Origin of the sequence: Nonomuraea rhodomycinica, from assembly GCF_013363995.1 — a bacterium.
GTDB lineage: Bacteria > Actinomycetota > Actinomycetes > Streptosporangiales > Streptosporangiaceae > Nonomuraea > Nonomuraea rhodomycinica.
This window is the reverse complement of sequence record NZ_JABWGO010000001.1, coordinates 1,811,184-1,924,809: the sequence shown is the minus strand read 5'-3', so window position 1 is coordinate 1,924,809 and position 113,626 is coordinate 1,811,184. Positions and strand designations below refer to the sequence as shown.

104 protein-coding genes and 1 tRNA gene (3 of these 105 cut by a window edge) are annotated in these 113,626 nt (G+C 72.6%); 58 read left to right on the top strand and 47 right to left on the bottom strand.

Annotation, left to right across the window (positions count from 1 at the left end):
* A protein-coding gene (locus HT134_RS08870; protein WP_175599653.1) for a DUF72 domain-containing protein crosses the window boundary here: on the top strand, positions 1-3 show its 3' portion. The gene continues 909 nt to the left of window position 1, outside the view; 3 of the gene's 912 nt are visible here — the last part of the coding sequence; its start codon lies beyond the left edge, outside the window; the stop codon is at positions 1-3.
* On the opposite strand, the gene HT134_RS46790 is transcribed toward HT134_RS08870, so the two are convergent.
* Positions 1-260 carry the 5' portion of a CocE/NonD family hydrolase C-terminal non-catalytic domain-containing protein gene (locus HT134_RS46790; protein ID WP_312888043.1) on the bottom strand. The gene continues 1 nt to the left of window position 1, outside the view, so 260 of the gene's 261 nt are visible here — the first part of the coding sequence; it begins with the start codon at positions 258-260; its stop codon straddles the left edge of the window (only 2 of its three bases are visible, at positions 1-2). The two genes, HT134_RS08870 and HT134_RS46790, sit on opposite strands and share 4 nt — an antisense overlap.
* Entirely contained in the window at positions 251-574 is a 324-nt protein-coding gene (locus tag HT134_RS46785; RefSeq protein WP_175599651.1) for a CocE/NonD family hydrolase C-terminal non-catalytic domain-containing protein, read from the bottom strand. The genes HT134_RS46790 and HT134_RS46785 overlap by 10 nt, the downstream gene beginning before the upstream one ends.
* A gap of 215 nt (positions 575-789) precedes the next feature.
* Between HT134_RS46785 and HT134_RS08855 the strand changes: the two genes are divergently transcribed.
* Positions 790-1,881: a LacI family DNA-binding transcriptional regulator gene (locus HT134_RS08855; protein ID WP_175599650.1), complete on the top strand. Its 1,092-nt coding sequence runs from the start codon at positions 790-792 to the stop codon at positions 1,879-1,881.
* Positions 1,882-1,965: 84 nt separating this feature from the next.
* Here HT134_RS08855 and HT134_RS08850 read toward each other — a convergent pair whose 3' ends face one another.
* Positions 1,966-3,315, bottom strand: a complete 1,350-nt coding sequence (locus tag HT134_RS08850; protein WP_175599649.1) for an SWIM zinc finger family protein — start codon at positions 3,313-3,315, stop codon at positions 1,966-1,968.
* A gap of 130 nt (positions 3,316-3,445) precedes the next feature.
* Here HT134_RS08850 and HT134_RS08845 point away from each other — a divergent pair, with 130 nt between their 5' ends.
* Positions 3,446-4,384 (top strand): LysR family transcriptional regulator, encoded by a 939-nt coding sequence (locus HT134_RS08845; RefSeq protein ID WP_175599648.1) that lies wholly within the window; start codon positions 3,446-3,448, stop codon positions 4,382-4,384.
* Positions 4,385-4,502: 118 nt separating this feature from the next.
* The gene (locus tag HT134_RS08840; protein WP_175599647.1) at positions 4,503-5,666 is read left to right on the top strand and encodes an NAD(P)/FAD-dependent oxidoreductase; all 1,164 of its coding nucleotides are present in this window, start codon (positions 4,503-4,505) and stop codon (positions 5,664-5,666) included.
* Positions 5,667-5,696: 30 nt separating this feature from the next.
* Here the strand turns inward: HT134_RS08840 and HT134_RS08835 are convergent, their stop codons facing one another.
* From HT134_RS08835 to HT134_RS08805, 7 genes are read right to left on the bottom strand one after another with little or no spacing between them, the layout of a single operon-like run.
* On the bottom strand, positions 5,697-6,848 hold the full coding sequence (locus HT134_RS08835) for a LacI family DNA-binding transcriptional regulator (RefSeq protein ID WP_175599646.1): 1,152 nt from the start codon (positions 6,846-6,848) through the stop codon (positions 5,697-5,699).
* Between the two features lie 27 nt (positions 6,849-6,875).
* Positions 6,876-7,922 carry an ornithine cyclodeaminase family protein gene (locus HT134_RS08830; RefSeq protein ID WP_175599645.1) on the bottom strand — a complete coding sequence of 349 codons (1,047 nt, stop codon included), beginning with the start codon at positions 7,920-7,922 and terminating at the stop codon, positions 6,876-6,878.
* Entirely contained in the window at positions 7,922-8,689 is a 768-nt protein-coding gene (locus HT134_RS08825; protein ID WP_281387383.1) for an amino acid ABC transporter ATP-binding protein, read from the bottom strand. The genes HT134_RS08830 and HT134_RS08825 overlap by 1 nt, the downstream gene beginning before the upstream one ends.
* A gap of 8 nt (positions 8,690-8,697) precedes the next feature.
* Entirely contained in the window at positions 8,698-9,663 is a 966-nt protein-coding gene (locus tag HT134_RS08820; protein ID WP_175599644.1) for an amino acid ABC transporter permease, read from the bottom strand.
* A 37-nt stretch (positions 9,664-9,700) separates the two neighbouring features.
* Positions 9,701-10,624 (bottom strand): transporter substrate-binding domain-containing protein, encoded by a 924-nt coding sequence (locus HT134_RS08815; RefSeq protein WP_175599643.1) that lies wholly within the window; start codon positions 10,622-10,624, stop codon positions 9,701-9,703.
* Positions 10,625-10,637: 13 nt separating this feature from the next.
* Positions 10,638-11,543, bottom strand: a complete 906-nt coding sequence (locus HT134_RS08810; protein ID WP_175599642.1) for a PfkB family carbohydrate kinase — start codon at positions 11,541-11,543, stop codon at positions 10,638-10,640.
* Positions 11,543-12,559: an SIS domain-containing protein gene (locus tag HT134_RS08805; protein ID WP_217707249.1), complete on the bottom strand. Its 1,017-nt coding sequence runs from the start codon at positions 12,557-12,559 to the stop codon at positions 11,543-11,545. The genes HT134_RS08810 and HT134_RS08805 overlap by 1 nt, the downstream gene beginning before the upstream one ends.
* Before the next feature lie 147 nt (positions 12,560-12,706).
* On the opposite strand from HT134_RS08805, the gene HT134_RS08800 reads away from it, so the two are divergent.
* From HT134_RS08800 to HT134_RS08785, 3 genes are all read left to right on the top strand, one after another.
* Positions 12,707-14,944 (top strand): hypothetical protein, encoded by a 2,238-nt coding sequence (locus HT134_RS08800; RefSeq protein WP_175599640.1) that lies wholly within the window; start codon positions 12,707-12,709, stop codon positions 14,942-14,944.
* A 208-nt stretch (positions 14,945-15,152) separates the two neighbouring features.
* A complete protein-coding gene (locus tag HT134_RS08795; protein ID WP_217707248.1) occupies positions 15,153-16,793 on the top strand; it encodes a glycoside hydrolase family 43 protein in 1,641 nt (546 codons plus the stop codon).
* 119 nt (positions 16,794-16,912) lie between these two features.
* The gene (locus HT134_RS08785; protein WP_175599639.1) at positions 16,913-17,965 is read left to right on the top strand and encodes an amidohydrolase family protein; all 1,053 of its coding nucleotides are present in this window, start codon (positions 16,913-16,915) and stop codon (positions 17,963-17,965) included.
* 54 nt (positions 17,966-18,019) lie between these two features.
* On the opposite strand, the gene HT134_RS08780 is transcribed toward HT134_RS08785, so the two are convergent.
* Both HT134_RS08780 and HT134_RS08775 read right to left on the bottom strand, forming a co-directional pair.
* The gene (locus HT134_RS08780) at positions 18,020-19,012 is read right to left on the bottom strand and encodes an endo alpha-1,4 polygalactosaminidase (RefSeq protein ID WP_175599638.1); all 993 of its coding nucleotides are present in this window, start codon (positions 19,010-19,012) and stop codon (positions 18,020-18,022) included.
* 341 nt (positions 19,013-19,353) lie between these two features.
* The gene (locus tag HT134_RS08775; RefSeq protein WP_175599637.1) at positions 19,354-20,103 is read right to left on the bottom strand and encodes a hypothetical protein; all 750 of its coding nucleotides are present in this window, start codon (positions 20,101-20,103) and stop codon (positions 19,354-19,356) included.
* A gap of 179 nt (positions 20,104-20,282) precedes the next feature.
* Between HT134_RS08775 and HT134_RS08770 the strand changes: the two genes are divergently transcribed.
* Positions 20,283-20,627 (top strand): DUF4180 domain-containing protein, encoded by a 345-nt coding sequence (locus HT134_RS08770; RefSeq protein WP_175599636.1) that lies wholly within the window; start codon positions 20,283-20,285, stop codon positions 20,625-20,627.
* Positions 20,628-20,632: 5 nt separating this feature from the next.
* Here HT134_RS08770 and HT134_RS08765 read toward each other — a convergent pair whose 3' ends face one another.
* A complete protein-coding gene (locus HT134_RS08765; protein WP_175599635.1) occupies positions 20,633-21,145 on the bottom strand; it encodes an RrF2 family transcriptional regulator in 513 nt (170 codons plus the stop codon).
* A 78-nt stretch (positions 21,146-21,223) separates the two neighbouring features.
* On the opposite strand from HT134_RS08765, the gene HT134_RS08760 reads away from it, so the two are divergent.
* A complete protein-coding gene (locus HT134_RS08760) occupies positions 21,224-21,976 on the top strand; it encodes an SDR family oxidoreductase (RefSeq protein WP_175599634.1) in 753 nt (250 codons plus the stop codon).
* A gap of 109 nt (positions 21,977-22,085) precedes the next feature.
* Here the strand turns inward: HT134_RS08760 and HT134_RS08755 are convergent, their stop codons facing one another.
* The gene (locus HT134_RS08755; RefSeq protein WP_175599633.1) at positions 22,086-22,628 is read right to left on the bottom strand and encodes an isochorismatase family protein; all 543 of its coding nucleotides are present in this window, start codon (positions 22,626-22,628) and stop codon (positions 22,086-22,088) included.
* 59 nt (positions 22,629-22,687) lie between these two features.
* Here HT134_RS08755 and HT134_RS08750 point away from each other — a divergent pair, with 59 nt between their 5' ends.
* Entirely contained in the window at positions 22,688-23,128 is a 441-nt protein-coding gene (locus HT134_RS08750; RefSeq protein WP_175599632.1) for a MarR family winged helix-turn-helix transcriptional regulator, read from the top strand.
* A gap of 114 nt (positions 23,129-23,242) precedes the next feature.
* Here the strand turns inward: HT134_RS08750 and HT134_RS08745 are convergent, their stop codons facing one another.
* Positions 23,243-24,625, bottom strand: coding sequence for a cytochrome P450 (locus HT134_RS08745; protein WP_281387382.1), 1,383 nt, complete (start codon positions 24,623-24,625; stop codon positions 23,243-23,245).
* Between the two features lie 335 nt (positions 24,626-24,960).
* Between HT134_RS08745 and HT134_RS08740 the strand changes: the two genes are divergently transcribed.
* From HT134_RS08740 to HT134_RS08705, 8 genes are all read left to right on the top strand, one after another.
* Positions 24,961-25,875 (top strand): LLM class F420-dependent oxidoreductase, encoded by a 915-nt coding sequence (locus tag HT134_RS08740; RefSeq protein ID WP_175599630.1) that lies wholly within the window; start codon positions 24,961-24,963, stop codon positions 25,873-25,875.
* 57 nt (positions 25,876-25,932) lie between these two features.
* On the top strand, positions 25,933-26,301 hold the full coding sequence (locus HT134_RS08735; protein ID WP_175599629.1) for a nuclear transport factor 2 family protein: 369 nt from the start codon (positions 25,933-25,935) through the stop codon (positions 26,299-26,301).
* 80 nt (positions 26,302-26,381) lie between these two features.
* On the top strand, positions 26,382-27,008 hold the full coding sequence (locus HT134_RS08730) for a TetR/AcrR family transcriptional regulator (RefSeq protein WP_175599628.1): 627 nt from the start codon (positions 26,382-26,384) through the stop codon (positions 27,006-27,008).
* Entirely contained in the window at positions 27,008-28,744 is a 1,737-nt protein-coding gene (locus HT134_RS08725) for an ABC transporter ATP-binding protein (RefSeq protein ID WP_175600237.1), read from the top strand. Before HT134_RS08730 ends, HT134_RS08725 begins: the two co-directional genes overlap by 1 nt.
* A 40-nt stretch (positions 28,745-28,784) precedes the next feature.
* Positions 28,785-30,737 (top strand): ABC transporter ATP-binding protein, encoded by a 1,953-nt coding sequence (locus HT134_RS08720; RefSeq protein ID WP_281387381.1) that lies wholly within the window; start codon positions 28,785-28,787, stop codon positions 30,735-30,737.
* A 151-nt stretch (positions 30,738-30,888) separates the two neighbouring features.
* Complete coding sequence (locus tag HT134_RS08715) at positions 30,889-31,137, top strand: hypothetical protein (RefSeq protein WP_175599627.1); 249 nt, start codon at positions 30,889-30,891, stop codon at positions 31,135-31,137.
* Positions 31,138-31,142: 5 nt separating this feature from the next.
* A complete protein-coding gene (locus tag HT134_RS08710) occupies positions 31,143-33,194 on the top strand; it encodes a hypothetical protein (RefSeq protein WP_175599626.1) in 2,052 nt (683 codons plus the stop codon).
* A complete protein-coding gene (locus tag HT134_RS08705) occupies positions 33,194-33,748 on the top strand; it encodes a hypothetical protein (RefSeq protein WP_175599625.1) in 555 nt (184 codons plus the stop codon). The genes HT134_RS08710 and HT134_RS08705 overlap by 1 nt, the downstream gene beginning before the upstream one ends.
* Here HT134_RS08705 and HT134_RS08700 read toward each other — a convergent pair.
* A complete protein-coding gene (locus HT134_RS08700) occupies positions 33,717-34,496 on the bottom strand; it encodes a glycosyltransferase (RefSeq protein WP_175599624.1) in 780 nt (259 codons plus the stop codon). The two genes, HT134_RS08705 and HT134_RS08700, sit on opposite strands and share 32 nt — an antisense overlap.
* Positions 34,497-34,619: 123 nt before the next feature.
* Here HT134_RS08700 and HT134_RS08695 point away from each other — a divergent pair, with 123 nt between their 5' ends.
* From HT134_RS08695 to HT134_RS08685, 3 genes are all read left to right on the top strand, one after another.
* Positions 34,620-35,909, top strand: coding sequence for a hypothetical protein (locus HT134_RS08695; RefSeq protein ID WP_175599623.1), 1,290 nt, complete (start codon positions 34,620-34,622; stop codon positions 35,907-35,909).
* 211 nt (positions 35,910-36,120) lie between these two features.
* Positions 36,121-37,869: an ABC transporter ATP-binding protein gene (locus HT134_RS08690; RefSeq protein WP_175599622.1), complete on the top strand. Its 1,749-nt coding sequence runs from the start codon at positions 36,121-36,123 to the stop codon at positions 37,867-37,869.
* Positions 37,866-39,584 (top strand): ABC transporter ATP-binding protein, encoded by a 1,719-nt coding sequence (locus HT134_RS08685; protein WP_175599621.1) that lies wholly within the window; start codon positions 37,866-37,868, stop codon positions 39,582-39,584. Before HT134_RS08690 ends, HT134_RS08685 begins: the two co-directional genes overlap by 4 nt.
* Before the next feature lie 32 nt (positions 39,585-39,616).
* Here HT134_RS08685 and HT134_RS08680 read toward each other — a convergent pair whose 3' ends face one another.
* From HT134_RS08680 to HT134_RS08655, 6 genes are all read right to left on the bottom strand, one after another.
* Positions 39,617-41,917 (bottom strand): polysaccharide lyase 8 family protein, encoded by a 2,301-nt coding sequence (locus HT134_RS08680; RefSeq protein WP_175599620.1) that lies wholly within the window; start codon positions 41,915-41,917, stop codon positions 39,617-39,619.
* A gap of 88 nt (positions 41,918-42,005) precedes the next feature.
* Entirely contained in the window at positions 42,006-43,859 is a 1,854-nt protein-coding gene (locus tag HT134_RS08675; protein WP_312888042.1) for an AAA family ATPase, read from the bottom strand.
* A gap of 34 nt (positions 43,860-43,893) precedes the next feature.
* Complete coding sequence (locus HT134_RS08670; protein ID WP_175599618.1) at positions 43,894-45,306, bottom strand: DUF2201 family putative metallopeptidase; 1,413 nt, start codon at positions 45,304-45,306, stop codon at positions 43,894-43,896.
* A gap of 69 nt (positions 45,307-45,375) precedes the next feature.
* A complete protein-coding gene (locus HT134_RS08665) occupies positions 45,376-47,850 on the bottom strand; it encodes a hypothetical protein (protein ID WP_175599617.1) in 2,475 nt (824 codons plus the stop codon).
* A gap of 2 nt (positions 47,851-47,852) precedes the next feature.
* A complete protein-coding gene (locus tag HT134_RS08660) occupies positions 47,853-50,231 on the bottom strand; it encodes a hypothetical protein (RefSeq protein ID WP_175599616.1) in 2,379 nt (792 codons plus the stop codon).
* A 313-nt stretch (positions 50,232-50,544) separates the two neighbouring features.
* Positions 50,545-51,270, bottom strand: a complete 726-nt coding sequence (locus tag HT134_RS08655) for a 3-keto-5-aminohexanoate cleavage protein (RefSeq protein WP_175599615.1) — start codon at positions 51,268-51,270, stop codon at positions 50,545-50,547.
* Positions 51,271-51,482: 212 nt separating this feature from the next.
* Here HT134_RS08655 and HT134_RS08650 point away from each other — a divergent pair, with 212 nt between their 5' ends.
* Positions 51,483-53,123, top strand: coding sequence for a carboxylesterase/lipase family protein (locus HT134_RS08650; protein ID WP_175599614.1), 1,641 nt, complete (start codon positions 51,483-51,485; stop codon positions 53,121-53,123).
* Positions 53,124-53,455: 332 nt separating this feature from the next.
* Here HT134_RS08650 and HT134_RS08645 read toward each other — a convergent pair whose 3' ends face one another.
* Positions 53,456-53,920, bottom strand: a complete 465-nt coding sequence (locus HT134_RS08645) for a hypothetical protein (RefSeq protein WP_175599613.1) — start codon at positions 53,918-53,920, stop codon at positions 53,456-53,458.
* 226 nt (positions 53,921-54,146) lie between these two features.
* The gene (locus HT134_RS44635; protein WP_217707247.1) at positions 54,147-54,395 is read right to left on the bottom strand and encodes a hypothetical protein; all 249 of its coding nucleotides are present in this window, start codon (positions 54,393-54,395) and stop codon (positions 54,147-54,149) included.
* Between the two features lie 46 nt (positions 54,396-54,441).
* Between HT134_RS44635 and HT134_RS08640 the strand changes: the two genes are divergently transcribed.
* Positions 54,442-56,214: a right-handed parallel beta-helix repeat-containing protein gene (locus HT134_RS08640; protein WP_217707246.1), complete on the top strand. Its 1,773-nt coding sequence runs from the start codon at positions 54,442-54,444 to the stop codon at positions 56,212-56,214.
* A 144-nt stretch (positions 56,215-56,358) separates the two neighbouring features.
* On the opposite strand, the gene HT134_RS08635 is transcribed toward HT134_RS08640, so the two are convergent.
* Together HT134_RS08635 and HT134_RS08630 are read right to left on the bottom strand one after the other, a co-directional pair.
* A complete protein-coding gene (locus HT134_RS08635) occupies positions 56,359-56,763 on the bottom strand; it encodes a hypothetical protein (protein WP_175599612.1) in 405 nt (134 codons plus the stop codon).
* Between the two features lie 122 nt (positions 56,764-56,885).
* Positions 56,886-57,857 (bottom strand): helix-turn-helix domain-containing protein, encoded by a 972-nt coding sequence (locus HT134_RS08630; RefSeq protein ID WP_175599611.1) that lies wholly within the window; start codon positions 57,855-57,857, stop codon positions 56,886-56,888.
* 489 nt (positions 57,858-58,346) lie between these two features.
* Here HT134_RS08630 and HT134_RS08625 point away from each other — a divergent pair, with 489 nt between their 5' ends.
* The 3 genes from HT134_RS08625 to HT134_RS08615 all read left to right on the top strand — a co-directional run bounded on the left by HT134_RS08625 (position 58,347) and on the right by HT134_RS08615 (position 61,716).
* Complete coding sequence (locus HT134_RS08625; protein ID WP_175599610.1) at positions 58,347-59,564, top strand: MFS transporter; 1,218 nt, start codon at positions 58,347-58,349, stop codon at positions 59,562-59,564.
* Positions 59,565-59,905: 341 nt separating this feature from the next.
* Positions 59,906-60,160: a hypothetical protein gene (locus tag HT134_RS08620; RefSeq protein ID WP_175599609.1), complete on the top strand. Its 255-nt coding sequence runs from the start codon at positions 59,906-59,908 to the stop codon at positions 60,158-60,160.
* A gap of 773 nt (positions 60,161-60,933) precedes the next feature.
* Complete coding sequence (locus HT134_RS08615) at positions 60,934-61,716, top strand: hypothetical protein (RefSeq protein WP_175599608.1); 783 nt, start codon at positions 60,934-60,936, stop codon at positions 61,714-61,716.
* A gap of 758 nt (positions 61,717-62,474) precedes the next feature.
* Here the strand turns inward: HT134_RS08615 and HT134_RS08610 are convergent.
* Together HT134_RS08610 and HT134_RS08605 are read right to left on the bottom strand one after the other, a co-directional pair.
* Entirely contained in the window at positions 62,475-63,308 is an 834-nt protein-coding gene (locus tag HT134_RS08610) for a hypothetical protein (RefSeq protein WP_175599607.1), read from the bottom strand.
* 1,026 nt (positions 63,309-64,334) lie between these two features.
* Positions 64,335-64,484, bottom strand: a complete 150-nt coding sequence (locus HT134_RS08605) for a hypothetical protein (protein ID WP_175599606.1) — start codon at positions 64,482-64,484, stop codon at positions 64,335-64,337.
* A gap of 54 nt (positions 64,485-64,538) precedes the next feature.
* Between HT134_RS08605 and HT134_RS08600 the strand changes: the two genes are divergently transcribed.
* A complete protein-coding gene (locus HT134_RS08600) occupies positions 64,539-65,594 on the top strand; it encodes a tyrosine-type recombinase/integrase (protein WP_175599605.1) in 1,056 nt (351 codons plus the stop codon).
* A 202-nt stretch (positions 65,595-65,796) separates the two neighbouring features.
* Here HT134_RS08600 and HT134_RS08595 read toward each other — a convergent pair.
* Positions 65,797-65,870: transfer RNA gene (locus HT134_RS08595), tRNA-Ile, on the bottom strand.
* A 159-nt stretch (positions 65,871-66,029) separates the two neighbouring features.
* On the opposite strand from HT134_RS08595, the gene HT134_RS08590 reads away from it, so the two are divergent.
* Entirely contained in the window at positions 66,030-66,581 is a 552-nt protein-coding gene (locus tag HT134_RS08590; protein WP_175599604.1) for a histidine phosphatase family protein, read from the top strand.
* Positions 66,582-66,599: 18 nt separating this feature from the next.
* Here the strand turns inward: HT134_RS08590 and HT134_RS08585 are convergent, their stop codons facing one another.
* Positions 66,600-67,532 carry a LysR family transcriptional regulator gene (locus HT134_RS08585; protein ID WP_175599603.1) on the bottom strand — a complete coding sequence of 311 codons (933 nt, stop codon included), beginning with the start codon at positions 67,530-67,532 and terminating at the stop codon, positions 66,600-66,602.
* A 95-nt stretch (positions 67,533-67,627) separates the two neighbouring features.
* Here HT134_RS08585 and HT134_RS08580 point away from each other — a divergent pair, with 95 nt between their 5' ends.
* Genes HT134_RS08580 through HT134_RS08570 form a run of 3 tightly spaced genes read left to right on the top strand, consistent with a single transcriptional unit; the run spans position 67,628 to position 68,931 of the window.
* Positions 67,628-67,852, top strand: a complete 225-nt coding sequence (locus HT134_RS08580; RefSeq protein WP_175589016.1) for a DUF6158 family protein — start codon at positions 67,628-67,630, stop codon at positions 67,850-67,852.
* Complete coding sequence (locus HT134_RS08575) at positions 67,852-68,115, top strand: hypothetical protein (RefSeq protein WP_175599602.1); 264 nt, start codon at positions 67,852-67,854, stop codon at positions 68,113-68,115. The genes HT134_RS08580 and HT134_RS08575 overlap by 1 nt, the downstream gene beginning before the upstream one ends.
* A 36-nt stretch (positions 68,116-68,151) precedes the next feature.
* Entirely contained in the window at positions 68,152-68,931 is a 780-nt protein-coding gene (locus HT134_RS08570) for a putative hydro-lyase (protein WP_312888041.1), read from the top strand.
* Here the strand turns inward: HT134_RS08570 and HT134_RS08565 are convergent.
* On the bottom strand, positions 68,916-71,135 hold the full coding sequence (locus tag HT134_RS08565; RefSeq protein ID WP_175599601.1) for an ATP-binding cassette domain-containing protein: 2,220 nt from the start codon (positions 71,133-71,135) through the stop codon (positions 68,916-68,918). The two genes, HT134_RS08570 and HT134_RS08565, sit on opposite strands and share 16 nt — an antisense overlap.
* Before the next feature lie 61 nt (positions 71,136-71,196).
* Here HT134_RS08565 and HT134_RS08560 point away from each other — a divergent pair, with 61 nt between their 5' ends.
* Positions 71,197-71,817, top strand: coding sequence for a TetR/AcrR family transcriptional regulator (locus HT134_RS08560; RefSeq protein ID WP_217707245.1), 621 nt, complete (start codon positions 71,197-71,199; stop codon positions 71,815-71,817).
* A 104-nt stretch (positions 71,818-71,921) separates the two neighbouring features.
* Positions 71,922-73,211, top strand: a complete 1,290-nt coding sequence (gene secY, locus HT134_RS08555; RefSeq protein ID WP_175599600.1) for a preprotein translocase subunit SecY — start codon at positions 71,922-71,924, stop codon at positions 73,209-73,211.
* A gap of 5 nt (positions 73,212-73,216) precedes the next feature.
* On the opposite strand, the gene HT134_RS08550 is transcribed toward secY, so the two are convergent.
* The 3 genes from HT134_RS08550 to HT134_RS08540 all read right to left on the bottom strand — a co-directional run bounded on the left by HT134_RS08550 (position 73,217) and on the right by HT134_RS08540 (position 75,974).
* Positions 73,217-73,867 (bottom strand): response regulator, encoded by a 651-nt coding sequence (locus HT134_RS08550; protein ID WP_175599599.1) that lies wholly within the window; start codon positions 73,865-73,867, stop codon positions 73,217-73,219.
* Entirely contained in the window at positions 73,864-74,994 is a 1,131-nt protein-coding gene (locus tag HT134_RS08545) for a sensor histidine kinase (RefSeq protein WP_175599598.1), read from the bottom strand. Before HT134_RS08545 ends, HT134_RS08550 begins: the two co-directional genes overlap by 4 nt.
* An 83-nt stretch (positions 74,995-75,077) precedes the next feature.
* The gene (locus HT134_RS08540; RefSeq protein WP_246363589.1) at positions 75,078-75,974 is read right to left on the bottom strand and encodes a phosphotriesterase family protein; all 897 of its coding nucleotides are present in this window, start codon (positions 75,972-75,974) and stop codon (positions 75,078-75,080) included.
* A 161-nt stretch (positions 75,975-76,135) separates the two neighbouring features.
* On the opposite strand from HT134_RS08540, the gene HT134_RS08535 reads away from it, so the two are divergent.
* Positions 76,136-76,591 (top strand): TIGR02611 family protein, encoded by a 456-nt coding sequence (locus tag HT134_RS08535; RefSeq protein WP_175599596.1) that lies wholly within the window; start codon positions 76,136-76,138, stop codon positions 76,589-76,591.
* A 74-nt stretch (positions 76,592-76,665) separates the two neighbouring features.
* Positions 76,666-77,658 (top strand): hypothetical protein, encoded by a 993-nt coding sequence (locus HT134_RS08530; RefSeq protein ID WP_175599595.1) that lies wholly within the window; start codon positions 76,666-76,668, stop codon positions 77,656-77,658.
* A gap of 64 nt (positions 77,659-77,722) precedes the next feature.
* On the opposite strand, the gene HT134_RS08525 is transcribed toward HT134_RS08530, so the two are convergent.
* Positions 77,723-78,043 (bottom strand): GroES family chaperonin, encoded by a 321-nt coding sequence (locus HT134_RS08525; RefSeq protein WP_175599594.1) that lies wholly within the window; start codon positions 78,041-78,043, stop codon positions 77,723-77,725.
* Positions 78,044-78,186: 143 nt separating this feature from the next.
* Here HT134_RS08525 and HT134_RS08520 point away from each other — a divergent pair, with 143 nt between their 5' ends.
* Positions 78,187-79,440 (top strand): ArgE/DapE family deacylase, encoded by a 1,254-nt coding sequence (locus tag HT134_RS08520; RefSeq protein WP_175599593.1) that lies wholly within the window; start codon positions 78,187-78,189, stop codon positions 79,438-79,440.
* On the opposite strand, the gene HT134_RS08515 is transcribed toward HT134_RS08520, so the two are convergent.
* Genes HT134_RS08515 through HT134_RS08505 form a run of 3 tightly spaced genes read right to left on the bottom strand, consistent with a single transcriptional unit; the run spans position 79,437 to position 82,472 of the window.
* Positions 79,437-80,264: an ABC transporter ATP-binding protein gene (locus tag HT134_RS08515; protein ID WP_175599592.1), complete on the bottom strand. Its 828-nt coding sequence runs from the start codon at positions 80,262-80,264 to the stop codon at positions 79,437-79,439. The genes HT134_RS08520 and HT134_RS08515 overlap by 4 nt on opposite strands.
* Entirely contained in the window at positions 80,264-81,304 is a 1,041-nt protein-coding gene (locus tag HT134_RS08510) for a FecCD family ABC transporter permease (protein ID WP_312888040.1), read from the bottom strand. The genes HT134_RS08515 and HT134_RS08510 overlap by 1 nt, the downstream gene beginning before the upstream one ends.
* A 49-nt stretch (positions 81,305-81,353) precedes the next feature.
* Positions 81,354-82,472: a FecCD family ABC transporter permease gene (locus HT134_RS08505; protein WP_217707244.1), complete on the bottom strand. Its 1,119-nt coding sequence runs from the start codon at positions 82,470-82,472 to the stop codon at positions 81,354-81,356.
* A 61-nt stretch (positions 82,473-82,533) separates the two neighbouring features.
* On the opposite strand from HT134_RS08505, the gene HT134_RS08500 reads away from it, so the two are divergent.
* Positions 82,534-83,556: an ABC transporter substrate-binding protein gene (locus HT134_RS08500; protein ID WP_175599591.1), complete on the top strand. Its 1,023-nt coding sequence runs from the start codon at positions 82,534-82,536 to the stop codon at positions 83,554-83,556.
* Here the strand turns inward: HT134_RS08500 and HT134_RS08495 are convergent.
* Together HT134_RS08495 and HT134_RS08490 are read right to left on the bottom strand one after the other, a co-directional pair.
* Entirely contained in the window at positions 83,531-85,978 is a 2,448-nt protein-coding gene (locus tag HT134_RS08495; RefSeq protein WP_175599590.1) for a helicase-associated domain-containing protein, read from the bottom strand. The genes HT134_RS08500 and HT134_RS08495 overlap by 26 nt on opposite strands.
* Before the next feature lie 77 nt (positions 85,979-86,055).
* Positions 86,056-86,559, bottom strand: coding sequence for an ATP-binding protein (locus HT134_RS08490; protein ID WP_175599589.1), 504 nt, complete (start codon positions 86,557-86,559; stop codon positions 86,056-86,058).
* 178 nt (positions 86,560-86,737) lie between these two features.
* Between HT134_RS08490 and HT134_RS08485 the strand changes: the two genes are divergently transcribed.
* The 4 genes from HT134_RS08485 (at position 86,738) to HT134_RS08470 (ending at position 89,103) form a co-directional block, all read left to right on the top strand.
* Complete coding sequence (locus HT134_RS08485; RefSeq protein ID WP_512698714.1) at positions 86,738-87,604, top strand: Sco1979 family transcriptional regulator; 867 nt, start codon at positions 86,738-86,740, stop codon at positions 87,602-87,604.
* The gene (locus HT134_RS08480; protein ID WP_113703532.1) at positions 87,605-87,841 is read left to right on the top strand and encodes a DUF397 domain-containing protein; all 237 of its coding nucleotides are present in this window, start codon (positions 87,605-87,607) and stop codon (positions 87,839-87,841) included.
* A 149-nt stretch (positions 87,842-87,990) separates the two neighbouring features.
* The gene (locus HT134_RS08475) at positions 87,991-88,245 is read left to right on the top strand and encodes a hypothetical protein (protein WP_175599588.1); all 255 of its coding nucleotides are present in this window, start codon (positions 87,991-87,993) and stop codon (positions 88,243-88,245) included.
* Between the two features lie 93 nt (positions 88,246-88,338).
* Positions 88,339-89,103: a hypothetical protein gene (locus HT134_RS08470; RefSeq protein ID WP_175599587.1), complete on the top strand. Its 765-nt coding sequence runs from the start codon at positions 88,339-88,341 to the stop codon at positions 89,101-89,103.
* Between the two features lie 18 nt (positions 89,104-89,121).
* Here the strand turns inward: HT134_RS08470 and HT134_RS08465 are convergent, their stop codons facing one another.
* A complete protein-coding gene (locus HT134_RS08465) occupies positions 89,122-89,709 on the bottom strand; it encodes a histidine phosphatase family protein (protein ID WP_175599586.1) in 588 nt (195 codons plus the stop codon).
* A 60-nt stretch (positions 89,710-89,769) separates the two neighbouring features.
* A complete protein-coding gene (locus tag HT134_RS08460; RefSeq protein ID WP_175599585.1) occupies positions 89,770-90,681 on the bottom strand; it encodes a TIGR03621 family F420-dependent LLM class oxidoreductase in 912 nt (303 codons plus the stop codon).
* An 89-nt stretch (positions 90,682-90,770) separates the two neighbouring features.
* On the opposite strand from HT134_RS08460, the gene HT134_RS08455 reads away from it, so the two are divergent.
* The 10 genes from HT134_RS08455 (at position 90,771) to HT134_RS08410 (ending at position 100,217) form a co-directional block, all read left to right on the top strand.
* Positions 90,771-91,538 carry a phytanoyl-CoA dioxygenase family protein gene (locus HT134_RS08455; protein ID WP_175599584.1) on the top strand — a complete coding sequence of 256 codons (768 nt, stop codon included), beginning with the start codon at positions 90,771-90,773 and terminating at the stop codon, positions 91,536-91,538.
* A complete protein-coding gene (locus tag HT134_RS08450; protein WP_312888039.1) occupies positions 91,523-92,479 on the top strand; it encodes a phosphotriesterase family protein in 957 nt (318 codons plus the stop codon). Before HT134_RS08455 ends, HT134_RS08450 begins: the two co-directional genes overlap by 16 nt.
* Positions 92,476-93,669, top strand: coding sequence for a cytochrome P450 (locus tag HT134_RS08445; protein ID WP_175599583.1), 1,194 nt, complete (start codon positions 92,476-92,478; stop codon positions 93,667-93,669). Before HT134_RS08450 ends, HT134_RS08445 begins: the two co-directional genes overlap by 4 nt.
* Positions 93,666-94,493 carry an SDR family NAD(P)-dependent oxidoreductase gene (locus tag HT134_RS08440; RefSeq protein ID WP_217707242.1) on the top strand — a complete coding sequence of 276 codons (828 nt, stop codon included), beginning with the start codon at positions 93,666-93,668 and terminating at the stop codon, positions 94,491-94,493. The genes HT134_RS08445 and HT134_RS08440 overlap by 4 nt, the downstream gene beginning before the upstream one ends.
* A gap of 209 nt (positions 94,494-94,702) precedes the next feature.
* Entirely contained in the window at positions 94,703-95,560 is an 858-nt protein-coding gene (locus tag HT134_RS08435; protein WP_175599582.1) for a Gfo/Idh/MocA family protein, read from the top strand.
* 199 nt (positions 95,561-95,759) lie between these two features.
* The gene (locus HT134_RS08430) at positions 95,760-96,740 is read left to right on the top strand and encodes an ABC transporter substrate-binding protein (RefSeq protein ID WP_175599581.1); all 981 of its coding nucleotides are present in this window, start codon (positions 95,760-95,762) and stop codon (positions 96,738-96,740) included.
* A 182-nt stretch (positions 96,741-96,922) separates the two neighbouring features.
* Complete coding sequence (locus tag HT134_RS08425) at positions 96,923-97,921, top strand: FecCD family ABC transporter permease (protein WP_246364305.1); 999 nt, start codon at positions 96,923-96,925, stop codon at positions 97,919-97,921.
* Positions 97,918-98,868 (top strand): ABC transporter ATP-binding protein, encoded by a 951-nt coding sequence (locus HT134_RS08420; protein ID WP_246363587.1) that lies wholly within the window; start codon positions 97,918-97,920, stop codon positions 98,866-98,868. Before HT134_RS08425 ends, HT134_RS08420 begins: the two co-directional genes overlap by 4 nt.
* The gene (locus HT134_RS08415; RefSeq protein WP_376768073.1) at positions 98,865-99,566 is read left to right on the top strand and encodes an adenosylcobinamide amidohydrolase; all 702 of its coding nucleotides are present in this window, start codon (positions 98,865-98,867) and stop codon (positions 99,564-99,566) included. Before HT134_RS08420 ends, HT134_RS08415 begins: the two co-directional genes overlap by 4 nt.
* A gap of 21 nt (positions 99,567-99,587) precedes the next feature.
* Positions 99,588-100,217: a Uma2 family endonuclease gene (locus HT134_RS08410; protein ID WP_175599580.1), complete on the top strand. Its 630-nt coding sequence runs from the start codon at positions 99,588-99,590 to the stop codon at positions 100,215-100,217.
* On the opposite strand, the gene HT134_RS08405 is transcribed toward HT134_RS08410, so the two are convergent.
* Positions 100,177-101,907: a hydantoinase B/oxoprolinase family protein gene (locus HT134_RS08405; protein WP_175599579.1), complete on the bottom strand. Its 1,731-nt coding sequence runs from the start codon at positions 101,905-101,907 to the stop codon at positions 100,177-100,179. The genes HT134_RS08410 and HT134_RS08405 overlap by 41 nt on opposite strands.
* A complete protein-coding gene (locus tag HT134_RS08400; protein ID WP_175599578.1) occupies positions 101,900-103,954 on the bottom strand; it encodes a hydantoinase/oxoprolinase family protein in 2,055 nt (684 codons plus the stop codon). Before HT134_RS08400 ends, HT134_RS08405 begins: the two co-directional genes overlap by 8 nt.
* A gap of 103 nt (positions 103,955-104,057) precedes the next feature.
* Between HT134_RS08400 and HT134_RS08395 the strand changes: the two genes are divergently transcribed.
* From HT134_RS08395 to HT134_RS08370, 6 genes are all read left to right on the top strand, one after another.
* Positions 104,058-105,587 carry a hypothetical protein gene (locus HT134_RS08395; protein ID WP_246363586.1) on the top strand — a complete coding sequence of 510 codons (1,530 nt, stop codon included), beginning with the start codon at positions 104,058-104,060 and terminating at the stop codon, positions 105,585-105,587.
* Positions 105,587-107,110 (top strand): serine/threonine protein kinase, encoded by a 1,524-nt coding sequence (locus HT134_RS08390; protein ID WP_175599577.1) that lies wholly within the window; start codon positions 105,587-105,589, stop codon positions 107,108-107,110. Before HT134_RS08395 ends, HT134_RS08390 begins: the two co-directional genes overlap by 1 nt.
* An 89-nt stretch (positions 107,111-107,199) precedes the next feature.
* Positions 107,200-107,856 (top strand): response regulator, encoded by a 657-nt coding sequence (locus HT134_RS08385; RefSeq protein WP_175599576.1) that lies wholly within the window; start codon positions 107,200-107,202, stop codon positions 107,854-107,856.
* Positions 107,857-107,958: 102 nt separating this feature from the next.
* Complete coding sequence (locus tag HT134_RS08380; RefSeq protein WP_175599575.1) at positions 107,959-110,022, top strand: DUF6421 family protein; 2,064 nt, start codon at positions 107,959-107,961, stop codon at positions 110,020-110,022.
* Positions 110,019-110,648 (top strand): SDR family NAD(P)-dependent oxidoreductase, encoded by a 630-nt coding sequence (locus tag HT134_RS08375; protein WP_175599574.1) that lies wholly within the window; start codon positions 110,019-110,021, stop codon positions 110,646-110,648. The genes HT134_RS08380 and HT134_RS08375 overlap by 4 nt, the downstream gene beginning before the upstream one ends.
* Complete coding sequence (locus HT134_RS08370) at positions 110,645-111,697, top strand: threonine aldolase family protein (RefSeq protein ID WP_175599573.1); 1,053 nt, start codon at positions 110,645-110,647, stop codon at positions 111,695-111,697. Before HT134_RS08375 ends, HT134_RS08370 begins: the two co-directional genes overlap by 4 nt.
* Positions 111,698-111,774: 77 nt before the next feature.
* On the opposite strand, the gene HT134_RS08365 is transcribed toward HT134_RS08370, so the two are convergent.
* Both HT134_RS08365 and HT134_RS08360 read right to left on the bottom strand, forming a co-directional pair.
* Entirely contained in the window at positions 111,775-112,263 is a 489-nt protein-coding gene (locus HT134_RS08365; protein WP_217707241.1) for an RNA polymerase sigma factor, read from the bottom strand.
* The gene (locus HT134_RS08360) at positions 112,260-112,724 is read right to left on the bottom strand and encodes a hypothetical protein (protein ID WP_217707240.1); all 465 of its coding nucleotides are present in this window, start codon (positions 112,722-112,724) and stop codon (positions 112,260-112,262) included. The genes HT134_RS08365 and HT134_RS08360 overlap by 4 nt, the downstream gene beginning before the upstream one ends.
* Before the next feature lie 72 nt (positions 112,725-112,796).
* Between HT134_RS08360 and HT134_RS08355 the strand changes: the two genes are divergently transcribed.
* Positions 112,797-113,297, top strand: a complete 501-nt coding sequence (locus HT134_RS08355; protein ID WP_175599571.1) for a DUF3995 domain-containing protein — start codon at positions 112,797-112,799, stop codon at positions 113,295-113,297.
* Between the two features lie 162 nt (positions 113,298-113,459).
* Here the strand turns inward: HT134_RS08355 and HT134_RS08350 are convergent, their stop codons facing one another.
* Positions 113,460-113,626, bottom strand: partial view of a DinB family protein gene (locus HT134_RS08350; RefSeq protein ID WP_175599570.1) — the final stretch only. 331 nt of this gene lie beyond the right edge of the window; only the last 167 of its 498 coding nucleotides appear in the window; its start codon lies off the right edge, out of view — the gene reads right to left on this strand; its stop codon occupies positions 113,460-113,462.

The following is a 113,626-nucleotide window of genomic DNA, read 5'->3' as shown; positions in this document are numbered from 1 at the left end:
TAGCCGAACGAGAGCTCCCCCACGACCGGCAGGAGGAGCCGGCTGGGGCGGGCGGCGTCGTGGTGGAGCGTCTGCCGGGCCGGCCGCAGGTCCGCCTGGCCGGCCGTCGCGATCGTGACCCACTGCTGCGGGTCGCGGTCGAAGCGCGGGAAGTCGGAGCCGGCCACCTGCAGCCGCAGCCGGTGCCCGGCCTTGAACACCATGCTGGTGGCGCCGAGCGCGAACCGGAACAGCTCCGGCTCCCCGGGCGTCAGCGGCACCTCCCGGTCCGTGCCGTGCCGGTAGCGCGCCCGCAGGACGCCGTCCACCCCCCGTACGCGCGCCCGTCGGGATGGACGTCCACCAGTCGCGCCGTCCAGTCGCAGTCGGCGGCGCCGGAGGAGGCGTGCAGCTCGACGACCACCTCGCCGGTCACCTCCACGTCCCCGGCCGGCGGCTGGCTGGTGTAGACGAGCACGTCGCGGCGGCTCTCGACGGCCGCCTGCTCCTTCTGGCCCGAGTCGCGGCCGAGGAGCACGCCCGGCAGGAAGGTCGCGCCACCCGCGGTCGGCACCGGGTCGGCGGGGTCGGCCACGTAGTGGTCGGCCGGCTCGCCCAGCCATGAAACGTTTCAGCCGTATTGCCCGGCACGCTCAGCCAGTTACCGAAAGGAGTCAAGAGGTTGCGGGCAAGTTCCGAGGTCATGACTGTGTCGCGGCGATCGTCCGCGTTGTTACGTTTCAAAGGCCGTCGCGGTCCTGTAGTACCCTGGCTCAAGATCCGGGTGTCCCCGTCCCCGTGTGAGGAGCCATGGCGATAGCGAGCATCAAGGAGGTCGCCAAGCTGGCCAGCGTGTCCGTGGGGACGGTCAGCAACGTGCTGAACCGCCCCGACGCGGTCTCGCCCGCCACGCGCGAGCGGGTGCTCAACGCCATGAACGAGCTCGGCTTCGTGCGCAACGAGTCGGCCCGGGCGCTGCGCTCCGGCCGCACGCGCACCATGGGCCTGGTGGTGCTGGACGTCACCAACCCGTTCTTCACCGACGTCGCCAAGGGCGTGGAGGCGGTCGCCGCCGACAACGGGATGATCGTCACGCTGTGCAACAGCGACCAGGACGGGCCGCGCGAGCACCGCTACCTGCACCACCTGGAGGAGCAGCGCGTCCAGGGCATCCTCATCACGCCGGTCGAGCGGGAGAACGAGCGGCTGGAGCAGATCATCGAGCGGGGCACGCCGGTGGTGCTGCTCGACCACCGGGCCACGCGGCGCAACCGCTGCTCGGTCGCCGTGGATGACGTGCTCGGCGGCCGGCTGGCCACCGAGCACCTGCTCGCGCAGGGCCACCGGAGGCTGGGCTTCGTGGGCGGCTCCTGGTCGATCAGCCAGGTCGCCGAGCGGCACAAGGGCGCTGCCCAGGCGGTGGAGGCCGCGGCCGCCGCGTTCCGGCGCGGCCGGCGAGACCAGCCAGGCGAGGCCGGCCTCGCGACGGAGGGCGGCGCGGCGGGGAGCGCCGAGGAGCCCTCGCTCACGCTGATCGACGTGCCGTCGCTGAGCTTCGCCTCCGGGCGGCACGCCGCTGAGCGGCTGGCCGCGATGCCCGTCCCCGAGCGGCCCACCGCGCTGTTCTGCGCCAACGACCTGCTCGCGCTCGGCCTCATGCACGGGCTGACCGCCGCCGGCCTGCGCATCCCCGGCGACGTGGCGCTCATCGGCTACGACGACATCGACTACGCCGCGGCGGCGGCGGTGCCGCTGTCGTCGATCCGGCAGCCGCGCGAGGAGCTCGGCCGGGTGGCCGCCGAGCTGCTGCTGGAGGAGATCGACGAGGGTGAGCGTCACCGGCACCGGCAGGTGCTCTTCGACCCGGAGCTGGTCGTCCGCGACTCCAGCGTGCGCCGCTGACCCGCCGGCCCGTGGTCGCCGGAGGCCGCCTGCCGTCACCGGAGGGCGTCTGCCCCGTGGTCACCGGAGGGCGCCTGCCCGTGGTCACCGGAGGGCGTCGGCGGGCACGTCCTCGGTGGCGCGGGCGGCGATGCGGGCGGCCAGCACGTGCTTGCACGGCCCACGCGAGCCGCGGTGGTCCCACCACCACGGGCAGGTGCACGAGCCGTCCGACAGCCTGACCTCGCGCATGCCGCCGTCGGTGCGCACCCGGGCCACGTCGCCGTCGAGCCGCACCGCGCCGCCCTCGACGAGCTTCCTGGCCGAGGTGAGGCGCGGGTTGAGGTGCTGGACGTGCTCGCGGTCGTAGGGCAGCTCGCGGTGGAAGTGCGCCGCCTCCGCCAGGTCGTAGCCCACGCGGCCGGCCGTGCCGAGCTGCGTGAGGGCGGCCCGGACCCGGTCCACGGGCAGGCCGGCGCGGTCGGCCAGCAGGCCGATCTCCACCTCCGGCTCGAAGTTGAGCAGCATGCCCACCACGTCGGCGTCGGCCTCGGCCTCGTCGGTGGCCAGGTCGGCCAGCACGGCGCCCTCGCCGGAGAAGCCGCGCCAGCGCTCCGGCGACAGGGCGAGGGTGTAGCGCATGCCCGGCAGCTCCAGCTCCCAGGCGCTCGACAGCGGACCGTCGCCGCCCGCCGGGCCGTACACCTTGAGACTCTTCGCGAAGCGCAGCAGGGGGTGCAGCGTGGCCAGGCGGCCCGCGCCCGACAGGCACACCGCGCCCGCGCCGGGCCGGTCGGTGACGCGCAGGTCGCGGCCCGCCGGGGCGACCCACAGGTCGGCCGTGGCGCGCTTGGGCAGCGACCGCAGGAACCGCACGGCGCTCATGCCGGTCAGCTCCGCCCGCAGGTCCATGCCCGCCGCGATGACCTGGACCTCGGCGAAGCCGCGCAGCCACCGCTCCGGCAGCGGCACCTTCTTCTCCACGACCGCGCCGTCGAGCGTGGTGACGACCAGCTCGTCGGCCCCGACGCCCAGGTGCAGCGGGTCACGCCCGCCCACCCTGGCCAGCGCCTCGCGCAGCGGGCCGTTGACGTCGACGTTGGTGGTGCCCCGGTCGAAGACCTCGCCGTCCAGGGCGCCGCCGAGCAGGTCGAGCCGGGCGTAGACGCCGCCGCAGGCGGAGAACGACTCGAAGCGCAGCCGGTCGCCGCCACAGGTGACGACCGGGTCGCGGGTCCAGCCGGGACGCGGCTGGTGGTAACGGGCGAGGGCCACGTCGGCCACGCCCAGCAGCGCGGCGGCGGCGGGCGCGGCCTGGGTCACCAGCCCGCTGAAGAACCGGGGCGCCACAGCGGGGCCGCTGAGCGCCCGGCCGCCGGAGGTGGACAGTCCGAGGCGCCCGTCCACCATCGCGGAGGGCGCGGCGTAGCTGTAGGTCTGCGTCGCTTGACTCATGGCCGGGACAGTAGGGATCACCACCGACAAAAGCCCGCCGCGGGTGTCCGGCATGTGAGTCGTGGCTGTTCACGGGCCTGGAGGTACGGGAGAATATCGGTAATTGGTACATGTAAGGACAGATCTGCTGATGCTCAACCCGGTGCACCTCCGGACGCTGGCCGCCGTGCTGCACGCCGGGTCGTTCGCCGCCGCGGCCCGGAGCCTCGGTTACACCGGCTCCGCCGTCTCGCAGCAGATCGCCGCGCTGGAACGCGTGGTCAAGGTGCCGCTGTTCGAGCGCGGCGCCCACACGATCACGCCGACCCCGGCGGCCCGCTACCTCGTCCAGCGCTCCGTGGACGTGCTCTCGGCGCTGGACGCCCTGGAGGAGGACGTCCGCGGCCTGTGCGAGGGCACGATCGGCCGGCTCCGGCTCGGCAGCTTCCCCACGGCCAGCCAGCGGCTCCTGCCGATCGCGCTGGCCGGGTACGCCCAGTCGCACCCGTCCGTGGAGACCCTGCTCGACGAGGGCGAGCCGGACGAGCTGATCCCGCTCGTCCGCGCCGGGGAACTCGACATGGCGCTGGTCTACCGGTACGACCTGGTGCCCCGGGTCTGGCCCAGGGACCTGCGCCAGGTCCGGCTGCTGGAGGAGGAGCTGCTGGTGCTGCTGCCCGAACGGCACTCCCTGGCCGGCGCCGGGGCCGTCGGCCTCGACGACCTCAAGCACGAGACCTGGGTGGCCACCCGGGAGGGCACGGCCGGGGCCGCGTTCCTGCGCGGCCTGTGCGCCCAGGCGGGCTACCAGCCGCAGGTCGACTACCGCAGCAACGACTACGGCGTCATCCGCGGCTTCGTCCGCTCCGGCCTGGGTGTCGCCCTCGTCCCGGCGCTGGCCCACCAGCCGAGCGAGGGCGTGGCCGCGGCCCGGCTCGACGGGGTGGGCGCCCGCCGCCGCATCGGCGCCGTGTACCGTTCGGAGACCACGAACCCGGTGATCACCGGCGCGGTGCGCGCCCTGCGCCGGGCCGCGGCCCGGCTGGGCGGCGTCCTGCCCGGCCTCGCCTGCGCGGAGCAGCAGCGATGAAGCATAAGAAGTTCTTCCGCCACGCCCACAGATGGCCGCGCTCGCCCGCTTCCTCCGGCGCCGCCCGCTCCGCGATGCTGGACACGCCGTTCCCCATGACGCCGGAAGGAGCCGTCCCATGAACGAGTCCGGGCGCGAGCTGCCGTCGCGAGCCTCGGTCGTGATCATCGGGGGTGGCGCCATGGGCGTCAGCTCGGCCTACGCGCTGGCCGCCGCCGGGGTGCGGGACGTGGTGCTCCTCGACAAGGGGCCGCTGGGCTCCGGCTCCACCTCCAAGGCCGCCGGGGGAGTGCGCGCGCAGTTCTCCGACCGGGTCAACATCGAGCTGGCCGTACGCAGCCTGGAGACGTTCGACGCCTTCGCCGAGCGGTTCGGCCAGGAGATCGACCTGCACAAGCCCGGCTACCTGTTCCTCCTCGACACGCCCGCAGCCGTCGCCGAGTTCGAGAAGAACGTCGCGATCCAGAACGACCTCGGGGTGCCCAGCCGGATGATCTCGCTGCGCGAGGCCGCCGAGCTGTCGCCGCTCATCGACACCGAGGGGCTGCTCGGCGCCGCGTACTCGCCCACCGACGGCCACTGCACGCCCGAGTCGGTCGTCCTCGGCTACGCGGGCGCGGCCCGCAGGCTCGGCGCGCGGCTGCTGCCGAACTGCGCCGCGACCGGCGTCGAGACCGTGGACGGCCGCGTCACCGCCGTCCTGACCGAGGGCGGCCGCATCGAGACCGACACCGTCGTCTGCGCGGCCGGCGCCTGGTCGGCCCCCGTCGGCGCGTGGGTGGGCGTGGACCTGCCGGTGACCCCGCTGCGCCGCCAGGTGCTGGTCACCGAGCCGGTCCCGGACCTGCCGCCGACGGCGTTCACCATCGACTTCGGCACCACGTTCTACTTCCACCGCGAGGGGCCCGGCCTGCTGCTCGGCATGTCCGACCCCGACGAGACGCCCGGGTTCAAGCTCGACCGGTCCGACGCCTGGCTGCCGCGGCTGGGCGAGGCCATGGCCCGCCGCGCCCCGGCGCTCATGGAGACCGGCATCGCCACCGGCTGGGCCGGCCTGTACGAGGTGACGCCCGACCACAACGCGCTCATCGGCGTCGCCCCCGGGGTGGACCGGTTCATCTACGCCACCGGGTTCTCCGGCCACGGCTTCCTGATGAGCCCGGCCGTCGGCGAGGTGGTCCGCGACCTGTACCTGGGGCGGGAGCCGTTCGTGGACGTCAGCGGCTTCGACGCGCGCCGCTTCGCCCTCGCCGGCGCCCGGCCCGAGCTCAACATCGTCTGACCCGCGCCTCCTCAGCGGAAGGCGCGCGGGTCAGGGGGCCGCGCCGGCGCTGTCGCGTTCGATGAAGCGCGTCGGGACCACGGTGCGGTGCCCACGCCCCGCGCCCGCGCCCGCCCTCGCTCCCGCGCCCGCCCTCGCGTCCGCTCCGGGCGCGTCCGGGCGGGCGATCTGGGCGAAGAGCTGGTCGGCCGCGGCCCGCCCCATGTCGTACGCGGGCTGCACGACGACCGAGATCCGCGGGCGTACCAGAGTGGTCCACTCCAGGTCGTCGAACCCGATGAGCGACATCTCGCCCGGGATCGCGATGCCGCGCTCCGACAGCAGCGAGAACGCGCTGCGCGTCATGTAGCTGTCGGCCGTGAACAGCGCGCTCGGCCGGGGCTCGGCCGCCAGCACCGCCGCCACCGCCTCCAGGCGGCCGTCCGGCGCGTCGTGCGGGACGAGCGCGATGAGCTCGCGCTCCACGGGCAGCCCCGCCGCGGTGAGGGCGCGCAGGTAGCCCCGCGCCCGGTCGAGCGAGGGCCGGGACGGGCCCACGACGTTCGCCCGGACCTTGCCGACGCGCAGCACGGGCGGCTCCTCCCGCTGCACCGAGCCGAGGAAGGCGATCCGCCGGTGCCCGAGGCCGATGAGGCGGCGGATCGCCTCTTCCGTGGCCGCCTCGTTGTCGGCCACCACGCTGTCGATGCCGATGTCGCTGAGCTGCCGGTCGAGCGAGACGACCGGCACGCCGGCGCCGGTGATGGCGGCGATGTGGGCGTGCTCGCGCACCGAGACGGGGGTGATGATGACGCCGTCCACCTTGTGCGACAGCAGCACGCGGGTGGCGTCGCGCTCCTGGCCCGGCTTGTCGTCGGTGTTCATGACGATGACCTGGGCGCCCTCGCGCAGCGCCACGTCGCAGATGCCGCGCATGGCGCTGGAGAAGAAGGCGTCGGAGATGTCGGCGCAGACGAAGCCGATGACGCCCGATTTGCCGCTGCGCATCGTGCGGGCGACCCGGTCGGGCTCGTAGCCCAGCTCGCGGACCGCCGCCATCACCCGGTCGGCGACGTCCTGGCTGGAGTAGCCGTAGCCGCCGAGCACGCGCGAGGCGCTGGCCCTGGAGACCCCGGCCCGCGCGGCGACGTCCTTGAGGCTGGGACGCCTGGAGCCAGACCCCGCTCCGGGTTCAGTCGCCACGATCACTTCCTTCCAGGGACGGCCGGCTCACAGGCGGACACGGGTGCCGAGGCCGTTCGCGCGAGCGCGAGTGTACGCACGCCAGGCCAGCGTCGCATCCTGGACCCCGAGACCGTTGCTGTGGAACACCACCGTCTCCCCGCCGCCGGCGCGCGCCGGGTGGCCGCCGCGCAGCGCGGCGGCGAGCGGGCGCACCGCCCGCGCGTCCAGCACCCCGGCCGCGACCGCCGCCACGACAGGGCCGTTCGAGCGCAGCGCCTGCTCGGGCAGGTCGGCGTAGGTGCGGGCGGCGCGCGCCGAGCAGGCGAGGTCGATCTCGCACCGGTCCGGCGCGTACGAGCCCATCGTCAGCACGGCCGTGCCCGCCCGCAGCCAGGCGCCCTCCACCACCGGGGTACGGCTGAGCGTGCAGGTGGCGACGGTGCCGCTCCGCTCGCACAGGTCGCGGGGCGAGGCGGCCACCTCGACGGGCAGGTCCGCGAGGCGAGGGTCGAGCCGGGCGCGTCCGCGGGCCCGCAGCCCCGGGCTCCACATCAGGAACCGCTCGACCGGCGTGACCGCGGCCGTCAGCAGGACGAACTCGGTCGCCTGCGCCCCCGCGCCGAGCACGCCGACCGTGTGCGGGCCGGCGGGGGACAGGGCGCGGGCGGCGGCGACCAGGCCGCCGGCGGTGCGCAGGGTGGTGATCGTCGTGCCGTTGAGCACGGCGACGGCCGCGCCGGTCTCCGGGTCGTGGACGGTGACCGTCGCGTGGACCGTGGGCAGGCCCCGCCGAGCGTTGGCCGGATGCTGGGTGCCCGTCTTGAACACCACGCCGGTCCCGGGCCCGGACACCATGCCGATCCCGGGCCCGGACAGCGCGTCGGTCCCGGACAGCGCGGCGGTCTCCCCGGCGGCCACGGCCGCGTGGGCGAACGCCATGCCGTCCGGGGCGAACGTCGCGTGGTGGGTGTGCGCGGCGCGCACCCGCCCCGGCTCGCCGGCCAGCAGGAACGCCCGCTCCTGGGTCGCCACCACCTCGGCGGCGTCCAGCGTGGCCCGGATGTCGGCGTCCGAGAGGATCAGCACGTCCACTACAGCACCCTCGACAGGAACGAGCGGGTGCGCTCGTGCTCCGGAGCGCCGAAGATCCGCTCCGGCGGTCCCGCCTCCACCACCCGGCCGCCGTCCATGAACACGACCTGGTCGGCGACGTCCCGGGCGAAGGCCATCTCGTGGGTGACCACCACCATGGTCATCCCGTCGCGGGCCAGGTCGCGCATGACGTCGAGGACGTCGCCGACCAGCTCCGGGTCGAGCGCGGAGGTGGGCTCGTCGAACAGCATGAGCGCGGGCCGCATGGCGAGCGAGCGGGCGATCGCGACGCGCTGCTGCTGGCCGCCGGACAGCGACTCGGGGAAGGCGCCGGCCTTGTCGGCCAGGCCCACCTTGGTCAGCAGCTCCATCGCCTGCTCGCGGGCCGTCCCGCGGTCGAGGCCGTTGACGACGACCGGGCCCTCGGTCACGTTGTCGACGACGCGGCGGTGGGGGAACAGGTGGAAGTTCTGGAAGACCATGCCCATCCGGCGCCGCTGGGCCGCGAGCTGGGAGGAGGTCATTTCGTGCAGGCCGTCGCCCTTCCAGCGGAAGCCGACCGGCTGCCCTTCGAGGTAGACGTACCCGCTGTCCGGGACCTCCAGGCGGTTGACGCAGCGCAGGAGGGTGCTCTTGCCGGAGCCCGAGGGGCCGATGACGCACAGCACCTGGCCGGCGTGCACGTCCAGGGACACCTCGCGCAGCACCTGGTGCCGGCCGAACGCCTTGCCGACCTTCTCGACACGGAGCAGGGGGATCTCGGACATCTCGCGCCTCACGCCTTTCCGAACGAGGGGAGGAAGCGCAGCCGCCTGACGTCGCCGGCCCGGCCCGCGGTCGCCCTGGTGACCTTCATCCGCCGCTCCACGTGCTGCTGCGCGAGGGTGAGCAGGGTGGTCAGCACGAGGTACCAGATGGTGGCCACGAGCAGGAGCGGGATCGTCCGGTAGTTGCGGGAGTAGATCATCTGGGCGCTGTAGAGCAGGTCGGGCGTGGCCAGGACGCTGACCAGCGAGGTGAACTTCAGCATCGAGATGAGGTCGTTGCCGATCGGCGGCACGACGATCCGCAGCGCCTGCGGCAGCACGACCCGCCGCAGCACCTGGAACCGGGACATCCCGACGACCAGCGCGGCCTCCGTCTGCCCCTTGGGCACCGCCTGGATCCCGGCGCGGATCATCTCGGCGGCGTACGCGCTCTCGGTGAGGGCGAGGCCGAGGATGGCCGCCGAGAACGACGAGACGACGGTGTTGGTGTCCCAGGAGGCGAGCGTCGGCCCGAACGGCACGCCCAGCTCGATCACCGGGATCAGCGTGGCCAGGTTGAACCAGAACACCATCTGCACCAGCGGCGGCACGCCCCGGAAGAACCACAGCCAGAGCCAGCTCACGGACCGGAACAGCGGGTTGGCCGACAGCCGCATCACCGCGAGGACGACGCCGATGGCCAGACCGAGCACCATGGCCAGCACGGTCAGCTCCAGGGTGGTGACGAGCCCGCCGAGGATCTCCCGGTCGAACAGGTACTCCAGGACCACCGACCAGCGCAGGTTCTCGTTCGTCAGCAGGAGCCGCGCGAACAGCGCGATCAGCAGGACGAGGACCGCCCCTCCGGCCCACCACCACGGGTGCCGCAGCGGCACCCTCCGCGCGCCCTCCGCGCTGCGGAACGCGCCACGCTCCGCGCCGCGGAACGCGCCGCCCTCCTCGCTTCCCTGCGCCGGGCTGCCGGCAAACGTCATCGACGACTCCTCACGGTGACGGGACTGGTCCTTGCTGTCAGCCCTCGGGGTTGGCCTCGGTGATGAGGACGGCGGTCTTGAGGTCGCCCTCACTGGTCACGCCCCAGTCGGAGCGGATCCTCGCGTACGTGCCGTCGTCGATGACGGCCTGCAGCGCCGCCTTGAGCGCGGGCCCGAGCGGGCTGTCCTTCTTCACGCCCAGCCCGTTGTAGACGGCGTTGACCAGCAGGGCGGAGGTCTCGAGCTGGCCGGTCTGCTTCGCGCTGTACTTGAGCTTGCCCGAGCCGGCGGCGACGAGCTGGACGCGGCCCGAGGTGACGGCCAGCTCGGCCGAGGGCTGGTCCTTGAACTGCTCGATCTTCATGGGGGCGGAGCCGCAGGTCCGCGGGTTGTGCTCGGTGAGGTACTTGTACTCCCAGGCCCCGGTGAGCACGGCCACGGACTTGCCGCACACGTCCTCGATCCGGGCGATGTTCAGCCCCGCCCCCTTCTTCCAGCCGAAGGCGGTGCCCTCCTTCTGCAGCGGGACGAAGTCGAGGCTCTCCAGCCGTTCGGGGGTGACCCCGAGCGAGGCCACGGCCACGTCGTAGCGGCCGTTGTCCAGGCCCGGGATGATCATGTCGAAGCCGGTGGCCGTGTAGGTGAAGGTCACGCCCATCTTGGCGGCCATGGCCTTGGCCAGCTCGACGCTCCAGCCCTTGATCTGGCCGCCGTCCACGTACTCCTCGGGCGCCCAGTCCCCGAAGACCGCGACCTTGGCGCTCCTGAGGCCCGGCGGGACGAGCTTGGCGACCGCGGGGTCGCCGGCGGGCTGCTGTGCCTGTGCCGTCCCCTGGGCCGGCGAGCCCGCGGACCGCGCGGCGTCGCCGGACCCGCCGCCGCAGGCGGACAGCAGGAGCGCCGCGCACACCGGCAGCGCGATCAGGGCCGCGCCCTTGCGGCCACCACTGATACCGGTCATGTCGATTCCTTTGCTACTGGGGGGTCGGTGCTGCTCGGGAGCCTTCGGGGGATTCGGGGAGGCGAGGGGGGTCGGCGACGTCCCGGAACTGGGGGAGGTCGCGAAGCTCGCCGACGTCGGGGGTGAGCGGCGCGGCGTGCCCGAAGGCGCCGAGCGCGGTGCAGACCCGCGCGGCGTGCGTGGACGCCCGCCGCAGGGTCTCGCGCCCGTCCAGCCCGGCCGCGAGGCCGGTCAGGACGTGGGCGATGAAGGTGTCTCCCGCGCCGAGCGTGTCGACCACCTCGACCGGCACGGCCGGCTCCGCGAGCAGCTCACGGCCGTCGAAGAGCCACGCGCCCGCCGCGCCGCGCGTCGCCAGGGCCACGTGGGCGCCCCGGCCGACGGCCCAGCGCAGCAGGTCGCCGGTCTCGGCCGCGCCGAGGTGCGAGGCCGAGAAGAAGGCGTAGGTGACGTACGGGACCAGCGCGGCGGCGTAGTCGTCGCCGGTGTGGGAGTCGAAGTCGAACGAGAGCGGCACGCGCCCGGCCAGGGCCGGGAGCTGCTCCTCCAGGTCGGCCGAGTAGCTGGAGTGCGCCACGTCGTGGGCCGCGACGAACTCCACGTCCGCCTCGTCGAGCCGGAAGCGCGCCACCCCGCGGTCGTACGGGCCGAAGACCCGCTCGCCGCCGACGTTGACGACCGTGGCGTAACCCGTCGGACCGGCCGGGCGGCGCAGACGCGAGAGGTCCACGCCCTCCTCCCGCAGCGCGGCGGCGAGCCGGTCGCCGCGCTCGTCGCGCCCCGCCGAGCCGACGTAGGAGGCGCGGGCGCCGGCGCGGGCGGCGTGGACGGCCACGTTCACGCAGTTGCCGCCCGGGTACATCAGCCCCGCGTCGAGGTAGCAGTCGGTGATGTTGTCGCCGACGGCCGCGAGCCGCATCAGTACTCGACCCGCCACATGTAGCGGCGCTCGCTCAGCGGGCGGCCCGAGAACGCCTCGAAGTGCTGGGCCAGCCGGGCGGTGACGCAGCTCGCCATGACGAACGAGCCGACCGTGGCGCGCAGGCGCGCCGGCACCCCGGGCAGCGACAGCGAGGCGCCGTCGATGACGTGGTTGCGCTCGTTGTGACGTTCCAGGAAGGAGACGGCCCGCGCGCCCATCGGCCGCGTGGCGTCCTCGCCGAGCAGCACGATCACCGGCACCGTGCCGTCGACGACCTCGAACGCGCCGTGCAGGAACTCGCCCGAGCCCGTGGCCACGGCGTGCTTGGTCTGCATCTCCTGCAGGTAGCAGGCGGCGAAGGTCTGGGCCGCGCCCTCCAGCGGGCCGGAGCCGAGCACGTACACGCACGGCTCGTCCACGCAGGCCGCCGCGATGTCGCGCAGCCGTTCGTCCAGCTCGCGCACCGAGGTCTCGAACGCCTCCGAGCAGGAGCGCAGGACGGCCAGCGCCTCGTCGTAGTCGTCGGCCACGCCCTGCGCCCGCAGCAGCGCGTACGCGATCAGCCCCTGCAGCACCTGCTTGGCCTCGACGCTGCGGTGCAGGACGACGTCCTCGGCCTCCTTGGCGACGAGGCTGTCCGGGTCCTTGGTGACGAGCAGGACCGGAGCGCCGGCCTCGCGGGCGAAGCGCACGGCCCGCGCGGTCTCGGGGGTGCCGCCGTTGGTGCTGCTCGCGATGACGACCGAGCCGGGGCCGAGGGCGGCCGGGCGGCGCAGCATGAACTCGTCGGCGTTGAGGGTGACCACGGGGACGGGGGAGCGTTCGAGGAGGAAGCGCATGGCGCCGAACATGAACAGCGATCCGCCGCAGCCCACGAGGTAGATCACCCGGGTGGCCGGGCTGAGCGCCTTGTCGACGAACGCCGTCACCTGGGCCTCGATCTGCGGCGTCACCGCCGCGTCCAGATCGGCGCGGAAGGTCTCCGATATCGCTCCGAGGGGACGGACGGGCATGCGGACCTGCGACATTCTGCGCTCCAATGTGAGATCGATCTCAGAATGGGGTAGATGATGCCTCTCGCGGAGCGGGCGCGTCAAGGCTCGGCCGTGGCGACGAGACACCCCGGTGCCGCTGCGACGCGACGCGCCTAGGGTGATCACATGATCGATGAGGCGACCCTGCGCCGCGCCGCCGCCACCGGCGAGGCGCTCCGCTCGCTCGACGGCGACGACCTCGTCGTGCCCGGCGGCCTGCTGCGCGAGCTGTTCCGGCGCGACCCGCAGGACCTCGATCCCCGCGGCCTCACCCTGGAGAGCGCCCGCGTGGCGGACGGCCTCGACCTGCGCGGCATGCAGATCCCCTTCCCGCTGCGGTTCGTGGGCTGCGCGTTCGACCGGCCGCTCGACCTCGACGGCGCCGAGCTGCACGCGCTGGTGCTGGACGGATGCGACGTCCCCGGCGTCGTGGCCAACGGGCTGCGCGTGCGCCGCGATCTCGACCTGTCCCGGTCCCGCGTCCGCGGCGACCTGTGGACCTCGGCCAGCACCTCGTGCAGCGCCGCGGTGTGGCTGTGCGAGTCGGAGATCGGCGGGCGGCTGCTGTGCGTGGACACCGTCATCGACGGCGCGGTCCGCGCGGTCCAGGCCGACCGGATGCGGGTCGGCGGGACGATCCGGCTGCTGCACGGGTTCGAGGCACGCGGCGGCATCCGGCTCCTCGGCGCGGACGTGGCGGGCTCCCTCGACCTCACCGGCGCCCGCCTGACCAGACCGGACCGCGGGCTGGCCCTCGACCTCGGCGACGCGACGATCGGCGGCAGCGTCTTCGTCATCGCCGACCAGACGGGCCGCCGCCCGCTCGTCCGCGGCCGCCTGGCCCTGGGCAACGCCCGGATCGCGGGCCAGCTCCTGATCCGCGACGCCGACTTCGAGCCCGCCGGAACCGTCACCGGCACCGGTTACCGGAGCCGACGCCGCGCCGGCGCCGCGATCAGCGCACCCGGGCTCGTCGTGAACGGCGACGTCAGCATCGAGGGCGAGTGCCGGATCGGCGGCGGCGTCGACCTGTCCATGGGGACGTACAGCACCATCCAGATCCACGAGGGCACGCGGCTCGCCGCCCCCGGCGAGCGGGCGCTCGACCTGACCAACGCCGAACTGCGCTCCAGCCTCGTCCTCGCCGAGGGGGTGGCGGTCGAGGGCACGCTGCGGCTGGCGGGAGCGCACGTCAGGGGGGACCTCGTCCTGAAGGGCACCCGGTGGAGCGAGCCGGAAGGCCCCACGATAGTCGCCGCTGAGGGGGCGACGGTCGACGGGGGCGTGGACCTGCGCGGGGTGGAGACCTGCGGCGGGAGGATCACGTTCCGCTCCGCGACGGTTGGCGCCACCTTCGACGCCCACGGCGCGCGGTTGCGGAACACCGATGGAGGAGCGCTCTCCCTGCGGCAGGCCGTGGTCAAGGGATCGGTCCTGCTCGCCGGGGGATTCACCGCCGAGGGCTCCGTCGTGCTGAACCGGGCAGTCATCGAGGGGCGGCTCGCCTGCGCGGGTGGTACGTTCGGCGATGTCGTGGCGGCGTCGGCGACCGCGCGCGCCGGCATGAACCTGCACTGGACGGCGGCTGCGTCGGTGGACCTCACGGGTGCCGTGACGACCGCGCTCGCCGACGACCCCGCCGCGTGGCCGCGCCGCTCGGCCATCGCGGGATTCGTGTACGACCGGTTCGACGGCTCCTGGGACTGGCGGACCCGCCGCGACTGGCTGCGCGGGATGGAGCCCTTCGACGCCGGCCCGTACGAGCAGGCGGCCAGGGTCTTCCGCCAGCACGGCCGCCCGGTGGAGGCCGAGCGGCTGCTCATGGAGCAGCGCAGGCGGGCCAGGCAGGTCCGGCCGCCGGGAGGCCGCGCGCCCGGCCGCCTCCTGCGCGACCTGCGGGACGTCCTCTACGGGGTCACGGTCGGCTACGGCTACCGCCCGGGACGCACGCTCTGGCTGCTCGCGGCGCTGCTGGCCCTGGTGGGGACGCTGGTGGCGGTCCCGGGGGCGCAGGCGACGTTACGCGCCACGGACCCCCGCGGGAACGTGTACGCGGTGGACGGCCGCCTGGTCACCGTGGACGAGACCAAGCAGGGGGCCGACGCCACCGCCACCAGGGCCCGCGCCGCGTCCCGGCCGGGGCCGTGCGGCGACGGGCAGGTCCGCTGCTTCGACCCCGTCTTCTACACGATCGACACCGTCGTCCCGCTCATCTCGCTGGGGCAGCGCGCCGTCTGGTACCCGGAGACGCGCACCACGGCCGGCCGGGTGACCTCGGCGCTGCTGAACGTGGCCAGCGTGCTGGGCTGGCTGCTGTCGACGGTCGTGGTCCTCTCCTTCGCCAGGCTCGCCCGCCCGGCGTGACCGGCCCCGCCGGGCGGGTTCTCCGGCGCGGGCCGAGAAGCTCATGCCGGACGCGGCGTGGTCGTCGGCGCCCGGCGGAAAGTTTCGGCCGCCGGTCATCCGCTCAGGGCCCTTTCCGGAGCACGTCGTTGACGGGTCCGCGGGCCTCCGCCTAGAGTCCCGGCTTGGTGATCGGCTTCCCGGCCGAAAGTTTTCGGGAGAGGACCCCATGACGGCGCGGACGTACGGCAACCCGGTGGTGCCCGGCTTCCACCCCGACCCGAGCGTGTGCCGGGTGGGCGACGATCACTACCTCGTCTGCTCCAGCTTCGAGTACTTCCCCGGCGTGCCGATCTTCCACAGCCGCGACCTGGTGCACTGGCGGCAGATCGGCAACGTCCTGGACCGGCCGTCGCAACTGCGCCTGCCCCCGGGGCTGCCCGCCTCCGGCGGCGTCTACGCGCCGACGATCCGCCACCACGACGGCGTCTTCCACCTGATCACCACGATCGTGGGCGGCGGGGGCACCCTCCTCGTCACGAGCGAGCGCCCCGAGGGCCCGTGGTCCGACCCCGTCTGGATCGATCTGCCCGGCATCGACCCCGACCTCGCCTGGGACGAGGACGGCTCGTGCTGGTGCGCCTTCTCCGGCGTCAAGGTCGCGCGGATCGACCCCGTGGCCGGCAAGGTGCTGGAGGGCCCGTACGAGGTGTGGTCGGGCACGGGCGGCAAGTATCCGGAGGCGCCGCACCTGTACCGGGTGGACGGCTGGTGGTACCTGCTGCTGTCGGAGGGCGGCACCGAACGCGGCCACGCCGTCTCGATCGCCCGGTCCCGATCGCCGCGCGGCCCGTTCGAGCCGGGCCCGGCCAACCCGATCCTCACGCACCGCGGCACCGACCGGCCGATCCAGAGCACCGGCCACGCCGACCTGGTCCAGGCCGCCGACGGCACCTGGTGGATGACGCTCCTCGGCACCCGCCCGCGCGGCCACACGCCGGAGTTCCAGGTGCTGGGCCGGGAGACGTTCCTCGTGCCGGTGGAGTGGGCGGACGGCTGGCCGGTCGCCGGGCCGGTCGAGGAGCGCCATCCCGCGCCCGCCGCGTGGCACCCGCTCCCCGCCGAGCCGGCCCGTGACGACTTCGACGCCGACCGCCTGGCCCCGCACTGGATCTCGCCGCGCGCCCGCCCGGACGGCTCCTGGTCGCTGGGCGGCGGCCGGCTCACGCTGCACGCCACCGGGCCCACCCTCGACCGGCCGGGGCACACCTTCGTCGGCCGCCGCCAGCAGCACCACGACTGCCGCGTCACCGCCCTGCTCGACCCGGGCTCGGCCACGGCCGGGCTGTCCGTGCGGATGGACGAGGCGCACCACTACGACCTGGAGGTGGGCGGCGGCCTGGCGCGGGTGATCGCCCGCATCGGCCCGCTGCGCCAGTGCGTGGCCGAGCGGGCGGTGCCGCCCGGCCCGCTCACGCTCACCGTCGAGACGCGCACCCGCGACGTGCTCCCGCCCTCCGTCGTCGGCCCGCCCTCCGTCGTCGGCCCGCCCTCCGTCGTCGGCCCGCCCTCCGTCGTCGGCCCGCCCTCCGTCGTCGGCCCGCCCTCCGTCGTCGGCCCGCCCTCCGTCGTCGGCCCGCCCTCCGTCGTCGGCCCGGCCGCCGGGCCGGCCGGGGAGCCCGCCGGCGTGGGCGACTGGGGCCCCGACATGATCGTCTTCTCGGTCGGCGGCCCGCCGCTGGCCGAGCTGGACGGCCGCTACCTGTCCACCGAGGTCGCCGCCGGTTTCACCGGGCGGGTCATCGGCATGTACGTCACGCGGGGCAGCGCGAGCTTCGACTGGTTCACGTACGAGGCGACGGGAGCCTGACCCGGAGGGTGTCCGCCCAGACGCTCAGGGGGCGGCACTCTTGACACGCTCTCGTCCCCGATGATCTGCTGTCGGTACACCGGAACATCATTCTGTATGTCGGAACGGAGCCTTCAGGCATGGGTGACGCGGACGTGCCCCTCTCCCGCTACCGTCCGGTGTCGCAGCTGCGGGTCCCGGTCCACGAGGTCGAGCGCGCCCGCGTGCCCGCCGTGGACGCCCACACCCACCTCGGCCGCTGGCTGACCGAGGACGGCGGCTGGATGGTCGAGGACGTCCCGGCCCTCGTCGGCCTCATGGACGAGCTGAACCTGCGCGGCATGGTCAACCTCGACGGCCGCTGGGGCCGGGAGCTGGCCGAGAACATCGAGCGCTACGACGCCGCCCACCCCGGCCGCTTCGCCACCTTCTGCCACGTCGACTGGACGCGGACGGCCGAGCCCGGCTTCGGCGAGCGGCTGGCCGCCCAGCTCACCCGGTCCGTGGCCGAGGGCGCCGCCGGGCTGAAGGTGTGGAAGGACGTGGGCCTGCGGGTCCGCGACCACCGCGGCGAGCTCGTCATGCTCGACGACCCGCGGCTCGACCCGCTGTGGGCGGCCGCCGGCGCGGCCGGCGTCCCGATCGCCCTGCACACCGCCGACCCGGTCGCCTTCTTCCAGCCGGCCGACGAGCGCAACGAACGCCTCGAACTCCTCGCCGCCCGGCCCGACTGGAACTTCTCCGGGCCCGGGTTCCCGCCGTTCGAGCGGCTGATGGAGGCCATGGAGGCGATGGTCGCCCGGCACCCGGCCACCACGGTGATCGGTGTCCACGCGGGCTGCTGGCCGGAGAACCTGGGCTTCGCGAGCCGGATGCTCGACACGTACCCGAACTTCCACATCGACATCGGGGCCCGCGTCGCCGAGCTGGGACGCCAGCCCCGGGCCACGCGCGCCCTCATGCTCCGCCACCCCGGCCGGGTGCTGTTCGGCACCGACGAGATCCCGCCCTACCCGGACGTCTACCGCATCCACTTCCGGTTCATGGAGACCGACGACGAGGCGTTCGCGCACTCCCTGGACGACCCGCCGCCGATGGGCCGCTGGACGATCTCCGGCCTCGACCTGCCGGACCACGTCCTGGAACGCGTCTACGCCGCCAACGCGCTCGCGCTGGTGCCGAGGCTGGCCTGACGGCCAGGGCCGGTACGCGCCTCCTTGGGGCGGAAGCGCGTACCGGATGCCGGCTCACCTGCAGGGCGCGTACGGCTTGTCGTACAGGGAGTAGTCCTCGGGCTTCTTGAGCGAGTTGAACTTCAGCGTCCTGGACTTGGCGCAGAAGCTCGACGGCGCCGTCGCGTACTCGACGTGGAAGACGGGCTTGCCGGCCTTGACGAAGACGTTCAGCTCGGAGCACTCGTCGAACTGGAAGCACTCCTCGTTGACGGCGTAGTCGAAGGAGGACACGAGCTCCTCGGCCTGGCTGAGGTCGTTCTTCAGCGCCACGGACAGGCCCTTGCCGTGGGCGATGGCGGCCAGCGCCCTGTTGTAGGTGAGCTGGGTCGCGGGGCTGACGGTCCAGCCGGTGACGGACTTGCCCTCCTCGTGGGCGTTGACCACGTCGAACTCGACGCCGTCGAAGCCCGCCTGCGCGCACTTGTCGACGCGGGCCGCCATCATCTGCAGCAGGAAGTCCCGCTGGCCCTTGTCGTTGTTGATGTTCGCCCAGCGCTCGTTGGGGAACTCCTCGCTGAACGGCTTGCCCAGCAGCGACTTGCCGTGCGCGTTGTGCCAGTCGACGAACTTCTGGTAGTCGGGCCGGAACTCCTCGATCGAGCCGGCGTCGACGTAGCAGATCGCCTTGGCGCCCTTGGCGTGGATCGCCTTGACGGCCGCCGTGTTGAGCGTCGTGTTGTTGCCGGCGACCTCCTCGGCGGCGTACAGGTCGATGTCGAAGACGCTCGGCCGCACGCACGCCCCGCCGCCCTGGGGCACCCCGCAGATGTCGACGTTGACGCCGCCGGTCGAGGCGTAGGTCTTGCTGCCCTGGAGCTGGTACTGCCAGCGGCTGTCCACCGGTGGCCGCCAGATGCCCGCCGTCGCCGACGTGGGCGTCACCCTGGCCGTCGGGGCGGTGGCGCTCGCGGCCTGGGACGGGGCCTGGAGACCGAGCGCGGCGGCCGGCACGAGGGCCGTGACCGCGGTGAACCGGGTTAAGAACGTGCGGAGGCTGACCACCACGTCACCTTTCTATCACGTCATATTCCATAATGCGGAATGGAATTCCGGCTATAAGCAAAGCGAGGATCACGCGACGTTGTCAACCGGAACGCTGAAACCCCGCCGCGGGTCCCGGCCCGCGGTCCCGGTGCCGGGTGGGGCCTGGAGCGATCCAGCGGTGCGGGTGGTGGGAGGGCCTCCGGGGGCGCCGAACTGGTGAAACGCCGCGACCCATGCCGCGCCGGGCGGCATGGGTCGTGAAGCCCGTCCCGGCCGTCAGAAAGTGGCCGTGGGAAGCGGCCGGGAGACGGCCGACGGGAGTGGCCGCGATGGGGCGGTCGGGACCGGCCGTGCCGTCGTGCTCAGGAGGTGGCGGTGGGGGAGGCGCTCGGTTCGGCGCTGGGCGGCGTGCTCGTCGACGGCGGGGAACTGGGGGCCGGCGAGGAGGTCGGCGGGGAACTGGGGGCCGGTGAGGAGGTCGGCGGCTCGCCGGGCCACTGGTGGCCGCCGTCGTGCCATCGGCCGCCCCGGCCGTCGGGGAACGGCCGGCCGTGCCGGTCCTGCCCGTCGCGCAGGGACACGTCACGCACCGCCACGGCGGTGGCCGTCTCGCCGTCCACCTTGGCGATGACCATCACCTTCGCCCCGGTCTTCACCGACGCGATGCCCTCGTCGCGGTTGACCCGGGTGTCGGCGTCGACGGTGTACTCCTTGGTGTAGCCGTCCTCGCTCTTGACCGTGACCGAGTCCTGGTCGACCGCCGTGACGTCGCCGTACTGGGTGGCGACGGTCGTGTACGTGCCCTCGCCGTCGGGCACCACGAACTCGCCGTGCAGGGCGGGGCCGCCGAATCCCATCCGGTGACCCCAGCGCCGGCCCTGTCCGGGCCCCTGGTCGGACGGGGTGGCGGACGGGCTCGCGGTCGGGGTCGCGGTGGCCGAGGGAGGCGGTGGCGGCGTGGGGGAGAGCGCCGCCGCGGTGGCCACGCCGGCGCCGCTCACCGCGACGAGCGCGGTGGCGGCGGCGAGCAGCAGGGAGCGCGGCACGCGGCGCCTCGGTGGCTCGCCGGCCAGTGTCTCGGCGGGGCTGAATCCGTCCGGCTCAGAGCTCATCTGTTCCTCCCGATAGGTGTACAGACGACAACGCTGCAGGGAACTGCCTAAAACCGCCGTAAACGCCCGCGATGCGCGATCGGCCACTCCCTTAAATCCCTTGAACATCCCTTTTTGCTGCATGATGGGGAATGAAAGGGAAGGTTGAACCATGAGCAATGACATCCTGGAGGCCCGCGATGCGTGACGACGTCTTCCTCTGCGCCCCCGGCGGGACGCCCCTGCGTGACACCTCCGATCTGATGGACGTCCTCGGCGAGGCCGCCTGGGGTGGCGCCCGCTGGGTCGCGATGCCCGTCGAGCGCCTGCACGACGACTTCTTCAGCCTGCGCACCGGCGTGGCCGGCGAGATCGCGCAGAAGTTCGCCAACTACCGGGTCGGCCTCGCGATCGTGGGCGACGTCTCGCGGCACGTCGCCGCCAGCACCGCGTTCCGCGACTGGGTGCGCGAGTCCGAGCGGGGGCGGCACGTCTGGTTCGTCCGCGACCTGGAGGAACTGGAGGCGCGCCTGACCGACGGCTGAGGCGCTTATGACCCGGTGCCGGTGCCGGTGCCGGTGCCAGGGCCCGTGCCGGTGCCGGTGAGGCGCGCGCGGGTGCGGGCCGGCGCCGACGGGGGGATCGCGGCGAGGACGTCGTCCAGCGACACCCCGGCCAGGCTGGCCCGCCACGCGGCGTGCGCGTCGGCCATCTTCTCGGCGAGGACGCAGGTGCGCCGGCAGTCCTCGGGCGGCAGCGCCCCCCGTCCGCGCTGGCGGATCTCCCGGCACTCGTACGGCGACGACGTGCCGTCCACGGCCTCGACGATGTCCAGGAGCGTGATGTCGGAAGCCGCCCGGGCGAGCCTGAACCCGCCGCGCGGGCCCGTCGTCGCGGCCAGCACCCCCGCCTTGACCAGGGCCTGCAACTGCTTGGCGAGATAGGGCGCCGGAAGGTCGTAGTACAGCGCGAGCTGCGCCGTCGACGCGGTGGCCCCCGGTTCGAGCTGCGCCAGGGTCGTGGCGCAGTGCAGCACCCACTCCGTGCTCACAGGCAGTTTCACGCCCCCAGCATATCGGAGACATTGTGGACCTATTTAGTCCGTGATAGCTTCCAGGTCGAGACCAGAGGAGAGATCATCATGCGGATCGCAGTCGCCGGCGCGACCGGCAACATCGGTGCCCTGACCGTCGCCGCCCTCGAAGCGGAGGGCCACGAGGTCGTGCGCGTCAGCCGCTCCCTCGGCGTGGACCTGGTGACCGGCGCGGGGCTCGACGACGCCCTCGCCGGCGTCGAGGCGGTGATCGACGTCACCAACGGGCCGGCGTCCGACGTGGCCGAGACCGTGGCCTACTTCGGCGCTACCACGCGCAACCTGCTCGCCGCCGAGGAGCGGGCCGGGATCCGCCACCACGTGCTGCTCTCGATCGTCGGCGTCCACAAGGTCGAGGGCAACGCCCACTACGCCGGCAAGCGGGAGCAGGAGCGCCTGGTGGCCGAGGGGCCGGTGCCGTGGACGATCGTCCCGGCCACGCAGTTCCACGACTTCGCCGCGATGGTGGCGAGCTGGACCGAGCGGGACGGCGTCGCCACCATCGCGCCGCTGCTCGTGCAGCCGATCGCGCCCGCCGACGTGGCCGGCGTCCTCGCGGGGATCGCGACGGGCGAGCCCCGGGGCCGGTACGCCGACGTGGCCGGGCCGGAGACGCAGGACCTCGTGGACATGGCCCGGCGCACCCACCAGGCGCTCGGACGCGCGGTGAAGCTGGTGCCGACCTGGTCGGGGCTGTTCGGTGAGGCGATGGCGGGCAACGTGCTGCTGCCGGGAGAGGACGCCCACATCGCGCCCACCACGTTCGACGAGTGGCTCGCGACCCAGCGCCGGGACGGCTGACCCGGGCGGCGCTCCACCCGGTCGCGCCGGCCCCTCACCTCCGCGCGGCGCCTCGCGCCGGTCCCTCGCCTCCGCGCCTCGCACCGGTCCTTCTCCTCTGCGCGGCGCCTCACACCAGCCGGTGCAGCGAGGCGATGACCTGCCGGCCGACGGGCGTGGTGAAGTCGCGCACCATGTCGGAGGCGATGCCCGCCACCGAGGTCACCACGCCGCCCGCGGCCTCGATCTGCCGCAGGGCGGCCCGCTCGGTACGGGGCGTCATGCCGCCGCACGCGTCCACCGGCACCTGCACGGACAGGCCGTGCGCGAGCGCGTCGAGGGCGGTGCGCAGCACGACGATCTCCGTGGTCACGCCGCAGATCACCAGGTTGGGACGGCCGGTGGCCAGGACCGCCTCGCGCCACGCGGTGTCGTCCCAGCAGGAGGGGCCGGTGCGCACGTACGGCTCGGCCTCGGGAAGCTCCTCGATCACCTCCGGGCCGCCCGGCCGGGGCGCGACCGAGACGGTGAACGGGATGTCGAGCACCGGGGCGAGCGCTCCGAGAACCCCGGCCGCGCGGCGCAGGGAGGGGACGGGGTTGGTGGTGCTCGCCGGGACGATCGCGTCCTGGAGGTCGGCGAAGACGAACTGCACGGTGGCGGAGTTCAACATCGATTCATGCTCCAAATCGTTCAGGACTTGAATGATGAAGAGACGGTAGCATTGCCGCCATGAACGCCGTCAAGCTCACCTCGACGCTCACCTTCCGGCTCGGCACGCTCGGGGCCGTGCTGACCGACCGGTTCTCGGCGCGCCTGGCGGCTCACGACCTCAAGCCGAAGCACGTGGGACTGCTGGCGGTGCTCGACTCCGGGGCGGCGGCCTCGCAGCTCGACGTCGCCAGGATCATGAACGTGGCGCCCAGCCTGGTGGTCTCGCTGGCCGACCGGCTGGAGGAGCTCGGGGCGGTGCGGCGCGAGCGCGACCCGGCCGACCGGCGCAGGCAGGTGCTCACGCTGACGGCGGAAGGGCGCGACCTGCTGGCCGCGTGCGCGCGGGCGGCGGCCGAACTCGACGCGGAGCTCCTGGAGGGGCTCGACCAGGACGGGGCGGAGACGCTGCGCGCCACCCTGGGCACGCTCGCCCGCCGCACCGGCCTCCCCGCCGACTGACCCCCCGCGACCCGAGCCCCCCGCGACCCGAGCCCCCCGCGACCCGAGCCCCTCGCCACGTGAGGCCCAGGTCACTCAAGGTTCCCGTCCCCGAACGCCGGGGGCGGCCCGAGGTCAGGGCTCGACGGGGTGGAACGCCGCGCGCAGGCCCGCCGGTGCGAGGCGTCCGCAGAACGCGGGCTCCGCGGCGGCCGCGTCCGGCGCGCGCACGTGGAAGCGCCGGGCGATGCGCGACGCCGCCAGGGTGAGCTGGCGCAGCGCCGGCGCCGCGCCCAGGCAGCGGCGGGGGCCGGAGCCGAACGGCAGGTACGTGCCGGGCGCCGGCCGCGCGGCGGGCCACCGCGACGGGTCGAAGACGTCCGGGTCGGGCCACCAGCGCGGGTCCCGGTGAATGAGGTACGGAACGGACAGCACCTCGTCCCCCGGACGCAGCCGCCACCCGCCGAAGTCGACGGCGGCGCACGCGACCCGCGTCATCGTCCACGCGGGCGGCCACAGCCGCAGGACCTCCCGGACCACCGCCTCGGCCAGCGGCAGACGCGCCCGCGGACGCCCCGCCCCGCCCGGCCGCGCGCCCGCCCCCGGACCCCCGTCCCAGCCCTGCGGCCCGCCGCCTCCGCCCTGCGGCCCGCCGTCTCCGCCCCCCGGTTCGTCGTCTCCGCCCGGCCGGCCGGCCTCGTCCGCGAGGGCGGCGGCCAACTCGGGCCGCATCGCGAGCTCGCGCACGACGGAGGTCAGCGCCGCCGCGGGCACCCCGTGCCCGCCGATCAGCACGGTCCACAGCGCGGAGGTCACCGCCATGTCGCTCATCGCCGGACGCGCCGCGAGCAGGACGTCGAGCAGGTCCCGGGGAGGTGTCCGGGCGGCCCCGGCGCGTCTCGCGCGCACCAGCCCCGTCAAGGTCTCGGACGTACGGCGATGGACGCGGAGGAACCGGCGGTTGCGCGGCAGCGGGACCCACGCCGGAAGCTGGTAGCCCGCCTCCTCGAACGGCAGCAGGACCGCGTGGACGGCCGCCAGCAGGTCAGGGACGCCCGCCGCGTCCTCGCCGAGGCACAGCTCGGCCGCGGCCCGCCCGGTGACGTCGAGCATCAGCGGCAGCACCTCGGCCTCGCGGCCCGCCGTCCGGTCCAGCACGTCGTCCAGGACCGCCACGAACCGCGCGTCCATGCCCGTGACCATGGGCGCGGCGTCGGCGAGGGCCGGACGCAGCACGCGGCGCGCCCGCATCCACGGGCGGGCCGCCTCGCCCGCGTCGCGCGGAGCCGACGTCCCGGCGAAGGGCGCCGGCTCCGTGACGTAGTCCCGGTTGGTGGCGGTCAGCACCTGGTGGGCGAGCCGCGGATCGACGGTGAAGACGATCCGCTCGTCGAAGGAGAACACGTCGCCGTGGTCACGGTGATGACGGCGCAGGAAGCCGACGCGGTCCTTCTCGTACGCGGTGACGTTGCCCATCAGCCAGTGACCGCGCGGCCCCGGCGGGCGTGCCGTGTCCAACCGGCGGGTGCCGGTTACTCGCCGCCGTGGTACGGCCAGTACGGGTACTTACCGCTGACGCGGACCTTGCCGACAAGACGGGCGGCAACGTGACGCAACAGTCGCACGACTCCCTCACCATCCTCGCTGGCCTTGCTGGTGGAAAGGACAACGTGACTATCCATCACGTTTTTCGCCCGGTCAATCCCCAAGATCTCCGCACGCGGCACCCACCGCCGGTGGAGAACGCGGCAAGTCATGAATCAGGCGTTGACCTGCGAAGACGACGCGCTGCCTATCGTGAGACCTGTGCGAGCCGGAGGCGGCCCGCGGGGACAGGCTGGTGGTGAGGCGTGATGACGGGTGCGGGCGAGGCCGAGGCGTTGAGGCGGCGCCTGGGACGCGTGGGGGTCTGGAACAGCTCGCTGAGCGGACAACCCGCCTCCGTGGGACGTGAGGTGGCCGCCCACATCGAGAGCCTGGGCTACGGGGCGCTCTGGATCGGGGAGACCCCGACCGGGAAGGAGGCGCTGACCCACGCGGCGATCCTGCTCGGCGCGACGCATCGGCTGACGGTCGCCACCGGGATCGCCAACATCTGGGCCCGCGACGCCGTCGCCGCCGCCAACGGCGCGAACGCCCTCTCGGAGGCGTCCGGCGGGCGGTTCGTGCTCGGTCTGGGAGTCAGTCACGCGCCCGCGGTGTCGGCGCGAGGCCACGACTACCGCAGGCCGGTCGCGGCGATGACCGCCTACCTCGACGCCATGGACGCCACGGAGTACGGCGGCCCGCTGCCGGAACCGGCGCCGCGGCTGCTGGCCGCGCTCCGGACCAGGATGCTGGAGCTCGCCGCCCGCCGCGCCCAGGGCGCGCATCCCTACTTCGTCACCCCTGACCACACCGCCCGCGCCCGCGAGGTCCTCGGCGCGGACCCGGTGCTGGCGCCGGAGCAGACCCTGGTGCTCGACACGGACCCGGAGCGGGCGCGGGGGATCGCCCGCCGCTTCATGTCGCTCTACCTGGGCCTGCCGAACTACGTCAACAACCTGCGTGAGCTGGGCTGGTCCGAGGAGGACCTGGCCGGCGGCGGCAGCGATGCGCTGGTCGACGCCGTCGTGGTGTGGGGCGAGCCGGAGACCGTCATCGAGCGCGTACAGGCCCACCTCGACGCCGGAGCGGACCACGTCTGCGTCCAGCCGCTCGCCGACACCCCTCGGGGCCTGCTGGACAGCCTGCGGGTCCTGGCCTCCGCCGGACTCGTCGCGCGCTGACCCGCGGGGCGAAACCCCGGACTCCGCCCGGGACGACGCACGTCTAGGGTCCATGGCATGACAGATGATCAGATGGACCCCGTGCGGGCGGCCATGGCCGGAGAGCTCCGGCTGCTCGACCGGGAGGTGCGGTCGTCGGCGCGGCTCATGGCCGAACTCCTGGATCCCGAGTTCACGGAGATCGGCGCGTCCGGCCGGCTCTGGAGCCGGTCGGAGATCATCGCCGACGTCGTGGAGAGCACGCGGCCGTCGGATCCGCCCATCACGGTGAGCGACATGACCGGTGTCCTGCTCGCGCCCGGCATCGTCCACCTGACCTACGTCAGCGACAACGCCGGGCGCCGCGCGCGCCGCAGCTCCGTGTGGCGCCGGTCCGAGGACGGCTGGCGGGTGTACTTCCACCAGGGCACCCTGAGCGCGCTCTGAACGTCGCAGAGCCCGCCCATACGGGGCGAGAGGGTTAAATCGGTTGAGCGAGTGAGTACTCGCTCATTAAGCTCGTCCTCATGACCAAGAGGCGAAGGGTGCCCGCCATGGCGCCCGAGGACCGCCGTGCCGCACTGATCGCCGCCACGATCCCGTTGCTGCGCGAGTACGGCACTGCGGTCTCCACCCGCCAGATCGCCGAGGCCGCGGGCGTGGCCGAGGGCACGATCTTCGGCGTCTTCCCCGACAAGGCCTCGCTGCTGCGCGCGGCGCTCGCCGCCGCGTTCGACCCGCAACCGGCGGTGGACTCGATCACGGCCGTCGGCACGGGGCTCGAACTGCGCGCCCGGCTGTGCCGGGTGGTCGCGACGATGCGGGCGGGGATGAGCGCCAACACCAAGCTCATGACCGCGCCCAGGGAGCTCATGGCCGACGACGCCGAATTCGGCAAGCGGATGGGCGAGCGGCGGGCCCGGATCCAGAGCGCGCTCGCCGCCCTGCTCGAACCCGACCGCGACCGGCTGCGCCGTTCCCCCGAGGCCACGGCGCAACTGCTGATGATGCTGACCACGGTGAGCGTGTTCCGCGGCGGCTTCGGCCACGGCGACGAGTTCAACGACATGGACGACGAGGAGATCGTCTCCGTGCTGCTCGACGGGCTGCTCGTGCGGCCCGACCCCACTCCTCCCACAGAAAGCGCCCCGTGATGCTGCTGCGGCTCCTGCGGGCCCGGCTCAGGCCGTACGGGAAGGAGATCACGCTCGTGGTCCTCTTCCAGTTCGTGCAGACGCTGGCCACGCTCTACCTCCCCACCCTGAACGCCGACATCATCGACGACGGCGTCGTCAAGGGCGACACCGGTTACATCGCCCGCGTCGGGCTGGTGATGCTCGGGGTGACGCTCGTCCAGATCGTCTGCTCGATCGTGGCCGTGTACTACGGCGCGCGGACCTCGATGGCCCTGGGCAGGGACCTGCGGGCGGCGATCTTCCACCGGGTGCAGGACTTCTCCGCCCAGGAGGTCAACCGCTTCGGCGCGCCGTCCCTGATCACCCGCACCACCAACGACGTGCAGCAGGTCCAGCTGCTCGTGCTGATGACGCTCACGATGATGGTGGCCGCGCCGATCATGTGCGTCGGCGGCATCGTGCTGGCGCTGCGCCAGGACACCGCGCTGTCGTCGCTGCTGCTCGTCGTGCTGCCCGTGATGATCGTCCTCGTGGGCGTGATCGTGATGCGGATGCGCCCGCTCTTCCGCACGATGCAGGAGCGCATCGACCGGATCAACCAGGTGCTGCGCGAGCAGATCACCGGCATCCGGGTCATCCGGGCCTTCGTCCGCGACCGGCACGAACGCGAGCGCTTCGGCGTGGCCAACGAACGGCTCACCGACGTGTCGCTGCGGGTCGGCCGGCTGATGGCGCTGATGTTCCCCTCGGTGATGCTGGTGGTGAACCTCTCCAGCGTCGCCGTGGTGTGGTTCGGCGGCCACCGCATCGCCGACGGGACCATGGAGGTGGGCGCGCTGACCGCGGTGATCTCCTACCTCATGCAGATCCTCATGTCGGTCATGATGGCGACCTTCATGTTCATGATGATCCCCCGGGCCGAGGTGTGCGCCGAGCGCATCGAGGAGGTGTTCGGCACCGAGCCGAGCGTCGCCCCGCCGGCCGAACCCGTCACCCCGCGCAGCCGGATCGGCGAGCTGGAGCTGCGGTCCGTGGACTTCCGCTACCCAGGCGCCGAGGAGCCGGTGCTGTGCGGCGTGAGCCTCACGGCGCGGCCGGGCCGTACCACCGCGATCATCGGCAGCACGGGCAGCGGCAAGACGACGCTGCTCAACCTCATCCCGCGGCTGTTCGACGCGACCGCGGGCGAGGTGCGGGTCGACGGGGTCGACGTGCGCGACCTCGACCCGGTCGCGCTCTCCCGCGCGGTCGGCCTGGTCCCGCAGACGCCCTACCTCTTCTCCGGCACGGTCGCCTCCAACCTCCGGTACGGCAGGCCGGACGCGACCGACGAGGAGCTGTGGCGGGCGCTGGAGGTGGCCCAGGCCCGGGAGTTCGTCGAGGCGATGCCCGGCGGCCTGGACGAGCCGATCGCCCAGGGCGGCACGAACGTCTCCGGCGGCCAGCGCCAGCGCCTGGCCATCGCCAGGGCCCTGGTGCACCGGCCCGAGATCTACCTGTTCGACGACTCCTTCTCCGCCCTCGACTACGCGACCGACGCCCGCCTGCGCGCCGCGCTGGCCGAGGAGATCACCGACGCCACGATCGTCATCGTGGCCCAGCGGGTGAACACGATCCGCGACGCCGACCGCATCCTCGTGCTCGACGAGGGCCGGGTGGTGGGCAGCGGCGACCACGCCGAGCTCATGGCCACCTGCCCGACGTACCGCGAGATCGTGCTGTCCCAGCTCACCGAACAGGAGGCCGCGGCATGACCGACTTCGCCGGCGCCCCCAGACCGGCCCGGGAGGGCTCATGACCAACCAGGCGCCCCCGCGCCGGCCCCAGCCCGGCTTCGGGCCGGGCCGGATGATGTCCGGGCCCGCCGAGAAGGCCCTCGACTTCGGCGGCTCCCTGCGCCGCCTGCTGCGGCTGCTGCGCCCCGAGCGGGCGCTGCTGGCCGTCGTCCTGGCCCTCGGGACGGCCAGCGTCGCCCTCACCGTGACCGGCCCCAAGATCCTCGGCCATGCCACGGACCTCATCTTCTCCGGCATCATCGGGGCCCGCCTGCCCGCGGGGGCCACCAAGGAGCAGGCCGTGGCCGGGCTGCGCGCCCGCGGCCAGGGCACGTTCGCCGACATGGTGGCGTCGATGGACGTCGTGCCCGGCCACGGCATCGACTTCACCGCGCTCGCCCAGGTGCTCGGCTGGGTGCTGGCGATCTACCTGGTGGCGGCGCTGCTCGGGATCGTCCAGTTCCGGCTGACCACGACCATCGTGCAGCGGGCGGCGTCGCGGCTGCGCGAGCAGATCGAGGCCAAGCTGGGGCGGCTGCCGCTGAGCTACTTCGACGGCCAGCCGCGCGGCGAGATCCTCAGCCGCGCCACCAACGACACCGACAACATCGCGCAGACGCTCCAGCAGACGATGAGCCAGCTCATCTCGTCGGTGCTGACGGTCGTCGCGGTGCTGGTGATGATGTTCTGGATCTCGCCGGTGCTGGCGCTCATCGCGCTGGTCACGGTGCCGGTGTCGGTCTACGTCACCACGGTCATCGGCAAGCGGTCCCAGCCGCAGTTCATCAAGCAGTGGTCGTCGACGGGCAAGCTCAACGGCCACATCGAGGAGATGTACGGCGGGCACACGCTGGTCAAGGTGTTCGGCCGGCAGCAGGAGGCCGCCGAGACCTTCGACCGGCACAACGACGACCTGTTCACCTCCGGCTTCCGCGCCCAGTTCATCTCCGGGATCATCCAGCCGGCGATGATGTTCATCGGCAACGTCAACTACGTGCTGGTGGCCGTGGTCGGCGGCTTCAAGGTGGCCTCGGGCTCGATCTCGCTGGGCGACGTGCAGGCGTTCATCCAGTACTCGCGGCAATTCAGCCAGCCGCTGACCCAGGTGGCCGGCATGGCGAACCTGGTGCAGTCGGGCGTCGCCTCGGCCGAGCGGGTCTTCGAGCTGCTGGAGGCGCCGGAGCAGTCGCCGGAACCCGCCGAGCCCGCGCGGCCCGAGCGGGTCAGGGGACGGGTGGCGTTCGAGGACGTGTCCTTCCGCTACGCGCCGGACCGGCCGCTGATCGAGAACCTGTCGCTGACCGTGGAGCCCGGCCAGACCGTGGCCATCGTCGGCCCCACCGGGGCGGGCAAGACCACGCTGGTCAACCTCATCATGCGCTTCTACGAGGTGACCGGCGGCCGGATCACGCTCGACGGCGTCGACATCGCCGAGATGTCCCGGGAGGAGCTGCGCGGCCAGATCGGCATGGTGCTGCAGGACACCTGGCTGTTCGGCGGCACGATCGCGGAGAACATCGGCTACGGCGCGGAGGGCGCCACGCGCGAGCGGATCGAGGCCGCGGCGCGGGCCGCCCACGTGGACCGCGTCGCGCACACGCTGCCCGACGGCTACGACACGGTGATCGACGAGGAGGGCGCGACGGTCAGCGCGGGCGAGAAGCAGCTCATCACGATCGCCCGGGCGTTCCTGTCCGAGCCGGCGATCCTCATCCTGGACGAGGCCACCAGCTCGGTCGACACCCGTACCGAGGTGCTCATCCAGCGGGCGATGAGCTCGCTGCGCGAGGGCCGCACCAGCTTCGTGATCGCCCACCGGCTCTCCACGATCCGCGACGCCAGCCTGATCCTGGTCATGGAGAACGGGCGGATCGTCGAGCAGGGCACGCACGAGTCGCTGCTGGAGGCCGGCGGCGCCTACGCCCGGCTGTACTCCGCCCAGTTCGCCGAGGCGGTCGCCGAGGTGGACTAGCGGCCTGGCCGGGCCCGGCCCTTCGCCGGGCCCGGCCAGGTGATCCATAGCAATATCGCCGCGTACGCGATATTCGGCTTCACCCCGGCCTGCCCCGTGGTTACCATGCGATCGATCCCGGAATCTCCCACGCCCATGAGATCGGGGGACCATGGCGACGCAGGAAGAGATCGACGCCGCCCGGCGTCAGATCGAGCGATTACGCGACCAGCACGCGAACGACGTGATCGCGCTCGTCCGGCTGGTCGACGACGGGGCGCTCAAGGGCGAGGCGGGGGACCGGCTCGCCGCCGACCTGCGGGCGTGGGACCAGGCGTTCAAGGACATGTTCACCCGGGCGCTGTCGCTGCTGGACTCCCTGAGGCCGTCCGCGCAGGGCAAGGGGGCGGCCCCCCGATGAGCCCCATGGTCGGCATCAACCCCGCGCTGATGACGCAGCTCATCAACGGCATGAAGCGGGTCAGCGGCACCATCCCCGACGTCGGCCTCCAGGTGGAGCGGGCCCTGACCTCGCTCGACATCCCCCTGTGGGGCCCGACCCCGCTCCGCGCCATCGGCCACCAGATGAGCGACCGGATCCCCGCGCTCCAGGGCCGCCTCGACCTGATCCTCGCCACCCCCGACCGCGAGCCCGGCAAGGGCGGCACGCTCTGGGCCAACGAGTCCGACTGGCTGTCGAAGTCCCCCGCCGAGGGGGCGGCCTCCGCCAGGTCCCTGGCCGCCGAGCTGCGGGAACAGATCAAGGGGCACGCGCTCGACGCGAAGACGGTCGCCGACGTCGAACGGCACAGGAACGACCCGTACTTCGCCCTGGCCCTGGCCAAGGAGATCCCGCCGCGCGAGCTCAAGGCCCTGATCGCCAGGACGTACGGGGCCGGCCTCGCGCAGTCCGAACGCCCGTCCCAGCGCGACGTCCGGACCCAGGACCGGCTCGCCACCATGCTCAGCCGGATCCTGGGCGCGGCGTCACGGGGCGTGGGCTCGATGCGGCTGCCCGCCGACTACGCCGACCGGCTGGTCGAGGACGTCGAGAACCCGCAGAACGCGTTCGCGGTGAAGAAGCTGCTCCAGGACGGCGACTTCGACCCCGCGTTCCTGCTCACGGTGGTCCGCAAGCTCTACGACAAGGACGTGGCCCACCCGCCCGACCCGAGCCTCCCGCGAGACCCCTGGACGAGGCCCGGCCCCAAGGACCTCTCGCCGGGAGACCTCAGCCCCATGGGGACGGCGCTGGTCGCGCTGGCCCACCATCCCGCCGTGGCACAGGACTTCTTCACCGACCCGCAGCGCCGGCCGCTGGCCTACCTGATGCGCAAGCACACCTGGGACGGCGACGCCGACGGCGACCTGGGGTGGGCGGTGCAGGCGGCGAGCACGGAGTTCCGTGACCACGACCTGCCGCCGGGGGGTTCGCGGGGGTACAAGTCGGCGCTGATCGCGTCGTGGGCGGTCCGGTTCTGGAGCGATCCCAAGGTTCAGGCGAACCTGCCGCATACGCGGGGGCACCTCGGTACGGTCTTGGCTCAGTACGTCGGGGACGTGCACCGCGACCTGCAGACCTTCAGCACGAAGATGCCGGCTGTGGTGACGAAGGCTGACTCGGACAAGAACTTGCAGGGCGTGGAACCCTATGGTGCCAAATTCAATGCGAAGGACACCAAGAGCGCCATGAAATGGGCATTCGCCGACGATGAGGTGTTCCAGACCGTGGCTGCGGCTCATGGGCTGTATGCCACCAAGATGCTGGACGAGCTGGCCGGCAGGATCGCGGCCGAGATCCACGCGGATGTCGCTGAGTGGCGGAGTTCGCACCCGCAGGCCACGCGACAGCAGCTCGACGCAAAGCGGCAGGACATACTCGAAGAGCGCATGAGCCGCAGCGGAGGCGCCGCATTCTCCTTCGCGGCAGGCAGTCTCAGCACAACGACATTTGTGATCACCGATGCGGCCAACCTCTCCGCCATCGAAACGGCGAAGGCGGAGGACGCGCGTTTCGCTGCTTTCAAGGAGATGGCCGAGAAGGTGGTCGGCCTGGCGCCAGGCCCTCAGGGGAAGTTTGTGGGACTCATGGTGGACAAAGCCAAAGAGGCGATCTTCGGGAAAGTCAAGTCCGGCCGCGAGGACCAGGCACGTGAGGGTGCGGACACCGCGCTGAAAGTGTCCCAGGACATGTTCACCGATCTCACGGTGGCCACGATGATGCGTCACGGCCTTTTCGGCGATCCACATGTGCCCGCCAGGACCCACCCCTACCACTACAAGGACTTCTCGCCGGGCGCTGACGGCCATTTCATGGATGACGGGAAGATTCTGCCTCGCGACGACATGAATGCCGACCAGCGGGAGAGCTACAAGGAGTGGCTGAGTCTGAGCGACGTCGGTCGTGTTCTCGGCGAGCCGGGTAACGCCATCGAGGACGGCTTCGACGCCGCCAAGAATTACTACGGGCGTGGCTGATGAGAATCCCATCGGCCGCCGGATCCGTCCTCGTCGTGCTTGCCCTGGCGGCCGGCTGTTCAGCTCCCTCCACACCGCCCCCGGATCCCCGGCCGCTGGGCGATGTGACGGCGGCTCCACGAGAATGCGACCTGATCTCAGCGAACTCCATCAAGATCGCCACAGGTCTCAGCGAGTACAGGGCGTCTGGCACGAAGATGGATATGGGGCGGCGCTTCGCGTCGTGCTCGGTGCGAGAGGAAGGCGCGTCCGACAGCAGTCTGGGCCTCCTGATAGAAGTCTTCGATCCGTCACCGGATGACGCTGAGGACTTGGAGAACACCAAGCTGTCGACCAAGGGGGAAGACCTGCCGGAGGCCCTGGGGCCCGGCTTCGCGGCGCGGCGGAAGAACGCCAAGGACAAGACCATCGCCTTCGTCTACGGATGGACGCCCGACTACGAGCGCCTCCTCACCGTCAACATCATCGAGCACGCCCCCGGCCGCGACTCCCTCGCCGACGCCACCGAATTCTTCCGTCAGCTCAAACCCCTCCTCCTCGACCACCCCAAGTGACCCCCACGACGTCCGGCCAGAGCTTCCTGACCGTCTCCGCCCGCTCCTCGATCAGCCGCATGCGCAGGCTCCACTCCATGGGCGCGTAGTGGCCGGAGGCGGCCGTCTCCTGCCCCGGCCACTTGCGGTACAGCAGGCCCGCCTCGGCGTGGAAGTACCCGTAGCTCACGACGCTGGCCGGGACCAGCAGCCCCGTGTCGTCCGAGCCGGGGACGCCCATCCAGCCGCCGAGCGCGACGGCCAGCGGCCGGCGGATGCAGATGCTCGTGGGGTGGACCGGGAGCCGGTAGCCGTGGGTGCGCCAGTGCTCGAACACGTGCCCCGGCTCGATCCGGCCCGGCGCCGGGTCGCTGTCGAACGCGACCGTCGAGCCGTCGGGCAGCAGGTCCAGGACGGGGGAGGTCGTCCACTGCACCAGCGGGTCCGACGCCAGGACCTCGATGTCCCGGGCGAGCACGCCGGGGGTGAGGACGTCGTCGTGGTCGAGGTTCTTCACCAGGTCGCCCCGGGCCCGCGCGAGCGCCATGTTCCGCGTCAGGGCGACGCCGCCCCGGCGGCCCGTGGCGAACCTCACGACGGGATCGGCCGGGAGGATGTCCAGGGCGGCGCCGGTGTCGCCGTCCTCCTGGATGACCCACTCGACCTCCCAGCCCCGGGGTAACTCCTGCGCTCGGACGGACTCGTAGGCCTCCAGGAGCTGTTCGGGCACCGGCCGGTAGCTCGGGGTGATGACGGAGATCAGGGGCACGTGACGAGACCGGCCTTTCGCGCTTCATGGTGTCCATGGGGCATAAGGAACGGTACGCGTCGATCAAGCATCGTTCGTCCGGGGGCCCCGTGGCGGCGGCCCGCCGGCGGCTACGATCCGGCCATGATCGACGAGCTCGAGACCCTCTTCAGGATCGCCCTGGGCATGGTCGTTCCTGTGGCGTTCGCGGCCGCGGCCATGACGCTCGCGACCTCGTCCGCCCCGCCTGACCGCCACGTGCGCGTCAGGCGGGGATATGTGGTCTGGGGGTGGAGCCTGGCGCTCGTCGGCGTCTGCATGATGGTGCTCGGCGCGTGGGCGGCGCGTGAAGGGGGACGCTACGGCGCCTTCGAAGCCCTCGTGACCGTCCTGATGGCCCTCGTCGGCGCGGGTCTGCTCCTCCTCGGTCTGGGGGCGCTCGCCTCGTGGCTGCTGGAGGTCCTCGCCCGGCCCGCGGAACGGCTGCCGCTGCCGGTCCGCCTGGCCGCCCGCGACCTGGCCGATCGCCGTGAGACCACGGCTGTCGCCGTCACGGTCACCGCGACGGCGACGGCTCTCGCCATCGCGGTGACGGTCGTCGCGGTCGGCATGACGGGGCAGGGCAGCGCCCAGTACGTCCCCAGGGCCCGGCCCGGCGCCCTCCTGGTGGGGTATTTCCCGGCGGAGCGCCTCGGCGCCGTACGTGCGGCGGTCCAGCGGGAGTTGCCTGGCGTGCCCGTCACGCAGACCGAGACCCTGAGCGGCTCTCTGTTCGGAGACCAGAACTTCACCGCGCGTGCCGACAACGTCGACCTGTCGGACGAAGGTGTCCATCGGCCCCAGGTCATCGGTGATGAGACGCTGCTGAGGTATCTCACGGGTGATCAGGCGACGCCGTACGACGACGACACGGCCGTGGTGGTCACGAGAACCTCGGAGGACGAGCGGGCGCGGCTCGACAGCCGGCTGGGCGACCTCGCGGACACCTACGTCGAGCGGGGGTACCAGCCCTTGGTCGGCTGGCGGGTCCTCGCCGCCGCGCTGCTCCTCCTCGCCCTCGGCGGCGCCTTGGCGACCGGGATCGGCGCGGCCAGGCGTGCGCGTCCGGGGCAGGTGCTGCGGCGGGCCGGTGCCGGATCGGTGGCTTCGCGAGGGTTCGGCGCCTCCCGGGCGGGGCTGAGCGCGCTGTGCGGTGCGGTGCCCGGCGCGCTCGCCGGATGTGCCATCGGGATGCTGCTGATCTGGCCCCTGACGATGTCGACCACCTGGGAGGACCCGCCACGGGTGCTGCCCTTCGAGACTCCGCGGACCGCTGTCGCCGCCGTGGCCGCCGGGCTGCCCGTCGTCGCCGCCGCCCTCGGCGGACTTCTCGTGCGTGAGCGAGCCGCCGTGGCACGGCACTACTCCCGGCGTAGTAGCCCGGCCGGTCGTTGATCCCGGTGCGGTAGCGGCAGATGACTCCGCCCGCAGGACGCCCCTGAAGGGCGGGCCGCACGACGATTGCGCCGTGATGACGCACCAGGCGAGGCAACAGTCCGCGCCGCCCTCGGGCCCGGCGAGAGAACAGTCCGCGCCGCCCCCCGACCCGGCGAGGGAACAGTCCGCGCCGCCCCCGGGCCCGGCGGTGGACCATACGGAACAGAGCATGGCGCGGCTGCTGCGCCCGTACGCGTGGAGTTTCGGCGCCGTCGTCCTGCTGCAGGTGATCGGCGCCGTCGCGGGGCTGGCGCCGCTGCTGGCGGTCGTCGAACTCGGCCGTACCCTGCTGTCCACCGGCCCGGTCGATCACGGTCGCGTCTGGACCGTCGTCGTCGTGGGCGCGGCCGGTCTGCTCGTCCGGCTGCTGTTCACGGCCGCGTCGTCCGGGATCGGGCACGTCGTCGACGGCCAGGTGCAACTGGCGTTGCGCCGGCGGCTCGCCGCGCGGCTGGGCCGCGTGCCGATCGGCTGGCTCTCCCGGCGCCGGACCGGCGAGCTGGCCAAGGTGGTGGGCGACGACGTGAGCGCCGTGCACCCGTTCATCGCCCACGCTCCCGGCGAGCTCGTCGCCGCCTTCGTGGTGCCGCTGGTGTCGCTGGTCTACCTGTTCACCGTCGACTGGCGGCTGACGCTGATCACGCTGGCGCCCGTGCTGCTGGCGGTGGCGCTGGTCCCCCTCATGATGACCCCGGCCCGGCTGCGCGAGCAGAAGGAGTTCGACGCGGGCATGGGCCGGATCTCCAACGCCGCCGTCGAGTTCGCGCAGGGCATCGCGGTGGTCAAGGCGTTCGGCGGGGCCGGTCGCGCCCACCGCAGGTTCCGTACGGCCGCGGACGAGTTCACCGACGCCTTCCTCCGCTGGGTGCGCGGCATGGCGCCGGTCGCCGCGGGGATGCAGCTTGCGCTGTCGCCGCCGTTCGTGCTGCTCGTCGTGCTCGGCGGCGGCGCGGCGCTGATCACGAACGGCGCCATGGAGCCGGCCGGGCTGCTGCCCTTCCTGCTGCTGGGGCTCGGCCTGACCGCTCCCGTGGCGGCCCTCGGCCACGGCTTCGACGACCTGCAGGCCGCCCGGCGCGCGCTCGGCCGGATCGGCGACGTGCTCGCGACGCCGCCGCTGCCGGAGCCCGCGCACCCGGTCGAGCCGCGCGGACACCGGGTGGAACTGCGCGGCGTGCGGTTCGGCTACGAGAGCGGGCACGAGGTGCTGCGCGGGATCGACCTGGTGCTGGAGCCGGGCACGGTCACCGCGGTCGTCGGGCCGTCGGGGAGCGGGAAGTCCACGCTGGTCCAGTTGCTGCCGCGGTTCTTCGACCCGACCCATGGCTCGGTCGTGCTGGGCGGCGCCGACCTGCGCGAGATCGGCAGCCGCGAGCTGTACCGGACGGTGTCCTTCGTCTTCCAGGACGTCCGCCTGCTGCGCGCGTCCGTCGCGGACAACATCGCGCTGGCCGTGCCGCACGCCGGCCCCGACGACGTGGTCCGCGCCGCCCGCCTGGCGAACATCCACGACCGGATCCTCCAGCTGCCCCGCGGGTACGCGTCGGTGATCGGCGAGGACGCCGGACTGTCGGGCGGCGAGGCGCAGCGCGTCGCGATCGCGCGGGCCCTGCTCGCCGACGCGCCCGTCCTGGTGCTCGACGAGGCGACCGCCTTCGCCGACCCGCAGACCGAACAGGCGGTGCGCCGGGCCCTGGCCGCCCTGGGAGGCGACCGGACCGTTCTCGTCATCGCCCATCGCCTGGAGACGATCGCCGACGCCGACACCGTCGTGCTGCTGGAGAACGGGGCGGTCGTCGAGCGCGGCGCGCCGGCCGAGCTGCTGGCGCGCGACGGCAGGTTCGCCGCGTTCTGGAAGTCCCACCGATCGGCCGTCGCCGGCGAGAGCGGCGCGCCCCGAGGAGACGAGCCCCGATGATCCGCATGTTGCTGCGCGTGCTGGGACCCGAGTACGCCCGGCCGGTACGTCGCACCCTGGCCCTGATGACGACGACCGCGGTGGCCGAGGGGCTGTCGTACGCGCTGCTGGTGCCGGTGCTGCGGGCGCTGTTCGGGAGCACGCCCGCGGACGCCCTGCCCTGGCTCGTCGCGTTCGGGGCCGCGGTCGCCGCCTACGCGGCGCTGCGCTACCGCAGCGACCTGTCCGGCTTCCGCGTCGCGACCGCGCTGCTGCGCGGCATGTTCCACCGGCTCGGCGACCACCTGGCCCGGCTGCCCCTCGGCTGGTACGGCCCCGACCGCGTCGGGGAGGTCTCCGTCCTGGCCGGCCGCGGCGTCCTGCAGGCCATGAGCGTGATCGTGCACCTGCTGGCGCCGTTCCTGTCGGCCTGCCTGACCCCGCTGACGATCGTGGCCGTGATGCTCGCCTACAACTGGCGGCTCGGGCTCGCGGCGCTGGCCGCCGCGCCGGTCGTGGCGGCCGTCCAGATCTGGACGGGACGCGCGACGGCCGCCGACGACGAGGAACGCCACGAACGCGACCACGAGGCCGCCGGGCGGGTCATCGAGTACCTCCAGGCCCAGCCGGTGCTGCGGGCCGGCGGCCGGACCGGCGAACGCTTCCGGCTGCTCGACGACGCGCTGCGCGAGGTCCGGCGCGCCTCCCGCCGTTCCGTGCTGTCGTCGCTGCCCGGCACCCTGGGCCTGACGCTCGCGGTGCAGGCGGTGTTCACCGCGCTGCTGGTCCTGGGTTTCTCCCTCGCGCTCGGCGGGACCGTCGGCGTGGCGGAGGTGCTGACGATCCTGGTGCTGGCCGCCCGCTGCGCGGATCCGCTGCTCTCGCTGTCGGGCATCGGCGGCAAGCTCCGCGGCGCGCGCTCCGTCCTGGCCAGGCTGGACGCGGTGCTGCGCACCGAGCCGCTGCCCGAGGCGCCCGAACCGGTCCAGCCCGTACGCCATGACCTGGAGTTCGCCTCCGCCGTCTTCCGGCACGGCGAGCGCACGGTGATCGACGGCGTGTCGTTGACGGTGCCACAGGGGCAGCGGCTGGCCGTCGTCGGGCCGTCGGGGGCCGGCAAGAGCACGCTGCTGCAGTTGATCGCGCGCTTCCACGACGTGGACGGGGGAGCGGTGCGGCTGGGCGGCGTGGACGTGCGCGCGATCGGCACGGAGGAGCTGATGGCGCGGATCGCGATGGTGCTCCAGGACGTCTACCTGTTCGACGGCACCATCGAGGACAACGTGCGGCTCGGCCGTCCCGGCGCCACCGAGGCCGAGGTGCGGGCGGCGGCGGCCGCGGCGCGCCTGGACGAGGTGGTCGAGCGGCTGCCCGGCGGATGGGCGACGAACGTCGGCGAGGGCGGCGCGCTGCTGTCGGGCGGCGAACGCCAGCGCGTCTCGATCGCGCGGGCGCTGCTGAAGGACGCGCCCGTCGTGCTGCTGGACGAGGTGACCTCCGCACTGGACCCGGTGAACGAGGCGGCCGTCCACGAGGGCATCGAGCGGCTGATGGCGGGGCGGACGGTGGTGATGGTCGCGCACCGGCTGCGGACCGTCCGCCGCGCCGACCGCATCGTCTTCCTGGACGGCGGCCGGATCGTGGAGCAAGGCGGCCACGACGAGCTGCTGCGCCGCGGCGGCCGCTACGCCGCGTTCTGGGACCTCTCCCTGGCCCCGGCCCAGTCGCGCGACTGAGCCGGCTGCCGGCGCGCGGCCCGGCGGGGCTCTCAGACGCGCACCACGGCGGTGCGGGCGTGCCCGCGGCTGCCGCCGACCATCACCTTGACCCCTCTCCTGGACCTGCGCACCCCGTGGTCGCCCTCCTTGACCGATCTGACCGGCCAGGGCAGCGTGATCCGCACCTCGTCGGCGGTCCTGGAGGGGTCGGAGACCGCCAGCCGCACCCGCCTGTGGTCGCGGCGGATCAGCAGCGCGCACGGGCCGTCGGCGGTGAGCGGCCCGTGCGTGGTCTCGACGGTCCCGGCGCGCCAGAAGACGGCGGCGAGCAGGTCGCCGCGGGAGATGGCCTGCGCCGTCCCCGAGTTGGCGAGGATCTCGACCCGCCGGGCGTAGGCCGCGGTCTGCGCGACGGAGGCGCCGGGCAGCACGGCGTAGGCGTAGCGGGCCCGGTGCGGGTCCACGCCGTGGTCCACCACGATCGTCGTGTAGTGCCGGGTGACGGGCGTGGTGTCGCCTCCGGTGGTGGCGCCCTGGTCGATGTCGCGCCAGCGGCCGGTGCGCTTCTCGCGGATCACCTTCGGCTCGGCGCCGTCGAGCAGCGCGTAGCCCGCCACGCCCGACAGGTGGACCCAGCCGTCGCCCCGGGCCAGCGGCGGGTGCGTGTCGTGGGTGTTGCGATTCTCCACGATCGTCTCGGCGCGGCGGCCGTCGGAGGCGGTGATCCCGGCGCCGAGGGCGATCACCGCGTCGTCGAGCAGGAACCACGCCTTCCTGGCCCGCAGCGAGGAGCCGTCGGCGACCAGCTTCATGGCCGCCACGCCGTACTCGCCGTCGAGCGCCACGCCGCCCGCCCACGGGGTGGGCGGCAGGGCGCGGCCGCCGTGCGGCAGGTCGGCGCGCCTGCGGCGGTCGACCGTGGTGCCCGGCAGCCGGTACGGGTCGATCGTGGGCCACAGGTCGTCGTTCCAGTGGGTGAGGTCATCGGTGTAGAGGTAGGTCATGCCGTCGCCGGTGTACCAACCGTGCAGGTTCTCCCGGTTCATGGCCTCGGCCGCGCCGACCCGCTCCGAGCTCATCGCGATCGCGTACGCCCAGGTGGGACGGCGGTGCACGACCCGGTCCATGTCGGCGAAGACGTACGTGCCCGTCATGCGCGGGCCGACCGGCACCGACGCGTCCTCCAGCAGGGCCCGGGCCTGCGCGATGCTCGGCAGCGGCGCGAGCGTGTCGTACGGGACGGCCTGGTTGCGGGTGAGCCAGCCCTTCACCATCGGCCGCCAGCGCCGGGCATGGCGCTCGGGCGCCGCCTCCAGCAGGGTGAGGATGGCCTCGACCGCCTTCGCCCCCGAGTGGTAGTCGCGGTGGCCCTGCACCGAGATCTGCCGGCCGCGCACGCAGTCCATCATCAGCCCGTCGAAGACGAACGGGACGAACGAGCGGTCGACAAGGTCGTAGACGTCGCCGATCCCGGTGATCCGCCACGGCGAGCGCGCCAGCATGGCGATGAGCTTGGCCACGCTGTCCAGGTAGTCGACGCCGTAGCTGCCGTTGTAGGGGTACACGCCGTGCTGGATGAACGACCCGTCACGGTAGAAGCCGTCGCCCGGGCCGGAGGTCGTCCGCAGCAGGTCGGACACCGCGTTCCTGGCCCGTTCGATGAGGCCCGCGTCGTGGGTGAGCAGCCCGCGCATCGCCACCGCCATGGCCTTGCCCGCCCGGTTGGCGCCGGTCTCGACGACGCCGGGGTGGCTGACGCGCCGCTCCGGGTCGGGGCACCAGCGGCGCAACGGCCGCAGCCAGCGCTCGACGCGGTCCCGGGGCAGGCCGTCGTACATCAGGGCGCAGGTGTCGGTCAGCGAGCGGGGGACGCCGATCTCCCACCAGTACCAGTTGCTGCCCCGCCGGTCGAGGCCCTCGTTGTAGGCGTGCTCGTACAGGAAGTCCAGGGCGCCGGCCGCGGTCTCGGCGACCCGCCGGTCGCCGTGCATGGCCGTGCCCGGCGTGGCCCAGCCCAGCGCCAGCGCCCGCATGCGGTTGTAGGAGCGGTTGAAGTTGCCGGTCCCGGGGTCGTCGAGCGGCAGGTCGGGCCACAGGCTCGGGCGGCCGGGGTCGGGCGCGAGCTTGCGCAGCACCGCGTTGGCCGAGCCCTCGACCGCCTGCGTCCGTTCGGTGTAGGCGGGGTCGTACGACCCGCCGGCCAGCAGGCCGACCCACCGTTCCCGCGCGGCGTCGAAGGCGGCGGCGCCGGTCGCCGCGTTCGAGGCCGCGGCCGGTCTCTGCCACAGGGCGAGGCCGGCCAGGGCGGCGGCGCCCAGCAAGGCGGACCGCCGGCTGAGGGGGTGGGGCATGGCGGCCTTTCCAGCAGATCTGGCGAGCATCAAGCAAAAATCATATGTCGATCAATGTCCGGACATCGCGGCGAGCAGCTCCCGTGGATCAGCCCTTCGGCATCCTGGCGAAGGCGTCCACCCAGAACCGCTGCTTGGCCTCGGCCTGGCCCACCAGGTAGGTGGCGCGCAGCTTCGGAGGCAGGTGGCGCAGCAGCCGGGCCACGACCTCGATGTGCTCGCGCAACTGCGACACCTCCGCGTTGGCGAAGATCTGGTGGACGGTGTCGGAGTCGGCGGTGCCCTCGCTGGAGGCCGCGGCCGCCGCCGCGAGCCGCGCCTCCCACGCGTCGGCCTCCGCGGCGAGCTCCCGGATGCCGATCGTCCTCCGGCCCGACAGCCGCTCCCGCAGCCCGGCGAGCGGGATCGGGGCGTACTCGCCCTCGCCCAGGTAGATCAGGCCGGTCTCCAGCGGCTCGCCGACCTGGTGCAGCTTGATCAGCCGCTCCAGGGTGCGCTTGGTCACCCACTCGCGGCCCTCGTCGTCGATGTCGTTCTTCCACCAGTCGAGCACCACCTCGGCGACCTCGCCGTAGGTGTCGATCAGCCACTGGTTGGCCGGGATGTCCTCGGGACGCACCTCGTAGCTGACCGTGAACCGGCTCGCCTGGGCCACGTTGTTGGAGCTGACCAGCAGCTTGCGGCCCAGGTGGTAGGGCGGGTTCTGCAACGCGACCTGGGCGCGCAGGTGGCTGATCGGGCGCCCGGCGAGCGACCACTCCTGGGTGACCTCCATCAGCTTGGCGAAGGTCGACTTGTCCTTGGGACGGTTGTACTCGTCCCAGACGAGCACCTTGGGGTCGGGCCCCAGCAGCGACCGGGTCAGCAGCACGTCGAGCGTGCCGTCAGGGGTCGGGATCGGCACGCACAGGTCCTCGACGTTGGTGACCGGCAGCGAGAAGTAGACCGGAGGCCGCCCGATCTCCTCGGCGACGACCTGCTTGGTGACCTCGGTCTTGCCGCAGCCGGGCGGCCCCTGCAGCAGCACCGCCCACCGGTTGCGCACGGCCGCGCGCAGGATGCGCCGCACCGGGTCGGGGACGCTCCGGGGGTTGGCCGCGCCCACCGCCGCCGCGATGCGGTCGAGGATCTCGCCGGTGCGGTCCTTGCCCGGCGACCCGTCCTGCCCGGGTTCGGACAGCTCGACGCGGGCGCCGTTCAGCAGCGGCAGCCCCCACCGCAGCGGGAACCCATCGCGGGCGCAGTCGAGGACGTGCTCGAGCGTGCGCGGAGAGAGCAGGTGGCGCAGGTACGGGCTCAGCCCGGCCCAGAGCCGGAACACCTCGGTGAGATCCCAGCCGGAGTGCCGGGCCGCCAGGTGGTGGCGCCAGCCGGTGTCGTTGGCGGTGATGCGGAGGGTCACCATGCGGTCGAGGACGGCCAGGTCGCTGCGGCGCGCGCTCGTCTCGGCCGCCGACTCGTTGTCGGTGAGGAACACCCCCACGCATCCCAGGGCGCGCAGGTCGTGCTCGCCGAGCGTCCAGTTGCAGGCGACCTGCATGAGCTGCGCCTGGATCGTGTCGCCGGCCTGCAGCGAGTCGTCGATCAGCAGCACGAAGGGCCGCCCCGGGCGGAGCTGGCGCATCAGCAGCTGACGCAGGGCGAGCTCGCCGCTGCGGTCGTCGCGCACGGGCGCGTTGACCAGCAGGTCGTCGGGGGTCAGGTTGGCCGCGGGGATCAGCACGACCTCGGTGCCCGGGTACGCCTCGGGGATGTAGGACATGAAGGTCGAGGTCTTGCCGATGCCGTGCTCGCCGAAGACCTGCCCGGTCTGCCCCATGGACAGCATGGCGTCGATGAAGCGCTCCAGCCTCGGCCGGGCGGTCTTCCGCGGCGGCTCGGGGTAGGTGGCGTTGGGCTTCCAGCCGGCGGCGACCGTGAGAGCGGGCTCGGTGATGGTCACGTGGGGGTTCTCTCCGTCTCGTGCGGCCGGCGGATCAGCGGTCGCCGGTGGTGACTCGGTGGCAGGCCATCGGCGGCCGGTGGTTCTCGGGCCAGGTGTCGCCGCCATCGGTGATCAGCCAGATCCACCGGTCGGGATCGGCCGGGGTGACGGGGTCGGCGTAGCCGTCCGTCACCATGATCACGGCGTCGGGGGTGACGTCGAACGCGCGGCCGTCGACCTCCAGGCGGCCCTCGGCGTAGTCGACGACGTTCTGGAAGTTCGTGCCGCCGCCGCCCAGCACCCGCTCGCCCGCGACGAACGGCATGACCCGGCCGTCGAAGCTCAGCCAGTGCGTCTCCACGCCCTCGCTCTGGCCGACGAGCGTGGTCAGCCACTCCACCACCTCGTCGGACATGGATCCCGAGGTGTCGATGGCCACCAGCACCACCTTGGTGCGCTCGGGGCCGCGCCGCGACAGCATCGGGTCGTGCCCCAGCGCCAGCAGCACGGCGCCCAGCTTCTTGGGGTAGACCAGGCGCTCGCCCTCGCGCAGCTTGGAGGCCAGCGTGTCGACGAGCCAGCGCTTCCACCACTCGACCCTGCGGGTGCGCGGGGTCTCGCCGCGCAGCGCCGCCAGACCCAGGGAGCCCCACATGCGGGTGAGCCGGTCGCCCCCGCCCTCGGTGCGCCCGGCCAGGTCGAGCAGCTCGGAGCGGGCCTGCTCGTTGCCTCCCAGGGCCTGGCGCATGACCTCGCCCAGCACCTCCTGGGCGACCCGCTCCACGGTCTCCGGATCCAACGGCACGCCGTCGCCGTCCATGTGGACGCAGAGCGGCAGCGGCACCGGCGGGTTCGTCATCCGCTTGAGCTCGCCGTAGACCGACAGGTCGGTGACGACGAACTCGTCGTAGGACAGCGGGCTCAAGCCCTGGGCGCGCAGATCCTCGGCGTAGTGCCGGTGGACGGCCCGCGGGTCGATGCCGACCTTCTCGTGCTCCTCCGTGCCGGGCAGTTCGCGCCTGCCCAGCCGGGTGAGCACGACGTGGTTGATGGTCACCTCGGTGGCCACGGTGAACACCGGGTCGGCGCGCAGCTCCTCCTCGACGTAGAGGTGGCGCTGGATGAGGTGACGGGCCTCGTGGTAGAGCACGAACTTGACGCCGTGGATGCCCAGGGCGACGAAGAAGCCGGGGTTGTACAGCAGCAGGCAGCTGCCGTCGCCCGAGGCGACGACCGCCGCCGTGGGGACGGCGGTCGTCGGGATCTGGTGGTGGCACTTGGCGTAGAGCCACGACGCCACGGCGCTGTCCCTGATGCCGAAGTCGAGCAGCGCGGCCTCCTTGAGCTGGTGGGCCTGCTCGACGACGGCGGGGTCGGCGGGCTCGTGCTCGGCCAGGGCGCGCCGGTCGGTGAGGTCGATGACGCCCCTGTGGCCGGCGTGGCGTTGTCCGGGCGCAGTGCTCACCCTTCCCCCTTCTGCGTGTCGTCGGCACCCGCACCCTACTGATCGCCACCGACAATCCGGCGGGTGCGCTCAGCCCGCCGCGGCCGCGGCGGTGCGCAGCAGCTCGGTGAGCGATCCGGTCCATCCCGGCAGCATGCTCACGGCCAGCAGCCAGGCTTCCGGACTGTCCTTGAGGGTGTCGCGCATGAGGGCCGACAGGGCTTCGTACCCGCCGTCGTCCCCGCCGTGCCGGTTGAACTGCCGGAGCACGTTCTCGGCGGGGAAGCCGTGCTCCACGGCCTGGGCCCAGGTGACGCGCCCGGCCTCGACGGCAGGGATCAGCCAGCCGTCGGGGTGGCCGACTTCGAACGTCCTGAGGACCTTCTCGGGGGCCATGCCCGACATCAGCCGGCCGTACATCTTCCCCTCGAAGGTCAGCAGCACGGTCTCGGCCTCCTTGAGGAACTCCTCCGGGCAGCCGGGCACGCGGGGCAGCAGGCCGACGATGTCGCTGTGGAAGGGCTCGCGGCGGTGCTCGGCCAGCAGTTCCGCCCAGTGCCACTGGTGGGTCTCCTTGAGCATCGCGGCCCGGTCCCTGCGGGTGCGCCACATCGCGATCTGCGCCTGGGCGGAGGTGCCCTCCGCGACCCGCGCCTCCAGTTCCGCCAGCGCCGACCGGGGGTCCGGCCGCTTCAGCAGGTCCTCGATCACCTCGCGGGACCTGTCGTACGTGGAGAACGTGACGGGCGGCTGGGACAGCATCTCGGCGACCGCCTCGGCCCCCCATGTCCGCCAGACGTGCAGGAACAACCGCAACTGCGGGACGGGGCCGAGGACGTACACGGTGCCGAGCATCCGGTCGAAGAGCCCGCGATGGGAGCAGGCGTGGAGGTCGGCGACACGCCAGTTCTCGGCGTGCTCGGGCCGGGAGGGGAAGGCGTCCGGCGGGGACGGCTGCTCCGCCGCGACGGCGAGGATCCTGGCGCGCTGGTCGTCGGTGCAGGCGGCGTGCCAGAACAGCTGGAGGAGCACCTTGGGGTCCGCGGTGCTCATCAGCTGTTCGATCGTCTCCGTCTCCAGGCCGGGCCGGCCGGCCAGGATCCACGCGGGGGACGCCCAGCCCTTGGGGGCGGTCGCCAGCGCCTGGCCGGGCCAGGCCGGACGCCAGCCGCCCAGACGGTAGAGATCGTGCAGGGTCTGCCCGTCGAGATGGGGCGCCAGGGCCGCGTGCGCGGCGTCGGAGGCCGCGTCCAGCAGCGTCGCGTAAGCGATCCGCACCGGCGTGTAGTACGAAGGGGCCGAGGAGTAGGGGCAGGCGGCGGCCTCCGGCCATTCCCCGTCGACGGGGTTCGCCGCGGCCTCGGCGAGCAGTTCCGGAACGGTGCCGGGGAAGTCCTTCAGCAGGGCGCGGGCCGACCGCCAGGCGCCGACGTCGTCCCCCAGGTGCTGCTCGACCAGCTCCGCCAGCCGCTCGGTGAACTCCTCGACCGCCGGGCCCTCCCGGACCTCGCGCACGGCCTGGAGGACCGCGACGGCAGGGGCGCCGCCGGTGACCAGCTCGGCTCCGCCGATCCCCCGGCCCAGCCCGCGCTCGATCAGGATCCGCGTCGCCTTGGCCCGGCCGCGCTTGTTGCAGTCGGCCCGCACCAGCGCCACGTCCAGGTGCGCGGCGTTCTCGGCGACCGCCACGGGATGCCGGGCGTAGAGCAGGACGCGCAGCTCGCCCGGGCATCCGGGATGGGCGGTCAGGGCTTCGGCGGCTCCCTTGACGAACGGCTTCCTGCGCGCGGCGGCGGTGAGGGCCGCCCAGTCCAGCGGCTCCCGCCACTCCAGGGCTCGGTGGTGGTCCTCGGGCGTCTCCCGGTCGTACAGCTCGGCGATGAGACCCTCGATGCCCTCGGCCCGTTCGGCCGCCGCGCGCAGGACGCCGGCGTCCGCCGTGTCGAGGACGGTCCGGAGCACGCCGGCGACCTCCGGCCGCAGCGGCCCGGCGTCGACGCGGGCGAGCCGCTCCAGGCCATCCTCGGCGTGGTCGTGCAGGGTGAGCAGCGCGTTGAGCTGTTCGGCGACCAGCGTCACCTCCGGCTCGCTGGTCTCGAGGACGCGCCGCGCGTAGTCGAACACCGGTGACAGATCCCCGTTCCCGGCGGCGGCGACGACCTTGCGGCGCAGGCGCCACGACCATGCCGCCCCCCACGTGTGGGCGCGCCTGACGACCTCGGGATGCCCGGTCGCGGCCAGCCGCTCCCGCACGTCGGCGCGGTCTCCGGTGGCCCCGGCCGACATCAGCGTCTCGACGAACGGCGCGATGTCGCCGGCCAGCACCTGCTCGATCCGGTCCCGCGTGGCGGGGTCGGAGAGCAGCCGCGCGTTGTCCAGCACGGCGGCCAGGAACCGGGGGTCGCGCAGGGACAGCGCGTCCCGCACCAGGCTGTCGGGGATCCGCCGGCCGACCCGGAGCACCTTCTCGATGACGTCGGCGGCCCCGGCCAGCGGCCGGGTCCAGTCCTCGACCGTGGCGGCCTCGACCAGCGCCGGTACTTTGTCCCACGGGTAACCAGACATCCTCACTCCGTTGTCTCGACGCCGGTGGCGGCGGCCGCGGTGCGTACCAGCTCCGCCACCGATCCGGTGAACTCGGGCAACATGCGCAGGGCCAGCACCCAGGCCTGCGGGCCGCGGTCGAGGTGGGCGCGTACCAGCGGGGCCAGCGGCGTCCGCATGCGGTCGCCCCACGCGGCCAGGACCCGGGGGGCCGGACGTGCGTGCTCCAGGACGTCCTCCCAGGTCAGCTCCTCCCGCCTGACCGCCTGGAGCAGCCAGCTCCCACGGTCGCCGGTGAGGTCCACCATGCTCACGATCTCCCGTGGTGTTCGCCCCTCAGCCTGCAGGAGCAGGACCTTCTCCGGCGTGCTCCAGTCGCCGATCGCCTCGGACTCGTCGCGGATCTCGGGGGGACACTCGGGGATGTTGCTCAGCCCGGCCAACGCCACCGGGGCCAGCGGGTGACGGGCGTGCTCGGCCAGCAGCTCCGCCCAGTGCCAGTGGTGGGCCTCGCGGAACAGCTCGGCCCCGGAGAAGTACTGCTCGCGCAGCGCCGCGATCTGCCATGCGGCCGTCTCGCCCTCGGCCACCTGTGCCCGGAGCTCGGCGAGGGCGGCGTCCCGGTCCTTGCCGGCCAGCAACGTCGTGACGGTCTTGCGTACCTCCCTGCGGATGACCTTGCGGGTGTGGGCCACCGCCACCGGCTCGTTCTTCAGGAGCGCGGCCACCGCGTCCGCGCCGTGCCGCTCCCACAGGTTCAGCATCATGCGCAGTTGCGGGACGATCCCACGGACCCGGACGTGCCGCAGGATGTGCCGTTGCAGCTCGACGTCGGCGCAGTCCACCGGGTCGCGTCCACGCCATCCGGAGGTGCGTCCCATGAGCTCCCGGATCAGGGCGGGGTCGAGCGGGAGCGGTTCTGTGGCGCCTTCCCGCAGGGGACGCCCGGACAGCAGCCGCTCGCGTTGCGGGGCCGTGACGCCGGTCCGCCGGAACAGCCGGGCGTTGACGGCGGGGTCGTCCAGCCGCATCAGCATCTCGACGGCGTCGGCGGTGAACGAGGCGCGGTTGGCCAGCACCTGTACGTACCGGGGCTGCCGCGCGGTCAGCGCGAGGTCGATCCACTCCGTTCGCCATCGCCCGTGACCGAACAGGTCGCAGACGGTGCGGTCGTCCAGATGGGGCAGCAGGGCGGCGTGCGTGGCGGTGGGCGCGGCGTCCAGCAGCGTGAGGAAGGCCGCCCGCGCGCCGGTGACCGCGGAGGAACGCTCCGAGGCGGGCATGCCGGCCCCGCCGGGCCAGCCGCCCGTGGCCTTCGTCGCCGTGGTGGCGGCCCTGTCGAGGAGCTCGGGAACCGTCCCGCCGAACCGGGACAGCAGCGCCCGCGCCGACCGCCACGCCTCGACGTCCTCTCCCAGGCGCTCGCGAACCAGGACGGCGAGCAGGGCCGCGAGGTCCTTCCACGCGGGCGCCGCCCCCTCGGGCGGCTGCCGGACGGCCTCCAGCACCGCGGCGGCGGGCCGCGCCGACTCCAGCGTCCGCGCGGCGGTGAGGCCCTCGTCGAGCCCGCGGCGTACCAGCACGGCCGTCGCCTTGGCGGCGCGCGGTCCGCCCGGGGACAGGAGGAACAGCTTCGGGTCCACGCGTGCCGCATGGGTCGCGACCAGCACGCTCCGCTCCTGGTACCAGGCCGTACGGAGCTCGTCGGGAAAGTCGGGACGGGCGATCAGCAGTGCGGTGGCCTTCTCGTCGAAGGGCCGGTTCGCGGCGGCGGCGGCCACGGCGGTCCAGTCGACCCGGTCGCGCAGCGCCAGGTGCTCCTCACGACGCTGCTCCTGACGGTCGTCGTAGAGCTCCTCGATCAGTCCGCCGGTGCCCTCGGCGCGCTCGACCGCCTCGCGCAGGGCGCCCACGTCGGCCAGCGCCTCCCGTACGACCTCTTCGACCTCGGGGCGCAGGCCGCCGGCGTCGGCGACCAGCTCCAGGGCCGCGCGCCCGCCGTCGTGGTCGTGGAGGGTGAGCAGGGCGCGCAGCTGCTCGGCGCGGCTGAGCGTGTCGCCCGCCCTTTCCAGGCAGGTACGCGCTGCGTCCGGCAGGGGGCAGACCACAGCCGCCGGCAGCGCGAGGGGATCGAGCTGCAACAGGTCGGCGAGCACCCCTTCCGGGCCGGTCCAGCCGGCGCCACGGGGGGCCGCCAGGATGGTCCGCCGGGCGCGCAGCGGCCATTCGCGCGACCAGAACGACGGCCTGTTCGACCAGTGGTTGGTCACGTACATGGCCGCCTTCGCCACTTCGGCGTGGCCGGTGGCGGCGAGCCGGTCGACCAGCGACGGCTTGGCGGCGATGAGCGATTTGTTGCCGGCCAGCCGGCCGAGCAGCACGGGGTCGTCCTCGGCGAACACGGCCTCGATGAGCGCGTCCGGTAACAGGCCTTCGCCGAGGGCGGGGGCGAGGACGTCCGAGGCCGAGGCGAGAGGGTGGCGCCAATCGTCCAGTTCGGAGACTTGTAACAGGTGCGAGCTGCTGATGGGGGACTCCGGTGGTGTCGTCGGAGAGCGGCGGCGGACAGGCGTGGGAGTGTAGTTGATCAACGGCCGTCGGTTCAGCCTGTCGGGCGGGCCGCCTCCATCGCCGCCGCCACGGCCGCGCCCGCACGCCGCCGACCCGGCCGCGGCGGAGTTCTTCGCCACGCTCGACGGTCAGGTGGACGACCGGTCAGCGAGGCGGCGCACTCAGCAGGGCGCGGGCCGCGCGGACCAGGTCGGCGTTGGTCGCCGCCGGGGTCCCGTCGGGCAGGTCCAGCACATCCTCCAGGCCGACGCGCGTGTCGAGTCCGAGCTCGCCCGCCAGGCCGAGCACCGGCCACGCCGCCCCGTCCTCGGCGTGGAGCAGGATCGGCGCCCGCAGCCCGTCGCCGAGCTCACCCAGCAGCGTGCGGGCGGCGGCCGGCGCCGTGCGCGGATCGGTGTCGGTCACCTCCGCAAGCACCCGCAGGACGCGGCCCGCGAGCGGCGAGGCCAGGAACCTGCGCGCCGCCGGCGTACCGGAGAAGATGCCGGCCTCGATCCCGACACCGCGCTCCAGTAACGCCTCGGCCACCTCCTCGGCGCCCTCCTCGTGCCAGTTGACCGAGGCGTGGTCGGGCAGGACGGACCAGGAACGGATGAACTCCACCCGCCGGCGGGGATCCGGCGCCGCCCACGCGCCGGTGGTGACCCCGACCGGTGTGCCGGGGACGGCCGCGCGTACCGCGGTGACCGCGGCGGCCACGTGCTCCGGGGCCAGGCTGTCGGTGCCGTCGGGGGCTTTCGGGTGGAGGTGGACGTCTGTCGCGCCGGCGGCGACGGCTTCCCGGACCGCCGCGGCCAGCTCGGCCGGCGAGACCGGCAAGTTCGGACACGCGCTCCGGTCACGGGCACCGTTCGGACACACTTGCAGCATGCAGGCATGATGCCAGGCGGCGGCGACCAGGGATCGACGCGGCAGAGCGGACGGGGCCTCGACCCCCGGACGCCCGGATCGTGAGCGACCGAAGCATGACGGTCTCCCCTTTCACCGGACCCGCTCGAAATCGAGATGCGCCGAGTCCGTGGTCCGGGTGAAGATGGCCGCGCCCGGTCGTGGGAGCCGGCACCCCGGAAGAGGAGCGTGCCATGAGCGCCATCGGATCCGCCGACCCGGAGGTCCGGGTGAGCACGGGAAGGCTGCGCGGGCGGACGGAGGACGGCGTGGCCGTCTTCCGCGGTGTGCCGTTCGCGCGTCCGCCGGTCGGCGCCCTGCGGCTGGCCGCGCCGGTGCCGGCCGAGCCGTGGGACGGGGTGCGCGAGGCCGGCGCGTTCGGTCCGCCGCCGCCGCAGTCCAGGCTGCTGGGCGCGTCCCGCCCCTCCAGCGCGGACGGCGCGGACGGCGACTGGTTGACGCTCAACGTCTGGTCCCCTGACCTGGGAGCCGCCCGGCTGCCGGTGATGGTGTGGATCCACGGCGGAGGCTACATGTACGGCTGGTCCGGCGACCCGGTCTTCGACGGCCGCGTACTCGCCCGGGACGGCGTCGTCGTGATCACCTTCAACTACCGGCTCTCCGCCGAGGGCTTCGGGCACTTCCCGGGGGCACCGGCCAACCGCGGGTTGCTGGACCAGGTGGCCGCCCTGCGCTGGGTGGCTGACAACATCGCGGCCTTCGGCGGAGACCCGGACCGGGTGACCGTCTTCGGGGAGTCCGCCGGCGCGGGGAGCGTCGCGGCGCTGATGGCGATGCCCGGGGCCGCCGGCCTGTTCCGCGGGGCGATCGCGCAGAGCGTGCCCGGCCTGTTCTTCTCCGCCGAGCTGGCCGCCGACATCGCCGCCGCCGTGGCCGGCGAGCTGGGCCTGCCGCCGCTCGCCGGCGACCTCGCCCGCGTGTCGCCCGAGCGGCTGATCGACGCCGGGGACGCGGTGGCGGACAGGATGGGCGGCTGCCCGCGGTGGGGCGGGGCCGCGTACGTCCGGACGCCGTTCGCGCCGGTCGTGGACGGCGAGGTGCTGCCCGCGGCGCCGTTGCAGCCGTCGGCGGACGGGGCCGCGCGCGACGTGGACCTGGTCGTGGGGCACACCCGCGACGAGTATCGGCTGTTCATGGCCGTCGGCGGTGACCTCGGCCAGATCACCGCCGAGCAGGCGGCCACCGCGCTGCGCGAGCTCGCCCCCGATCCCGAGGCCTACCGAGCCGCCCATCCGGGGGCCGGCGAGGAGCGGCTGTACGAGCTGGTGCACTCCGACTGGTTGTTCCGGATGCCTTCCCTCCGGCTGGCCGAGGCCCACCGGCGGCGCGGCCGGGTTCACCTGTACGAGCTGACCTGGCCGGCCCCCGGCATGGGCGGCGTCCTCGGCGCCTGTCACGGGCTCGGCCTGCCGCTGACGTTCGGCAACCTGACCGCCGGCGCAGCAGGACTGCTGATCGGACAGGATCCGCCACCGGCCGCGGCCGAGCTGTCGGCCCGGATCCGCGCGGCGTGGACCGCCTTCGCCGCGACCGGGGATCCGGGCTGGCCGGCGTACGAGCCGCGGCACAGGCATACCTGGGTCATCGATGCCGAGCCGCGCGTGACGGCGTACCCGGAGGAGACCTCCCGTGCGTTGTGGGCCCGGCACGGCTTCGAACCCCTGACGCCGCTGCATCCCCTTACCCATGAACGAGCCGCCCCAGGTGGTTCCGCCATGTCAAGGAGGACGTCTCATGCGCTGGTTGGACGTGCGCCGACACAGCTTGACCAAGAAGGGCGCGACGCGCGGCCGGGGATCTCATCTGTCGGCTGACGGCGTCCTCCTGGCCCGTGCCATCGGTTCTGGAGCCGGTCCCTACGAGCGCGTCGTCACCAGTTCGTCCCCACGGGCGGTCGAGACCGCCGTCGCGATGGGGTTCGCCGTCGACGACACCATGGAGATGCCGTCAGGCTACGTGTCCGGAGAGATCCCTCGGCATGCGCAGTGGGACTGGAGCGAGCCGTACCGGCAGATGGCGGACATCATCCGGAAGGGACGTGGGGACCTCCGTTCGCACACTGCGATGGCGTACGCCTCGGCTTCACCGACGGTCACTTCGTCAGCGTGGACTTCCGTCGGGCCGCTCGGTACGACCGGAGTACTGACTAGCTGCACCTGTAGCCGTGGTCGTCCCAGCAGGAGTCGGCCGCGGCCACCTCGACCCACAAGCCTTGGTGCCGGCCTTCCGGAGCGGTGTCAGTGGCCTCTTTGATCGCGATCCCGATGAGCCGCTGATCGACTTGGTCGACGAGCTGGAAATCGGTGCAGCCCGGAGCGCATGCCGCCGAGGCAGGAGACCATCCCGCCTCGACGAACGCCTTCCACAACGCGTCACGTCGGAGTTCCGGGCTGACCAGGACGGACAGTGCGGCGCCGTTGTTGGCGGAGTCGCATCCGTTCCATTCGTCGACGCTCACCCGCTTGTCCGACGCCAGAACGGCGCTGACCGCCTGCAGATACAGAGCGTTCTCGCGCTTCGCCCGGTCCACGCACAGCTGGCCGCTCCCGGACATGCCCTCATCGCCAGGTCCGGATGCACAGCCGGCCAGAGCGCAGGCCAGCACCATCAAGGCGCTCACCATGCGGAACGTCCCGGATGGCGGAATCGAGTGACGTAACCCCATGGGTGAAGTAGATCATCTGCCGAGGAGGCGGGCAAAGCGCTGCGGCCGTCCGGGAGTCGAGGGAAATCGTCGGGACAGTGATGTCCGTCGCTGTCCCTGATCAGCAGGACGCCGGCATCGGCCCTGCAGTACTCTCTCAGCGTTTGATCTTGAGGGTAGGCGCGAGCTGCGGCTACAGCGGCGACGGCCGGCGGTCGAGTGCGCCAAGGCTGGTCAGAACCTGGAGGAGAACAGGAATGCGAAGAACCTGGCCAGTGGCGCTGGTGGCACTCGCCACAGTGGTCATGGGCGGCGCGACGCCGGCGAGTGGCGAAGCGGCCGTTCCGGCAACCGCTTCGACGACGGCAACCGCTTCGACCACGGCGACGACGACGGCGACGGCAGCGGTTTGCGGCAGCTCGTCGCTGAACGGTCCCACCACGCCGCCCCCCGGCGCGGTCGTCGTCCCCGCGGGCGACAACAGCGGTGTGAACCTGCACCAGGCGAACACCACGTACTACTTCGAGACCGGCACGCACACGCTGGGCACCGACCAGTACGCCCAGATCAGACCCGGCGACGGCGCGACGTTCATCGGCGCGCCCGGCGCGGTGCTGAACGGGCAGCGGCTGAACCGGTACGCGTTCAGTGAGCAGGCGACCGGCGTCACGATCCGGTACCTGACCATCACCGGGTTCGTCGCGCCCCACGATGAAGGCGTGGTCAACCACGACTCCGGCGACGGCTGGGTCGTGGAGCACAACACGATCCGCGACAACTCCGGCGCGGGGCTCATGGCCGGGGCCACGAACAAGATCCGTGGCAACTGCTTCAAGGACAACGGGCAGTACGGCCTGAACGCGTACAAGTCCGGCAACACCATCACCGGCCTCGTTGTGGCGGACAACGAGTTCACCGGCAACAACACCGAGGACTGGGAGCACCAGATCCCCGGGTGCGGATGTACCGGTGGCATGAAGTTCTGGGCGGTGAACGGTGCCGACGTGACCGGTAACTGGATCCACGGCAATCACGGGCCGGGAGTCTGGGCGGACACCAACAACAACGACTTCCTCATCGAGGACAACCTCATCGAGGACAACGACTCGCTCGGGATCTTCTACGAGATCAGCTACAACGCCGTGATCCGGAACAACACCATCCGCCGCAACGCCTGGGCCTCCGGTGCCGAGCGGGCGGCGAAGGGCGACCCGTTCCCCGAAGCGGCGATCTACCTGTCCGAGGCGGACGGCGAGCCCCGCCTGAAGGCGCGGACCAGCAAGATCGAGATCACCGGCAACCGGCTCGAGAACAACTGGGGCGGGATCACCGCGTGGGCGAACGCCGACCGGTTCTGCAACAGCCCGGCCTCGACGACCGGCGACTGCACGCTGATCGTCGGCCCGACCAACACCTCACGGTGCTCGGCTCCCGCCATCGCCGGCGAGCCGCTCTACACCGACTGCCGCTGGTGGACGAAGAACCTCGACATCCACCACAACACGTTCGCCTTCGACCCCAGCGCCGTCGACGGCGGCTGCCCGACGCAGTACTGCGGGCACATGGCCCTGCTGTCCAACTGGGGCACGTACCCGGACTGGTCCCCGTACAAGGGGGCCGTGATCCAGCAGTCGATCGTCCACGAGTCGAACAACTCCTGGCACGACAACACCTACACGGGACCGTGGCAGTTCAGGGTCACCGACATGGGCACGCGCATCGTGCCCGGCCTGTGGGTGGGCCCCCAGTACGGCCAGGACGCCGGGAGCACGTTCGACGGGGGCACGCCCGCCCCGCCGGCGATCGCCGAGCAGGACTTCGAGTCCGGTACGACGACCTCGCCCTACGCCCCGTGGTACGGCGCCGCCGTGGCGCACCGGACCGGCGACGCGCACGGCGGCACAGGCTCGCTGCAGATGACCAGCACCCAGGGGTCCGGCAGCGCGGTGGCGCTCGACAACTTCCCGGGGTACAGCGGTGTGGTCGCCGGTACGAGCTACCAGGTGTCGCTGTGGTACCGGGAGGCCGTGGCCACCATGCCCGCCGTCACCTGGAACGTGCGGTGGCGCGACGAGTCCGGCACGGTCCTGCGTACCGACGCCATCTCCCTGGCCCGCAAGACCGCCTGGACCGAAGCGGCCGGCACGTTCACCGCGCCCACGGGCGCGACCCGCGTCGACTGGACCTTCGTCTGGAACGCGAGCGCCGCCGGACCCGCGTTCCAGATCGATGATCTGGCGATCCGTCCCGCGAAAGCCTGAGCCTTCCTGGCACGCCACGCGCGAACAGGCCGTGGGTGACGTCTCGGGACCTCGGAACCCCTCGAACCTACGGGTTCGGGGGGTTCCGTCTCCGGGAGCCGGCGCCAGGTCATCGTGTCCCGGAGGGCGGTTCAGATGTCGGCGTTACATCGTGTCGCAGGGAAGGCCCCAGCTCGAATAGCCGCCACCGGGCTCATGGTGCCAGAGCTCGGCACAGATGTTGGTGCCCGCGGGCACCGGCCAAGGGTTGTTGAACGTCAGCGCGACGCCGGCGTAGGTGTAGGTGCCGCTGTTGGTGTCGCGCCCAGGGCTCCAGACGTGGATGTGGTACGAGCCGTTGGGGCCGCAGCGGCTCTGGTGCTGGAGCTTGATCCTGCCGTCCTGGGCCCAGAGCCCGAGGCACCTGCTGATCCCGGCCACCTGCTTGAGATCGGTGACCTTGGCGGAAGCAGGTGACACCGCCACCGTCGCGGTGACCGTGAGAGCGGTCGCCATCGTCAGGACGGCACCCAGAAGGCGCGCCTTCCTGAACTGCCTTGCTGTCTCCATGAGAGTTTCTCCTTCGCCCGATCGGCGGCTTCGGCTTCCTTGACCCCGCCAAGGCAAAAGGATGCCCGCTGCGCCTGGCGCTGTCGTTGCAGCCGCGTGCACGGGTGTTTAGTCTGCGTGCACTACCTCGTGCACTGCTGGCGGAACTCGCGTGGCGACAGCCCGTAGGCGCCGCGGAACGCCTGGCTGAAATGCGCCGGGCTGGTGAATCCCCACCGGGCCGCGATCGCGTTGATCGGGTAGCCGGCCAGCTGCGGCTCCGCCAGATCGCGCCGGCACCGCTGCAAGCGGCGCTCGCGGATCCAGCCGGCCACGGTGCGTCCTTCGGCGTGGAACAGCTTGTTCAGATACCGCAGGGAGATGTGGTGTGCCGCGGCGATCGCGGCCGGAGTCAGGTCCGTGTCGCCCAGGTTCGCTTCGACGAAGGCGTGGATCTGGGCGAGCAACGCGCGTTGCCGGCTGCTCGGCGGTACCGCGCTCCGGGCGTCCAGCGCTCCGGCCAGCGCGGCGGTCAGGACGTCGAGGGTCAGGGCGGAGACCCGCGTCGCCTCGGCCGGGCTGAACTCCTCCAGATGCCGGGCCAGTCGGAGCAGGAACTGCGAGGCCAGCGCACCCATGCCCCGGGCGCCCCGGATCGGCACCGAGTTGAGCGCCCGCAGGCCCCGCTCGGGCAGCGGCAGCAAGGAGCGCGGGAACTGCAGCGACAGCACCTGGCCGTCCGCGGGGCCCCTCGACCCGAAGGTGGTCAGATAGGGCCGCGAACTGTCCCGGAGCATCAGATCCCCGACACGCAGTTCCGCCTGCCGGCCGGCTTGTTCTCCGATGGTGTGACCCCGGACGGTGCAGGTCACGAAGAAGGTCTCGGGGTCGGAGCGGCGGATCAGGCGGGGCGTACGCCGGATCGTCAGCGACGGCGCGGTCAGCAGGGTCGCCTGCACGAGGCCGAGGTCGCTGAGAGCGACGTGCGCCTGAAACGCGCTTTCCAGACGTGGTTCGCAGTGCGCATCCAGCGGCATCCACATCTTCGAGCTCATCTCACGCCAGAAGGCGAACCGCTCTTCCGCCGGAACCTCGGCGAAGCTGACCACGTCCATGGCTTCTCCACATCGAAGTATCGCTCCGGGGCGGACCGTGTCGACATCACCGTCATCGCCCGCTGGCTCGGACACGAAAACGTCACCACCACACAGCTCTACCTGCAAGCCGACAAACGCCTGTGATTATGCCGACCTCGTCGTCGACGACAGCCGTTGTAGAGCGACAGCGAGTCATGCACCACTCGGCGACAGCCGGAGCAACCATGGCCGCATCGGCCACTTCATCGTCACAGGCACGGACCCGCACGCTGTCGAGCTTCATGCGGAAGCGCTGCTGTCCGAGATCTCTGTCGAGGTCCACGGGACGACGCCGCGCCTGTGACCAGCCGAGGAACCGAGATGCGAGGAGGTGCCCCATGAGCTACGACCACTGACCATAACCTGGCGATCGGCCCAGCACGGGCTGGGCCGATCGCCCCCTCCCTCTGTGCCAAGCAGAACACCAACCGCTCCGCTGAATAAGCAAGACATATTCGAGGACGATTCGTGACACCAGGCCCTCTGCGGCACCCTGCATTCCGATGGTTCTTCGCCGGCCGGGTCGTATCCCTGCTGGGTAGTTCCATGGCGCCTGTGGCGCTCGCCTTCGCAGTGCTCGACGTCTCGGACCACATGGGTGATCTGGGCATTGTGCTCGCCGCGCGGAGCGTACCCATGTTGATCTTCCTTCTCCTGGGCGGAGCAGTCGCTGACCGTTTCCCGCGCTCGACCGTACTGCGGCTGTCGAACCTGGGCGCGGGTACCACGCAGGGCGTCGTCGCCTTCATGCTGTTGTCCGGCGGCTATCATCTGGCCGCGATCGCGGTCCTGCAGTTCGTCAATGGCGCACTGACCGCTTTCACCACACCCGCCGTGCGCGGCATCGTTCCTCAACTCGTGGCCGACCTTCACAAGCAGCGCGCCAATTCCCTGCTGGGTTCGGCCAAGAACGCGATCTCCATCCTCGGCCCGGCGGTAGCGGGTGTGATCGTGACGACCGCGGGTGGCGGCTGGGCAATCGCAATCGACGCGGTCAGTTACCTGATCGCGGCCCTCTGCATGGCCCGGCTGCCCCTGTCAGGCCGACCACCGACACGGGGCACGACCGTGCTCACCGACATCCGGGACGGTTGGGCCGAATTCCGGTCCCTGACCTGGGTGTGCGTCATAGTGGCCGCCTTCAGCGTCACCAACTGCATCTACGTGGGTATCTGGACTGTGCTCGGCCCCACGATCGCCGAGCGATCTATTGGTGCGGCCTCGTGGGGCGTGGTCCTAGGCGCCAGGGCGATCGGCATCTTGCTGATGAGCATGATCATGTATCGACTCAGAGCGCGGCGACTGTTGATGCTTGGGCAGACGTGCATTGTCGCGGGGTCGCTTCCGCTGATCATCTTGGGCGCGCAGAACGGTGTCGTCTGGCTCGTGCTGGCAGCGTTCGTGGCCGGTCTCGGCTCAGGGGTGTTCGGAGTCGCCTGGGAGACCTCTCTCCAGCAGCACGTCCCCAACGCCGTGCTCTCGCGGATCTCGGCATACGACGACCTGGGGTCGTTCATCGCCGTCCCTATCGGCCAGATCGCCGTCGCGCCGACCGCGGAGGCGTTCGGGGATACCACCGTCACTCTGATAGGCGGAGTCACGTTTGCCCTCGTCGCCCTCATCCCCCTGCTGTTCCCACAGGTACGCAATCTCCGACAACCGCAGACCTCCCCGTCGGCTGCCTGAGCGGCGGACATCATGAGCGCCGTGCCGCCGTCCCTCGTCCTCGCTGGCGAAGTGGCACTCACAGTCGTGCTGTATCGCTTCCTTGTCTCACCCGTCACCCGGTGGGGATCTCTCCGGCTGGGTGCCGGCGTCTACCCAACCCAGGCGCTGAACGGGGCCTATCCGACGGGTCCGCCATCGGTGCGCGGGGTGCGGAGCTGTGCAGCCTGCTCATACCCATCGGCCAACGGCCTGGGATGGTGGGATACACCCTTTTCCTGTAGGGTTTACTGGTTTCCTGTAGGGTTTACTGGACCGCCACGACGAAGTCCGGAAAGCGCGTCGGCGTTTACAACAATCTCATGGCACCCTTCGACCGCGAGTATGGGCGGCATCTGGGCAATCCACTCACGTCTGAGCCGTTCGTGACCTTCCCGCTCGGCGGCGTCGAGGACACTGCGGTGAGGGAACGCCTGCTGACGCTGACCCTTGGCAGCGACGAGCTCGCCGATGTAAAGAAGCGCTATGGCCGGACCTACTGGGACCCCGGCTACAAAGAGCGGCACATCGCCTACCTCCAACGCTTCTTCCTGCGGTTGAACGCGGGCGTCCCGTAAGTGCGCACTTCCACGCCCCCTCCGCTGGCTGAAGGCCCCTGGAAGCCACCTGTACTACTGGGGCGATCTTCCGGCCTATCAGAAGGAAGACGGTCATGTGAAGGCGGTGCAGGTTCGCTACCAGGAGGTTTACTACTGCACGGCCACTCAGCGATGGTTGCGACTGAAGGATGAGCTTCTCTTCGAGATCGACACCACCGACCGAGGGACATCTGTGCCTGGTTCCTCAGTGATGTAGAACCTCTGGTTGTCGGGAGCTGGTGCTGGTGAGCTCGTCTCATCCGCTTGTACCCGTACACAAGAGCAACCACCGAGCACCAACCATGATCAACAACGCGATCCGAGGTCGGCGAGAACCGAGAAACCCCAGGTCGAACGCGGTATTGGAGAGTAGGGCGGGTGGGACTTGAACCCACGACCCACGGATTATGAGTAGATGGTTGCCTTCAGGCGCGCCACAGCATTGACCTGGAACTTCCCATCCTGTCCTTTCCAGCCCATCAACCGCGATCCGCGTATGTTCCGGATCTTGCTCTTGTCGGAGACGGACCCCGCATCTGGCGGTGACCTACACATTCGGTGGGCCGGGACTGAGGTGCGAAAGTCCCGGACCGTCGATCGTCCCCAGCCGTGTGCGAGTGTCAGCCACAGCATGGCGATCGTCGGGTGGTACTGGTTCGGGACCGATCTTGGAAGGTGACTGGCTGGTAAGGCTTTAGGCTGTCCTTATGTCCACTCCGGGCCCCGTAGAGCGTATTGCGGCATCCCCCGCCATGATCATCATCGGTATCATCGCTGATGCTTCGGCTGTCATAGCGCTGATCACCGCTGAAGGTGTACGGGGCTGGGTGCAAAGGAATCCGATCGTTGTCCTATGCGTGGTCATAGGTCTCATTGCGGTGCTCATTCTCCTGATGGGCAGGCTTGCGAAGATCGTAAAGCAGCTTCGTGTCGATGTGGTTGCTCTGCTGGAGGAGAAGACGGACCTGGAACGCGTTATGCGGGAGGAGAGGGCCGACCTGGAACGTGCTCTCCAGGCGGAGAAGGAAGACCTGGAGCGACACCTTCGCGCTGAGATTGCCTCCTTGCAGGGGGAGATGAGTGAGCTAGAGCGGCGGCTGCATCCAACGAAGCGAGATGTCGAGCTCTTCGCCGAAGTCCTTGATGCGCTTCCGTGGGGGAAGGGCTTCATCGCGTTTCTTGAAGGATCTTTCAACGCCAAGAGGTGGATAGGGAAGAATGTGCGCGACTTCTACAAGGTCCACGATGAATGGCGCGAGCGATACTTCGATGATCCGACCATGGAGGCAGCGTTCTCGGCATTCCAACAGCGCTGCAATGACCTTGTGATTTGGCTCGTCTCGAAGGGCTCCGTGCATCCAGGATCTGAACCCTTGCCCGATGGTGACTCCGTGTACTCCATCGCCGATGGGAACGAGCTTGCGGGTGGGTGGCCGGCCTTCGACGAAGAACGTGAGCGTGGGCTGGAGGCTGCCCGTCGCCTCATTGAGGCTCGACGGGACTTCGAGAAGGTCGGACGTGAGCGTGGCTTGTAAGGTGGCCCGGTCCAGCCGCCTTCAGGTTAGTGGGTCTTAGCTGGTCTGCGACTAGAAGCCGCCGTGGCTGGGCGGCACGGGAGGATCCAGCCCGCCTTGACGTTCTCTCACGCGGCAAGCTCTTCAAGAAGTCATCGGGTGCATAACGGGCACGACTCCAAAACCAGGCCCCGCAAAAGATCGAAAGCCCAGGCGATTGACCTGGGCTCTATATCAGTGGAGTCTAGGAGATTCGAACTTCTGACATCCTGTTTGCAAAGCCGCACACCGCTCTTACCCAGCCAGCGACATTCTCCGCAGCTCCCCGCTTCCCCGCTCCATCGGGCACGCAAGGGGTACGCCAGCCACAGAATTCGGTGGGCCGGGGCTGAGGAACGAAGCCCTGGACCTTCGATCGCCCCCAGCCAGTTACGGCTGCCGGCCAGCAACAGGCGATCGTGAGGGCCGCTCCCGCACGGTGCGCTTTGCAATCAAACTGAATTAGCAGCTCAGCTGTCGATCATCCAGGGAGTTTCAACGTGTACCAACTTGCCAGGACGGTCACGCTGGAACGAGCTCGTGTGGTGCGGAACTGCACGGTCGTACACCATGCATGTCTGTGACGCGCGCCTTCCCAGCGGTTCCCTCACACGCCGTACGCCATAGCCGATGTCCGTGTTCCTGCTGTGGACTGCTCACTGTGGCTTCGTGTTGGCCGTATAATTCCTCGAGTGGTTGCGATCTCGAAGGCACGGTATAATTCGACTGGCCGGGCCGGGTTATTTTAACAGCTCCACAAGTTTCTCTATGTCTATTTTGCCCAAAAGGACCAGAGCTATCGCAAGTAGCGGTACTAATGATGCGATCAACCCGCCCATTATTGCTAGGGTCCCTTGAGCGCTTGCAGTTGCACGAGAGAACAGTCGTGACAGTTTCCCTGGAGGCTTTACTGGCAGTTCGATAGACGGTGTCCCTTGTTCGTCAAACGCCTCGACAAGCGATGCTAGTTTGTCATATTGGGCGGCGTCTTTTGGTTCGCTGAATATGACCAAAATAAGCCGTAGAATCTCATCTAGGCGAGAGGAGAGTTGTGCGCCATAATTCGGCCCCACAAGGAATTCCCTCAGCTGTACAGACGCTCCTCGTAGGAGCGTTGAGATGGGATGGGGAGTAAAGCCAACTGGCTGCTGTGCATCCAGTCGATTCGCGGAGTTATCAAGCAAACCAACTATGGCGATGAGTTTTTTTCTCAGCGCATGATCGAGCGCCGGCAGGAAGCCGTCTTCCCCATCGATTGACGGGCCACTTTCAGACTGAATCGGATCAAGCAATTGCGCAAGCCGTACTGGTAGCTCCATCGAGGCCCAACGCTTTTCAAGGCGCCCCATAATCCAAAGCGCCCAAAATACCGGAGGTAGATAGACGGCCACTATCAGCAGCAGGGGAAAGGGCCCGCTTTCGAGCCAGGTGAATGTCTTCGTTAGCCCGCCACCAACAAGGACTGGGAAGAAAACAGAAGTCTGGGAAGCGCCCACGATCAGTGTTGCGGACCGGATATGTGAAAGCCAGAACGCATCTACTGCTATGCGAGTCTTGCCGTGCCGCCCTAACATGTTGGGCAGCTTAATTCGATCGTACCTTCCGTAATGCTTTACCCAAGGGCGGGCGATGTATCCGAACCCACGTAGGAATATCCAGGTACCAGCGACAGCGCCCATGAATGCCATTATCGGGACTATCTGTAGTGTTGGCCTTGCCTGTACTCCTAAAGCCTTCCACAGAGCTTGTTGGGAGAGTGTGCTTATCCCAAGAAAGATTGCCGAGATAAACCAGCAAACCGGAGGTACGATGACAAGCCAAATATGCTGATGCAATGCATCTAGGGCAGCGCTTCTACTCCTCCTGCTTCGGCGTATTACATCACAAAGGTATGGCCAAATCCCGCGCCGAATACCATAGCGTCGCAGTAGAAGAAAAGAAGGGAAGTTGGCGAAATCATAGTGCCCCCATCGCAGTAGTGCTCCGACTGATAAAACCATCCCGGCAGCTACTGCTGCTAATACAGCACAGATGGCTATATATGTGGTGAGTGCCGCGAGTACGGTTACGACAGGGCTCATGGATTCCGATTATCGAGGATCTGAGCCTCCATGACTAGACCGTTCCTAGAGATCGGCAGATTGCTTCAACCCAGCCGCTCATTGCGCACCGACGCCCTGTTTGCGCGGAGTGTTAAGGGCTTTGTCTCTCTTTCGGTGGTGATGACGGGTCAGGCCAAGAGGATGTGGTGGTGGGACAGTGTGAACTCAGCTCGGTCGTGCATCTGTCGCATGATCCGTTGGTGTTGGGGCTTAGGAACGAAGCCGTGGCCCTTCGATCACCCCCGACCATGCAGGTGACCAGCGATGCCGGGGCAATCGTGAGGGCTGCATATGCGCGGCGGCGTGGCAACCCTGGTCGGAGCGTTCGGTTGGTACGGCGGGAGGGCGTGCGGCGCCCGGCCCGGTGTCCCGCCGCCGTCCGGGACCGGCCCCCAGGCCGCACGCCCGGACGGCGGGCGGGCGGAGGGCCGGGGGTACGGCGGGGCGCCGCGCCGCCGCTTGATACCTATGAGAACAATTCGGCAAGTCGTCCGGTCGCTATGAGCTGGGTCCGATGAGGTGCGTGTTGGCGGCTCGTGCGGCGTCTGTCAGTTCCGGCAACGTGATGACCGTGACGCCTGCGGCGGTCAGGGCTTCGGTGCCGTTGGCGTCGATGACGAAGGTGGGCGGTTCTTTCCAGGCGGTCACTACGCGAGGGATGCCAGCGTCAAGGATCACGCGGCAGCCAAGTCTCGCGAGGGCATGACCGACACACTCGCCACCGTCACCCGCGTCCTGGTCACCGACGCGCCCGGCCAGCCATCCGACGACATCATCCGGCGGACACTGCGTGAGTACTCGTTCCTGCCTGAGGATCGCCGGCCGACCCCCACACCGGAGATCGCTCGGACCGTGCGTTGGCTGGAGGCGGCATCGCTCCCGTTGAGCGCCCTGGAGGAGACCAAGCATGCGCGGGCCGTTCTGGAATCCTTGTCCCTGTGCATGGACGGCAGTGCAGCGGCCACCTCGACCTACCGCCGCAAGCGAGCCGTCTTCCACCACGCCCTGGAGTACGCCGTTGAGCTGGAGGAGCTTTCGGCAAATCCGCTGCACAAGGTCAAGTTCCGCAAGGTCAAGGTGAGCGGCGAGGTCGATAGGCGCTCGGTCGTCAACCCCGGACAGGCGCGGGAACTGCTCACCGCGGTGACCTACGTCGGGCGTTCGCGCGGCCCGATGTTGCGGGCGCTGTTCGCCTGTATGTACTTCGGTGGCCTTCGACCGGGAGAGGCGGCAGGTCTCCGGCACGACGACTGCTTGCTCCCAAAGAAGGGGTGGGGCTTGCTCACCCTTCAGAAGACCTGCTCGGAGAGCATCAAGCGCTACACGGACTCGGGGGAGAGGCACGACGAACGGGGCCTGAAGCACCGCGATGTGAAGACGACCCGCGTTGTGCCGATCCCTCCGGAGCTGGTGGCCATCCTCCGAGAGCACATCGAGCAGCACGGCGTGGCCGAAGACGGCCGGCTGTTCCGCACACGAACCGGCGCTGTCTTCTCGGGCTCGACCATCTCCAAGGTGTGGAAGGAGGCACGAACCCTCGCCCTCACCCCCGACCAGGTCGCATCCCCGCTCGCTGCCCGGCCGTACGACCTGCGGCACGCGGCCGTCTCGCTCTGGCTCAACGCCGGCGTCCATGCCCCGGAAGCCGCCGAGCGCGCCGGCCACGGGGTGGACGTGCTGCTCAAGGTCTACGCCAAGTGCATCGACGGACAACGCGACGTCGCCAACGGCCGGATCTTGGAAGCCCTGTCGCAGTGATCGCACGGAACGCACTGGACCCCCGGACACCATCCGGGGTCTTTTGCTATGCGTGACCTGGGGAAACGCCCCAAGATCCATTCCGCGTATGTTCCGCGACGGGTGGCATGCGGCTGCTCTCTGCTGCTTCCGGCTGCCTGGCCACGTAACCCGCGATCCGACGAAACCCCTGCTCAAGCCAGGGATCGGGTGGTGAAGAGAGTAGGGCGGGTGGGACTTGAACCCACGACCCACGGATTATGAGTCCGATGCTCTGACCGGCTGAGCTACCGCCCCTGGATTCAGTTGTCCGCGCCCCAACCCCGGGGCGCAGGCTAAGGGTAGAGCATAGGACCGTCGCGCCGGGGAGGGTTCGCTGCCAGCACATCATTCCACGGTCCCGGGCGTTGATCGAGGGGGTCACGGGTTCCCGGGGCGGGCCGGTAGCGTCTGGGGATGGGAGTGAGACTGGTCTACGAGACGCACTCCGTCACCGTGGACAACGAGATCGGCATCGCCACCGGCGTCCTGCCCGGCGAGCTGTCGCAGCGCGGGCGGGAGCTGGCCGTCGAGCTCGGGGCCCGGCGGCGGGACGTGGACGTGGTCTACTGCTCCGACCTGCGGCGCGCGGTGCAGACCGTGGAGATCGCCTTCCCGGCCCGTGACAGGGGCGGCAAGGAGGTCCGGCTCGACGCGCGGCTGCGGGAGTGCGACTACGGGATCTACAACGGGCGGCCCGTGAGCGAGGTGGCGGCCCTGCGGCGCCGGTACATCGACGCGCCCTGGCCCGGCGGGCAGAGCTACCGGGACGTGGTGGCCGCGACCGCCTCCTTCCTGGAGGACTGCATGAGGGACTGGCAGGGGCGCACGGTGCTCGTCGTCGCGCACTCGGCCAACCGGTGGGCGTTGCAGAACCTGCTGGAGGGTGTGCCGCTGGAGGAGCTGGTGGACGCGCCGTTCGTGTGGCGGCCGGGGTGGGAGTTCACGGTGGCCACCTGGCCCGTGTGAGCCGCTGAAGGCGGATGGTCACGGGGCGGTGCCGAAGGAGGGGTTGCGGACCAGCCAGTCGCTGTACACCGGGTTCCGGCGTACCGAGTCCAGGTGCGCCTGTTTGGCGTGGGACAGGACCCAGGTGGCGTCCGGCGCGGCGGGGTGGCGGCCGAGGAGCTGGCGCCAGCGTAACGGCGCCCCCGCCAGCGGCACCATCACCAGCCCCGGCTCCGGCACGTGGGTGGCCTGGCAGAGCGCCACCGCGCGCCCGACCTGGGCCAGGTGCGCGCAGGTGGCCACGTCGGTCTCGTAGATGGTGCCGGGCGTGAACCCGGCGCGGGCGCACGCCATCGCGAAGCAGTCGGCGAAGCAGGCGTCGCCCGGCGTGACGGCCCACTGTTCGTCTGCCAGGTCCGCCAGCTCCACCTCCTTCTCGCCGGCCGCCGGGTGCCGCTCGGGGACGAGCACGAAGACCGGGTCCAGGCTGATGGAGTCCCACAGCAGCGCGCCGGCGGGGGCGCCGCTGTCGCCGCAGGCGCCGACGAGGGCGTAGTCCAGGCGTCCGAGCTCGACCATCGAGGCCAGCTCGCGGGCCGACCAGCTCGTGTACGTGCTCACCGTGTGCTCCGCCGCCAGCCGGTCGACGAGGCCGCCGAGCACGGGCCCGTACGTGGCGCCGATGCGGAACCCGGGGGAGGGGCGGGTGACGAAGCGGGCCGCCTCGTCCTGGAGTTCCTGGGCGGCCGGGAGGAGGACGCGGGCGCGGGCGAGCACCAGCTCGCCGAGGCGGGTGGGCCGGGCCCCGAGCCTGTCGCGTTCGAACAGGGTGCCGCCGAGCGCTCTCTCGATGCGTTTGAGCTGGGCGGACAGGGCCGGCTGCGCCAGACCCAGCGTGGACGCGGCCTTGCTCACGCTGCCCGCGTCGGCGACCGCCCGGACGATCCTGAGGTGCCGGAGCTCAAGGTCCATACCGGGAAGGTAAGGCTCACTTCTGTTCGCGGCAATCCCATGTGTCAGGAAATGTGACAGATATTGTCGAGGTCATTCAGGGTAGGGGCCACCCCATGACGACCATGGGAATAGACCCCAGAGACCTGAGTGACGACGATCTCCTGCGTGAGCTGCGGCAATTGCACGCCACCCGGACCGACGCCTTCTTGCACGGCTCCGACGACGCGCTCGCCCGCCACACCTCGCGGACGAACGAGCTGGAGAGTGAGTACCTGCGCCGCTACCCCGAGCGGGACGTGGACCCCGAGCGGCTGCGGGAGGGAGCGAGGGCACGCTGATGACCCACCACGACGAGCCGGAAGACGCCCGGGCCCATGACGTGCAGGCGCTGTCGGACGTGGACGTGCACGTCTACGAGGCCGTCGCCGCGCAGGCGCAGGGCGGGGGCAGTGTGGACGTGGGCGCCCTGTGCCGCGCCACGGGCCTGGAGGAGGACGCGCTGCGGCGCAGCCTGGCGACCCTCGTCGCCCAGGGGTACGTGGTGCCTCAGGGCGACGGCATGGGTCTCGGCCCGCACACCTTCTCGGTGGAGACTCAGTAGAGCGCGGGGCGGCACCCCCGGGCGTACTGTCGAAGCGTGGATGTCGCAGACCTGACGCCCGCGCAGGCGCGCGAGCGGTTCCGCGCGGGCGAGCGGTCGCCCACCGCGGGCTGGTGCAGGGGCTGGACGCAGGCCAACCTGATCGCCGTGCCCCGGCCGATCGCCTACGAGCTGCTGCTGTTCGCCCACCGCAACGCGCGGGCGTGCCCGGTCCTCGACGTGGGGGAGCCGGGAGCGTGCTCCACCGCGCTGTTCCGCGGTGACCTGCGCACCGACCTGCCGGGCTACCGCGTCTACCGGGACGGGCGGCCGGTCGCCGACGCCGACGACGTGGTCGCGTCGTGGCGCGACGACCTGGTGCCGTTCCTCATCGGCTGCAGCTTCACCTTCGAGGGTGCGCTGCTCGCGGCGGGCGTGCCGGTACGGCACCTCGAACTGGGGACGAACGTGCCGATGTACCGCACGAGCGTCCCGTGCGAGCCGACGACGACGCTGTCCGGGCCGCTCGTCGTGTCGATGCGGCCGGTGCCGGAGGAGCTGGTGGACACCGCGATCGAGGTGAGCGGCCGGTACCCGATGGTGCACGGCGCGCCGGTCCACGTGGGCGATCCGGCCGCGATCGGCGTCGCGGACCTCGCCCGCCCGGACTTCGGCGATCCGGTCGAGGTGCGGCCGGGCGAGGTGCCGCTGTTCTGGGCGTGCGGGGTGACGCCGCAGGCGGCGATCATGGCCAGCGGGGTGGAGTTCGCGATCGGCCACCTGCCGGGCCACATGGCGATCATGGACGTGCGCGACGACGACTACCGGGTGAGCTGAAGACTCCCTAGCGACCGGGCGAGGTACGCGCCCGTGGCGGTGGCGGCCCGGCTCAGCTCCGGCGGCGTGCCCTCGAACACCACCTCGCCCCCGTGCCGGCCGGCCTCCGGCCCCAGGTCGATCACCCAGTCGGCGTGCTTGACCACCTCCAGGTCGTGCTCGACCACGATGACCGTGTTCCCGGCGTCGACCAGCCGGTCGAGCAGCGCGAGCAGCGTGCCGACGTCGGCCATGTGCAGGCCGGTGGTCGGCTCGTCGAAGACGTAGACGTTGCCCTCCTCGCGCAGCCGGTGGGCCAGCTTGAGCCGCTGCCGCTCCCCGCCGGACAGGGTGGTGAGCGCGCGGCCCAGCGTCAGGTGGCCGAGCCCCAGGTCCGCGAGCCGGGCCGGTCCCGGCAGGTCGTAGGCGCGGGCCGCCTCGTCGGCCGTCAGCGCCAGCACCTCGGCGATCGTCCGCCCGCCGACCCGGTACGACAGCGCCTCCGGCCGGAAGCGGGTGCCCTCGCACGCGTCGCACACGCGGGTCACCGGGTCCATGAACGCCAGGTCCGTGGTGATCTGGCCGCGTCCCCCGCAGGCCGGGCAGGCGCCCTCGGAGTTGGCGCTGAACAGCGCCGCCCGCACGCCGTGGGCGCGGGCGAACATCCGCCGCAACGGGTCCATCGCGCCCAGGTACGTCGCCACGGTCGAGCGCGCCGAGGCCGCGATCGCCGACTGGTCCACGAGGATCACGCCGGGATGACGCTCGACGAGCTCGACCGTGGCCAGCGTGCTCTTGCCCGACCCCGCCACGCCCGTGACCGCCGTCAGCACGCCCAGGGGCAGGCGGACCGTCACGTTCCTGAGGTTGTGCGTGCGGGCGCCGCCGACGGTCAGCCAGCCGGCCGGTTCGCGGCGGGTGTCCTTGAACCCGGTCACCCGCTCCAGCATGCGGCCGGTCAGCGTGCCGCTCGCCCGCAGCCCCGCGACCGTCCCCTCGTAGACGACCCGGCCGCCGTCGGCCCCGGCGCCCGGCCCCAGGTCCACGACGTGGTCGGCGAGCTCGATCAGGTCGCGGTCGTGCTCGACGACCAGCACGGTGTTGCCCTTGTCGCGCAGCTCCAGCAGCAGGTCGCCGAGCAGGTGCACGTCGCGCGGGTGCAGGCCCGCGCTGGGCTCGTCGAACACGTACGTCAGGCCGGTCAGGCTGCTGCCGAGGTGGCGCACGGTCTTCAGGCGCTGCGCCTCGCCGCCCGACAGCGTGGGGGTCTCGCGGTCGAGCGTCAGGTAGCCGAGGCCGATCGCCTCGATGCGGCGCAGCGCCTCGACCGCCTCGCCGGCGACCGGGTCGTCCAGCTCGTCCAGCACGCCGATCAGGTCGGCGACCTCCATCGCGCACAGGTCGGCGAGGTTGCGCCCGCCGATGCGCGAGGCGAGCGCCGCCGCGTTGAGCCGCGCGCCCCGGCACGCGGGGCAGCGTGCCTCGCGGACCACCCGGCGGGCCGTCTCGTCGAGGGCGTCGACCGCGCGGTTGAGGTGCAGCCGGTTGAAGCGGGTGATGACGCCCTCGTAGGTGTTCTCGTAGCCGCCGCCGCGCTCGACCTTGAAGCCGCCGCCGTACAGCAGCAGGTCGAGCTCCTCGCCGGTGAAGTCGCGCAGCGGCTTCGCGGGGTCGAACAGGCCGCTCGCCGCGTAGAGCTTCCAGGCGTACGAGCCGACGGGGTGGATGCGGATGGCGCCCTCCTCCAGCGACAGGTCGCGGTCGAGGAGCAGGTCGGGGTCGACCTCCATGGTGCGGCCGATGCCGTGGCACTCGGGGCACATGCCCTGCGGGTCGTTGAAGGAGTAGGCCGTGGCGGGGCCCGCCGACGGCTCGCCCCGGCGCGAGAACAGCACCCGCAGCATGGGATGGATCTCGGTCATCGTGCCGACCGTGGAGCGCGCGTTGCCGCCGACCGGCTTCTGGTCCACCACGACGGCGGCCGTCAGCCCGGCCAGCCGCTCGGCGCGGGGGCGCTCGAAGGAGGGCAGCCGGTTGCGGACGAACGCGCTGAACGTGGCGTTGAGCTGGCGCCGCGACTCGGCCGCGATCGTCTCGAACACGATCGACGACTTGCCCGACCCCGACACCCCGGTGAACACCGTGAGCCGCTCCTTGGGCAGCCGCAGCGAGACGTCCTTGAGGTTGTTCTGGCGCACTCCGGTGAGCACGATGTCGCGCGACATGCGATCCCCCTTAGCTTTCGCTAATACCCGTAGCTAATCCTCGTAGCGTAAGCTACACGCCGTGGCTGACATTCCGGATCGCAGGGCCCGGCGCAGGGCGGAGACGAAGGACGAGATCCTCGGGCTGGCGCTCGGCGTGATGGCCGAGGAGGGCGTGGCCGGGCTCAGCCTGTCCACGGTGGCCCGGCGGCTCGGGGTCCAGCCGCCCTCGCTGTACCGGTACTTCCCGTCGCGCACCGCCGTGTACGACGCGCTGTTCGAGCGCGGCCAGCGCCAGTACCTCGACGCGGTCCGCCGGGCCGCCGAGCCGCACCCGCCGGGCCTGCGCGCCCTCGGGGCCTCCTACGAGGCGGGCGCGCGGTGGATCATGGACAACCAGGTGCTCGCGCAGCTGCTGTTCTGGCGGCCGGTGCCGGGCTTCACGCCGTCGCCGCAGGCGTACGCGCCCGCCCTGGACATCCACGCCCACTTCGCCGGCCTGATCAGGGGCGCGGTGGAGCGCGGCGAGCTGCACCCCGACGCGGCCGGCGACGACGGGCTCGCCCTGGCAGCGAGCCTCATCGCGGGGCTGGTGTCGCAGCAGCTCGCCAACGAGCCGGACGCGGGCTGGGCGCAGGGCCGCTTCACCCGGCTGGTCCCGCGCCTGCCGCAGGTCCTGGCCGCGGTCTATCCGCCCTCATGACCGGCGCCGTGTCCTGACGGAGGCCCGTGTACGCGGATCCGCGTACACGGGTGCATCGGCTGAGCGGACGACCGGCGGCCGGCCCCGGGCCAGACTCCTGAGCCATGCTCACTGTGCTGATCAGGGCGTTCCGGGTGCCGGAGCTCCGCCGCAAACTGCTGTTCACGCTGGGTCTGCTGGCGTTGTTCCGGCTCGGGCAGACGCTGCCCGCGCCCGGTGTGGACGTGGTCGCGGTCCGGCAGTGCCTGGGCACGGCGCGGGGCGGGCTGGTCGACATGATGCAGCTCCTCAGCGGGGGTGCCATGCTGAAGCTGTCCGTCTTCGCGCTCGGCGCCATGCCGTACATCACCGCGGGCATCGTCATGCAACTGCTCGCCGTGGTCGTGCCCCGCCTGGACGCGCTGCGCAAGCAGGGACAGAACGGGCAGGCCAGGATCACCCAGTACACCCGCTACCTCACCGTCGGGCTGGCCGTCCTCAACGCCGGCACCGTCACGGCGCTCGCCCGCACCGGCAACCTGCTGCCCGGCTGCGCCACGCCGCTGCTGCGCGACCAGAGCCTGCTCGTCGTCACCGTCATCGTGGTCACCATGGTCGCGGGCGCCTGCCTCGTCATGTGGCTCGGCGAGCTGATCACCGACCGGGGGATCGGCAACGGGATGTCCCTGCTGATGTTCGCCCAGGTCGTGGCCGTCTTCCCCGCCTACATGTCGACGATCTTCATGGTCAGCCCGTTCTCGTTCGGCGTGCTGCTGGTGACGGGCGCGTTCCTCGTCGCGGGCGTCGTGTACGTGGAGCAGGCGCAGCGCCGCCTGCCCGTGCAGTACGCCAAGCGCATGGTCGGCCGCCGCATGTACGGCGGGACCAGCACCTACATCCCGCTCAAGGTCAACCAGGCGGGGATCGTGCCGGTCATCTTCACCTCGTCGCTGCTCTACCTGCCCTCGATGGCCGCGCCGCTGCTGGGTGACGGGGTGGGCGGGTGGCTGTCGCGGGTCCTCGGGACGGGGACGCATCCGCTCTACCTCACCGCGTACGTGCTGCTGGTCGTGGGGTTCGCCTACTTCTACGTGTCGATCAGCTTCAACCCGGTCGAGGTGGCCGACTCCATGCGCAGGTACGGCGGGTTCGTGCCCGGGATCCGGCCGGGCGGGCCGACGGCCGGCTACCTCGCGTACGTGCTGTCGCGCCTGACCGCCGCCGGGGCGCTCTACCTCGGCGTGCTCGCGCTGCTGCCGATGATCGCGTTCATGATCCTCAGAGACCCGGGGACGCAGCAGAACTTCCCGTTCGGCGGCACCAGCGTGCTGATCATGGTGGGCGTGGGCCTGGAGACCGTCAAGCAGATCGAGGCGCAGCTCCAGCAGCGCACCTACGAGGGCTTCCTGCGCTGAGCCCGCTACCCCGGGACGGTCAGGCCGGCCCGCATCGCGAACACCACGAGCTGGGCCCGGTCGCGCGCCCCCAGCTTCACCATGGCCCGGCTCACGTGCGTGCGGACCGTGTCGGGGCTGATCACCAGCTCCCCGGCGATCTCCTCGTTGGAACGGCCGGTCGCCACCCACGCCACCATCTCCCGCTCGCGCGGGGTGAGCGTGTCCAGCCCGCGCACGGGCTCGGCGCCGCTCCGGCCGAACAGCGAGATGACCTTGCGGGTGATCGACGGCGACAGCAGCGCCTCGCCCGCCGCCACCACCCGCACCGCGTTCACCAGCTCGTCGGGGGCGCTGTCCTTGAGCAGGAAGCCGCTGGCGCCGGCCTGGAGGGCGGCGAAGACGTACTCGTCGACGGCGAACGTCGTCACCACCACGATCCGCGTGCCCGCCAGTTCGGGGTCGGCGGCGATGGCGCGCAGCGTGGCCAGGCCGTCCATGCCGGGCATGCGGATGTCGAGCAGCAGCACGTCGGGACGGGTGCGGCGGAGCAGGTCGAGCGCGGCGGCGCCGTCGGCCGCCTCTCCGGCGCACTCCAGGTCGGGCTCGCGCTCCAGCAGCGCCCGCAGGCCCATGCGCACGACGGCCTGGTCGTCGGCGACGGCGACCCGGATCACGCGCCCTCCGCGGGGCCGGGGCCCGGGCCCGGGCCCGCGTTCGCGTCCGCGGGGAAGCGGGCGAGGACGCGGAAGCCGCCGTCCTCGCGGGGGCCGGCCGTGAGGTGCCCGCCGAGCGCGGTCACGCCGGCGCGCATCCCGGCCAGGCCGCGCCCGCCGGTGCCGGCCTCGCCCGCGAGCTCCCGTGCCGCCTTCGTCCGGGCCGCGTCGTTGACGACCTCCACGACGTACGCGCCGGGCTCGCCGGACAGCGTGACCCTGGCCGTGGCGGAGGGCCCGGCGTGGCGCAGGACATTCGTGAGGGACTCGCGCACGACGCGGTAGACGACGTCCTGGAGGCGGGGCGGCACGGCGGGGGTGTCCGGCTCGACGTCCACGCTGAGCCCGGCGGCCCGCACCCCGTCGACGAGCGCCCCGAGCCCGCCGTCCGCACCGTTCATGCCGTCAGGGCCGTTCGCGCCGGCTGCCCCGCCCGCGGTGCCCTCGGCGTGCGGGAGCTCGCCGGGGCGCGGATCCAGGCGGTCCAGGGCGGCGCGGAGCTGGGCCAGCGCGGTCAGGCTCGTCTCGCGGATGGCCCGTAACGAGACCCGCGCCTGCTCGGGATCGTCGTCCAGGGTGACCAGGGCGACCCCGGCCTGCATGGCGATGGCCGCCAGCCCGTGGCCGGCGGCGTCGTGCACCTCGCCCGCGATCCACGCCCGCTCCGCCGCGAACGCCTCCCGCATCGCCTCCGGGGCGGCGGCGGGCCGGAGGACGGTGGCGGTGACGTCGCGGGCCGCGGGCAGCCCCCACGCCTTGCCGGGCGCGGCGAGTCCGGCCACGGCGGCGTTCTCGCGCGGGACGGGCGGGAAGGCCGCCTCCGGGACGGGCAGGAAGGCCGTCTCCGGTACGGGCGGGAAGACCACCTCCGGGACCGGCGGCGAGGCCGCCTCCGGGGCGGCGGGCGCTGGAGGGAGACCGGCTTCGGCGGCCGCCGCGGCGGCGGCCCGCGCCTGGGCCAGGCCGCTGAACGACCACGGGACCGCCAGCCAGCCGGCCCACGCCAGCATCACCACGACGGGCACGTCGCCCAGCCGCGCGAACCACCCGCGTGACCGGCCGCCGCTGTGCGTGTCCTCGCTCACCATCCCCCACCCGGCCAGGCTCGTATCGCCTCGATCCTAGCCATTTCCCGCCCCGCGGAAGCCCGCTCCCAGGGGACGGTGACAGGTCAGGCGGCGCCGGAGGTGAGCCAGCGCAGCGGGTTGCCGTGGGTGACCAGCCGGATCGTGTCCTCGTCCACCCCGGCCTCGCGCAGGCGCGGCAGCACCGCGTGGAACAGGTGCGCGTACCCCGGACCTTCGTACTTGGCGAGCTGCGACACCCGGCTGGTCCCCGTGCTGAGCAGCAGCCGCTCGCCGTGCCCCTCCTCGATGAGCCCGAGCGCGACCCGCACGGCGGCGTCCACGCCGTTGCCGAGGGCGCTCACGCTCACGTACGCCCCCATCTCGGCGATCTTGCGGGCCTCGGGCAGGTCGGAGCCCGCATACCCGGCGGCGACCCGCGAGGCCGGCAGCCCCTGGGCGAGCAGGATCTCCAGCACCCCCAGCGCGTCGCGGCCGTGGGTGGCGACCGGAAGGCGGGTGGCCATCGAGGCGTGGGCGGCGGCGATGAGCGCGCGCTCCTCGGCGGGCGTGGGCTCGGCTCCCCAGCAGCCGACCTCGCCGATCACGCCCGGGAACACGCCGGTGCCGTCGAGGCCGTTGGAGATCTCGTCCATGAGCAGGCGGGTGAGCGTGGGCACGTCCGCGTCGCGCGCCGGGGAGAACGGCTCGCTGAACACGCCGGTCGAGGCGATCACCGGCACCCGCGCGGCGGCGGCGAGGCGGGCCAGGCCGGCGGCGTCGCGGCCCATGCCGAGGCAGGTGAGGTCGACGACCAGGTTCAGCCCCTCGGACCGGCGCAGGTCGAGGAGCTCGTCGGTGACGGCGTGCTCCTCGACGAGCCAGCGGTGCGGGTCGGAGTCGATGCCGACCGCCCAGCGCATGTCGGTGCGCAGGTGCTCGTGGGGGAGGACGGCGCCGTCCACCGAGGCGGCGCGGATCGGGCCGGTGACAGTGCGAAGCATGACCTCGGGCATAGCGCACATTAACCGATGTTTGAAAGATAATGCCGCTTGGGCCGGAATTTTTACTTTCGGCGGGGTTTATAGATCGTTAAGCTTCCGGTCGCATATGCCCGGAGTGCCGCCCGTATCCTGGAGGGCACGAACGAACGTCCGGGGGAACTGTGCCGATCCACGACTCAGACACCGGGGGCGCCGACGCGGTGAAGGACGAGGCCGCGCTCGCCTCCGACATGCCCGCGCGCCGCGGCGGCCTGCACGGCTGGCTGGACGGCGTCCGCTCCACCCGCACGGGCGCCCTGACCCTCAAGATCGTCATCGGCGTGATCGGCGCCGTCATGGTCGTGGGCGGCCTGATCATGGTGCCGTTCCCCGGGCCGGGCTGGCTCGTGGTGTTCGCGGGGCTGGCCGTGCTCGCCACCGAGTTCCACTGGGCGCGGCGGGTGCTGGAGTTCGGCAAGCGCACCCTGCACGCCTGGACCGAGTGGTACAAGCGGCAGGGCTGGGCCGTGCGCATCCTCGTGCTGCTCGTCACCGTGGCCGCCGCCGCCGCGATCGTGTACGTCGGCATGAAGGCGGTCGGCGTCGACCTGCTCCAGCTGGCCCAGCGCTTCGTCTGACCCGCCCCGCGCGGGGCGGGTGACCCTTTCCGCGTCATACCGGGCCGTTATCGCCCGGGATATCGCGGCGCGCGGTGTCTAGTGTGCGGGGGGTGCCCGCCTTCGCCGCCGCCGTGCTCTCCCTGACGCTCCTCGCGCCGTCCGGCCTCACCGCGCCGACCCCCGCTGCCACCCCCACCCCGGCCTCGACCGCGTCCGCCGGAAGGACGACGGCCCTGCCGCTGCCGGGCGTCGGCGTGACGTACCGGCAGGCGCCGCGCGATCCCGCGCGGCTGTCCACGTACGGGCTCGGCACCAGAGCGACGTACGTGCGCGCCCGCACCGGCGACGCGTTCACCGTGCGCGCGGGCGTGTCGGAGGCCGCGGCGTCGCCCGACGGGCGCACCCTGGCCGCGGTGCCCACCACCTACCGGGCCGGCAAGGACGCCCTCCTCCTCGGCGACCGCGCCACCGGGGCGCTGCGGCGCGTCCCGACCGTGGCCAAGCCGCTCGCCGCCTCGTCGGTCGCGTGGTCACGGGACGGCAGGCGGGTCGTGCTGACCGTCGAGCGCAAGGCCGGTGGGTCCTGGCGCGCCGCCGGCTTCACCGTCGTGGACGTGGCGGCGGGCACCGCCCGCACGGTCATGGTCACCGGCCTCGACACGCGGGCGGCGTTCACGTGGACGCCCGCGGGGGAGCTGATCGCGAGGTACGGCGACGGGCTGCGCGCCTACCGCGCCGCCGACGGCGCCGTCCTCAGCACCCACACCGCGCTCGGCCGGCCCGCCGGCCCCGAGGATCCGTACTCGCCCTCCGGCCGTCGGCTGGCGCTGTGGTGCCCGCCGCGCTCAGCCGAGCGCCTGTGCGTGGCCGACCCGGCCACCGGCCGGGTCACCAAGCGGGTCGCGGTGCGGCCGGCCGCGCTGTTCGGCTGGTGGGACGAGGACCACGTCATCGCCGTCATGCCGCAGGACGGCGCCTACCGGCTGACCGTCGTGGGCCTGGACGGCAGGGCCACGCGCGTGCTGGCCGTCATCCCGGCCCGCACGTGGTCCGCCAAGCTGTGGCTGACCTTCGACCGCGCGTGACAGGGCAACCGTGTGACCGGGCAGGCCCCGTGTGGTCGGGCAGCCCGGGTGACCCGGCGTGGGATCAGAGGTAGAGCCCCGTGCCGTGGTCGGTCTCCTGCGTGGCCACGGCGTGCAGGTCGCGCTCGCGCATGACCAGGTAGACCTGCGCGTGCAGCTCCACCTCGAACTGGTCCTCCGGGTTGAGCAGCACTTTGTCGCCGACCTTGACCGAGCGCACGTTGGCGCCGACGCCGCAGACCTCTCCCCAGGCCAGCCGGTTGGCGAGCTTGACGGTCGCCGGGATCACGATCCCCGAGCCGCTGCGCCGCTCCTCGGCCTTCTGCTCCAGCCGGATCATCACCCGGTCGTGCAGCATCTGTATCTCGAACTTGGGCTCTGCCACGGGGCAAGTTTACGATCCGCCGGAAGGCCGCCGCGCCCGACCAGCGCTTTCCTGATCCGCAGGAGGCGGGCGTCGCCCTCCTGTGGCGCCGGCGCGCCAGGACCGGGTTCAGGGTGGGGGCGCGCCGTGGCTAGGGTTGCCTCATGCGCGACGTGGAAGCCCGGGTCCTGGACGCCGTCGACGACCCCGGCACGGTGAGCCTCCTGGCGGAGACGGTCAGGGTGCCCAGCGTCACGGGCACCGACGCCGAGTCGGAGCTCCAGCACCACGTCGCCGGGCTGCTCGCCGAGGCCGGCCTCGACGTCGACGTGTGGAAGATCGACATCGACGGGCTGCGGGCCCGCGAGGACTTCCCCGGCACCGAGGCGCCGCGCACGGAGGCGTACGGCGTGGTCGGCGTCACGGGCGGCGAGGGCCTGCCCGCGCTGGCGCTCCAGGGCCACGTCGACGTCGTGCCGACCGGCGACCTGGCCAAGTGGGAGGGCAGCGACCCGTTCGCGGCGCGCATCGTGGGCGACACCCTCCACGGCCGGGGCGCCTGCGACATGAAGGCCGGCCTGGTCGCCAACATCGCCGTCGTCCGCGCCCTGCGCGCCGCCGGGGTGCGCCTGGCCCGGCCGCTGGCCGTCCACAGCGTGATGAGCGAGGAGGACGGCGGGCTGGGCGCGTTCGCCACGCTGGCCCGGGGCCACACCGCCGAGGCCGCGGTCCTCACCGAGCCGACCAGCGGCACCGTCATCACGGCCAACGCCGGCGCGCTGACCTTCCGGCTGGAGGTCCCCGGCCGGGCCGCCCACGGCGCCACCCGGACCGAGGGGGTCAGCGCCATCGAGGTGTTCTGGCCGGTGTTCGAGGCGCTGCGGCGGCTGGAGGAGGAGCGCAACCGCGACGTGCCGCCCCTGTACGGCGACAACGCGCTGCCGTACCCCATCGAGATCGGCACCGTGCGGGCCGGCGACTGGGCGAGCACGGTGCCTGACCTGCTGGTGGCCGAGGGGCGGCTGGGCGTCCGGCTCGACGAGGACCCGGCCGACGCGCGCGCCGCGCTGGAGGAGGCCGTGCACGGGGCGGCGAGCCCCTGGCTGCGGGAGAACCCGCCGGTGGTGACGTGGCCGGGCGGCCAGTTCGCCAGCGGGCGGCTGCCCGAGGGGCATCCGCTGCTGGGCGAGGTGAACCGGGCGGTCGCCGACGTCTGCGGCGCCTGGCCGCGCGAGGCCGCCGCGCCGTACGGGAGCGACCTGCGGCTGTACGCGGCGGGCGGCATCCCGTCGCTGCACTACGGGCCGGGCGACGTGCGGTTCGCGCACGCCCCGAGGGAGCAGGTGGAGCTGGCGGAGCTGCGCGAGGTGACCCGCGCCCTCGCCCTGCTGGCCGTCCGCCTCTGCGGCGTCCGCTAGGGCCCCTCCGCGAGGACGGCCGGGGCGGAGGCGCGGCGGCGGGCCTCCGGGATGACGAGCGGGGTGCCCGTCTGCGGATCGGCGATGATCTCGCAGCGCAGGTCGAACACCCGCTCCACCAGCTCGGGCGTCACGATCGCCGACGGGTCGCCCTCGGCGACGATCCGGCCCTCGCGCATGACGACGAGGTGCGTGGCGTACCGGCACGCCTGGTTGAGGTCGTGCAGCACGGCGACCATCGTGCGGCCGGCGTCGTGCAGGTCGGCGCACAGGTCCAGCACCTCGATCTGATGCGAGATGTCGAGGAACGTCGTCGGCTCGTCCAGCAGCAGGATCGGCGTCTCCTGGGCCAGCGCCATGGCCAGCCACACCCGCTGCCGCTGCCCGCCCGACAGCTCGTCCACGATCCGCTCGGCCAGCCCGGCCACGTCGGTGGCGCGCATCGCCTCGGCCACGGCGGCCTCGTCCGCCCGCGACCACTGCCGCATCAGCCGCTGGTGCGGGTAGCGTCCGCGGGCCACCAGGTCGGCCACGGTGATGCCGTCGGGCACGATCGACGTCTGGGGCAGCAGGCCGAGCCTGCGGGCCACCTCCTTGGACGGCAGCGAGGTGATCACGCTGCCGTCGAGGTGGACGGCGCCCCTGCGCGGCTTGAGCATGCGGGCGAGGGCGCGCAGGAGCGTGGACTTGCCGCAGGCGTTCGGTCCGATGATCACGGTGAACGACGCGTCGGGGATCGTCACGTCCAGGCCCTCGGCGACCACCCGCTGGTCGTAGGCGAGCGTCAGGCCGGAGCCCGACAGCCGGGCGGCGGACTCGGGCATCAGTGGCGGTCCTTTCGCAGGAGGAGGGCGAGGTAGACGCCGCCGATCGCGGCGGTGAGCACCCCGACGGGGAGCTGGACGGGTGCGAACAGCCGTTGGCCGGCCAGGTCGGCGGCCGTCAGCAGGACGGCGCCCGTGAGCGCCGAGGTCGTCATGGTGACGCCGGGGGAGCGGGCCAGCCGCCGGGCGAGCTGCGGCGCGGCCAGCGCGACGAACACGACGGGGCCGGCGGCGGCCGTGGCCACGCCGCACAGCAGCACCCCGGCGACGACGGCCGCCGCCCGCACGCCCTCCACGTCGATCCCCATGGCGCGGGCCGCGTCGTCGCCCATCTCGATCATCCGCATCGGCCGCGACACGTACGCGCAGACCGGCAGCAGCACGGCGACGGCCACGCCGACCGGGATCGCGTGGTCCCAGCCGCGCCCGCCCAGGCTGCCGGTGAGCCAGGCGCCGGCGGTGGCGGCGTCGTTGATGTTCGCCCGGGTCAGCAGGTACGAGTTGACCGCGACGAGCAGCGCGTTCGCGCCGATGCCGACGAGCACGAGCCGGTAGCCCTGCACGCCCCGCCGGAAGGCCAGCCCGTAGACCAGCAGGGCCGTCGCCACGCAGCCGGCCAGCGCGCCGCCCGCGACGTGCACGGCCGTGCCGCCGGAGACGACGGCGAGGATGCCGCCCGTCGAGGCGCCCGCCGTGAACCCGATGAAGTCGGGGCTGCCGAGGGGGTTGCGGGTGAGGCTCTGGAAGATCGCGCCGCTCATCCCGAACGCCGCGCCGACCAGCAGGCCGGTGACGACCCGGGGGGCGCGCAGCTTGCCCACGATGAGCTCGGCGACGGGCGTGCCCTGCCCGAACAGCGCGTGCAGCACGTCCGGCACCGGAACGGTGAACTCGCCGGTGGAGATCGCCAGCACGGCCACCGCGAACCCGCCGACGACGAGCCCGAGGCACACCGACAGCGCCCGGGGCGCCGGCCGGACCGACCAGGGCCCGAGGCGCACCGCCCGCCGGGGCCGGACGGGAGAGGGGGACAGGGTCACGGAAGGGCTCCTGCGCGGGATCGTACGGGTGATCTGTCGGTACGGGGGGTCACAGGGCGGCCAGCCTCCTGCGCCGGGCCATCAGCATGAAGACCGGGGCGCCCAGCAGCGCGCACATGATGCCCACCTGCACCTCACCGGGCCGGGCGACGAGCCGGCCGACCACGTCGGCCCCCAGCAGCAGCGCCGGCGCGGCGACCGCCGTGTACGGCAGCACCCACCGCTGGTCGCCGCCCACGAGCGCGCGCACGGCGTGCGGCACCGCGAGGCCCACGAACCACAGCGGCCCGGCCGCCGCGGTCGCCGACCCGCACAGCAGCGTCACGGCCACCCCCGCGAGCACCCGCGTCCGGCCGACGGCCACGCCCAGCGCCCGGCCGGCGTCGTCGCCGAGCGCCAGCATGTTGAGCGGCCGCCCCAGGGTCAGCCCGAGGACGACGCCCGCCACCATGAACGGCGCCAGCCGCGTCAGCGTGCCCGCGTCCTGCCCGGCCAGCGACCCGGTCAGCCAGAACCGCATCCGGTCGAACGTCTGGGAGTCGATGCGCAGCAGCGCCGAGCACGCGGCGGTGAGCGCCATGCCCACGGCCACGCCCGCCAGTGCCAGCCGCACCGGGGCCGAACCCGACCGGCCCGCCGAGCCCAGCGCGTAGACGAGCACGGAGGCCACGGCCGCGCCCGCGAACGCGAACCACACGTACACCGCCGGATCCGACACCCCGAGCAGCGCGAGCGCCACGGTCACGCCCAGGGCCGCCCCCTCGTTGATCCCGAGCAGGCCGGGGTCGGCCAGCGGGTTGCGGGTGAGGCTCTGCATGATCGCCCCGGCCAGTCCGAGTGCGGCGCCCACGCCGATGCCCAGCAGCGTGCGGGGAACCCGCAGTTCGCGGATCACGGCGTGGTCGCTGGAGGCGTCCGGCGCGAGGAAGGCGTCGATCACCGTCGGGAGCGGCACGGACCGGGCGCCGAGCGCCACGCTGGCCAGCGCGACGAGCACCAGCACACCGAGCGCGGCGACCAGCCCGCCGGTCAGGAGGACCGCCCGCCGCCGCCCCGCCCTCCGGTCGCCCGCGCCGCCGGCGGAAGAACCCTCGGGCGGCCGCCCCGTCCTGGTCGGCGGCTCGGTCTGCTTGGCCGGGCGCACCCGCCCCCCTCTCGTCGCGGTCAAACTAAGGTAAGGCTAATCTCATAACGATCGACGAAGGCAAGCCTAACCTCAGGAGATGGACATGTCCGAACCGGTACTGGCCCGCAGGGGCTTCCTCGCGGCGGCCGCGGGCCTGGCGGCGTCGCTGACCTTGGCGGCGTGCGGGTCGGGCACCGGGACGGGGAGCACGACGGCGGGCGGATCGCCCGCCCCGAGCGGATCCGCCGGCGGCGGCCCGTGGACGTTCACCGACGACCGTGGCCGCACACTGGAGCGCCCGAGCCGTCCCGCGCGCGTCGTGGCGCAGGTCGGCTCGGCCGCCGCGCTGTGGGACTTCGGGGTGCGGCCGGTGGCGGTGTTCGGCCCGCACAAGCTCAAGGACGGCAGCAAGGACCCGCAGGCGGGCAACGTCGACATCACCAAGGTCACGGGCCTCGGCAACGTGTGGGACGAGTTCAACGTCGAGCAGTACATCGCGCTCCAGCCCGACCTGCTGGTCAGCAACATGTACGTGAAGGACGCCCTCTGGTACGTCCCGGAGAAGTCCAAGGACACCATCGAGCAGGTGGCCCCCACCGCCGGCATCATGCTGACCGGCAAGAGCGCCACCGAGGTGATCGGCCGCTACGAGGCCCTGGCCGCCTCGCTCGGCGCCGGCATGCGGGGGGTGCCCGAGGCCAAGGCCCGGCTGGAGGCCGCCTCGAAGGAACTGGCCGCGTTCAAGGACCTGAAGATCCTCATGGTGTCGGGCGGCGCCGACGCGTTCTGGGTGGTCAACCCGCCGGAGTACCCCGACATCGTCCACCTGACCGCCGCCGGCCTCGACGTCGTCAAGCCGTCCAAGGTGGACGAGGGCGGCTTCTTCCAGACGCTGAGCTGGGAGAACGCCGACACCTACGACGCGGACGTCATCCTGTACGACACCCGCACGCAGGCGCTCAAGCCCGAGGAGATGATGAGGAAGCCGACCTTCGCCAAGCTCCCCGCGGTCAAGGCCGGGCAGCTCTACCCGTGGCGGGCCGAGACGCCGTTCAGCTACCAGGGGTACGCGGCGTTCGTCGAGGGGCTCGTGGCCGACCTCAAGAAGGCCCGTAAGCTCCCCTGACCTCGACGATCTCGCCCAGCGGGAACTCCAGGTAGTCGCCCGCCTCCTCGCACCAGGCGTCGAGCGCGCCGCCCTTGAGCTCGCCGTGGCTGATGGTGGCGGTCAGGCCGCCGGTCAGCGTGATGCCGGCCCGCACGCCCCGGTCGACCACGAAGCCGAGCAGCGACTGCTGCGCGGTGGGCAGCCGGGTGGCCATCCGCCCGATGACGGCCCAGGTGCGGCCGGCCGGCTGGGCGCTCTGGCCGCTGGCGAGCAGGCGGCGGGCGTGCTCGTACGGGTCGGGCGCGGGGTCGGCCACGACGTGCGCGACCCCGTCGGGGCCGGCCAGCGCGGCGGCCCCCGGCGGGACGGGCCGTTCCGGCAGCTCGGCCACCTGGCCGCCGGGCAGCAGGATCAGCTTGCCGCCCGGGGGCGGCTCCTCGGGGCGGACCCGGCGGATGGTGATCTCACCGGTGTCGGCGACGGGCACCGGGGCGTAGCCGTGGTCGCGCAGCGTGGCCAGCGTGCGCTCGGCGTCGGCCGAGCCGACCAGCACCGTGGGGGCCAGCAGCCGCAGCCCGAGCCGGGCCAGCCGCCGGTTGGCGGCGATCTCGGCGAGCAGCGCCGGGTCGGACGCCTGCACCACGCAGCCGACCGTGGTCACCGTCACCTCGCCGTGGCGGCGGGCCACGTCGCGCACGAGGTACTCCAGCGGCTGCGGCACCGTGCCGACCGCGGCCAGCTCCTCCAGCAGCTCGTCGGCGTCGTGGCCGTGGTCGAGCGCGCCGCGCACGCTCGCGGGCGTGAAGCGCCACACCGAGGCCGCCCCGCGCGACTCGCGCTCGGCCACGCGGTCCAGCAGCGCCGCCAGCTCGGCCGCGGGCGGCCCGGTGACCACCGCGGTCAGGTCGGGGCCGAACAGGGCGCTCCTGCGCACGCTGGCCAGCGCCCGCGTGGACGCCTCCACCAGGATCGGGTCGTGCTCGACGAGGGGCACGACCTCGTCGTTCTCGTCGCCCGCCTGCGCGGCCAGACCGGCCAGGGCCCGCCCGAGGTCGGTGAGCGAGTCGTTGGCCAGCAGGCCGAGCAGCCGCGCCTCCTCCAGCGCGGCCGTGGCGCACTCGCCGAGCAGCTCCTGGTCCAGCAGCGGCGCGTGCCAGTGGACGTTGGCCACCAGGCCGGCGCGGTCGGCGAACGCGGTGCCCGACGGCAGGTGCGCCAGCACCGGCAGCACCGCCCGGCGGATGCGGGCCACCGCCGCCCCGGCCCGGTCGTCGCCGAGCACGGTGCCGTAGCGGCCGTCGACGCGGCGCAGCGACGAGCGCTCCATGCGCCACCACGCCGACAGCAGCACCCGCAGCCGCGCCGCGCCCTCGTCGAGCCGCCACCGGTCGAAGCGCTCGGTCGGCACCATGCCGCCCGCCTGCTCGTCCCAGGCCAGCAGCCGGGCCACCGCGCAGATCTCCAGCAGCAGCCGGGTCTCGTCCTCGTCGCAGCCGGTCTCCTTGGCCACGCGGCGCACCTCGCGCACGCCCACGCCGCCGGTCTTGAGCAGCGGCAGCGGCGTCTTGGAGATGTTGTCGAGCAGGGCCGCGCACCGCTCCACCACGTGCGGCGCGGCCAGCGTCATCAGGTGGTCGACCTCTTCGGGGTCGATGGGGATGGTGGCCACCTCGGGCGGCTCGGGCGTGAACGGCGGCCGGTGGCCGGGGCCGCGCACGCACAGCGCCACCTCGCGCGGCATCTCGGCCACGTGCCAGCTCGGCCGGTAGAGCAGGCCGTGGTCGGCGCACCACTTCTCGGGCGTGCCCGGCACGACGAACCGGTGGCCGTCGACGTCGCGGACGGGCCCGTTCCAGGCGAACGCGTCCAGCACCTCGCGCGTGCCCTCGGGGGCGTGGCGCAGGAGCGCCGCCAGGTGCGCCGGGTCGGCGAGCATCTCGCTCACCCGGGCGATCGTGGCGCGCTTGGGGCCGCCCGGGGGCAGGCCGAGCCGGCGGGCCAGGGCGCGCAGCGTGTCGAGGCTGATGGTCCAGGAGTTGAGGTAGTGGTCGAGCGGCTCGCCGAGCCCGAGCGGGGTGGGCCACCAGCGGGAGACGGCCTCGGCCAGGTGGATCACGCCCTCGGCGTCGGGCCAGGCCAGCGCGTGGTCCTGCAGCCGGTCGAGCCAGGGCGTCACCTCGGGCGGCGGCACGCCGAGGAACTCCGCGACCCGCTCGGGCGTGGGGCGACGGACCACGAGGCACGCCTGGGCGAGCTCCAGGCACGGCAGCGGCAGGCCGCGCAGCGCCTCCATGACGGCGAAGCCGTTGCACAGCCGCTGGGCGAGCGTGTCGAGCCGCCGCGGCCAGGGCGCGGCGATGGCGTCGGGCCGGTTCGCGAGAATGCGGCCGAGCCGGTCTTCGTCGAGTGTCCGCAGCCAGCCGAGCAGGTGATCATCCATCGGTCAGCACTCTCAGGGGTCGCGCGCGGGACTCACCGTGAGCCATGAGCATCCACGGTAGTGCAGATCACCCCCGGTCAGGTGAGGACTGCCCAGACGATCTTCCCTTGTGGTGCGAGCGCCGACCAGCCCCAGCGGAGACTGAGGGATTCGACGATGTGCAGCCCCAGCCCGCCGGCGTCGAGGGGCCCGGGATAGCGCAGCTCCGGGACCCCGGAGGCGGGGTCGGTGAAGGCACTGGTGACGAGCGGCCCGCGGCGCACCAGCGACATGTGCACGGGCGGGCGGGTGCCGGGGCCGGAGACGTGCAGGCCGTGGCGGAGCGCGTTGGTCGCCAGCTCGGAGACGACGAGCTCCATGTTCTCTGTGAGTTCTTCCAGCTTCCAGCCGCTCAGCGCGCCCATGGCGAAGGCGCGGGCGGCGTGCACGGAGGACGGGGTGGGGGGAAGGACGAACGTGGCGCTCGCGGAGGGGCCGGAAGTCAGCAGGTCGCGCGCCGCCTCCGGCCACCAGCCGACGGGGGGCCACCAGTCGAACGTGGTCCATTGGCCGGGAGCCAGGGTGGGTTGCACATAGATCATTCTGCGGCACACTCTCGTGCAGGTGCAAGAGCGAATGCACGTGCAGAGGGTGCGTGCAGGCGCTACGGTTTCCCTCAAATGGTCAAATCGGCGGGAAAGGGGATCTTGGCCGCGGTTGATGATCTTTCGACCGTGAAGTGACAGACTAGGTGTCAAGGAAACGACCAAGGAGCAGCGCGTGTCCATTGATCCGCCGGGTTCTGGTTCGACCGTCAGGCGCATCATGCTCGGAGCCAGCCTCCGGCGCCTTCGCGAGGCCAGCGAGCTCACCAGGGACCAGGCCGGATTCCACATCAGGGCGTCCGAGTCCAAGATCAGCCGGATGGAGCTCGGGCGCGTCGGATTCAAGACACGTGACGTCGAGGACCTGCTCACCCTGTACGGCGTCGTCGACGACGCCGAACGCCGTGCACTGCTGGAGATGGTCCGCGAGGCCAACACCCCCGGGTGGTGGCACAAGTACTCCGCCGTGCTGCCCTCGTGGTTCACCACCTATGTCGGGCTGGAGGAGGCCGCCAGCGTGATCCGCACCTATGAGGTGCAGTTCGTGCCCGGCCTGCTGCAGACGGCGGCGTACGCGCGCGCGGTCTTCCAGCTCGGCAATCCCGAGGCGAGCCCCGCGGAGATCGAACGCCGCGTGCATCTGCGCATGCAGCGGCAGGAGCGTTTCACCCAGAAGGACGGGCCGCGCCTGTGGGCCGTCATCGACGAGGCCACGCTCAAGCGGACCATCGGCGGGCGGGAGGTCATGGCCGAACAGCTCCAGCACCTGCTGGAAGTGGCCGCACTGCCCAATATCACCCTTCAGGTGATGCCCTTCAGATACGGTATGCACGCGGCTGAAGGTGGCGCGTTCAGCATCTTGCGGTTTCCCGAGTCCGATTTGTCGGACGTTGTCTATGTCGAGCAGCTCTGGGGTGCCCTATACCTGGACAAACGTGAGGACATCGACCCGTACCTCACGGCCATGGAGCAGTTATGCGTGGAGAGCACCACGCCCGGGGGCACCGTCGAGCTCATCGGCGGTCTTCTCAGAAAGATGTAGATGAAGCAGACCTACAACGGCATGCCCGCGACCGACCTCAAGCAGGTCGCCTGGCGCAAGAGCCGCTACAGCAACTCGCAGGGCAACTGCGTGGAGCTCGCCCAGCTCCCCGACGGCGGCGTCGCGGTGCGCAACTCGCGCTTCCCCGACGGGCCGGCCCTGATCTACACCCGTGACGAGATCCGGGCCCTCGTGCTCGGGGTCAAGGACGGGGAGTTCGACGGCCTCCTCGTCTGACGCCTCCTTCGTCTGACGGGCGCCCGCACGGGCCCCGCCACCGGTGAACCGCACGGCGTAACCGGGTGTTAACCTCCGGCGTGCCCGCTTAACGGCGGCGCGCCGGGGGCGTAACGGCCCCGCCCCGCGCGGGCGGCAGGATGCCGTCCATGCTCGACCAGATGACCCTCTATCCGATCGCCGACGACGTGCTGTTCGCGCCCGGCGGCAAGGTCGTGATCCGCACCTACGGCGTCGCGCCCGCGGAGTCCGGCAGCGTCTCCTACCGCACCTGGGTGACCGGCCTGCGCGACCAGCCCCGCTACTGGCACTGGGGCCACTTCGAGGACGCCGCCTCCGGCCACCGCCAGGTGCTGGCGTGGCTGACCGGCAGGGGGCCGCAGCCCGCCCAGGCGCTCTCCTGACCCTGCCCGCCCCCTGCCCGCGCCCGCCGCTGCCGTGTTACGCTCGCGCCTGTGCCGAGCAATCGCTTGGTCGAATGAGGTTGAGGAGGCGTGGTGCGCCGGGCCATCTACCTGATCGAAGAGGTCGACTTCCGCCCCATGAACTCCCGGCGGCCGCTGGAGTACCTCACCTGGCTGACCCGCTACAAACGCGAGGACGAGACCCTCGACCGCCCCACCCTGACCTCCGGCACGTCCATCAGGTCGCGCGACATCGACCTGGCCGGCGCGTTCTACGCCGTCGGCATCACCGGGCACCCCCAGTTCAAGGCCGTCACGCTCTGGGAGTGCCACGGCGGCTGGGACGGCGGCTGGCGGCAGATGATGAACATCTACCGCGGCGTGGACGACCGCCTCTTCCTGTCGGACATCGACGACCTGCGCTTCTCCGCCTTCTCCCGCCCGCTCGGCGCCGTGCCGGGCACGCCGTCGCTCGCCGACGTCGGCCGCTCCGAGTTCTACCTGTTCGAGAGCGCCCGGGTGCGGCCCGGCGCCGCCCTCGACTACCTGGAGGCCGTGCGCGCCGAGCGGGCGCCGCTGCTGGCCGAGCACGGGCACGAGCTGGTCGGCCTGTACGAGGTGCTGTTCTGCGACACCGAGGTGGTCACGATCTGGGGCGTCTCCCTGGACGACCACCTGCGCACCCAGCGCGCCCGCGACGCCGCGCTCGGCCTCGACGACGAGGCCGAGCCCGACGACCGGCTGCTCGGCTGGGCCAAGCGGGCCCGCGACCACCTCGACGGGCCGTGGCGCGAGACGCTGCTCGCGCCGTTCCCGGGCTGCCGGCTTGCCCCCGCGACGCCTCCCCGGGCGGGATGACGTCGCGTCCCGGCGGGGTCAGGGGCTGACGGGGGCGTTCCAGGCGACGACGACCGGCTCGGCGTGCTCGAAGCCGAGCCGCGAGTAGGTGCCCGTCTCCAGCTTGAACAGCCGGCCGTCCTGCGGCGGCAGCCCCAGCCAGCGGGCCGCGATCACGCGCAGCATGTGGCCGTGGGCCACGAGCGCCACCCGGCCCTCCGCCGCCCTGGCCCGGGCGATCACCCGGTCGGCCCGCGCCCCCACCTGCTCCACCGTCTCGCCGGGGTGCTCCGCGTCACCGGGGATCACGCCGTCACGCCACAGGTACCAGCCGGGCCGGTCCTCACGGATGGCCGGCGTGGTGATGCCCTCGTAGCCGCCGTAGTCCCACTCCCACAGGTCGGGCTCCACCTCGTACGCGCTCAGCCCGGCCAGCTCGGCCGTGCGGCGGGCGCGCTGCGGCGGCGAGACGAGCACGAGGTCGAACGTGCACTCCTTGACCAGCGGGGCCAGCGCCCGCGCCTGCTCCTCCCCGTGGGGCGTCAGCGGCACGTCGGTGCGGCCGGTGTGCCTGCCGGTCCGGCTCCACTCGGTCTCGCCATGCCTGAGCAGCAACATCTCATCCATGCCTCCCATCATCCGGCACGCCCGGCCTCGGCCCCGCTCGAGGGAGCGGCCGGAGGGGACTCAGGCGCCGGCGAGCTCCTCCACCACGGGGGTGAGGAGGCCGAGGTCGCGCTCGTGGTGGACGACGAAGTACGACAGGTCGTGCTCGTCGCGCCAGTGGCGGAGCCGGTCGGCGATGTCGCGCCGCGTGCCGAGCAGCACCTGCGGGGTGTCCTCCAGGCGCGCGCTGGCGGCGGCGCTCCACGCCTCCTCCGCCCGGCGCTCGCCCGCCTGGAGCACGCTCGTCCCGAGCTCCAGGCGCTCGTAGCGCCCGCCCGCGGCCTCGCGCACGGTCCGCAGCTTGTCCAGGTAGGCCGCCAGGCCGCCGTCGCGCTCGTCCGGGCCGGCGCCGTCGCCGCGCACCCGCGTCGTCACGTGGACCACGTCGGCCTCGCGGGCGGCCAGCCGCAGCATCCGGGAGCCGCCCGCGCCGAGCAGCAGCCGCGGGTACGGCCGGCTGACCGGCTTGGGCCGCTGGTCGAGGCCGCGGACGCGGTAGTGGGCGCCCTCGAAGGTGAACGGCCCGTCGCCCCACAGCCCCCTGAGCACGGTCAGCGCCTCGGCCAGCCGCTCCACCCGGACGCCGGGCGGGTCCAGCGGCAGCCCGGCCGAGGCGTAGTCGCCGGCCATCCAGCCGGTGCCGAGCCCCACCTCCAGCCGGCCGTCCGACAGCAGGTCGAGCGTCGCCGTCTCCTTGGCCAGCACGGCCGGGTGCCGGAAGTCGTTGGCCAGGACCAGCGTGCCCACGCGCAGCCGGGTGGTCGCGCAGGCCGCGGCCGTGAGCGCGGCCACGGGCGCGAAGCGCGGCCCGACCAGGTGGTCGGGGACCAGCAGCACGTCGAACCCGGAGCCCTCCAGCCGCCTGGCCTTCTCGGCCCACTGCTTGCCGGACTCCGCCTGCCGGAGCACGGCCCCGAACCTGAACCGCCGCACCGCGCGCCTCCTCGTCTCGGCCGAGCGCCTGGACGAGAGTGTACGCCGCCCACTTACCAAGCGCTTGCTTCAAGTGCGACACTGGCCGCATGGACATCCCGGTGCGGCACGCGACGGACGACGAGGTGCGCTTCTTCCACCGGCACGGCTGGGTCCGGCTCCCCAGGCTGGTGCCGCCCGACACCGTGACGGCCCTGCGCGATCGGGCCCTGGACCACCTGCGGGCCCGCGAGCGCGGGACCGTGACGCTGGTGGACCAGGCGTTCGGCCAGTCGCGCGACGTGGCCGACGGCGACGAGGCGTTCCGCGCGCTCGCCCTCGCCCCCGAGATGGGCCGCAACGCCGTCCGCCTGCTCCACGGCGTGCGCGACGTCCGCGTCCAGGTGACGAACCTGCTGGTCAAGGAGCCGGGCGAGCACGGCGCGACGGAGTTCCACCAGGACTTCCCGTGGATGCCGATGGACCGCTCGGCCATGCTCACCGTCTGGCTCGCCCTGGCCGACGTGCCCGCCGACATGGGCGCGCTGCGCTTCTGCAGCGGCTCCCACCGGTACGGGGTGCTCGGGCGCAGCTTCACCCGCGCCGGCGACGACCAGCTCACCCAGCACCCGTGGCTGAAGGACCTGGAGCTGTCTCCGCCGCTCGACCTCAAGGCGGGCGACGCGACCGTCCACCACGCGCTGACCGTGCACGGGGCGCCCGCCAACCGGCGCGAGAGCGCCCGCCTGTCGTTCACGGTGACGTACTTCGACGCCGACGCCCTCTACACCGGCACGCCGTACCGGCAGACCGACGGGCTCGGCCTGGAGGTCAACCGGCCCTTCGATCACCCGAGGTTCCCGTGCCCGAGACCGTGAGAGGACCGGTCGCCGACCTCGGGGCGACGCTCATGCACGAGCACGTCTTCGGGCTCAGCCCGGAGATCCTGTGGAACTGGCCGGACATCCCCGAGGGCTGGGACCCGGAGATGCGCGCCCGGGAGGCGGCGGCCAAGCTCGACGCGGCCAAGGCCGAGGGCATCGACACGATCGTGGATCTCACCGTCGTCGGGCTCGGCCGCTACCTGCCGGCCGTCCAGCGGGTCGCCGAGCTGACGGACGTGCACATCGTGGCCGCCACCGGCCTGTACACCTACGACGCGCTGCCGCCGTACTTCGGCAACCGCGGGCCCGGGACCCTGTTCGGCGGCCCCGACCGGCTGGCCGAGTTCTTCGTCCGCGACATCACCGAGGGCATCGGCCGGACCGGGGTCAAGGCCGCGATCCTCAAGTGCGCCACCGACCGGCCGGGCATGACCCGGAACTGCGAGCGGGTCTTCCGCGCGGTGGCCGAGGCGCACCTGGAGACGGGCGTGCCCATCACCACCCACTCCCACAGCGCCAGCCGGGGCGGCCTGGAACAGCAGCGGCTGCTCGCCTCCCTCGGCGTGGACCTCGGCCGGGTCGTCATCGGCCACGCGGGCGACTCCACCGACGTGGCCTACCTGGAGGAGCTGGTGGCCAACGGCTCCTACCTCGGCATGGACCGCTTCGGCATCGGCACGATCAGCCCGTTCGAGGACCGGGTCGCGGTCGTGACCGCCATGTGCGAGCGCGGGCACGCCGGCCGCATGGTGCTCGGCCACGACTCGTACTGCTTCAACGACCGCTTCGACGCCGATGTCGTGCGCGAGCGCCACCCCGACTACCACCTGCTGCACGTCTCCCGTGACGTCCTGCCCGAGCTGCGCAAGCGCGGCGTCACCGAGGAGCAGATCCGGCAGATGCTCGTCGACAACCCGCGGAGGATCTTCGGATGATCGAGGACTTCGACGTCGCCTCGGACTGGCACGTCGCGGCGCCGTACGCGTTCCTGGCCCGGCTGCGCCGCGAGCGGCCGGTGTTCGCCAGCGAGCATCTGGGCGCGTACGTGCTCACCCGCCACGCCGACGTGCGCGCCGCGTACGGCGACCCGCGGCGCTTCTCCTCCAAGGGCTCGCTCACGATCTCCCGCAGCCTCACCCGGGAGACGCGCGACAGGCTCGGCGAGCACGGCTCGTTCCTGTCGAGCTTCGTGGCCAACGTGGACCCGCCCGACCACACCCGGCTGCGCCGCTCGGTGTCGCGGGCGTTCACGCCGCGCGCCGTGTCCGCCATGGAGGAGACGTTCCGGCGGCTGAACGAGGACCTGCTCGACCGGATCGAGTCCCAGGGCCGCGCCGACTTCGTGACCGAGATCGGGCACGAGCCGTCGATCAAGCTGACCGCCCGCTTCATCGGCGTGCCCGAGGAGGACGAGGCGTTCGTGCAGGCGCACGTGAAGGACTGGTTCCAGCTCTTCCTGTCGCCGCAGCCGCCGGAACGCCAGCTCGAACTGGCCGACAGCTTCCTGACCTACCTCGCCTACGTGGACCGCCTGGTCGCCGCCCGGGCCGAGCGGCCGCGCGACGACTTCACCTCCCTGATGACCTCGCTCATCGGCACCGAGCTGACCCACCGCGAAGTGGTGGAGCTGATCTCCACGATCCTGCTCGGCGGCAACGACACCGTGCCCAACCAGCTCGGCAACACCGTCCTGCGGCTGCTGCGCGAGAAGGCGTGGCCGGTCGAGCCGGCGCTGCTCCAGAACGCGGCCGAGGAGTGCATGCGCATCGACGGCGCCTCGCTCGGCTCGTTCCGGTACGCCACGACCGACGTCACGCTCCACGGGGTGACGATCCCCGCCGGGTCGCTGGTGCTGCTGTCGACCGACTCGGCCGCCCACGACGAGACCGTCTTCCCGGAGCCGGAGCGGTTCGGGATCGACCGGCCCAACGCCGACGCGCACATGGTGTTCGGGTACGGGATCCACTTCTGCGTCGGGGCCGCCCTCGGGCGGCTGCAACTGCGCACGGCCCTGGAGGTCCTGGGGCGGCGCCTGCCGGGGCTGCGGCTCGCGCCCGGCCAGGAGATCGCCTACCGCCGCTCGATCGTCGGGCGCGGGCTGCCGTCGCTGCTGGTCGAGTGGTGAGCGCCGGCCTGTTCCCGTCCGGCGGCCGGTTCGACGGGCGGGTGGCGCTGGTGACGGGCGCGGGCTCGGGCATCGGGGCGGCCTGCGCCGCGCGGCTGGCCGCCGAGGGGGCGTGCGTGGGCGTCCTGGACGTACGGGCCTCCGGGGCCAGGGCCACGGCCGCCGCCGTCCGCGGCCGGGGCGGCACGGCCACGGCCCTCAGCTGCGACGTCTCGGACGAGAAGCAGGTCGCCGCCGCCGTGGCCGAGCTGCTGAACGCGTACGGGCGGCTGGACGTCGTCCACTCCAACGCGGCGGCGCTCAGCCGCGAGGTGTACGGCCGCGACCACCACCTGGAGACGCTCGACGCCGACGTGTGGGACCGGACCATGGCCGTCAACGTGCGCGGGGCGATGCTCCTGGTCAAGCACGCCGCGCCGCGCATGGCCGACGGTGGCGCCTTCGTCCTCACCTCGTCGGTGTCGGGCCTCACCGGCGACCTGGACCACGCCGCGTACGGGACGTCCAAGGCCGCGCTCACCGGGCTCGTCCGCTACGTGGCCACCACGTACGGCGCGCGCGGCATCCGCTGCAACGCGGTCGCCCCCGCGCTGGTCCTCACGGACGCCGCCCGGCTGGCGCTCGGCCCGGACCGGCTCGCCGACAAGGAGGCCGAGCGGCTGCTGCCGTGGGCGTGCGCGCCGGAGGACGTGGCGGACCTGGTGGCGTTCCTGGCCTCGGACCAGGCGCGGTGCATCACGGGCCAGACGGTCGTGATCGACTGCGGCACGCTGGCGCACCGGCCCGAGCACGCCCTGCACCAGCGGCGCCTCGCCCCGCCGTAGCCCTGGCGCCGGGGGTGGATGCCCGCACCCCTCCTGAGGCCCCGCCCCTCGGGGGACGGCGGGCACCACCCGTGAGGCCGCCGCCCCTCCTCGTGGCGGCACCCGTGAGCAGCCACCCGCTCGTGGCGGCACCCGTGAGGCAGCCCCCGCGCCCTCCCAAAGCGCCCTCATCCCGTAAGGTCATGAAAAATCGGGCTTTGGGAGGGCTGATGGAGCCGGTGGCGGTGGGACTGGTCGGAGCCGGGCCGTGGGCGGAACTCGCGCACGCCCCCATGCTGGCCCGCGGTCCGCACACCCGCCTGGCCGGCGTCTGGGCCCGCCGCCCGGAGGCCGCCGCGCGGCTCGGCGCGCCCGTGTTCGAGCGGGTCGAGGAGCTGTTCGACGCCTGCGAGGCCATCGCGTTCTGCGTGCCGCCCGCCGTACAGGCCGAGCTGGGGGTCAAGGCCGCCAAGGCCGGCAAGGCGCTGCTGCTGGAGAAGCCGCTCGCCGACTCCCTGGAGGCGGCCGAGCGGCTGGCCGCGGCGATCGCCGAGGCCGGCGTGGCCTCCCAGATGATGCTGACCCTGCGCTACGCGGCCCGCACCCGCGAGTTCCTGGCCCGCTGCGCCGAGATCGAGCCGTTCGGCGGGCACGCCGCGAACATCTCCGGCGTCCTGCTCGGCGACCACCCGTTCGCCACCCCGTGGCGGCTGGAGCGCGGCGCGCTGCTCGACGTCGGGCCGCACATGATCGACCTGCTCGACGCGGCGCTCGGCCCCGTCACCGGCGTGCGCGCGCACGGCGACCCGCTCGGCTGGGCCGGCCTGCTGCTGGAGCACGAAGGCGGCGCGGTCAGCGAGACGTCCCTCTGCATGGCCGCGTCCGGGCAGACCCCGCCCACCTCCGTCGCCGTCTACGGCCGCAAGGGCAGCGCCCTCCTCGTGCCCGACGACGGCGACGCCCTGGCCGTCGTCGCCGAGGAGTTCGCCCGCACCGTACGGCAGGGCGGCCACCCCCTCGACGCCGCCCGCGGCCTGCGGCTCCAGCGCGTCATCGCCGAGGCCGAGGCGCAACTGGCCGCCCCTTGACTTCGGGTCGATCCGGAGCATTGATAGCGTTTGTCCGACGCGCAGTGTTGCAGCGAAGTCCGGTGCGAGTCCGGCGCTGTCCCGCAACTGTCATAGCCAGGTCGCCTGCCTCTGCGCTGACGTCATCAACCCTCGTGGAAAAGGGTGATCCGTCGCTCATCGCGGGTCTCTCGGTTCCGACAGTGTGAAAGGACTACTCGTGAGGCCCGTACGCACGGCCTTCGCGGGCGCGCTGCTGGGAACGCTCGTCCTGGCCGCATGCGGCCAGACCGCCCCCACCGCCCCCTCGTCCACGGCCCCCGCCACCTCCGCCCCCGCCACCTCCGGCTCCGCCGCCCCCGCCTCATCGGCCGCGGCCGGCTTCCCGGTCACCGTCGAGGCCGCCAACGGCAAGATCACTCTCCCCGCGCGGCCCCAGCGCATCGTCTCGCTGTCCGCCGCGCACACCGAGACCCTGTTCGCCATCGGCGCGGGCCCGCAGGTGGTGGCGGTCGACGACCAGTCGAACTTCCCCCAGGAGGCCCCCCGCACCGACCTGTCCGGGTTCAAGCCCAACGTCGAGGCGATCGCCGCCCAGAAGCCCGACCTCGTCATCGTCTCCAACGACATCAACAAGGTCGTCTCCGAGCTGGGCAAGCTCAACGTCCCCGTCCTGCTGGAGCCCGCCGCGACCAAGCTGGACGAGGCGTACGACGAGATCGCCGACCTGGGCGCGGCCACCGGCAACCAGGCCAAGGCCGACGAGCTCGTCACCACGATGAAGGGCTCGCTCGACAAGCTCGCCGCGAGCGCCCCCAAGGACCGCAAGCTCACCTACTACCACGAGCTGGACCAGACGCCCTACGCCGCGACGTCCTCCACCTTCATCGGGCAGATCTACGCGATGTTCGGCCTGGTCAACATCGCCGACAAGGCGCCCGGCGCGGCCGGCGGCTACCCCAAGCTGTCCAAGGAGTTCGTGGCCCAGGCCGACCCCGACCTGATCTTCCTCGCCGACGTCAAGTGCTGCGGCCAGAGCAAGGAGGCCCTCGCCAAGCGGCCCGGCTGGAAGAACCTCAAGGCCGTCAAGAACGACCAGGTCGTCCCGCTCGACGACGACGTGGCCTCCCGCTGGGGGCCGCGCATCGTGGACCTCGCGCAGACGATCGGCGACGCGGTCTCCAAGGCGGCCGGCTCGTAGTGTCCCGGCCAGCGCCGCTCCGCCGCCCCGGCCGCACCGGCCGGCCCTCGGGGTCCTCCGGACCCGCCGGGTCCTCCGCCGAGCCTGCCGGGTCCGGCGGATCTTCCGGGCCCGCCGGGTCCGGCGGGCCCGTCGCCCGGCACACCCCGCCGGGCCCGCCCGCGCCGTCCCGGGCCCGCCCGCTGTGGCTGGCCGGGGCGGCGGCGCTGCTGGCCGTGTCCATGATCGCCGGGCTGCTCGGCGGCGCCGCCGACATCTCGCCCGGCCAGGTGGTGCTCCAGGCGCTCGACTGGCTGCCCCTGGTGGACGTCCACTCCGGCCTCGCCCCCGTCGAGCAGGGGCTGCTGTACGAGATCCGGCTGCCCCGCGTGCTGCTCGCGGCCGTCGTGGGCGGCCTGCTGGCCGTCGCCGGAGCCGGGTACCAGGGGGTCTTCCGCAACCCGCTGGCCGACCCCTACCTGCTCGGCGCCGCCGCCGGGGCCGGCCTGACCGCGACCGTGGTCATCGTGCTCGTCCCCGCCGGCGTCGTCGCCGTCCCGGTGGCGGCCTTCGCCGGGGCCTTCGGCGGCGTGCTCCTCGCGTACGCGCTGGGCAACACCGCCGGGCGCTCCGGCGGCACGGCGACGCTCGTGCTGGCCGGGGTGGCGGTCACGTCGTTCCTGACCGCGATCCAGACGTTCATCCAGCAGTTCAAAGTCGAGGAGCTGCAGCGGATCTACTCCTGGATCATGGGGGACGTGAGCGGCGGGTGGGAGCAGGTCCGCCTCGTCCTGCCGTACGCCGCCGTCTCCTCCGTCCTGCTGCTCCTGCACGGGCGGATGCTGGACGTGCTGTCCGTGGGCGACGAGGAGGCGACCAGCCTCGGGGTGCGCGCGGGCCGGGTACGGCTCATGGTGCTCCTCGCCGCCTCCCTGGCCACGGCCGCCGCGGTCGCGGTGAGCGGCCTGATCGGGTTCGTCGGGATCGTCATCCCGCATGTGGCCCGGCGGCTCGCGGGCGGTTCGTACCGGATCGTGCTGCCGCTTTCGCTGCTGGGCGGCGCCGCGTTCCTCGTGCTCGCCGACGTCGTCGCGCGCACCGTGATCGCGCCGGCCGAGCTGCCCATCGGGGTGGTCACCATGTTCGTGGGCGCGCCGTTCTTCGTCGGCGTCCTGCGCATGACCCGCCGGAGCGCCCCATGACCCGCCCCGCGCCGGGCGGCCCTCCCGGAGCGCCGCCCCCCGCCACGTCCGGCCCCTCCACCGGCCTCTCCGCCGACGCCGCCGGCGGCGCTCATGAGCCCTCGCCCGAGGCCGCCGCGGGCGCCCATGAGGCCGCCGTCGGGGTCCATGCGGCCGTCCCGGGACCGGTGATCGGCGCGGCGGCCGTCTCCGTACGGCTCGGCGAGCGCCGCGTCCTCGACCGCGTGGACCTGTCCGTACGGCCCGGCGAGTGGCTGGCCGTCGTCGGCCCGAACGGCGCCGGGAAGTCCACCCTGCTCAAGGCCGTCATGGGCCTGCTCGCCCACGACGGCGACATCACGCTCGGCGGCCGGCCCGCCCGCGCGCTCCGCCCCCGCGACCGGGCCCGCCTCGTGGCCTACGCCCCCCAGACGCCGGCCCTGCCGCCCGACATGACCGTGTTCGACTACGCCCTGCTGGGCCGCACCCCGTACATCCCGTACCTCGGCCGCGAGAGCCACCACGACCGCGAGATCACGGCGTCGGTGCTCGACCGGCTGGACCTCACCGGCCTGGCCGCCCGCCGTGCCGGCGAGCTGTCGGGAGGGGAACGGCAGCGCGCCGTGCTGGCCCGCGCGCTCGCCCAGCAGGCGCCCGTGCTGCTGCTCGACGAGCCCACCACCGCCCTCGACCTCGGCCACCAGCAGCAGGTGCTGGAGCTGGTCGACCGGCTGCGCCTCGCCGACGGCCTCACCGTCTTCACCACGCTGCACGACCTGACCGTCGCCGGGCAGTACGCCGACACCCTGCTGCTGCTCGCGGACGGACGGGTGGCGGCGGCGGGCCGCCCCGCCGAGGTGCTCACCGAGGACCTGGTCGGCCGGCACTTCGGCGCCGGCGTGCAGGTGCTGCCGGGGCCCGACGGCCGGCCCGTCGTCCACCTGGTGAGGGGAGGGTCGCGGACGTGAGCCCTCTCGAAGCGGGGCCCGTGACGCTCGGCCAGGAGGCGGGCGGGGTGCGGCTCACCTTCCGCGAGGAGGACGGGGCGCGGCTCGGGACGCTGCTGTGGGAGTTCGGGCCCGGCTGGCGGATGATCTCCTCGGCGGTGCTCGGCGGCGGCATCGGCCCCCGCGCCTGGGTGCTGAACGCCCAGGTCGTGGCGGGCTACTCCCGCATGGACCCGGCCGGCCACCTGGCCTCCCTGGCGCCGCCGGGGGAGGGGGTGGGCATGATGACGGCCGCGTCGGTCTCGCGCCGCGTCGTCGCCTCGGACGGCGGGGTGCGGGTGGTGGCCACGGTGGGACTGCGCGTCCCCACCTGGGCGGCCGCCCCGGAAGGGGTGCCCGACCCCGAGCTGGCCCCCATGCTGGGGCGGCCACCGGTCGGCACGATCAACATCGTGGCCGCGTTACCGGTGGCGATGACGGACGCGGCGCTGGTCAACGCCGTCATGACGATGACCGAGGCGAAGACCCAGGCCCTGGTGGAGACGGGGTTCGCGGGCACGGGCACGGCCTCGGACGCGGTGTGCGTGGCCGTACGGGAGGAGGGTCCGGAGGAGCTCTTCGCCGGGCCGCGCTCCACCTGGGGCGCCCGCCTGGCCAGAGCCGTCCACCAGGCGGTCCGCGAGGGAGCCGAAACGTGGCGAGCCAATGACACAGAGTGAGGAAAATCGGGGAAGTAGCATGTGACCGAGAGCGAGATCCGCGACACTGAGTGGGTGACCGCGATGGCGACGACCGAACCGACCACCGGGAGCACGGTCCTTCCAGGCGTGCCACCGTTTACCGTCGACGACCTGCTCAAGTTCCCGGATGACGGGAATCGCTATGAGCTCTTCAATGGGAGCCTACTGGTGAGCCCTGCCCCCATCGGCATGCACCAGCGTGTGAGCCACCGTATTTGCCGCATCCTGGAGGATGCCGCGCTGCCAGCCGGCGTAGAGGCGCTGCCGACTGTGAACCTTCGAATCAGCGATGCCGATCTTTATGTTCCAGACGTGGCCGTCGTTTCCGTGGACAGGACGGAGACGTATGCAGCGACGTACTCTCCTGAGGAATTCCTTCTCGTCGTGGAGGTGGTCAGCCCAAGCAGCAGGGCCCAGGACAGGTTGCTGAAAGCTGGGGTCTACGCCGCCGCCGGCATCCCCGTCTACTGGCGCGTCGAGATGGACGAGGGCCCCACCGTCTACGTCTACGAACTGGACGGCAAGACCTACGGCCCACCCATGGCGCACAAGGCCGGCACCGTCGCGGACCTGCACGCCCCGTTCCCCGTCAGCTTCGACCCGGCCGACCTCGTGAGGCGTCGCGGCTGAGCGTGCCGTCCGCGCCGACCCGGACCCCGTAATCCTCGGTGGCCCCGCGCGACGTGACGCGGCCCGCCCGCAGATCCTCCTCCACCTCCGCCAGGTTCCGTTCCAGCGGCGAGCCGATCCCGCCGCCCCCCGTCGTCTCCACCACGAACGCCTCCCCGGCCGCGAACCGGACGTTGTTCACCTTCGACGCCAGCCGCTCCAGCGTCCCGTCCTGGCGGCGCCGGTAGAAGCCGCCGAGGCGCCCCGGCAGGCCGCCGTCCCGGCCCGGAGGGGCCAGGCGCAGCCGGTCGCCGCGCGTCGTCACGTGGCAGTCCGCCAGGAACCGGTACACTGTGCGCGACCCGAGCCCGCCGCGGTACCGGCCCGGCCCTCCCGAGTCGGGGATGGTCTCGACCGACTCCACCAGCAGCGGGCAGCGGCTCTCCACCGGCTCCGCCTGGGGCACCGAGTTGCGGCCGATCCCGAAGTGCACGCCCGTCGCGTCCGGCCCGTCGAGCCCGCGCCGGGCGCCCACCCCGCCGAAGTCGTACGCCAGGTGGATCCAGTACGGCGCCCCCACGGCCGCGATCGAGAACGGCTGCAGGATCCCGCTCGCCGCGATCGCCCGCTCCGGCACCGCGTCCGACAACGCCTGGAAGACGGCCTCCATGGCGGCGTAGATCGGCACGTACCGGCCGCCGCACGGATGGGGGGAGCGGGCGTCGAGCAGCGACCCGGCGGGCAGCCGCACGTCGATGGCGCGCAGGCAGCCGTCGTTCATGGGGATGGCCGGGTCGAGGAAGCAGCGCACCGCGAAGACCGCCGCCGCGAGCGACTGCGACGCCGACGCGTTGATCGCCGCCGGCACCTGCGGGTCGGTGCCCGCGAAGTCCGCCACCGCGCCGGTCCGCGCCGCGTCCGGCCCGGGCAGCGTGAGGGCGACCCGGACGTGGCGCGGGGTGGCGAGGTCGATGCCGTCGTCGTCGATCGGGTACGACGCCGCGAACCGCCCCGCCGGCAGCTCCGCCAGCGCCGCCCGGGTGCGGGCCTCCGTGTAGTCGAGGTACGCCTCGACGCCCTCGGCCAGGCCCGCCGCGCCGTACTCCTCGACCAGCGCGGCGAGCCGGGCGGCGGCCACCGCCGTGCCGGCGATCAGCGCCCGCACGTCGCCCATGACCTTGTCCGGGGTACGGCTGTTGGCGCGCAGGATCGCCTCGACCGCCGGCTCGATCCCGGCGGACGTCGCCAGGCGGATCGGCGGGAGCTGGAGCCCTTCGAGGAAGATGTCGGTGGCCAGCGGCGCCATGCCGCCCGCCGACAGCCCGCCCAGGTCCGAGACGTGGATCATGGTGGCGGTGAAGTACGCGGGCCGCCCGCCGACGAAGACGGGACGGTAGACGAGCAGGTCGTTGGTGTGGACCCCGCCCCGGTAGGCGTCGTTGAGCACGTACACCTCGCCCGGCCGCATGGCATCGAGCGGGACGTCCGCGACCAGCTCGGGCAGGGCGACCTTGAGGGCCATGCTGTTCATGAGGGTCGTGGCCATGGACTGGGCGATCAGCCGCCCCTCGGCGTCGAGGAGGGCGGCGGAGGCGTCCGAGCCCTCGACGATGAACGTCGAGTAGGCCGAGCGGACCACCACGATGCTCGCCTCCTCGGCGGCGACCACGAGGGCGTTGCGCAGCACGTCCGCGGTGAGCGGGTCAGACATCGCGCGGCGCCTTCCCGGACGGGGTTCGGGTGAGGTGGACGGCGCGCCCGGGGCCGGGCCGGGCCGTCCAGCCGGGCGGCACCACGATGGTCGACTCGGCGTCCTCGACGATCGCCGGGCCGTCCAGCGCGGCCCCCAGGGTGGCGCGGGTGCGCACGGGCGTCTCGGCGTAGCCGCCCAGCTCGGGGAAGTACGCAGGGCGCGTCCCGGGCGCGGTCCCGGCGGACGGGCCGGAGAGCGCCCCCGCGGGCGCGGCCCCGGGAGGCGGCTCGCCGGGTGACGGTCCGGGCGGTGCCGCCAGCGTGACCCGGACCCGGTAGCCCACCAGCTCCACCTCCCCCCGCTGCTCGATCCCGTACACCTGGGCGTACCGCGCGAAGAACCGCGACTCCAGCCGGTCCCGCGACGGCTCCCACGCCACCGTCAGGTCGTGCGACTGCCCGGCGAACCGCGCGTCCACCGACCGTTCGACCCGCACCCGCGGGTCGTCCGGCGAGACGCCGAGGTCGGCCGCCGCCGCGGAGGCCAGCCCGGCGAGGACCGCCTCCGGATCGCCGGCGCCGAGCCGCGACAGCACCCGGTCGGCCGACAGCTCCCCGGTCAGCAGGCCGGCGGCGGAGGCGACCCCGCAGTGCTCGGGCACCACGACCAGCCCGATCCCGAACCGTTCGGCGACCCGCGCCGCGTGCGCGGGCCCCGCCCCGCCGAAGGCCACGAGCGCGAACCCGCGCGGGTCGATCCCCCGCTGCACGGTCACGACGTGCACGGCCGAGGCCATGGCGGCGCTGACGATCGTGTGGACGGCGTGGGCGGCCTCGGCCCGCGACACGCCGAGCGGCTCGGCCAGCCGGTCGAGGGCCTTGCCGGCGAGCGAGGGCGACAGCGGGATGGACGCGGCGGCCAGGTAGCCGAGGACGAGGTTGGCGTCGGTCACGGTGGGCTCGCCGCCGCCGAGCCCGTAGCAGGCGGGGCCGGGGGAGGAGCCCGCCGAGCGGGGGCCGACGCGCAGGGCCCCCGCGGCGTCGATCCAGGCGACGCTCCCGCCGCCCGCGCCGACCTCGGCCAGGTCGATGGCGGGCGTCTTGATCGGCACGCCGGTGCCGGCGCGCCGCCCGCCGAAGCTGCCCTTGCCGCCGACGTGGAACTCGTGCGTGATCTCCGGCCGCCCGCCGCGCACCACGCACGCCTTGGCGGTGGTGCCGCCCATGTCGAACGAGATCACGTCGCCGAGCCCGGTGGCCGCCGCGGCGAGCACCCCGGCCGCCGGCCCCGACTCGATGGTGGCCACGGCCCGCCGGGCGGCCAGGCGGGCCGACATGACGCCGCCGCCGGACTCCATGACGTGGACGGGGGCGCGCACGCCGAGCGCGGCCAGCGCGTCCTCCAGGCGCGACAGGTACGACGCCATGAGCGGCCCGACATAGGCCGACATGATGGTGGTGGTGGCCCGCTCGTACTCGCGGATCTCCGGCCAGATCTCCGAGGAGGCCACCACGTCCGGCACGTGCTCGCGCAGGATGGCCGCCACGCGCCGCTCGTGCGCCGGGTCGGCGTAGGAGTGCAGCAGGCACACGGCCGCGGACCTGATGCCGCGCCGGGCGATCTCGGCGGCGGCCCGCCGGGCGGAGTCCTCGTCGAGCGGGGTCAGCACCTCGCCGCGGGCCGAGATCCGCTCGCTCACCTCGAAGCAGTCGCCGGCGTCCACGGGGGGCGGAGGGGGCGTGAACCGCAGGTCGTACCGGTCCTCCTCGACCCGGGCGTACCGGCCGAGCGGCACGACCGCGCGGAAGCCCCGGGTGGTGACGAACGCGACCCGCACGCCCCTGCGTTCGAGCACCGCGTTGGTGGCCAGCGTGGTCGCGTGGACCACCCGGGTCACGAGCGCCGGGTCGAGTCCGGACAGCACCCGCGTAACGCCGGTGACGATCCCCGCGATGGGGTCGTCGTGGGTGCTCAAACACTTGGCCACGGTGACCGCGCCCGAGGGGCGGCGCAGGACCACGTCGGTGAAGGTGCCACCGACGTCCACGCCGATCGCGAAGCCCATCCCGGTACGGTAGACAACAAGCAAGCGCTTGTCTACAGGCGCTTCTCTTGACTTACGGCAGGTGATTGGGACGCTGTTTACAATCCTGCGAAACGGAGCGGCGATGGCTCGTCTCACAGCTCTGGCCGGCGGCGCCGCGGTGGCGCTCGTGGCGCTGTTCCTCCCGCTGTCCCTCCCTCTGCCCGGCCCCTTGTCCGGTCCCCTGTCCGGCTCCCTCACGCTCCCGGCCGCCGCGCACGAGCATCCCAGCGGCATCACCGACCTCGTCACCCCCGCCGTGGTCCGCGTCGAGGCCACCGCGCACATCGACATCACGCTCCTTGACCACATCCGCGACCTCATCCACGTGGAACGGTCCTACACGGTGCCCGTCGGCGTCGGCACCGGCGTCGTGGTCAACCCCGAGGGCGGCATCGTCACGCTCACCCGCGTGGTCAAGAGCGAGCAGGACCTCGCCGTCTACGCCGCCAACAAGATCTTCGCGGCGCACCACGGCGTGAAGATCCCGGCCGACTTCGAGCGGCACAAGCTCAAGGACGACGTGCTCGACCGCCACCTCCAGCAGTGCTACCCGCCCCTGACGGCCAAGGCCACCTGCATCTACAGCATCAGGACCGACATCACGGTCTTCCCGAACGTCTCGCCGGCCGACCCCAAAGGACTCAAGGCCGACCTGGTCAAGGCCGGGCCGGGCCCGGACACGCCGGCCGTGCTCCAGACCTCCAGCAGGGTCGTCGGCGGCGTCGGCCTGCCCACCGCCCCGCTCGCCGACCGCGTGCCCGAGTCGGCCGGCTCGCCCACCAACGTGGCCGGCTTCCTCGGCCGGCCCGGCCCCACCGTCCAGACCACCGTCGAGATCGCCCACCTGGGCAAGGGCGGCGGCGCGGGCGAGAACGGCCGGCCGTTCGCCGACCCCGACAAGAAGGTGGACGAGCCCGTGAAGCTGGCCGGCCTGGCCGACCGCGGCCTGCGCGGCGCGCCCGTCATCGGCGACAAGGACGGCCACGTCGTCGGGATGCTCATCGGCGGCGGCCGGGCCGCGCGGATGATCGGCGTCAGGGAGGTCACCTCGGCGCTGGCCAAGGCCGGCGTCGCCCCGCGCAGAGGCGCGATCGACTCGGCGTTCGAGGCGGCTCTGACCCGCTACCACACGAAGTACTACACCGAGGCGGCCCCCGGCTTCCAGCGCGTGCTGGAGCTCTACCCCGGCAACGTGGTGGCCGCCACGCTGCTCAAGGACTCCCTGGCCAAGCGGGGCGGCCCCGAGGACCGCGGCGTGCGGCCCGTCCCCGTGCCGGCCCGCTCCTCCACGCCGATGTGGCCGTTCATCGTGGCCGCCGGGGTGCTGTTCCTGGCCGCGGCGACCGGGGCGGTCCTGCTGTGGCGCCGCCGGCGCGGGCCCGAGCCCAGACCCGAGCCGCCGCCACTGGTCGCCGCGCCCCCGCAGCCGCTGGACGAGGGCGCCAACCAGACCGTGGTCGTCCGCCGCTCCCAGCCGTTCGCGGTGATCCCGCAGCAGAAGCAGGTGCTGACGGCGCAGGAGCAGTCCGTGAAGTTCTGCACGGCCTGCGGGATGCGGCTGGGGGCCGCGCACCGGTTCTGCGGCTACTGCGGTCACCCCATCGAGACGTGATGCCGGTGAACGAAAGATCCCTCATCGGCCAGGAGGTGGCCGGTTACTACATCGAGGACATCGTCGGCAAGGGCGGCATGGCCGTCGTCTACCTCGCCCTGGACCCCCGGCTGAGCCGCCGGGTCGCGCTCAAGATCCTCAACCCGGTGCTGAGCGTGGACGACCGCTTCCGCCAGCGATTCATCCTGGAGTCCAGGACGGTCGCCAGCATCGAGCACCCCAACATCATCCCGATCTACGAGGCCAACGCCGACGCCGACGGCGTGCTGTACATCTCGATGCGCTACGTCGACGGCCTCGACCTGCGCCGCCTCATCTACGACCGGGGGCCGCTGCCGCTCGCCCAGGCCAACCAGATCTTCACCCAGGTGGCCGCCGCGCTCGACGCCGCCCACGCCCACGACCTCATCCACCGCGACGTCAAACCGGCCAACATCCTGCTGGCCGGCGAGCACGTCTACCTGACCGACTTCGGCATCACCAAGCACCGCACGTCGATCTCCGGGCTGACGCAGACCGACCAGTTCATCGGCACCCCCCGCTACATGTCGCCCGAGCAGATCAACAAGGAGCACATCGACGGCCGCTGCGACCAGTACGCGCTGGCCTGCGTCGTCTACGAGGGGCTGTCGGGGCGGCTGCCGTTCCAGCGCGACAACGACATCGCCCTGTTGTGGGCACACCTGGCCGAGCAGCCCACACCGCTGTCGCAGCTGCGACCCGAGCTGCCGCCCGAGGTGGACGCCGTGATGGAGCGGGCGCTGGCCAAGTCGCCCGAGCAGCGCTACCCGACCTGCGGCGCGTTCGTGGCCGCGCTGCGCGACGCGATGAGCGGCCACCTGGACGACCGGCCGCTCGCCGCCCCCCTCCCGGTGCGGCCCCGGCGTCCGGCCGGGCCCGGCCGCGGCGGGACCGGCCGGCCGGGCCGGCTGCCGATGATCGCGGCCACGGTCACGGCGGCCGTCGCGGCGCTCGTGCTCGTCGTGCTGCTCGTGCTGAGCCAGCGGGGCGAGTCCTGGGCCCGCTACCAGCCCACCCCGGCCGCGCCGGTCGGCTTCGAGTACCCGGCCGGCTGGACCGCGCGCACCCATGAGGACCTGTTCGCCCTGGTCTCGCCGCGCGCGCCCGAGTTCGAGTCGATGTTCGTCTCGGGGGCCGGCGCCGACTGGACGCCGGTGGTCCCGATCATCACCGACGACCCCGAGAACGCGACCGGCGTGTACGTCCAGGTCTCCGACACCCTCAGCGCCACGGCCACGGACACGCAGATGAAGACCGTGCTCGAAGGGCTGCTGCCCGGCAAGATCGACGTGAACGGCCCGGTCACCGAGCAGGCGGGCACCAGCCCCGCCACCCGCTACACGGGGTCGCTGACCGACCGCGACAGCGGCGCCCGGCTCGGCTTCGTCGGCTACGTCGTGGACCGCAGGCCCAAGCCGATGCTGCTGCTCTACTTCTGCGCCCGCAACACCTGCGACGACGCCGTGCAGGCGCGCGTGCGCCAGAGCGTGCGCCTCTCGTGAGACCGCTGTCCGACTTGTGATCTTGTAAGCCACTTGTACGCGGCTTGACCTGGGTGTCCAATCCGTCGGCAGCCGTCTAGTCTCCGCGTGTGAGCATACGCATCGTCATCGCGGACGACCAGGCGATGATCAGAGCCGGCCTCCGCATGATCCTGGAGGCCGAACCGGGCATGGACGTGGTGGGCGAGGCCGCCGACGGGCGCGAGGCCGTCGCCGTGGCCCGGCGCACCCGTCCCGACATCGTCCTGATGGACATCTCCATGCCCCGCCTCGACGGGCTGTCGGCGACGAGGGAGCTGCTCGACGCGCCGTCCCCGCCCAAGGTCATCACGTTGACCACCTTCGACAGCGACGAGAACCTCTACGCCGCGCTGCAGGCCGGCACCAGCGGCTTCCTGCTGAAGGTGTCGCCGCCCGAGCAGCTCCTGGAGGCCATCCGGGTGGTCCACGCCGGCGACGCGCTGCTCGACCCCGCGGTGACGAGCCGGGTGATCGCCTCCTTCGCCGGCCGCCGGGACCCGACGCCCTCGCCCCGGCTGGCCGAGCTGACCCCGCGCGAGCTGGAGGTGCTGCGGCTGCTGGCCCGCGGCATCACCAACGCCGAGATCGCCAAGGAGCTGTTCGTCGGCGAGGCCACGGTCAAGACGCACGTGGCGCGGGTGCTCATGAAGCTGGACCTGCGCGACCGGGCGCAGGCGGTGGTCTTCGCGTACGAGTCGGGGGTGGTGCGGCCGGGAGCCGCGTGAAGCGGGGCGGGGTGGATCTCAGCATCCGGAAGCCTTTTGTGAGGATTGCGGGGTCTGTGTGTATATTTTCCGTTTGGAAGCGGGAGTAACAGGAGATCTTTCATGCAGGCTTTCCCCAGGGTGCTGTTCGACGAGGCCCACAGCGAGTCGTGGACCATCCGCCGTGACGTGGCCGAGGCCATCAACCCCGCCCACCCCGACGACAGCAGCTACGCCCGCGCGGCCGAGCTGCTGCGGCACCTGGGGCACACGGTGGCCGCCCACACCGGCGGCCCGCTGACGCCTGGAGCGCTCCAGGACCAGGACGTGCTGGTCATCGCCCACCCGGCGGACGAGCGCTGGGAGCGCACCACCGGCGTCGGCGCCCCGGTCTTCACCGAGGCCGAGCTCGACGCCGTGCGCGACTTCGTCGCCGGCGGCGGCGGGCTCGTCGTGCTCGCCGAGGAGGAGCAGGACAAGTACGGCAGCAACCTGGCCGACCTGCTGGCCCGCTTCGGCGTCGGCGTGCGGCACACCACCGTGCGCGACCCCGGGCACGCCCACCACGGCGTCGCCACCTGGGTCGTCGCCGAGCCCGCCGCCGGCGACGGGCTGCTCGCCGGCGTCAAGCGCGCCTGCTTCTACCGCTCCGGTGTCCTCACCGCCGGGCAGGACGCCACCGTCCTGTTCGCCACCTCGCCGCAGGCCGCCCCCGCCGGCGAACCCCTCGCCGTCGCCCTCGCCTACGGCCAGGGCCGGGTGGTCGTCTTCGCCGACTCCGACCTGTTCGGCGACGACTCCCTCGACGACCACGACCACCGGCGGCTCTGGGGCAACGTCGTCACCTGGGCGGCCCGCGTCCCCGCCGGCGCCGCCTCGCAGGCCGGCCGCGACGAGGCCAAGGCCGCGCTGTTCGCCCGGCTCAAGGCCGCCGTCGAGGAGCTGCGCCCCCTCCAGGTGAAGGACGGCTCGGTGCCGGAGCACAAGGAGCGGGCCAAGGAGCTGGTCGGCGTCGTCGCCGCCCGCGTGGCCGAGCTCGCCCCGCACTTCCCGCACGACGCCGCCTATCTCCAGGCCGTCCAGGACGACCTGGCCGCCTGGGCCCGCGAGGACCTCGGCGTGCCGGACTTCCTCGCCTCGCTGGAGCTCTTCCACCCCGACACCCAGCGCGTCGACGGGCTGGAGCACCTGGTGGTGTTCCCCATGTACACCCAGAACGGCAACCCCAACCGCAACCTCGAAGCGGTCTGGCTGCGCACCATCTGGCCCGGCTGGCTGGCCGAGCTGGAGGCCGGCGGCTACGACAACCCGATGTTCGTGCCCATCGCGTTCGAGGACTTCACCTCCGGCTACGACACCCACTCGGCCGTGCTCTTCCCCGAGACCGTCGCCGTGCGGCAGGCGCCGGCCCGCTTCACCTGGGGCGGCATCTTCGCCGACCGCGAGGCCGCCCGCTTCCGGCGGGTGTCCGGCGCGGCGACCGAGACGCTCCGGCTCGACCTGCCGCCGGAGGCCGCCCGGCTGCTGGCCTCCCAGCAGCTCGCCCAGGACACCTTCGTGCTGTGGGACCTCATCCACGACCGCACCCACAGCCACGGCGACCTGCCGTTCGACCCGTTCATGATCAAGCAGCGCATGCCGTACTGGCTGTACTCGCTGGAGGAGCTGCGCTGCGACCTGACCGCGTTCGGCGAGGCGGTCAAGCTGGCGGAGCGGGGCGTGCCGCACGCCCGCTACGTGCAGCACGCCATCCTGTTCGACCGGCTCTTCCGCTTCCCGATCACCGGCGAGCGGGTACGCAACTACGACGGGCTCGGCGGCCAGCTCCTGTTCGCCTACCTGCACCGCAACGACATCGTGCGCTGGACCGACAACCGGCTCAGCGTCGACTGGGAGCGGGTCGCCGACGGCGTCGCCGACCTGCGCGGCGAGGTCGAGAAGCTCTACCGCGACAGCATCGACCGCTCCAAGCTGGCCCACTGGCTGGCCGCCTACGAGCTGGTCAGCGCCTACGTCGAGCCGCACCCGGCCTCGACCTGGGCCAAGGGCGTCGAGGCGCTGCCCGAGGAGCAGAAGGCCAAGGTGGACGCGGTGCTGCCCGACGAGTTCCCCCTGAGCATGTTCTACGAGGCGCTGCGCCGTAAGCTGGCCGACGTGGTCGAGTCGACGAAGGGGATCCGGGGATGATCATCGTGGTGACCGGGGCCGCCGGCCCCACCGGCCAGGCCGTCGCCGACCACTTCCGCGCCGGCGGGCACACCGTCATCGGCGTCGACCGCGACGAGGTCGACCTGCTCGACCGCGAGGCGGTCCAGGCGTTCGCGGCGCGCGTGGAGAAGGAGCACGGCCTCGTGGACGGCGTCGTCCACCTCGTCGGCGGCTGGCGCGGCTCCAAGAGCTTCGCCGAGACCAGCCTCGACGACTGGGACACCCTGCACGACCTGCTCATCCGCACCCTCCAGCACGTGTCGCTGGCGTTCGAGCCGCTGCTGCGCAGGAGCGGCAACGGCCGCTTCGTCATCGTCTCCGCCCAGGCGGCGCAGCGTCCCACGGCCGGCGGCGCCGCCTACGCCGCGGCCAAGGCCGCCGCCGAGGCGTGGACCCTCTCCCTGGCCGACGCGCTGCGCGACACCGGCTCGGCGGCCGTCATCCTCGTCATCAAGGCGCTGGTCAACGACGCCATGCGCGCGGCCAAGCCGGAGGCGCGCTTCGCCGGGTTCACCGACGTGCGCGACCTCGCCCAGGCGGTCGGCGGGCTCTACGACCGGCCCGCCGCCGAGATCAACGGAACCCGACAGGACCTCACGACGTGACAGCACGGCACGACCCCTCGATCAAGGGCTTCGCCAGCGACAACTACGCCGGCGTCCACCCGGAGATCCTCCAGGCCATCGCCGAGGCCAACGGCGGCCACCAGATCTCCTACGGCGACGACGTCTACACCGAGGCGCTGAGCGAGGTCTTCCGCCGGCACTTCGGCGAGACGGCGCAGGCGTGGCCGGTGTTCAACGGCACCGCCGCCAACGTCGTCTCGCTGCGCTCCATGCTCGCCCCCTGGGAGGCGGTCGTGTGCGCCGAGACGGCGCACATCAACGTCGACGAGGGCGGCGCCCCGGAGGTCGTGGGCGGCATCAAGCTGCACCCGGTGCCCACGCCCGACGGCAAGCTCACGCCCGAGCTGATCGACCGGCAGGCGTGGGGCTTCGGCGACGTCCACCGCGCCCAGCCGCGCGTGGTGTCCATCTCCAACACCACCGAGCTGGGCACCGTCTACACGCCGGACGAGATCGCCGCGATCTGCTCCCACGCCCACGAGCACGGCATGCTCGTCCACCTCGACGGCTCGCGCCTGACCAACGCCGCCGCCGCGCTCGACGTGCCCATGCGGGCGCTGACCACCGACGCGGGCGTGGACGTGCTGTCCTTCGGCGGCACCAAGATCGGCATGCTGTACGGCGAGGCGGTCGTGGTGCTCGACCCCGGGGCGGCCCACGGCGTCGACTACCTGCGCAAGACGTTCATGCAGCTGTCGTCGAAGATGCGCTTCGTCTCCGCCCAGTTCCTGGCGCTGCTGTCGGGCGACCTGTGGCTGCGCAACGCCCGCCAGGCCAACGCCATGGGCCGGCGGCTGGCCGAGGCCGTCCGCGACCTGCCGGGCGTGGAGATGCCGCGGCCCGTCGAGGCCAACGCCGTCTTCGCGATCCTGCCGCGCGACGTCACCGAGCGCCTGCAGAAGCGCTTCCGCTTCTACACCTGGAACCAGGCGACGGGCGAGGTGCGCTGGATGTGCGCCTTCGACACCACCGAGGCCGACGTGGACGCCTTCGCCGCGGCCCTCGCCGAGGAGCTCGGCGCGAGCTAGCCACGGTGCCCGCGGCCTGCGGCCCCCGGCCCCGGACGGGCCGAGCCGCGGGCCGCGGTGGGTTCCCCGGCCTCGTCTCACCCCTGCCAGGCGCGGCGGAAGTTCGCCCGCGCCCGGTGCAGGCGGGACTTCACCGTGCCGGAGGGGACCCGAAGCATCCGCGCCGCGGCCTCCTCCGGCACCCCTTCCAGATCGCGCAGCACCAGCACCGCCCGATGCTCGGGCGGCAGGCGCTCCAGCACGTCGCGGATGTCCACGGCCCGCTCGACGTCCCGCGGCGACGGCAGCCCGTCGAGCTCCGCCGGGCTGGACCGGCCGTCGCGCCGGGCGATCCGGACGGCCTCGCGCACCGCTATCGCCCGGGCCCAGCCGTGCAGCGCCTCGGGCTCGCGCAGGTCCCGCAGATGCCGGAAGATCGCGATCAGGGCCTCCTGGACGGCGTCGGGCCCGCTGTCCAGCGCGATGGGGCCGCAGATCCGGCCCAGGTACGGCGTCAGCTCGGCGAGCAGGTCGTTCATCGCCATCGTGTCGCCGCGCTGCGCGGCGCGCACCAGCGCGGGCGTCACGCCGACCTCCCGGCGACCCGGGCCGCCAGCCGGGCCAGCGCCCTGTCCCCGGCCGCCCGCACGCCCCACGGCACCAGCGCGGCGCGGCCCGGGACGCGGACCCCGCCCGTCTGCGCGACCAGGGTGCCCTCCGGCACCGCCGTCGCGGCCAGGCCCACGAGCAGGAACCGGCTCTGCATCCAGCACCAGCCCGGCCGCAGGTCCACGTCGAACCGGGCGCGCATGCCGTAACGGCTGCGGGCCCTGGCCACGAGGCGGCCGTCCGGGCGGGCGGAGTCGATGGTGAGACGCCGCATGTCGGGTTCGAAGGTGCCGAACTCCTCCTCCAGGTCGCCCGCCACGGCCCAGACCGTCGCGAAGGGTGCGGGGATGACGCGCTCGGCGACGTGCGCCCCCGGGATGGCGGCGGCGAGCGCGCGCAGCCGTCGTACGGGGTCCAGGTCGGCAACAGGCCAGCTCATGTCCATCCAGAGGCGGGAGAGGCGCGAAAGGTTCCATGGAACCATCGGGCCTTTCGCCGGCTCTTGCCGGGTATGAACACTTCACGCCTCGGCACCCTGACCGCCGCCGTCCTCCTCACCGACGCCGCCGCGCACCTGTACTGGCTGACCGGCCGCACCTGGCCCGCCCACGACGTCAGGTCGCTCTCGCTGGCGGTGCTGAACATGGAGGTGCCCTTCACCCCGCGCGTCCTGGTGCCGCTCGCCGTCGCGCTCACCACCGGGGCCGTGGCGGTCCTCGCGTGCTCCCGCGGCCGGGGCGGGCTGCCCGCGCGGATGGTCACCGGCGCCGTGGCCGCCGGGACGCTGGCGCGCGCGGCGGCCGGCCTGGCCTGGATCCTGGGGATCGGCGCGGACACCGCGACCCCGTTCTACTGGCTGAACCTGATCGTCTACACGCCGCTGTGCGCGGCCATGGCCACGTCGGCAGCCATGATCGCGGCCCGCCGGCCCGGCCGCGCGGCCCGGCCGTCACACCCGGCGGGACGACCGGCTCCGCTGCCGCGGACGGCAGGGCGCGCGGGCCGGTCGTGAGGCTTGGCGGGCGAGGCGTCACGCACCCCGCCGGCCCGCCGCGGGATCACCTTCCAGCGCCCCACGACCTGGACGGACTCACCCGACCCCGGCTTCGACGCCACACCGGACGACATCGAGTACGCCCTGACCCACCGGCCCGGACGCACCGACATCCCAGCACTAGGCGCGGCGGTGGTCGCCGCTCGCGCCGTCGATGAGCTCGCGCACGATGTCCATGTGGCCGGCGTGCCGGGCGGTCTCCTCGATCATGTGGATGAGCACCCAGCGCAGCGTCATGCTCTCGCCGCGCTCGTTGGTGCCGAGGTCCTCCAGGCCGAACTTCGCGA

Bases quoted from the DNA above. Each gene is read 5' to 3' on its own strand.
- HT134_RS08630 (WP_175599611.1), bottom strand. From the start codon at position 57,857: ATGGACGTGGTCAGCTTCGCCGAGGTTCCGGCGGAAGAGCGGTTCGCC.
- HT134_RS08755 (WP_175599633.1), bottom strand. From the start codon at position 22,628: ATGTTGAACTCCGCCACCGTGCAGTTCGTCTTCGCCGACCTCCAGGAC.
- HT134_RS08850 (WP_175599649.1), bottom strand. From the start codon at position 3,315: ATGAGTCAAGCGACGCAGACCTACAGCTACGCCGCGCCCTCCGCGATG.
- HT134_RS08650 (WP_175599614.1), top strand. From the start codon at position 51,483: ATGAGCGCCATCGGATCCGCCGACCCGGAGGTCCGGGTGAGCACGGGA.
- HT134_RS08855 (WP_175599650.1), top strand. From the start codon at position 790: ATGGCGATAGCGAGCATCAAGGAGGTCGCCAAGCTGGCCAGCGTGTCC.
- HT134_RS08655 (WP_175599615.1), bottom strand. From the start codon at position 51,270: ATGCTGCAAGTGTGTCCGAACGGTGCCCGTGACCGGAGCGCGTGTCCG.
- HT134_RS08705 (WP_175599625.1), top strand. From the start codon at position 33,194: ATGAGAATCCCATCGGCCGCCGGATCCGTCCTCGTCGTGCTTGCCCTG.
- HT134_RS08545 (WP_175599598.1), bottom strand. From the start codon at position 74,994: ATGGTGAGCGAGGACACGCACAGCGGCGGCCGGTCACGCGGGTGGTTC.
- HT134_RS08590 (WP_175599604.1), top strand. From the start codon at position 66,030: ATGGGAGTGAGACTGGTCTACGAGACGCACTCCGTCACCGTGGACAAC.
- HT134_RS08820 (WP_175599644.1), bottom strand. From the start codon at position 9,663: ATGACGTTTGCCGGCAGCCCGGCGCAGGGAAGCGAGGAGGGCGGCGCG.
- HT134_RS08680 (WP_175599620.1), bottom strand. From the start codon at position 41,917: ATGCCCCACCCCCTCAGCCGGCGGTCCGCCTTGCTGGGCGCCGCCGCC.
- HT134_RS08690 (WP_175599622.1), top strand. From the start codon at position 36,121: ATGGCGCGGCTGCTGCGCCCGTACGCGTGGAGTTTCGGCGCCGTCGTC.
- HT134_RS08775 (WP_175599637.1), bottom strand. From the start codon at position 20,103: ATGAGCTCTGAGCCGGACGGATTCAGCCCCGCCGAGACACTGGCCGGC.
- HT134_RS08665 (WP_175599617.1), bottom strand. From the start codon at position 47,850: ATGTCTGGTTACCCGTGGGACAAAGTACCGGCGCTGGTCGAGGCCGCC.
- HT134_RS08540 (WP_246363589.1), bottom strand. From the start codon at position 75,974: ATGCTTCGCACTGTCACCGGCCCGATCCGCGCCGCCTCGGTGGACGGC.
- HT134_RS08435 (WP_175599582.1), top strand. From the start codon at position 94,703: ATGGAGCCGGTGGCGGTGGGACTGGTCGGAGCCGGGCCGTGGGCGGAA.
- HT134_RS08600 (WP_175599605.1), top strand. From the start codon at position 64,539: ATGACCGACACACTCGCCACCGTCACCCGCGTCCTGGTCACCGACGCG.
- HT134_RS08480 (WP_113703532.1), top strand. From the start codon at position 87,605: ATGAAGCAGACCTACAACGGCATGCCCGCGACCGACCTCAAGCAGGTC.
- HT134_RS08695 (WP_175599623.1), top strand. From the start codon at position 34,620: ATGATCGACGAGCTCGAGACCCTCTTCAGGATCGCCCTGGGCATGGTC.
- HT134_RS08635 (WP_175599612.1), bottom strand. From the start codon at position 56,763: ATGGAGACAGCAAGGCAGTTCAGGAAGGCGCGCCTTCTGGGTGCCGTC.
- HT134_RS08520 (WP_175599593.1), top strand. From the start codon at position 78,187: ATGCGCGACGTGGAAGCCCGGGTCCTGGACGCCGTCGACGACCCCGGC.
- HT134_RS08750 (WP_175599632.1), top strand. From the start codon at position 22,688: ATGAACGCCGTCAAGCTCACCTCGACGCTCACCTTCCGGCTCGGCACG.
- HT134_RS08785 (WP_175599639.1), top strand. From the start codon at position 16,913: ATGGGTGACGCGGACGTGCCCCTCTCCCGCTACCGTCCGGTGTCGCAG.
- HT134_RS08620 (WP_175599609.1), top strand. From the start codon at position 59,906: ATGGCACCCTTCGACCGCGAGTATGGGCGGCATCTGGGCAATCCACTC.
- HT134_RS08495 (WP_175599590.1), bottom strand. From the start codon at position 85,978: ATGGATGATCACCTGCTCGGCTGGCTGCGGACACTCGACGAAGACCGG.
- HT134_RS08390 (WP_175599577.1), top strand. From the start codon at position 105,587: ATGCCGGTGAACGAAAGATCCCTCATCGGCCAGGAGGTGGCCGGTTAC.
- HT134_RS08375 (WP_175599574.1), top strand. From the start codon at position 110,019: ATGATCATCGTGGTGACCGGGGCCGCCGGCCCCACCGGCCAGGCCGTC.
- HT134_RS08360 (WP_217707240.1), bottom strand. From the start codon at position 112,724: ATGAGCTGGCCTGTTGCCGACCTGGACCCCGTACGACGGCTGCGCGCG.
- HT134_RS08795 (WP_217707248.1), top strand. From the start codon at position 15,153: ATGACGGCGCGGACGTACGGCAACCCGGTGGTGCCCGGCTTCCACCCC.
- HT134_RS08490 (WP_175599589.1), bottom strand. From the start codon at position 86,559: ATGATCTATGTGCAACCCACCCTGGCTCCCGGCCAATGGACCACGTTC.
- HT134_RS08720 (WP_281387381.1), top strand. From the start codon at position 28,785: ATGACCAACCAGGCGCCCCCGCGCCGGCCCCAGCCCGGCTTCGGGCCG.
- HT134_RS08740 (WP_175599630.1), top strand. From the start codon at position 24,961: ATGACGGGTGCGGGCGAGGCCGAGGCGTTGAGGCGGCGCCTGGGACGC.
- secY (WP_175599600.1), top strand. From the start codon at position 71,922: ATGCTCACTGTGCTGATCAGGGCGTTCCGGGTGCCGGAGCTCCGCCGC.
- HT134_RS08405 (WP_175599579.1), bottom strand. From the start codon at position 101,907: ATGTCTGACCCGCTCACCGCGGACGTGCTGCGCAACGCCCTCGTGGTC.
- HT134_RS08840 (WP_175599647.1), top strand. From the start codon at position 4,503: ATGAACGAGTCCGGGCGCGAGCTGCCGTCGCGAGCCTCGGTCGTGATC.
- HT134_RS08515 (WP_175599592.1), bottom strand. From the start codon at position 80,264: ATGCCCGAGTCCGCCGCCCGGCTGTCGGGCTCCGGCCTGACGCTCGCC.
- HT134_RS08610 (WP_175599607.1), bottom strand. From the start codon at position 63,308: ATGTTAGGGCGGCACGGCAAGACTCGCATAGCAGTAGATGCGTTCTGG.
- HT134_RS08355 (WP_175599571.1), top strand. From the start codon at position 112,797: ATGAACACTTCACGCCTCGGCACCCTGACCGCCGCCGTCCTCCTCACC.
- HT134_RS08770 (WP_175599636.1), top strand. From the start codon at position 20,283: ATGCGTGACGACGTCTTCCTCTGCGCCCCCGGCGGGACGCCCCTGCGT.
- HT134_RS08845 (WP_175599648.1), top strand. From the start codon at position 3,446: ATGCTCAACCCGGTGCACCTCCGGACGCTGGCCGCCGTGCTGCACGCC.
- HT134_RS08800 (WP_175599640.1), top strand. From the start codon at position 12,707: ATGATCGATGAGGCGACCCTGCGCCGCGCCGCCGCCACCGGCGAGGCG.
- HT134_RS08615 (WP_175599608.1), top strand. From the start codon at position 60,934: ATGATCATCATCGGTATCATCGCTGATGCTTCGGCTGTCATAGCGCTG.
- HT134_RS08805 (WP_217707249.1), bottom strand. From the start codon at position 12,559: ATGCCCGTCCGTCCCCTCGGAGCGATATCGGAGACCTTCCGCGCCGAT.
- HT134_RS08810 (WP_175599642.1), bottom strand. From the start codon at position 11,543: ATGCGGCTCGCGGCCGTCGGCGACAACATCACCGACTGCTACCTCGAC.
- HT134_RS08585 (WP_175599603.1), bottom strand. From the start codon at position 67,532: ATGGACCTTGAGCTCCGGCACCTCAGGATCGTCCGGGCGGTCGCCGAC.
- HT134_RS08715 (WP_175599627.1), top strand. From the start codon at position 30,889: ATGGCGACGCAGGAAGAGATCGACGCCGCCCGGCGTCAGATCGAGCGA.
- HT134_RS08395 (WP_246363586.1), top strand. From the start codon at position 104,058: ATGGCTCGTCTCACAGCTCTGGCCGGCGGCGCCGCGGTGGCGCTCGTG.
- HT134_RS08730 (WP_175599628.1), top strand. From the start codon at position 26,382: ATGACCAAGAGGCGAAGGGTGCCCGCCATGGCGCCCGAGGACCGCCGT.
- HT134_RS08445 (WP_175599583.1), top strand. From the start codon at position 92,476: ATGATCGAGGACTTCGACGTCGCCTCGGACTGGCACGTCGCGGCGCCG.
- HT134_RS08500 (WP_175599591.1), top strand. From the start codon at position 82,534: ATGTCCGAACCGGTACTGGCCCGCAGGGGCTTCCTCGCGGCGGCCGCG.
- HT134_RS08420 (WP_246363587.1), top strand. From the start codon at position 97,918: ATGACCCGCCCCGCGCCGGGCGGCCCTCCCGGAGCGCCGCCCCCCGCC.
- HT134_RS08735 (WP_175599629.1), top strand. From the start codon at position 25,933: ATGACAGATGATCAGATGGACCCCGTGCGGGCGGCCATGGCCGGAGAG.
- HT134_RS08380 (WP_175599575.1), top strand. From the start codon at position 107,959: ATGCAGGCTTTCCCCAGGGTGCTGTTCGACGAGGCCCACAGCGAGTCG.
- HT134_RS08475 (WP_175599588.1), top strand. From the start codon at position 87,991: ATGCTCGACCAGATGACCCTCTATCCGATCGCCGACGACGTGCTGTTC.
- HT134_RS08575 (WP_175599602.1), top strand. From the start codon at position 67,852: ATGACCCACCACGACGAGCCGGAAGACGCCCGGGCCCATGACGTGCAG.
- HT134_RS08580 (WP_175589016.1), top strand. From the start codon at position 67,628: ATGACGACCATGGGAATAGACCCCAGAGACCTGAGTGACGACGATCTC.
- HT134_RS08815 (WP_175599643.1), bottom strand. From the start codon at position 10,624: ATGACCGGTATCAGTGGTGGCCGCAAGGGCGCGGCCCTGATCGCGCTG.
- HT134_RS08565 (WP_175599601.1), bottom strand. From the start codon at position 71,135: ATGTCGCGCGACATCGTGCTCACCGGAGTGCGCCAGAACAACCTCAAG.
- HT134_RS08710 (WP_175599626.1), top strand. From the start codon at position 31,143: ATGGTCGGCATCAACCCCGCGCTGATGACGCAGCTCATCAACGGCATG.
- HT134_RS08760 (WP_175599634.1), top strand. From the start codon at position 21,224: ATGCGGATCGCAGTCGCCGGCGCGACCGGCAACATCGGTGCCCTGACC.
- HT134_RS08400 (WP_175599578.1), bottom strand. From the start codon at position 103,954: ATGGGCTTCGCGATCGGCGTGGACGTCGGTGGCACCTTCACCGACGTG.
- HT134_RS08685 (WP_175599621.1), top strand. From the start codon at position 37,866: ATGATCCGCATGTTGCTGCGCGTGCTGGGACCCGAGTACGCCCGGCCG.
- HT134_RS08725 (WP_175600237.1), top strand. From the start codon at position 27,008: ATGCTGCTGCGGCTCCTGCGGGCCCGGCTCAGGCCGTACGGGAAGGAG.
- HT134_RS08825 (WP_281387383.1), bottom strand. From the start codon at position 8,689: ATGTCCGAGATCCCCCTGCTCCGTGTCGAGAAGGTCGGCAAGGCGTTC.
- HT134_RS08455 (WP_175599584.1), top strand. From the start codon at position 90,771: ATGGACATCCCGGTGCGGCACGCGACGGACGACGAGGTGCGCTTCTTC.
- HT134_RS08465 (WP_175599586.1), bottom strand. From the start codon at position 89,709: ATGGATGAGATGTTGCTGCTCAGGCATGGCGAGACCGAGTGGAGCCGG.